Origin of the sequence: Rhodoferax fermentans (genome assembly GCF_002017865.1) — a bacterium.
Classification (GTDB): Bacteria; Pseudomonadota; Gammaproteobacteria; order Burkholderiales; family Burkholderiaceae_C; genus Rhodoferax; species Rhodoferax fermentans.
The window spans coordinates 1,139,115-1,252,659 of record NZ_MTJN01000002.1; the positions used below are offsets into that span (position 1 = coordinate 1,139,115).

The 113,545-nt window shown below is 61.1% G+C and carries 112 protein-coding genes, 2 tRNA genes, 1 pseudogene and 1 riboswitch (1 of these 116 running past the window's edge); of the genes and pseudogenes, 44 read left to right on the forward strand and 71 right to left on the reverse strand.

The genetic code is table 11. The annotated features are described in order from the left end of the window. Window positions 1–7: 7 nt before the first annotated feature. The 6 genes from lysS to RF819_RS05575 all read left to right on the forward strand — a co-directional run bounded on the left by lysS (window position 8) and on the right by RF819_RS05575 (window position 6,605). Entirely contained in the window at window positions 8–1,570 is a 1,563-nt protein-coding gene (gene lysS / locus RF819_RS05550) for a lysine--tRNA ligase (RefSeq protein WP_078366789.1), read from the forward strand. A gap of 43 nt (window positions 1,571–1,613) precedes the next feature. Then, window positions 1,614–2,171: a YgjP-like metallopeptidase domain-containing protein gene (locus RF819_RS05555; RefSeq protein ID WP_078364052.1), complete on the forward strand. Its 558-nt coding sequence runs from the start codon at window positions 1,614–1,616 to the stop codon at window positions 2,169–2,171. A 110-nt stretch (window positions 2,172–2,281) separates the two neighbouring features. Next, on the forward strand, window positions 2,282–2,737 hold the full coding sequence (locus RF819_RS05560; RefSeq protein WP_078364053.1) for a hypothetical protein: 456 nt from the start codon (window positions 2,282–2,284) through the stop codon (window positions 2,735–2,737). Between the two features lie 88 nt (window positions 2,738–2,825). Beyond that, a riboswitch (cyclic di-GMP riboswitch) is annotated at window positions 2,826–2,917 on the forward strand. A gap of 172 nt (window positions 2,918–3,089) precedes the next feature. Continuing rightward, window positions 3,090–3,611, forward strand: coding sequence for a chemotaxis protein CheW (locus RF819_RS05565; RefSeq protein WP_078364054.1), 522 nt, complete (start codon window positions 3,090–3,092; stop codon window positions 3,609–3,611). Between the two features lie 24 nt (window positions 3,612–3,635). Further along, window positions 3,636–5,384, forward strand: a complete 1,749-nt coding sequence (locus tag RF819_RS21875) for a methyl-accepting chemotaxis protein (RefSeq protein ID WP_078364055.1) — start codon at window positions 3,636–3,638, stop codon at window positions 5,382–5,384. A 294-nt stretch (window positions 5,385–5,678) separates the two neighbouring features. Next, window positions 5,679–6,605, forward strand: a complete 927-nt coding sequence (locus tag RF819_RS05575) for a DMT family transporter (RefSeq protein ID WP_078364056.1) — start codon at window positions 5,679–5,681, stop codon at window positions 6,603–6,605. Between the two features lie 45 nt (window positions 6,606–6,650). Here RF819_RS05575 and RF819_RS05580 read toward each other — a convergent pair whose 3' ends face one another. Then, window positions 6,651–6,857, reverse strand: coding sequence for a DUF3820 family protein (locus tag RF819_RS05580; protein WP_078364057.1), 207 nt, complete (start codon window positions 6,855–6,857; stop codon window positions 6,651–6,653). Window positions 6,858–6,876: 19 nt separating this feature from the next. Further along, the gene (locus RF819_RS05585) at window positions 6,877–7,239 is read right to left on the reverse strand and encodes a translation initiation factor Sui1 (protein ID WP_078364058.1); all 363 of its coding nucleotides are present in this window, start codon (window positions 7,237–7,239) and stop codon (window positions 6,877–6,879) included. 168 nt (window positions 7,240–7,407) lie between these two features. Between RF819_RS05585 and RF819_RS05590 the strand changes: the two genes are divergently transcribed. Then, complete coding sequence (locus RF819_RS05590) at window positions 7,408–7,635, forward strand: hypothetical protein (RefSeq protein WP_078364059.1); 228 nt, start codon at window positions 7,408–7,410, stop codon at window positions 7,633–7,635. A gap of 3 nt (window positions 7,636–7,638) precedes the next feature. Here the strand turns inward: RF819_RS05590 and nagZ are convergent, their stop codons facing one another. From nagZ to RF819_RS05700, 22 genes are all read right to left on the reverse strand, one after another. Then, window positions 7,639–8,721, reverse strand: coding sequence for a beta-N-acetylhexosaminidase (gene nagZ / locus RF819_RS05595; RefSeq protein WP_078364060.1), 1,083 nt, complete (start codon window positions 8,719–8,721; stop codon window positions 7,639–7,641). Between the two features lie 59 nt (window positions 8,722–8,780). Next, entirely contained in the window at window positions 8,781–9,176 is a 396-nt protein-coding gene (gene acpS / locus RF819_RS05600) for a holo-ACP synthase (RefSeq protein WP_078364061.1), read from the reverse strand. 26 nt (window positions 9,177–9,202) lie between these two features. Further along, on the reverse strand, window positions 9,203–9,979 hold the full coding sequence (locus tag RF819_RS05605; protein ID WP_078364062.1) for a pyridoxine 5'-phosphate synthase: 777 nt from the start codon (window positions 9,977–9,979) through the stop codon (window positions 9,203–9,205). Further along, the gene (gene recO, locus RF819_RS05610) at window positions 9,976–10,725 is read right to left on the reverse strand and encodes a DNA repair protein RecO (protein WP_078364063.1); all 750 of its coding nucleotides are present in this window, start codon (window positions 10,723–10,725) and stop codon (window positions 9,976–9,978) included. The genes RF819_RS05605 and recO overlap by 4 nt, the downstream gene beginning before the upstream one ends. Window positions 10,726–11,029: 304 nt before the next feature. After that, window positions 11,030–11,965: a GTPase Era gene (gene era, locus RF819_RS05615; RefSeq protein WP_242472917.1), complete on the reverse strand. Its 936-nt coding sequence runs from the start codon at window positions 11,963–11,965 to the stop codon at window positions 11,030–11,032. Between the two features lie 92 nt (window positions 11,966–12,057). Then, on the reverse strand, window positions 12,058–12,744 hold the full coding sequence (rnc, locus tag RF819_RS05620) for a ribonuclease III (protein ID WP_078364065.1): 687 nt from the start codon (window positions 12,742–12,744) through the stop codon (window positions 12,058–12,060). Between the two features lie 21 nt (window positions 12,745–12,765). After that, window positions 12,766–13,119 carry a DUF4845 domain-containing protein gene (locus RF819_RS05625; protein ID WP_078364066.1) on the reverse strand — a complete coding sequence of 118 codons (354 nt, stop codon included), beginning with the start codon at window positions 13,117–13,119 and terminating at the stop codon, window positions 12,766–12,768. A 13-nt stretch (window positions 13,120–13,132) separates the two neighbouring features. Beyond that, window positions 13,133–14,098, reverse strand: coding sequence for a signal peptidase I (gene lepB / locus RF819_RS05630; RefSeq protein WP_078364067.1), 966 nt, complete (start codon window positions 14,096–14,098; stop codon window positions 13,133–13,135). Continuing rightward, window positions 14,098–15,909 carry a translation elongation factor 4 gene (gene lepA, locus RF819_RS05635; RefSeq protein WP_078364068.1) on the reverse strand — a complete coding sequence of 604 codons (1,812 nt, stop codon included), beginning with the start codon at window positions 15,907–15,909 and terminating at the stop codon, window positions 14,098–14,100. The genes lepB and lepA overlap by 1 nt, the downstream gene beginning before the upstream one ends. Before the next feature lie 225 nt (window positions 15,910–16,134). After that, window positions 16,135–17,601 (reverse strand): DegQ family serine endoprotease, encoded by a 1,467-nt coding sequence (locus tag RF819_RS05640; RefSeq protein ID WP_078364069.1) that lies wholly within the window; start codon window positions 17,599–17,601, stop codon window positions 16,135–16,137. Window positions 17,602–17,644: 43 nt separating this feature from the next. After that, the gene (locus RF819_RS05645; protein WP_242472889.1) at window positions 17,645–18,658 is read right to left on the reverse strand and encodes a MucB/RseB C-terminal domain-containing protein; all 1,014 of its coding nucleotides are present in this window, start codon (window positions 18,656–18,658) and stop codon (window positions 17,645–17,647) included. After that, window positions 18,655–19,269: a sigma-E factor negative regulatory protein gene (locus RF819_RS05650; RefSeq protein WP_078364070.1), complete on the reverse strand. Its 615-nt coding sequence runs from the start codon at window positions 19,267–19,269 to the stop codon at window positions 18,655–18,657. The genes RF819_RS05645 and RF819_RS05650 overlap by 4 nt, the downstream gene beginning before the upstream one ends. A gap of 57 nt (window positions 19,270–19,326) precedes the next feature. Next, window positions 19,327–19,971: an RNA polymerase sigma factor RpoE gene (gene rpoE, locus RF819_RS05655; protein ID WP_078366790.1), complete on the reverse strand. Its 645-nt coding sequence runs from the start codon at window positions 19,969–19,971 to the stop codon at window positions 19,327–19,329. Continuing rightward, window positions 19,968–20,423, reverse strand: a complete 456-nt coding sequence (locus RF819_RS05660; RefSeq protein WP_078364071.1) for a hypothetical protein — start codon at window positions 20,421–20,423, stop codon at window positions 19,968–19,970. The genes rpoE and RF819_RS05660 overlap by 4 nt, the downstream gene beginning before the upstream one ends. Before the next feature lie 43 nt (window positions 20,424–20,466). After that, entirely contained in the window at window positions 20,467–21,714 is a 1,248-nt protein-coding gene (fabF, locus tag RF819_RS05665) for a beta-ketoacyl-ACP synthase II (protein ID WP_078364072.1), read from the reverse strand. Window positions 21,715–21,853: 139 nt separating this feature from the next. Next, complete coding sequence (gene acpP, locus RF819_RS05670) at window positions 21,854–22,093, reverse strand: acyl carrier protein (RefSeq protein WP_078364073.1); 240 nt, start codon at window positions 22,091–22,093, stop codon at window positions 21,854–21,856. Window positions 22,094–22,176: 83 nt separating this feature from the next. Then, window positions 22,177–22,926: a 3-oxoacyl-ACP reductase FabG gene (gene fabG / locus RF819_RS05675; RefSeq protein ID WP_078364074.1), complete on the reverse strand. Its 750-nt coding sequence runs from the start codon at window positions 22,924–22,926 to the stop codon at window positions 22,177–22,179. 4 nt (window positions 22,927–22,930) lie between these two features. Beyond that, entirely contained in the window at window positions 22,931–23,887 is a 957-nt protein-coding gene (fabD, locus tag RF819_RS05680) for an ACP S-malonyltransferase (protein ID WP_078364075.1), read from the reverse strand. A gap of 71 nt (window positions 23,888–23,958) precedes the next feature. Then, complete coding sequence (locus tag RF819_RS05685; RefSeq protein ID WP_078364076.1) at window positions 23,959–24,936, reverse strand: beta-ketoacyl-ACP synthase III; 978 nt, start codon at window positions 24,934–24,936, stop codon at window positions 23,959–23,961. A 3-nt stretch (window positions 24,937–24,939) separates the two neighbouring features. After that, window positions 24,940–25,989: a phosphate acyltransferase PlsX gene (gene plsX, locus RF819_RS05690; protein WP_078364077.1), complete on the reverse strand. Its 1,050-nt coding sequence runs from the start codon at window positions 25,987–25,989 to the stop codon at window positions 24,940–24,942. A 126-nt stretch (window positions 25,990–26,115) separates the two neighbouring features. After that, complete coding sequence (gene rpmF / locus RF819_RS05695) at window positions 26,116–26,298, reverse strand: 50S ribosomal protein L32 (protein ID WP_078364078.1); 183 nt, start codon at window positions 26,296–26,298, stop codon at window positions 26,116–26,118. 126 nt (window positions 26,299–26,424) lie between these two features. Continuing rightward, a complete protein-coding gene (locus RF819_RS05700; protein ID WP_242472891.1) occupies window positions 26,425–26,961 on the reverse strand; it encodes a YceD family protein in 537 nt (178 codons plus the stop codon). A gap of 29 nt (window positions 26,962–26,990) precedes the next feature. Between RF819_RS05700 and RF819_RS05705 the strand changes: the two genes are divergently transcribed. After that, window positions 26,991–27,584 carry a Maf family nucleotide pyrophosphatase gene (locus RF819_RS05705; protein WP_078364080.1) on the forward strand — a complete coding sequence of 198 codons (594 nt, stop codon included), beginning with the start codon at window positions 26,991–26,993 and terminating at the stop codon, window positions 27,582–27,584. 2 nt (window positions 27,585–27,586) lie between these two features. Beyond that, window positions 27,587–28,357 carry an SAM-dependent methyltransferase gene (locus RF819_RS05710; RefSeq protein ID WP_078364081.1) on the forward strand — a complete coding sequence of 257 codons (771 nt, stop codon included), beginning with the start codon at window positions 27,587–27,589 and terminating at the stop codon, window positions 28,355–28,357. Between the two features lie 60 nt (window positions 28,358–28,417). Here RF819_RS05710 and RF819_RS05715 read toward each other — a convergent pair whose 3' ends face one another. Genes RF819_RS05715 through RF819_RS05730 form a run of 4 tightly spaced genes read right to left on the reverse strand, consistent with a single transcriptional unit; the run spans window position 28,418 to window position 31,569 of the window. After that, the gene (locus tag RF819_RS05715) at window positions 28,418–29,473 is read right to left on the reverse strand and encodes a S49 family peptidase (RefSeq protein WP_078364082.1); all 1,056 of its coding nucleotides are present in this window, start codon (window positions 29,471–29,473) and stop codon (window positions 28,418–28,420) included. Beyond that, a complete protein-coding gene (locus RF819_RS05720) occupies window positions 29,470–29,838 on the reverse strand; it encodes a Rieske (2Fe-2S) protein (RefSeq protein WP_078364083.1) in 369 nt (122 codons plus the stop codon). The genes RF819_RS05715 and RF819_RS05720 overlap by 4 nt, the downstream gene beginning before the upstream one ends. 30 nt (window positions 29,839–29,868) lie before the next feature. Continuing rightward, the gene (locus tag RF819_RS05725; RefSeq protein ID WP_078364084.1) at window positions 29,869–30,528 is read right to left on the reverse strand and encodes an HAD family hydrolase; all 660 of its coding nucleotides are present in this window, start codon (window positions 30,526–30,528) and stop codon (window positions 29,869–29,871) included. A 6-nt stretch (window positions 30,529–30,534) separates the two neighbouring features. Continuing rightward, entirely contained in the window at window positions 30,535–31,569 is a 1,035-nt protein-coding gene (locus RF819_RS05730; RefSeq protein ID WP_078364085.1) for an RluA family pseudouridine synthase, read from the reverse strand. Window positions 31,570–32,092: 523 nt separating this feature from the next. On the opposite strand from RF819_RS05730, the gene RF819_RS05735 reads away from it, so the two are divergent. Continuing rightward, window positions 32,093–35,092, forward strand: coding sequence for an Rne/Rng family ribonuclease (locus RF819_RS05735; protein WP_078364086.1), 3,000 nt, complete (start codon window positions 32,093–32,095; stop codon window positions 35,090–35,092). 75 nt (window positions 35,093–35,167) lie between these two features. Here RF819_RS05735 and RF819_RS05740 read toward each other — a convergent pair whose 3' ends face one another. From RF819_RS05740 to hemC, 5 genes are all read right to left on the reverse strand, one after another. Beyond that, complete coding sequence (locus tag RF819_RS05740; RefSeq protein WP_078364087.1) at window positions 35,168–36,229, reverse strand: GGDEF domain-containing protein; 1,062 nt, start codon at window positions 36,227–36,229, stop codon at window positions 35,168–35,170. A gap of 77 nt (window positions 36,230–36,306) precedes the next feature. Then, window positions 36,307–37,611, reverse strand: coding sequence for a heme biosynthesis protein HemY (locus RF819_RS05745; protein WP_078364088.1), 1,305 nt, complete (start codon window positions 37,609–37,611; stop codon window positions 36,307–36,309). 3 nt (window positions 37,612–37,614) lie between these two features. After that, on the reverse strand, window positions 37,615–38,697 hold the full coding sequence (locus tag RF819_RS05750; RefSeq protein ID WP_078364089.1) for a uroporphyrinogen-III C-methyltransferase: 1,083 nt from the start codon (window positions 38,695–38,697) through the stop codon (window positions 37,615–37,617). Then, window positions 38,694–39,512: a uroporphyrinogen-III synthase gene (locus RF819_RS05755; protein WP_078364090.1), complete on the reverse strand. Its 819-nt coding sequence runs from the start codon at window positions 39,510–39,512 to the stop codon at window positions 38,694–38,696. The genes RF819_RS05750 and RF819_RS05755 overlap by 4 nt, the downstream gene beginning before the upstream one ends. Before the next feature lie 3 nt (window positions 39,513–39,515). Further along, window positions 39,516–40,463: a hydroxymethylbilane synthase gene (hemC, locus tag RF819_RS05760; protein WP_078364091.1), complete on the reverse strand. Its 948-nt coding sequence runs from the start codon at window positions 40,461–40,463 to the stop codon at window positions 39,516–39,518. A gap of 102 nt (window positions 40,464–40,565) precedes the next feature. Between hemC and ppc the strand changes: the two genes are divergently transcribed. Continuing rightward, a complete protein-coding gene (gene ppc / locus RF819_RS05765; RefSeq protein WP_078364092.1) occupies window positions 40,566–43,436 on the forward strand; it encodes a phosphoenolpyruvate carboxylase in 2,871 nt (956 codons plus the stop codon). Window positions 43,437–43,564: 128 nt separating this feature from the next. Here the strand turns inward: ppc and RF819_RS05770 are convergent, their stop codons facing one another. Further along, complete coding sequence (locus RF819_RS05770) at window positions 43,565–45,607, reverse strand: putative bifunctional diguanylate cyclase/phosphodiesterase (protein WP_158081236.1); 2,043 nt, start codon at window positions 45,605–45,607, stop codon at window positions 43,565–43,567. A gap of 485 nt (window positions 45,608–46,092) precedes the next feature. On the opposite strand from RF819_RS05770, the gene map reads away from it, so the two are divergent. Continuing rightward, window positions 46,093–46,887 carry a type I methionyl aminopeptidase gene (gene map / locus RF819_RS05775; RefSeq protein WP_143541808.1) on the forward strand — a complete coding sequence of 265 codons (795 nt, stop codon included), beginning with the start codon at window positions 46,093–46,095 and terminating at the stop codon, window positions 46,885–46,887. Between the two features lie 113 nt (window positions 46,888–47,000). Here the strand turns inward: map and RF819_RS05780 are convergent, their stop codons facing one another. Together RF819_RS05780 and RF819_RS05785 are read right to left on the reverse strand one after the other, a co-directional pair. Then, the gene (locus tag RF819_RS05780) at window positions 47,001–47,783 is read right to left on the reverse strand and encodes an SDR family oxidoreductase (RefSeq protein ID WP_078364094.1); all 783 of its coding nucleotides are present in this window, start codon (window positions 47,781–47,783) and stop codon (window positions 47,001–47,003) included. Further along, entirely contained in the window at window positions 47,780–48,109 is a 330-nt protein-coding gene (locus RF819_RS05785) for a nuclear transport factor 2 family protein (protein WP_078364095.1), read from the reverse strand. Before RF819_RS05785 ends, RF819_RS05780 begins: the two co-directional genes overlap by 4 nt. A gap of 101 nt (window positions 48,110–48,210) precedes the next feature. Between RF819_RS05785 and RF819_RS05790 the strand changes: the two genes are divergently transcribed. The 8 genes from RF819_RS05790 (at window position 48,211) to mdoH (ending at window position 59,447) form a co-directional block, all read left to right on the forward strand. Further along, window positions 48,211–49,146, forward strand: a complete 936-nt coding sequence (locus RF819_RS05790) for a LysR family transcriptional regulator (protein WP_078364096.1) — start codon at window positions 48,211–48,213, stop codon at window positions 49,144–49,146. Window positions 49,147–49,570: 424 nt separating this feature from the next. Further along, window positions 49,571–50,710 carry an ATP-binding protein gene (locus RF819_RS05795; RefSeq protein ID WP_078364097.1) on the forward strand — a complete coding sequence of 380 codons (1,140 nt, stop codon included), beginning with the start codon at window positions 49,571–49,573 and terminating at the stop codon, window positions 50,708–50,710. Window positions 50,711–50,713: 3 nt separating this feature from the next. Next, window positions 50,714–51,415, forward strand: a complete 702-nt coding sequence (locus RF819_RS05800; protein WP_078364098.1) for a hypothetical protein — start codon at window positions 50,714–50,716, stop codon at window positions 51,413–51,415. 815 nt (window positions 51,416–52,230) lie between these two features. After that, window positions 52,231–53,652, forward strand: coding sequence for a sensor histidine kinase (locus RF819_RS05805; RefSeq protein WP_078364099.1), 1,422 nt, complete (start codon window positions 52,231–52,233; stop codon window positions 53,650–53,652). A 64-nt stretch (window positions 53,653–53,716) separates the two neighbouring features. After that, entirely contained in the window at window positions 53,717–54,292 is a 576-nt protein-coding gene (locus RF819_RS05810) for a hypothetical protein (RefSeq protein ID WP_244899874.1), read from the forward strand. Then, complete coding sequence (locus RF819_RS05815) at window positions 54,289–55,674, forward strand: sigma 54-interacting transcriptional regulator (protein WP_078364101.1); 1,386 nt, start codon at window positions 54,289–54,291, stop codon at window positions 55,672–55,674. Before RF819_RS05810 ends, RF819_RS05815 begins: the two co-directional genes overlap by 4 nt. Before the next feature lie 228 nt (window positions 55,675–55,902). Next, the gene (locus RF819_RS05820; RefSeq protein ID WP_078364102.1) at window positions 55,903–57,468 is read left to right on the forward strand and encodes a glucan biosynthesis protein G; all 1,566 of its coding nucleotides are present in this window, start codon (window positions 55,903–55,905) and stop codon (window positions 57,466–57,468) included. Next, window positions 57,444–59,447, forward strand: a complete 2,004-nt coding sequence (mdoH, locus tag RF819_RS05825; protein ID WP_078364103.1) for a glucans biosynthesis glucosyltransferase MdoH — start codon at window positions 57,444–57,446, stop codon at window positions 59,445–59,447. The genes RF819_RS05820 and mdoH overlap by 25 nt, the downstream gene beginning before the upstream one ends. Before the next feature lie 277 nt (window positions 59,448–59,724). On the opposite strand, the gene RF819_RS05830 is transcribed toward mdoH, so the two are convergent. The 4 genes from RF819_RS05830 to RF819_RS05845 all read right to left on the reverse strand — a co-directional run bounded on the left by RF819_RS05830 (window position 59,725) and on the right by RF819_RS05845 (window position 65,816). Continuing rightward, window positions 59,725–60,267: a GNAT family N-acetyltransferase gene (locus tag RF819_RS05830; protein ID WP_078366792.1), complete on the reverse strand. Its 543-nt coding sequence runs from the start codon at window positions 60,265–60,267 to the stop codon at window positions 59,725–59,727. 180 nt (window positions 60,268–60,447) lie between these two features. Continuing rightward, window positions 60,448–61,356 (reverse strand): NHL repeat-containing protein, encoded by a 909-nt coding sequence (locus tag RF819_RS05835; protein WP_078364104.1) that lies wholly within the window; start codon window positions 61,354–61,356, stop codon window positions 60,448–60,450. A 73-nt stretch (window positions 61,357–61,429) separates the two neighbouring features. After that, entirely contained in the window at window positions 61,430–61,843 is a 414-nt protein-coding gene (locus RF819_RS05840; RefSeq protein ID WP_078364105.1) for a gamma-butyrobetaine hydroxylase family protein, read from the reverse strand. A 40-nt stretch (window positions 61,844–61,883) separates the two neighbouring features. Next, window positions 61,884–65,816 (reverse strand): DUF3683 domain-containing protein, encoded by a 3,933-nt coding sequence (locus RF819_RS05845; RefSeq protein WP_078366793.1) that lies wholly within the window; start codon window positions 65,814–65,816, stop codon window positions 61,884–61,886. 273 nt (window positions 65,817–66,089) lie between these two features. Here RF819_RS05845 and ugpB point away from each other — a divergent pair, with 273 nt between their 5' ends. From ugpB to ugpQ, 5 genes are all read left to right on the forward strand, one after another. Continuing rightward, window positions 66,090–67,394: a sn-glycerol-3-phosphate ABC transporter substrate-binding protein UgpB gene (ugpB, locus tag RF819_RS05850; protein ID WP_078364106.1), complete on the forward strand. Its 1,305-nt coding sequence runs from the start codon at window positions 66,090–66,092 to the stop codon at window positions 67,392–67,394. A gap of 48 nt (window positions 67,395–67,442) precedes the next feature. Further along, window positions 67,443–68,324 carry a sn-glycerol-3-phosphate ABC transporter permease UgpA gene (ugpA, locus tag RF819_RS05855; RefSeq protein ID WP_078364107.1) on the forward strand — a complete coding sequence of 294 codons (882 nt, stop codon included), beginning with the start codon at window positions 67,443–67,445 and terminating at the stop codon, window positions 68,322–68,324. Then, window positions 68,324–69,175, forward strand: a complete 852-nt coding sequence (ugpE, locus tag RF819_RS05860) for a sn-glycerol-3-phosphate ABC transporter permease UgpE (protein WP_078364108.1) — start codon at window positions 68,324–68,326, stop codon at window positions 69,173–69,175. Before ugpA ends, ugpE begins: the two co-directional genes overlap by 1 nt. A gap of 63 nt (window positions 69,176–69,238) precedes the next feature. Then, on the forward strand, window positions 69,239–70,267 hold the full coding sequence (locus tag RF819_RS05865) for a sn-glycerol-3-phosphate import ATP-binding protein UgpC (RefSeq protein WP_078364109.1): 1,029 nt from the start codon (window positions 69,239–69,241) through the stop codon (window positions 70,265–70,267). Next, a complete protein-coding gene (ugpQ, locus tag RF819_RS05870; protein ID WP_078364110.1) occupies window positions 70,264–71,043 on the forward strand; it encodes a glycerophosphodiester phosphodiesterase in 780 nt (259 codons plus the stop codon). Before RF819_RS05865 ends, ugpQ begins: the two co-directional genes overlap by 4 nt. Here the strand turns inward: ugpQ and RF819_RS05875 are convergent. Then, the gene (locus tag RF819_RS05875; protein ID WP_420853874.1) at window positions 71,029–71,310 is read right to left on the reverse strand and encodes a hypothetical protein; all 282 of its coding nucleotides are present in this window, start codon (window positions 71,308–71,310) and stop codon (window positions 71,029–71,031) included. The two genes, ugpQ and RF819_RS05875, sit on opposite strands and share 15 nt — an antisense overlap. 58 nt (window positions 71,311–71,368) lie before the next feature. Between RF819_RS05875 and hemA the strand changes: the two genes are divergently transcribed. The 3 genes from hemA to prmC all read left to right on the forward strand — a co-directional run bounded on the left by hemA (window position 71,369) and on the right by prmC (window position 74,792). Further along, the gene (gene hemA, locus RF819_RS05880; RefSeq protein WP_078364112.1) at window positions 71,369–72,628 is read left to right on the forward strand and encodes a glutamyl-tRNA reductase; all 1,260 of its coding nucleotides are present in this window, start codon (window positions 71,369–71,371) and stop codon (window positions 72,626–72,628) included. 152 nt (window positions 72,629–72,780) lie between these two features. Beyond that, window positions 72,781–73,875, forward strand: coding sequence for a peptide chain release factor 1 (gene prfA / locus RF819_RS05885; RefSeq protein WP_078366794.1), 1,095 nt, complete (start codon window positions 72,781–72,783; stop codon window positions 73,873–73,875). Between the two features lie 71 nt (window positions 73,876–73,946). Further along, the gene (prmC, locus tag RF819_RS05890; RefSeq protein WP_078364113.1) at window positions 73,947–74,792 is read left to right on the forward strand and encodes a peptide chain release factor N(5)-glutamine methyltransferase; all 846 of its coding nucleotides are present in this window, start codon (window positions 73,947–73,949) and stop codon (window positions 74,790–74,792) included. Window positions 74,793–74,906: 114 nt separating this feature from the next. On the opposite strand, the gene RF819_RS05895 is transcribed toward prmC, so the two are convergent. Beyond that, window positions 74,907–75,914, reverse strand: a complete 1,008-nt coding sequence (locus tag RF819_RS05895) for a zinc-binding alcohol dehydrogenase family protein (protein WP_078364114.1) — start codon at window positions 75,912–75,914, stop codon at window positions 74,907–74,909. A gap of 101 nt (window positions 75,915–76,015) precedes the next feature. Between RF819_RS05895 and RF819_RS05900 the strand changes: the two genes are divergently transcribed. From RF819_RS05900 to grxD, 3 genes are all read left to right on the forward strand, one after another. Continuing rightward, window positions 76,016–76,912, forward strand: coding sequence for a LysR family transcriptional regulator (locus RF819_RS05900; protein WP_078364115.1), 897 nt, complete (start codon window positions 76,016–76,018; stop codon window positions 76,910–76,912). Window positions 76,913–77,031: 119 nt separating this feature from the next. Then, complete coding sequence (locus RF819_RS05905) at window positions 77,032–77,265, forward strand: SlyX family protein (RefSeq protein WP_078364116.1); 234 nt, start codon at window positions 77,032–77,034, stop codon at window positions 77,263–77,265. A 93-nt stretch (window positions 77,266–77,358) separates the two neighbouring features. Continuing rightward, window positions 77,359–77,682, forward strand: a complete 324-nt coding sequence (gene grxD / locus RF819_RS05910; protein WP_078364117.1) for a Grx4 family monothiol glutaredoxin — start codon at window positions 77,359–77,361, stop codon at window positions 77,680–77,682. A 15-nt stretch (window positions 77,683–77,697) separates the two neighbouring features. On the opposite strand, the gene RF819_RS05915 is transcribed toward grxD, so the two are convergent. Next, window positions 77,698–78,207: a lytic transglycosylase domain-containing protein gene (locus RF819_RS05915; protein ID WP_242472919.1), complete on the reverse strand. Its 510-nt coding sequence runs from the start codon at window positions 78,205–78,207 to the stop codon at window positions 77,698–77,700. Window positions 78,208–78,402: 195 nt separating this feature from the next. After that, the gene (locus RF819_RS05920; RefSeq protein WP_078364118.1) at window positions 78,403–80,145 is read right to left on the reverse strand and encodes a proline--tRNA ligase; all 1,743 of its coding nucleotides are present in this window, start codon (window positions 80,143–80,145) and stop codon (window positions 78,403–78,405) included. Between the two features lie 92 nt (window positions 80,146–80,237). Between RF819_RS05920 and RF819_RS05925 the strand changes: the two are divergent. Together RF819_RS05925 and RF819_RS05930 are read left to right on the forward strand one after the other, a co-directional pair. Continuing rightward, window positions 80,238–80,760, forward strand: a pseudogene (locus RF819_RS05925) (RNA pyrophosphohydrolase); the annotation flags it as partial. A gap of 87 nt (window positions 80,761–80,847) precedes the next feature. After that, the gene (locus tag RF819_RS05930) at window positions 80,848–81,357 is read left to right on the forward strand and encodes a CNP1-like family protein (protein ID WP_078366796.1); all 510 of its coding nucleotides are present in this window, start codon (window positions 80,848–80,850) and stop codon (window positions 81,355–81,357) included. Between the two features lie 91 nt (window positions 81,358–81,448). On the opposite strand, the gene proB is transcribed toward RF819_RS05930, so the two are convergent. From proB to rplU, 4 genes are all read right to left on the reverse strand, one after another. Next, a complete protein-coding gene (gene proB / locus RF819_RS05935; RefSeq protein WP_078364120.1) occupies window positions 81,449–82,588 on the reverse strand; it encodes a glutamate 5-kinase in 1,140 nt (379 codons plus the stop codon). Between the two features lie 55 nt (window positions 82,589–82,643). Then, window positions 82,644–83,717, reverse strand: a complete 1,074-nt coding sequence (gene cgtA / locus RF819_RS05940) for an Obg family GTPase CgtA (RefSeq protein WP_078364121.1) — start codon at window positions 83,715–83,717, stop codon at window positions 82,644–82,646. 65 nt (window positions 83,718–83,782) lie between these two features. Next, window positions 83,783–84,043 carry a 50S ribosomal protein L27 gene (rpmA, locus tag RF819_RS05945; protein WP_078364122.1) on the reverse strand — a complete coding sequence of 87 codons (261 nt, stop codon included), beginning with the start codon at window positions 84,041–84,043 and terminating at the stop codon, window positions 83,783–83,785. 12 nt (window positions 84,044–84,055) lie between these two features. Further along, window positions 84,056–84,367 (reverse strand): 50S ribosomal protein L21, encoded by a 312-nt coding sequence (gene rplU / locus RF819_RS05950; protein WP_078364123.1) that lies wholly within the window; start codon window positions 84,365–84,367, stop codon window positions 84,056–84,058. Window positions 84,368–84,609: 242 nt separating this feature from the next. On the opposite strand from rplU, the gene RF819_RS05960 reads away from it, so the two are divergent. The 3 genes from RF819_RS05960 (at window position 84,610) to RF819_RS05970 (ending at window position 86,505) form a co-directional block, all read left to right on the forward strand. After that, window positions 84,610–85,539, forward strand: coding sequence for a polyprenyl synthetase family protein (locus tag RF819_RS05960; RefSeq protein WP_078364125.1), 930 nt, complete (start codon window positions 84,610–84,612; stop codon window positions 85,537–85,539). A 21-nt stretch (window positions 85,540–85,560) separates the two neighbouring features. Continuing rightward, window positions 85,561–85,637, forward strand: a tRNA-Pro gene (locus tag RF819_RS05965). Between the two features lie 202 nt (window positions 85,638–85,839). Beyond that, window positions 85,840–86,505, forward strand: coding sequence for a DUF3047 domain-containing protein (locus RF819_RS05970; protein ID WP_158081237.1), 666 nt, complete (start codon window positions 85,840–85,842; stop codon window positions 86,503–86,505). Window positions 86,506–86,600: 95 nt separating this feature from the next. On the opposite strand, the gene selD is transcribed toward RF819_RS05970, so the two are convergent. Then, entirely contained in the window at window positions 86,601–87,689 is a 1,089-nt protein-coding gene (selD, locus tag RF819_RS05975) for a selenide, water dikinase SelD (protein ID WP_078364127.1), read from the reverse strand. A gap of 136 nt (window positions 87,690–87,825) precedes the next feature. Here selD and RF819_RS05980 point away from each other — a divergent pair, with 136 nt between their 5' ends. Further along, complete coding sequence (locus RF819_RS05980) at window positions 87,826–88,767, forward strand: HDOD domain-containing protein (RefSeq protein ID WP_078364128.1); 942 nt, start codon at window positions 87,826–87,828, stop codon at window positions 88,765–88,767. Window positions 88,768–88,786: 19 nt separating this feature from the next. On the opposite strand, the gene RF819_RS05985 is transcribed toward RF819_RS05980, so the two are convergent. The 7 genes from RF819_RS05985 to RF819_RS06015 all read right to left on the reverse strand — a co-directional run bounded on the left by RF819_RS05985 (window position 88,787) and on the right by RF819_RS06015 (window position 95,687). Continuing rightward, the gene (locus RF819_RS05985) at window positions 88,787–89,758 is read right to left on the reverse strand and encodes a hypothetical protein (protein ID WP_078364129.1); all 972 of its coding nucleotides are present in this window, start codon (window positions 89,756–89,758) and stop codon (window positions 88,787–88,789) included. Window positions 89,759–89,768: 10 nt separating this feature from the next. Further along, complete coding sequence (locus RF819_RS05990) at window positions 89,769–91,163, reverse strand: vWA domain-containing protein (protein ID WP_244899875.1); 1,395 nt, start codon at window positions 91,161–91,163, stop codon at window positions 89,769–89,771. After that, complete coding sequence (locus tag RF819_RS05995; RefSeq protein WP_078364130.1) at window positions 91,156–92,265, reverse strand: AAA family ATPase; 1,110 nt, start codon at window positions 92,263–92,265, stop codon at window positions 91,156–91,158. Before RF819_RS05995 ends, RF819_RS05990 begins: the two co-directional genes overlap by 8 nt. A gap of 29 nt (window positions 92,266–92,294) precedes the next feature. Continuing rightward, complete coding sequence (locus RF819_RS06000; RefSeq protein ID WP_078364131.1) at window positions 92,295–93,302, reverse strand: hypothetical protein; 1,008 nt, start codon at window positions 93,300–93,302, stop codon at window positions 92,295–92,297. 100 nt (window positions 93,303–93,402) lie between these two features. Then, on the reverse strand, window positions 93,403–94,422 hold the full coding sequence (locus RF819_RS06005; RefSeq protein ID WP_078364132.1) for an Ldh family oxidoreductase: 1,020 nt from the start codon (window positions 94,420–94,422) through the stop codon (window positions 93,403–93,405). Between the two features lie 68 nt (window positions 94,423–94,490). Continuing rightward, window positions 94,491–95,210: a helix-turn-helix transcriptional regulator gene (locus RF819_RS06010; protein WP_078364133.1), complete on the reverse strand. Its 720-nt coding sequence runs from the start codon at window positions 95,208–95,210 to the stop codon at window positions 94,491–94,493. A 99-nt stretch (window positions 95,211–95,309) separates the two neighbouring features. Next, window positions 95,310–95,687 carry a VOC family protein gene (locus RF819_RS06015; protein ID WP_078364134.1) on the reverse strand — a complete coding sequence of 126 codons (378 nt, stop codon included), beginning with the start codon at window positions 95,685–95,687 and terminating at the stop codon, window positions 95,310–95,312. A 105-nt stretch (window positions 95,688–95,792) separates the two neighbouring features. Between RF819_RS06015 and RF819_RS06020 the strand changes: the two genes are divergently transcribed. Continuing rightward, window positions 95,793–96,233 carry an acyl-CoA thioesterase gene (locus tag RF819_RS06020; protein ID WP_078364135.1) on the forward strand — a complete coding sequence of 147 codons (441 nt, stop codon included), beginning with the start codon at window positions 95,793–95,795 and terminating at the stop codon, window positions 96,231–96,233. Here the strand turns inward: RF819_RS06020 and RF819_RS06025 are convergent. Together RF819_RS06025 and RF819_RS06030 are read right to left on the reverse strand one after the other, a co-directional pair. Then, on the reverse strand, window positions 96,223–96,714 hold the full coding sequence (locus RF819_RS06025) for a hypothetical protein (RefSeq protein ID WP_078364136.1): 492 nt from the start codon (window positions 96,712–96,714) through the stop codon (window positions 96,223–96,225). The genes RF819_RS06020 and RF819_RS06025 overlap by 11 nt on opposite strands. A gap of 48 nt (window positions 96,715–96,762) precedes the next feature. Continuing rightward, on the reverse strand, window positions 96,763–97,395 hold the full coding sequence (locus RF819_RS06030) for a protein phosphatase CheZ (protein WP_078364137.1): 633 nt from the start codon (window positions 97,393–97,395) through the stop codon (window positions 96,763–96,765). Window positions 97,396–97,627: 232 nt separating this feature from the next. On the opposite strand from RF819_RS06030, the gene rpoH reads away from it, so the two are divergent. Then, window positions 97,628–98,569, forward strand: a complete 942-nt coding sequence (gene rpoH, locus RF819_RS06035; RefSeq protein WP_078364138.1) for an RNA polymerase sigma factor RpoH — start codon at window positions 97,628–97,630, stop codon at window positions 98,567–98,569. A 100-nt stretch (window positions 98,570–98,669) separates the two neighbouring features. Beyond that, entirely contained in the window at window positions 98,670–99,677 is a 1,008-nt protein-coding gene (locus RF819_RS06040; RefSeq protein ID WP_078364139.1) for a Bug family tripartite tricarboxylate transporter substrate binding protein, read from the forward strand. 91 nt (window positions 99,678–99,768) lie between these two features. Here RF819_RS06040 and RF819_RS06045 read toward each other — a convergent pair whose 3' ends face one another. Then, on the reverse strand, window positions 99,769–100,380 hold the full coding sequence (locus RF819_RS06045; protein WP_200224181.1) for an SCO family protein: 612 nt from the start codon (window positions 100,378–100,380) through the stop codon (window positions 99,769–99,771). Between the two features lie 170 nt (window positions 100,381–100,550). Beyond that, window positions 100,551–101,435 carry a class I SAM-dependent methyltransferase gene (locus RF819_RS06050; protein ID WP_078364141.1) on the reverse strand — a complete coding sequence of 295 codons (885 nt, stop codon included), beginning with the start codon at window positions 101,433–101,435 and terminating at the stop codon, window positions 100,551–100,553. A 36-nt stretch (window positions 101,436–101,471) separates the two neighbouring features. Here RF819_RS06050 and RF819_RS06055 point away from each other — a divergent pair, with 36 nt between their 5' ends. From RF819_RS06055 to RF819_RS06065, 3 genes are all read left to right on the forward strand, one after another. Beyond that, window positions 101,472–102,185, forward strand: a complete 714-nt coding sequence (locus RF819_RS06055) for a ComF family protein (protein ID WP_078366798.1) — start codon at window positions 101,472–101,474, stop codon at window positions 102,183–102,185. 237 nt (window positions 102,186–102,422) lie between these two features. After that, window positions 102,423–103,319, forward strand: a complete 897-nt coding sequence (locus RF819_RS06060) for a hypothetical protein (RefSeq protein WP_078364142.1) — start codon at window positions 102,423–102,425, stop codon at window positions 103,317–103,319. A gap of 196 nt (window positions 103,320–103,515) precedes the next feature. Further along, complete coding sequence (locus RF819_RS06065; RefSeq protein WP_078364143.1) at window positions 103,516–103,986, forward strand: tRNA (cytidine(34)-2'-O)-methyltransferase; 471 nt, start codon at window positions 103,516–103,518, stop codon at window positions 103,984–103,986. Between the two features lie 45 nt (window positions 103,987–104,031). Here RF819_RS06065 and RF819_RS06070 read toward each other — a convergent pair whose 3' ends face one another. The 5 genes from RF819_RS06070 to RF819_RS06090 all read right to left on the reverse strand — a co-directional run bounded on the left by RF819_RS06070 (window position 104,032) and on the right by RF819_RS06090 (window position 110,612). Next, complete coding sequence (locus tag RF819_RS06070; RefSeq protein WP_078364145.1) at window positions 104,032–104,505, reverse strand: NUDIX domain-containing protein; 474 nt, start codon at window positions 104,503–104,505, stop codon at window positions 104,032–104,034. Continuing rightward, a complete protein-coding gene (locus tag RF819_RS06075; RefSeq protein ID WP_078364146.1) occupies window positions 104,502–105,395 on the reverse strand; it encodes an ATP-binding protein in 894 nt (297 codons plus the stop codon). Before RF819_RS06075 ends, RF819_RS06070 begins: the two co-directional genes overlap by 4 nt. After that, window positions 105,392–106,621: a bifunctional glutamate N-acetyltransferase/amino-acid acetyltransferase ArgJ gene (gene argJ, locus RF819_RS06080; RefSeq protein WP_078364148.1), complete on the reverse strand. Its 1,230-nt coding sequence runs from the start codon at window positions 106,619–106,621 to the stop codon at window positions 105,392–105,394. Before argJ ends, RF819_RS06075 begins: the two co-directional genes overlap by 4 nt. A 90-nt stretch (window positions 106,622–106,711) precedes the next feature. Then, window positions 106,712–109,456: a preprotein translocase subunit SecA gene (gene secA / locus RF819_RS06085; RefSeq protein WP_078366799.1), complete on the reverse strand. Its 2,745-nt coding sequence runs from the start codon at window positions 109,454–109,456 to the stop codon at window positions 106,712–106,714. 169 nt (window positions 109,457–109,625) lie between these two features. Further along, window positions 109,626–110,612 carry a M23 family metallopeptidase gene (locus RF819_RS06090; RefSeq protein WP_078364149.1) on the reverse strand — a complete coding sequence of 329 codons (987 nt, stop codon included), beginning with the start codon at window positions 110,610–110,612 and terminating at the stop codon, window positions 109,626–109,628. A 20-nt stretch (window positions 110,613–110,632) separates the two neighbouring features. On the opposite strand from RF819_RS06090, the gene RF819_RS06095 reads away from it, so the two are divergent. Beyond that, complete coding sequence (locus tag RF819_RS06095; RefSeq protein ID WP_078364150.1) at window positions 110,633–110,941, forward strand: hypothetical protein; 309 nt, start codon at window positions 110,633–110,635, stop codon at window positions 110,939–110,941. A 46-nt stretch (window positions 110,942–110,987) separates the two neighbouring features. Here the strand turns inward: RF819_RS06095 and RF819_RS06100 are convergent, their stop codons facing one another. The 6 genes from RF819_RS06100 to RF819_RS06125 form a co-directional block, all read right to left on the reverse strand. Beyond that, window positions 110,988–111,254, reverse strand: coding sequence for a hypothetical protein (locus tag RF819_RS06100; protein WP_143541616.1), 267 nt, complete (start codon window positions 111,252–111,254; stop codon window positions 110,988–110,990). A gap of 155 nt (window positions 111,255–111,409) precedes the next feature. After that, window positions 111,410–111,485, reverse strand: a tRNA-Thr gene (locus RF819_RS06105). Window positions 111,486–111,526: 41 nt separating this feature from the next. Beyond that, window positions 111,527–111,934, reverse strand: a complete 408-nt coding sequence (locus RF819_RS06110; protein WP_078364153.1) for a ClpXP protease specificity-enhancing factor — start codon at window positions 111,932–111,934, stop codon at window positions 111,527–111,529. Window positions 111,935–111,941: 7 nt separating this feature from the next. Continuing rightward, a complete protein-coding gene (locus RF819_RS06115) occupies window positions 111,942–112,553 on the reverse strand; it encodes a glutathione S-transferase N-terminal domain-containing protein (RefSeq protein ID WP_078364154.1) in 612 nt (203 codons plus the stop codon). 101 nt (window positions 112,554–112,654) lie between these two features. Beyond that, entirely contained in the window at window positions 112,655–113,410 is a 756-nt protein-coding gene (locus tag RF819_RS06120; RefSeq protein WP_420853875.1) for a cytochrome c1, read from the reverse strand. A 32-nt stretch (window positions 113,411–113,442) separates the two neighbouring features. Beyond that, a protein-coding gene (locus tag RF819_RS06125) for a cytochrome b (protein WP_078364157.1) crosses the window boundary here: on the reverse strand, window positions 113,443–113,545 show its final stretch. It continues 1,298 nt past the right edge of the window; only the last 103 of its 1,401 coding nucleotides appear in the window; the start codon falls outside the window, past its right edge; the stop codon is at window positions 113,443–113,445.

A 113,545-nucleotide genomic window follows, 5' to 3' on the forward strand; every position in this document is an offset into this window, starting at 1 on the left:
GACGCACATGTCTGAACCCATCACCGCCGCCCCCAGCCCAGCCCCCCAGGACGAGAACCAGCTCATGGCCGAGCGGCGCGACAAACTCAAGGCGCTGCGCCAGGCGCAGGCTGAGGGCAAAGGGGTGGCTTTCCCGAACGACTTTAAACCCGCCAACCACGCCGCCGACCTGTTTGCCACACACGCCGAGCAAACGCCTGAAGCCCTGATCGAGCAAGCCACCACGGCCAAGATCGCCGGGCGCATGATGCTCAAACGTGTGATGGGCAAGGCCAGTTTTGCCACCTTGCAAGACAGCACGGGGCGCATCCAGGTCTACATCAAACGTGACGATGTGGGTGAGGAGGTGTACGCCGCGTTCAAACACTGGGACCTGGGCGACATCGTGGCCGCTGAAGGCACGGTGTTCAAGACCAAGACTGGCGAGTTATCGATCCATGCCAGCAGCATCCGTCTGTTGACCAAAAGCCTGCGCCCGATGCCCGACAAGTTCCACGGCATGGCCGACCAGGAGGTCAAATACCGCCAACGCTATGTCGACCTGATGACCGACGAAGACACGCGCAAGCGTTTTGTGGCGCGCAGCAAGGCGGTCAGTGGCATCCGCGAGTTCATGGTGGCGCACGACTTTCTGGAAGTTGAAACCCCGATGCTGCACCCGATTCCCGGCGGTGCCAACGCCAAGCCCTTCACCACGCACCACAACGCGCTGGACCAGCAGATGTTCCTGCGCATTGCGCCCGAGCTCTACCTCAAGCGGCTGATCGTCGGTGGTTTTGAGCGCGTGTTCGAGATCAACCGCAGTTTCCGCAACGAAGGCATCAGCGTGCGCCACAACCCCGAGTTCACCATGATGGAGTTCTACGCGGCGTACTGGGACTACCAAGACCTGATGACCTTCACCGAAGCGCTGATCCGCGACGCCGCCCAACGCGCCCTGGGCACGCTGCAACTGAGCTACGCAGGTAAACCGGTCGATCTGGCCCCGCCGTTTGAGCGCCTGACCATCCATGAAGCCATCTGCAAATACACCGAGGCTGGCCAGATGCTCGACGACGGCTCGGGCCTGAAGGTCGACAGCGCCGAGTGGTTGCGCTCGGTGCTGCCCAAGCTTGGCATCACCGAAGCCAAACACCATATCTCGACCCGCAGCCTGCCCAGCTTGCAGGTGCTGTATTTCGAGGAAACCGTGGAAGAAAAGCTCTGGCAGCCGACCTTCATCATGGAGCACCCGACCGAAATCTCGCCGCTGGCCCGCGCCAACGACAGCCGCCCCGAAGTGACCGAGCGTTTTGAGCTCTACATCACCGGGCGCGAATTCGGCAATGGTTTCAGCGAGTTGAACGACGCCGAGGAACAAGCGGCCCGCTTCCAGGCCCAGGTGGCCGCCAAAGACAGCGGCGACGACGAAGCCATGTACTACGACCACGACTTCATCCGCGCCCTCGAATACGGCATGCCCCCCACCGGCGGCTGCGGCGTCGGGCTGGATCGGCTGATGATGTTGCTGACCGACAGCAGCAGCATCCGCGACGTGATTCTGTTCCCGGCTTTGCGCCGCGAAGTTTAAGGAAAATTGGCCTCTAGCCCTTACAAATCAAGGGCTGATAGCTATGCATACGATAGTGAACCCAGGTAGCGCACGGCCGCTGCGCTACCTGCAGGGCTACCCTGCGGACACCCTGGCGCAGGTTGAGCAGATGCTGCAACAAGACCGCGTGGCTGACTGGCTGCGCCAAAAGTACCCACAGGGCCACACGGTGCGCACCGACAAGGCGCTGTTTGACTATGTGCAGGCGCTGAAATCCGAGCACCTGCGCGGCGCCGAACCGCTGGCCAAAGTGGCGTTTGACAACAAACTCCAGGTGGTGCAACACGCGCTGGGCACCCACACCACGATCAGCCGGGTGCAAGGCAACAAACTCAAGGCCAAGCGTGAGATCCGCGTGGCCAGCCTGTTCAAACAGGCGCCCGAAGAGTTTTTGAAAATGATCAGCGTGCATGAACTCGCCCACCTCAAGGAACGCCAGCACGACAAGGCGTTTTACCAGCTGTGTACCTACATGGAGCCGCGTTACCACCAGCTCGAGTTTGAGGTGCGGGTGTACCTGACCCACCTGGAAGTGTCGGGAGCGCGGTTGTGGGCCACCGCCACCAGCACGCCCGGTTGAGAGGTGATGGACACAGGCAAGTGGGATCAATCCCTCTACCCTTGCCAAGGGTATCCAGTCGCCGCTCTGTTTAAACCCGCTACACAACACTGTATTTTGAATCTGTCCCAATGAAACGTCTCACCGCCTCCCTCCTGCTGTTTGTGCTGGCCTGTCTGCTGACCGTGGATGCCGCCCGGTTCCCGGACATCCATACCGGCTACACCCAGACCTGCAGCGCCAACGCAGAGTCCACACGCTTCACCGCAGCGCAGACCAAGTTGCAGGTTCAATGCCCCGAAGGCGCCATCAAGATCCAATGCAAGGTCAACACCGAGCTGTGTGCGCTGGTGGACAGCACCAAGCCCACGCTGTCCCATTTGAAACTCATCAAAACCTCCTTCCTGGAGGATCACCTCGTGCTCTCTGCCGTGGTGGATGGTCGAGAGCTCTCGTATCTGTCACCGGTTGAAGAGGCCCTTGCCCGGGCCCACCAGGCCATCTGGATCTACGTGGCACTGCTCTGGCTGGCCTTTGTGCTCAGCTTGTTTCTTTTGAGAAAAAACAAGATTGGCCGCTGGTTGTAGCGTCACCGGCACAGCTGGAGCACCCAAGCGGCACCAGGCCACGCACGCCACCCGACCACGGAAAACAAGGGAAAACCCTAGTAAAATGTGGCTTTTTTGGCACACTTGAGCGAAAGCCAAGGTCGCAAAGCCTCCGGTCTGACACCTGCCACAGGCAGAAAAGACAGCGGGGTTGCCGAACAGGTCGAACACCAGCCACGCTGGCACCACACCTCTTCGCATGGTCACGGTCCGTGGCTGTTTGCCTTACCCGCGCTTTTCCTTTTTTGTTTGCCACCGCTGTCACAGTGTCGGGGCCTGTTAAGAGGCGCCTTGATGTGTTGATGGCATCCACCACAAGGACTGGGTCATCATGGAAAACACCGCGATCAACAACACGGGCTCTGCCAGCCCAACCCCCTCAACCACGCCCCCGCGCGAGTACCTGAGCTTTCAGCTCGGCTCGGTGGAGTACGGCATTGACATCCTCAAGGTGCAGGAGATCCGGGGTTTCGAGACCTCGACCCGGATGTTCAACGCGCCGCCCTACGTCCTGGGGGTGCTCAACATGCGCGGTGTCATCGTGCCAATTCTGGACATGCGCCTGAAGTTCGAGATGGCCGAGGTGGCCTACAACAGCCAGACCGTGACGATTGTGCTCAACGTGGCCAACCGGGTGGTGGGCATGGTGGTGGACGCGGTGCAAGACGTGGTGGCGATCCAGGCAGCGGATGTCAAACCCGCGCCTGATTTCAATGGGGCGGTCAACACCCAGCACATCATCGGTATTGCCACCGTGGAGCAGACCGAACAACAACGCATGCTGGTGCTGCTGGACATCGAAAAACTCATGTCCAGTGCCGACATGGGGCTGGTGGCTGATGCCAACGTCTGATATTTCGTTATTTGGAGTAGTTTCTTGTCAAGTTTACGCAACATAAAAATCGCCACCCGTCTGGCATTGGGTTTTGGTTTGGTGATTCTGATCGGCATCGTGATCGCCGCCTTTTCAGCGTGGGAGATGCGCGCACTGGCATCGCAGTTGGACCTGGTGGCCAATGAGCGCATGGTCAAGGTGTCACAGTTCAGCACCCTAAAAGACAACTACAACGCCGCCGCTCTCTATGCGCGCAATGCCGTCATCATCAACGACCCCGATTTCCAGGAAGGTGAGAAGAAAAAAATTGCCGATCTGCGTGCGGTCAATGCAGATATCCAGAGCAAGTTGGAAAAAGAAATCGTCGTTCCCAAAGCCGTTGAACTGCTGAAGATCACCAGCGATAAACGGGACGCCTACAACGCCGCCATTGACCGGGTCATAGACATGGCAGAAAAGGGTCAACAAACCGGGGCGGGGGCCGTGCTGATTGGGGAGGTTCTTCCCTTGCAGATTCCGATTTTCAAGGCCCTGGACGATTCACGGGCAATGCAGGACGAACTGGCAAGCAGTCTGGCCAAAGAGGCGATGGCCTCCGCAACCGCAGATGCCCTCCTGATGGTGGTCTGTGCCACGCTGATGCTGCTGATTGGCGGCACGGTGGCCTGGCTGATCACGCGTGACCTGTCACGCGCCCTGGGTGCCGAGCCCCGCGCCCTGTCCGAGGTGGCGACCCGTGTGGCTGATGGCGACCTCAGCGTGCGTCTGCCCTTGCGCAGCGGCGACAGCAGCAGCGTCATGGCCAATCTGGCACGTATGCAAGCGGCTTTGGTCAAGGTTGTCAGCACCGTGCGCCAGGGCTCCGAATCGGTCTCCACCGCCAGCGCCGAAATCGCCCAGGGCAACCATGACTTGTCTTCACGCACCGAGTCCCAGGCCAGCGCCCTGGAACAAACCGCCGCCTCCATGGAAGAACTCGGCTCCACCGTCAAACAAAACGCCGACAACGCCCGTCAAGCCAACCAGCTCGCCCAAAACGCCAGCTCGGTGGCCATCAAGGGCGGTGAAGTCGTCGCCCAGGTGGTCGACACCATGAAGGGCATCAACGAATCGAGCCGCAAGATCAGCGACATCATCAGCGTGATCGATGGCATCGCTTTCCAGACCAACATCCTCGCGTTGAATGCTGCTGTCGAAGCCGCTCGTGCGGGTGAACAGGGCCGTGGTTTTGCGGTGGTGGCCAGCGAGGTGCGCAGTCTGGCCGGGCGCAGTGCCGAAGCCGCCAAAGAAATCAAGACCCTGATCAGCGCCAGTGTGGAGCGCGTTGAACAAGGCACAGCTTTGGTCGATCAGGCCGGTACCACCATGACCGAGGTCGTGGCCTCCATTCGCCGGGTCAACGACATCATGGGCGAGATCAGCGCCGCCAGCGTCGAACAAAGCCAGGGTGTAGGCCAGGTGGGTGAAGCCATCCAGCAGATGGACCAGGCCACCCAGCAAAACGCAGCCTTGGTCGAAGAGATGGCGGCGGCTGCATCCAGCCTCAAGAGCCAGGCGCAGGACCTGGTGGGCACGGTGGCGGTGTTCAAACTGGCAGCGGGGCAGGACAGCGGGTACGCAACCGCAACACCCACGCCACCACCCAGTCTGGCCACCCCGGTCAGCCACAACACCCCCAAGCAACTCGCCAGCAGCCGCCAAGCCGCCACCAAGGCAGCGCCCCAGGCAGCCGCCTTGACCCATGACAGCGACAACAAAGCGGGTGGTTCTCAGGATTGGGAGAGCTTCTGATTCGGGCGGCTGTGCCTCAGCCGCGTCAGGGCAGACATCGGCCGTCCAGCGCACCACCTGCAGGTTGAAGAGAAATTGGCCTCCAGCCCTGATTGATAAAGGGCTGGTAGCTACTTAAAAGCTAGTGGCCAACACCCACTCTTCAGACCAGCACCGCCTCCACCGGGCGGCGCAAAGACCTGGGCAGGCTTGATCTGCCGCAAGAGCAGGCGCGATAACCGCCCTGGCAAACTGAAAGCTTCGTGTCAGCAACTACACTCCTCGGCTGTTCTAGTCGACCCAGTTAGGTAGCTTTTGGAAACGCATCCGTATTTTTCCCGGCGCAACGTGGTGATTGTGCTGGCGTGTTTTGCTTGTATGTTGTGGGGCAGTGCCTACCCGGCCATCAAAAGTGGCTACGCGCTGTTTGCCATTGCCGCCGACGACATTCCCACCAAGATGGTGTTTGCCGGCTACCGGTTTGTGATTGCCGGTGTGTTGCTGCTGCTCATGGCAGTGGCCACACGCCGCCCGATCTTTGACCTGAGCTGGCACAAGCTGCGCCAGATCACCGCCCTGGGCCTGACCCAGACGGCGGTGCAGTACGTGTTTTTCTACATTGGCCTGGCCTACACCACCGGCGTCAAGGGCTCGATCATGAACGCCACCGGCACCTTCTTCAGTGTGCTGCTGGCCCATTTCATCTACAAAAACGACCGCCTGAGCTGGAACAAGGCCATTGGCTGCCTGGTGGGCTTTGTGGGCGTGATGGTGGTCAATTTCGACAAGAGCCTGCTGGACTTCCAGTTCACGCTGCTGGGTGAAGGTTTTGTGGTGATTGCGGCCTTCATCCTGTCGGCGGCTTCGATTTACGGTAAAAAAGTCTCGCAAGACATGGATTCGATTGTGCTGACCGGCTACCAACTGGCGCTGGGTGGTGTGGTGCTGGTGCTGGCGGGTTACCTGTTTGGCGGGGTCTTGACCGGCTTCACCTGGAAGTCCTCGGCGCTGCTGTTTTACCTGGCGCTGATGTCCTCGGTGGCGTTTGGCCTGTGGACCATTTTGCTCAAGTACAACCGGGTCGGGATGGTGACCATTTTCAACTTCTTGATCCCGGTGTTTGGCGCCCTGCTGTCCGCCGCCTTCCTGGGTGAGAGCATTCTGGAGTGGAAAAACATGCTGGCCCTGGTGCTGGTGTGCTCCGGCATTTTCCTGGTGACCAAGGAAAGCCGCGGCACCTGAGGTGTGCCAAGCAGTACCCAGCCCCAGCCAGGAGGGTATGGGCACTCAGCGCAGCGGCTTGAGCAGATCAGACAAACCGTTGTGGTCGATCTCGTGCATGAGGGTCAGCAGGCGGCCAATCTCGCCCTTGGGTGTGCCCTGGTTGACAAACCAGCGCAGGTAGTCACCCGGCAGGTCGGCAATCAGGCGGCCCTTGTGTTTGCCAAAGGGCATGGTGCGGGTCACCAGCAGTTGCAGGTCTTCGGGATTCATCGGGTGGAGGTGGGTTGGTTCAGCCACCCGCGCGTTTGACCTTGTGGCCCTGCGCCTGCAGCAACGCCATCACACGTTCGCAGTGGTCTCCCTGCACCTCGATCACGCCGTCTTTCACGGTGCCACCCGAGCCACAGGCAGCTTTAAGTTGTTTGCCCAAGGCCACCAGCGCCGCATCGTCGAGCGCCAGCCCTTTGACCAGGGTGACGCCTTTGCCAGCGCGGCCTTTGGTCTCGCGCGAGACACGCACAATGCCGTCGCCCGCCGGCCGGGCTTTGGCGCTGGTACACACACAAGAGGCCACCGGATGACGGCAGGCCGGGCACATGCGGCCACTGTCGGTGCTGTACACCAGGCCGCCGCTGGAAGGTTTGGAGATCATGAAAGCGGGTGAGTGAAAATGGGGAGCCGTGATTGTCCAACACCGGTGCCAGCGCGGCACCTCTCTGGCGTGTCAGATGCTTCGTTTAGTGTAGTGACTGACCCAATCAGAATAAGGGCTGGATGCCAAAATCACGTTTATTTTTTCAAAACAACAGGAAGATTCTGCATGTCACGTCAAAGCATCTGGGCACCCAAGGTACTGGCTCTGATCAAGGGCGGCAACAGCACTGCGGCGATTGCCCAGATCAAGGTCGCCCCCACCGTGAAAGACCTGCAGGACTTGCGCAAGCTGCTGGCCAGCGGCGGGCTGCTCAAAGCCCACCCGAATGTGGACGCCGCCACCACCGACATGATCGCCCTGCTGTCGGCGCCACGGCTGCACCGCTCGCCCTGAGCGTCAGGGCAGCAGATCCAGCGCCTGCATGTAGGCAGGCTGCACCATCAGGTCGTCCCAGGCGGTGGCCGGACCACGCGGCAACAGCGCCAGGCGGCGCTCTTCGCTGGCGTCCAGCGGCTGCCAGTGGCCGCGGTAATGGGCCTTGGTCAGTCCGTCAATCAGGGCATCAATCTCGGCACCGTCTCCCAGCGACTGGTTGCATAAGAGCACCTGGTCACAACCCGCATTCAGCGCGGCCAGCGCGGCCTGGGTGGTGCTGACGGCTTGGCCGTCAATCACCCGGGCGCCCGCCATGGACAAATCGTCGCTGAAGATCACGCCGGTGAAACCCAGCTGGCCACGCAGGATGTCGTTGAGCCATTTGCTGGAGAACCCGGCGGCGCGGGTGTCCACCCTGGGGTAAACCACATGCGCGGGCATGACGCTGGACAGGCTGTTGCCCAGCCACTGGTAAGGCGCGGCGTCGTCCTTGAGGATGGCCTGCAGGCTGCGGGTGTCGACCGGGATGTCGGTGTGGGAGTCGGCCTGCACATAACCGTGACCAGGAAAGTGTTTGCCGCAGTTGGCCATGCCCGCTTGTAGCAGGCCATACATCAAACTCTTGGCCAGCAGGCTGACCACCCGCGCGTCAGCATCGAAGGCGCGGTCACCAATGACACCGCTGACGCCGTGGTCCAGATCCAGCACCGGGGTGAAGCTCAAGTCGATGCCACAGGCGCGCAATTCGGCGCCCAGCACATACCCACAGGCGGTGGCGGCTGCCGTGGCGTACATCGCCGCTGCGCCCTCTTGCGCCTTGCTGGGGTGGCGCCACAAGGCGCCCAGCGCCGACATCGGGGGCAGATGGGTGAAGCCGTCGGTCTTGAAGCGCTGCACCCGGCCGCCTTCGTGGTCAACACAGATCAGCAGGTCTTTGCGGACCTTTTTGATGCTGCGGCACAACTCGGTGAGCTGCTCGCGGCTCTCCCAGTTGCGGGCAAACAGAATCAGGCCCCCCACCAGCGGGTGCTTCAGACGCTTTTTGTCGACTTTGGAGAGTTCAGTTCCGGCGATGTCGATGATCAGGGGGGCATGAAAGTTCATGGAATATTCCTTATTTTTGATAGCTACCAGCCCTTATGTAATATGGGCTAGAGGCCAATTTAACCCTTCACTTCCACAACGCAGAAGCTGGCGGCGTAATCGGTCTCGTCGGTCACGGTAATGTGCGCACTTAAACCCCGGCTGTCAAACCAGTCTCTCAACGCACCGTGCAACACAATCATCGGCTGGCCACTGGGCAGGTTGGTTATTTCACAGTGGCGCCAGGTCATCGGCATCACCATGCCCAGACCAATGGCTTTGGAGAACGATTCCTTGGCGCTGAAGCGGGTGGCCAGGTAACGCACACCGCGCTCGGGCCAGCGCTGGCTGCGCGCCTGCCAGGTGGCGTATTCAGCCTCGGAGAGCACCCGCTTGGCAAAACGCTCACCGTGGCGCGCCAGACTGGCCTGGATGCGCCGCACGTCGCAGATGTCTGTACCAATGCCGTAGATCATGGGGCGCGTCTTGGGTGGGGTGAGGCTCAGCCCGCGCGATACTGCGGGGCCGCCTGGGCAATGCAGCGCAGGTAGTCCTTGATCGTGGCCTCGTAACCGAGCTCCAGCGCGTCGGCAATCAGCGCGTGGCCGATCGACACCTCGCTGATGCCAGGCACCTGGCTCACAAAGGCGCTGAGGTTGTCGCGGCTGAGGTCATGGCCGGCGTTGACACCCAGGCCAGCGTCCAGCGCGGCTTGGGCAGCGCGGGCAAAACGCGCCAGCTGTGTGGCTTGCTGCGCTGTGCCCCAGGCGGCGGCATAAGGCTCTGTGTAGAGCTCTACCCGATCCGCCCCCACCGCCTTGGCGGCCGCCATGGCCTCGGGCTCGGCATCCATGAACAGGCTCACGCGCACACCCCAGGCATGGGCCTGGTCGATCAGCGGCTTGAGCCGCGCCGCATCTTGCGGAAACGTCCAGCCGTGGTCACTGGTGAACTGGCCCTCGCCATCGGGCACAAAGGTCACCTGGTGCACCGGCAGTTTGAGCGCCACCAGATTCCCCACCACGTCCATCAGGTTGTGCAAAGGGTTGCCTTCGATGTTGTATTCACGATCGGGCCAGGCTTGCAACAAGGTACCCAGCTCGGTCACGTCGGTGCCGCGGATGTGGCGCTCATCTGGGCGCGGGTGCACGGTGATGCCATGGGCACCGGCTTGTAAACACAGGGTGGCAGCGCGGGTCAGGCTGGGAATCCCCAGGTGGCGGGTGTTGCGCACGGTGGCGACTTTGTTGAGGTTGACAGACAGTGCGGTGGTTTTCATAGGTTTTGCAAATCAATCATCACTTGGCGGGTGCGCAGGGCACTCACCCCGCAATGGTAATTGAGCAGCTTGCGCAGCTGCGGCTTGAGCGCTGAGGCCACCTCGGCACAGGCGCGCAGCACGGTGGTGAAGGCCACGCGTGCGCCCAACACTTGCTGCAGCGTGGCCCACTGCGCACCGGTCAAACTGGCGCGGTCACCCTCACCGGCCTGGCGCAGGCCACCTTCGGGCACCAGGCTGTAAGACTCTTCAGGGTGCAAGGCCAGCAGCGTCATGGTTTGGGCGTCGAGCAGCGGCAGCAAGCCCACCTCGCGCAGCAGCAGCAACTCGAACGCACGCAGGGCCGATTCCAGCACCTCGCCGTGTTCGCTGGCAATCACCGCCACCACGTTGGCATACAGGTCAAACAACGCGGGGTGTGGGTCTTCACGCGCCAACAGGTTCAGCAGCAACTCGTTGAGGTAATAACCCGACATCAGCGCGTCACCCGTGGGCATAACGTGGCCACCTTGCCACTCGGCGGCTTTGAGGGTTTTGATCTCGGCATCGCCACCAAAGGCCAGATGCAAGGGTTGCAGCGGCAGCAGGATCGGGCGAAAGCTCGAACTCGGCCGTTTCACGCCTTTGGCCACCAGCGCCAGACGCCCATGGTGGCGCGTGAACACCTCCAGGATCAGGCTGGTTTCGCTCCAGTCATACCGGTGCAGCACAAAGGCGGGTTCGTCAGAGATGCGTTTGCTGGCCACCGGGAAAAAGCCCCAAAAGAATCATGGGTAAAAATCCGTCCTGGAAATTACCAAAAATAAACACAAGGTATATTTGTGACTCGTTAGTTCAATTTTTAACCAGGAGAGTACATCATGAATGAAGCCAAGCTGCGAAATCTGGATCGTGCTGTTATGTGGGCCGTTGCGGCCATCAGCCTGGTCCCTCTGATGCCTTACGCCATCAACGGTCTGATCGGATGACCCGACCAACGGCGAACGGCGATACAAGGCGGCGCAAGCCGCCTTGTTACTTTGGGCCCCCATACACTAGCCCGCCGCAGGCCTATTCGTAACCGAACGAGCGCACACGCGCCTCGTCGTCGGCCCAGCCAGAGCGCACCTTGACCCACATCTCGATGAACACCTTGCAGTCCAGCAGTTTCTCGAGTTCGACACGGGTTTCCATGCCAATGCGTTTGATACGCTCGCCCTTGTCACCAATCACCATCGCCTTGTGGCCATCACGCTCCACCACAATGGTCGCGGCGATACGTAACAGGCGTTTCTGGCCTTTCTTGGCCGGTGGCTCTTCGTCAAATTTGTCGATCACCACGGTGGAGGTGTAGGGCAACTCGTCACCGGTCAGGCGGAACAACTTTTCGCGCACCATCTCGCTGGCCATGAAACGTTCGCTGCGATCGGTCAGCTCGTCAGCGGCGTACCACCAGGCTTGTTCGGGCAGATACTTGGCGCAGATGTCGAGCAGGCGCTCGATGTCCTTGCTGTTTTTGGCCGACATCGGCACAAACTCGGTGAAGGCGTGTTTGGCCTGCATCTCCTGCAGCCAGGGCGCGATGTCGCCACGGCGGTGTACGTTGTCGAGTTTGTTGGCGATCAGCAAAGTTGGGATGTTCTTGCCCAGCAGCGCCAGCACCCGTGCATCGGCCGGGGTGAAGCTACCCGCCTCCACCACAAACAGAATCAGGTCCACATCGGCCACCGCACCCACCACCGTCTTATTGAGTGATTTGTTGAGTGCATTGCCGTGGATGGTCTGAAAACCGGGGGTGTCGACAAACACATACTGCGTTGGCCCCACGGTGTGCATGCCGGTGATGCGGTGGCGTGTGGTTTGTGCCTTGCGCGAGGTGATGCTGATCTTTTGCCCCACCAGCGCATTGAGCAGGGTCGACTTGCCCACATTGGGCTTGCCCACGATGGCGATCAGGCCACAGCGCTGGCCCTCAACCGGCGCTTGCTGCGGTCCGGCCGGGCGCATGTCGCGGTGCAGGCCAGCCAGCATCGCTTCCAAGTCATTTGGGGTTGTAGCCCCCGTGTCGTCTGGCTCAGTAGCTTTGTTTTTTGTAGTGCTCATTGGGCGCCTTTGGTTTTGAGTGTGTGCAACATGGCGGTGGCGGCGGCTTGTTCACCCGCGCGACGGGTACCGCCAGAACCCCGCGCGCTCAGATGCATTTCAGCAATTTCGCATTCGACCTCAAAGGTCTGCTTGTGGGCCGCACCCAGGGTGCTCAGCACCTTGTAACTGGGCACTTTCATACGCCGGGCTTGCAGCCATTCCTGCAACTCGGTTTTGGGGTCTTTGCCCATAGCGGCCATGGCCGGGCTGATCTCATGCGATGCATAGAGCCGCTTGACCAAGGCTTGTGCTGCCGCAAAACCCCCATCCAGATACACCGCACCAATCACCGCCTCCAGCGCATCCGCCAGAATGGATGGGCGCTTTTGCCCGCCGGAGCGCAATTCGCCCTCACCCAGCAACAACACCTCGGGCAAACCCAGTTTCACCGCCAGCGGGTGCAGGGCTTCCTGGCGCACCAGACCGGCCCGCACCCGTGACAAATCGCCTTCGGGCAGCGCACTCAGGCGCTGGTACAAGAGGTCCGCCACACACATGCCCAGCACAGAGTCCCCCAGAAACTCCAAACGCTCGTTGTGGTCTGCAGAATAACTGCGGTGTGTCGTGGCCAGTTTGAGCAGGCTCAGGTCTGAGAAGGTGTACTGCAGGCGTTGTTGCAACGCTGCCAAGTCGGCGCTCAAACCCGCACCCCGGTGTTGGTTTTATTTGGATCGACCCGCATATTTCATCGTCAGATAGGCCGGGCCAGCCAGGTGGATTTCACGCTGGTAGGCAAAACTCACCACCACCTTGTCGTTTTCTTTGGTGACATCGATGTCCTTGCCGCTGACCGAACTGATGTTGTCAATGGCTGCGGCCTTGTCAAAAATGCTGCGCACTTCGACCACCGTGTTACCTTCAGCCGCCTTTTGTGCAGCCTTGAGCACCGCCTGGTATTCAATCGCCGTGGGAATGATCTGCGCCACCACCACACCGGTCACAGCCAGCACCGCAGCCACAAACAGAAAGCCGATGAACGAGAAACCCCGTTGACCTGATGTGACGAAGCGCGTCATGGATGTCTCCTGATCAATTGAAGGAACCAATACGTTTGAGGTTACCAAAGTTCATCCAGACAAAAAATGCCTTGCCAACGATGTTCTTGTCAGGAACGAACCCCCAGTAACGCGAATCCAGCGAGTTGTCGCGGTTGTCACCCATCATGAAGTAGTGGCCCTCAGGCACCTTGCACACCACACCTTCGACGCTGTACTGGCAGTTCTGCTTGAACTGGAACTCATCGGCGCCGGGCACAAAGGCCGGGCGACTGTCGTCGTTGAGCACACGGTGTTTGACGCTGCCCAGGTTTTCCTCAAACTGCTTGAAGTAACGCATGCTGTCTTCGTCAAAAAACTCGGGCACCGCGTTGGTCTCAAGAACTTTGCCATTGATGGTGAGGCGTTTGTTCAGGTAAGCCACTTCATCACCCGGCACACCCACCACACGCTTGATGTAGTCCAGGCTCGGTTTGGGCGGGTAACGGAACACCATCACATCACCGCGTTTGGGGGCAGTGCCTTCGGTGATCTTGGTGTTGAGCACCGGCAGGCGCAGGCCGTATTCAAACTTGTTGACCAGGATCAGGTCGCCCACCAGGAGGGTTGGGATCATTGAACCCGAGGGGATCTTGAACGGCTCAAACAGGAACGAGCGCAGCACAAACACCGCAATGATCACCGGGAACAGGCCCGCGGTCCAATCCAGCCACCAGGGCTGGGCCAACAACTTGGCCTTGGCTTCGGTCACATTGCCATCGACCTGGCTGATGCCCAGTTTGCTCAGCTCTTCGTTGCGCTTGAGGGTTTGTACCTCCAACTCAGCAGCGGCGTGTTGGCGCTGTGGCAGAAAGTAAAAACGCTCGGCCAGCCAGTAGATGCCGGTGACCAGCGTGGCCAAAAACAGCAGCAGGGCAAAGTTGCCTTCGACCAAACCCACATACCAGGCGCCGATGTAGGCGACAAAAGTAGCCAGAACCAGGGAAGTCAGAGCTTGCATCACGCATCCACCTTCAAAATGGCCAGGAATGCCTCTTGGGGCACCTCGACCGAGCCAATTTGCTTCATGCGTTTTTTGCCTTCTTTTTGTTTCTCAAGCAGCTTGCGTTTGCGCGAAATGTCACCGCCATAACACTTGGCGATCACGTTCTTGCGCAGCGCTTTGATTGTCTCACGGGCTATCACGTTGGCCCCGATGGCGGCCTGGATCGCCACGTCGTACATCTGGCGCGAGATCACCTCACGCATCTTGCCCACCACCGCACGGCCCCGGTAGACCGACTGTGAACGGTGCACGATGATCGACAAGGCATCGACCTTCTCGCCGTTGAGCAGGATGTCGACCTTGACCACGTCGGCAGTGCGGTACTCCTTGAACTCATAGTCCATCGACGCGTAACCGCGCGAGACACTCTTGAGCTTGTCAAAGAAGTCCATCACGATCTCACCGAGCGGCATCTCGTAGGTCAAGACCACCTGGCGGCCTTTGTAGGCCATGTTCATCTGCACACCACGCTTCTGGTTGGCCAGGGTCATCACTGGGCCCACATACTCCTGTGGCATGTACAGGTGCACGGTAACGATGGGTTCGCGGATTTCTTCCAGACGGCCCTGATCGGGCATCTTGGACGGGTTCTCCACCATCTTGACGGTGCCATCGGCCTGCACCACCTGGTAGACCACGCTGGGCGCGGTGGTGATCAGGTCCTGGTCAAACTCACGCTCCAGGCGTTCCTGCACAATTTCCATGTGCAACAGACCCAAAAAGCCGCAGCGGAAGCCAAAACCGAGTGCTTGTGACACCTCGGGTTCGTAATGCAGTGACGCGTCGTTGAGTTTGAGTTTCTCCAGGCTATCGCGCAGGCCTTCGTACTGGTTCGCTTCGGTCGGGTACAGACCAGCAAACACCTGGGGCTGGATTTCCTTGAAACCGGGCAAGGGCTCGGTCGCAGTCGCCGCTGCACCACCGGTGCCGGGGCGGATCAGGGTGATGGTGTCACCCACCTTAGCCGCTTGCAACTCGCGAATACCAGCAATGATGTAACCCACCTCACCGGCTTCGAGCGCCTCACGGGGCTGGTTGGCTGGGGTGAACACACCCAGGCTATCGGCGTTGTAGGTGGTGCCGGTGGCCATCATCTTGATGCGCTCGCCCTTGGCCAGACGGCCATCAACCACTCGCACCAGCATCACCACACCGACATAACTGTCAAACCAGCTGTCGATGATCATGGCACGCAAAGCGGCGTCAGGATTACCTTTGGGTGCGGGCACACGCGCCACCACCGCCTCCAGGATGTCGTCGATGCCCAGACCGGTTTTGGCCGAGCAGACGATTGCATCTGCAGCGTCAATGCCAATCACATCTTCAATTTCCGAGCGGGCGTTGTCCGGGTCGGCATTGGGTAAGTCGATCTTGTTGAGCACCGGCACCACTTCCACACCGAGGTCGAGCGCGGTGTAGCAGTTGGCCACGGTTTGCGCCTCCACCCCCTGGCTGGCGTCCACCACCAGCAGGGCGCCTTCACAGGCCGACAGCGAACGGCTCACCTCGTAGGAAAAGTCCACGTGGCCGGGGGTGTCGATCAAGTTCAGGTTGTAGGTCTTGCCGTCCTTGGCCTTGTACTGCAAGGCTGCCGTCTGGGCTTTGATGGTGATGCCGCGCTCTTTCTCGATGTCCATCGAGTCCAGCACCTGGGCTTCCATCTCGCGCTCCTGCAGGCCACCGCAGCGCTGGATCAGGCGATCAGCCAGCGTTGACTTGCCGTGGTCAATATGGGCAATGATCGAAAAGTTTCTGATGTGATTCATTCGGGCAAACCGACAAAGTGAGTGAAAAACGTGGGAACAGAAAAAAGGGCGCGGTCTTCAACGACGCGCCCTGGTCCAAGTTTCTGACGGCCTCAAAGAGAGCCGGGGCTGTATTGTAAGGAAAAAGCGCAACGTCCCGAGCGCATGGCCCGGGGGCGCCAGATCGGCAACCGGTGCGAGGGCCTGGTCACAGCTTGTCCCAAGCTTGTGCACCGGTTGTACACATCATTTCAGAGGCCGGATCACGGTGTACTGCGACCATTCACCACGGCGGAACAACACACTGAGCGGCTTGTTTTTGTCGAGCTTGGCCAACACCGAGTCAAACTCCTGCATATTGCTCACCGTCACATTGGCCAGCGCCACAATGATGTCGCCCTCACGCAAACCGGCACGGGCCGCAGCATCGGTGGCACTCTCAACACGCACCCCTCCTTTGCCACCCAGCTCCTTGCGGGCTGCCTCGTTCAGATCAGACACCACCAGCCCCAAGCTTTGCGCCGCAGAGGTTTTGGGCGGCTTGGCCGATTTGGAATTGGCCTTAACAGCGGGTTTGTCCGGCTCGATCTCGGCAATCGTCACCGCAATCTCCTTGGTGGCACCACGACGAAACACCGTGAGGGTGCTCTTGGTGCCGGGTTTGGTGTTACCCACCATGCGCGGCAAGTCCGAAGACTTCTCCACCGCCTTGCCATCAAATTTGATGATGATGTCACCCGCCTCAATACCGGCCTTGTCGGCAGGTGCACCAGCTTCCACCGCTCGAACAAAAGCGCCTTGCGGTTTGCCCAGGCCAATCGACTCGGCCACCTCTTTGGACACCTGGTCAATCTGCACCCCGATACGGCCCCGTGTCACCTTGCCGGTGGCACGCAACTGCTCACTGACACGCACCGCCTCGTCGATCGGGATCGAGAAAGAGATGCCCATGGAGCCGCCCGAACGCGAATAAATCTGGCTGTTGATGCCCACCACCTCACCACGCATGTTGATCAACGGCCCGCCCGAGTTGCCCGGGTTGATGGCCACATCGGTCTGGATGAAGGGCAGGTAGTCACCGGTGTCACGCTGTTTGGCGCTCACAATGCCTGCGGTCACGGTGTTTTCCAGGCCAAAGGGGGAGCCAATCGCCACCACCCATTCCCCCACGCGCAAGCGCCCCACGTCACCGACCTTGACGGCCGGCAGGCCGGCGGCCTCGATCTTGACCACCGCCACATCGCTGCGTTTGTCGGAACCAATGATCTTGGCCTTGAACTCGCGCTTGTCGGTCAGGGTCACCACCACCTCGTCAGCACCTTCAACCACATGGGCATTGGTCATGATCATGCCGTCGGCCGTCAGGATGAAGCCCGAACCCACACCACGCGGCTGCTCTTCATCACGCGGTTGCTGTGGCTGGTTGCGCGGCGCCTGGCGTGGCATGTTAGGGATGGGGATGCCAAAACGACGGAAAAACTCCAGCATGTCTTCGTCCATTTGCGGCGCCTGATCCGTGGCCGCGCTGACTTTCTCCAGCGTGCGGATGTTCACCACCGAGGGACTGGTGCGCTCCACCAGATCGGCAAAATCCGGCAAGCTGGCAGCCTGCGCCCAGGCTGACGTGGTGGGCACCAGGGTGGTGAGGGCCGTGGCCATCAACGCGCCGCTGAAGACACAGGCATACAAGCGTTTCCAATTCAAGTGCATCATGTCTGACCTTTTCTGAGAACAAAACAACAACATATCTGGGGGTTCAGCGTTTTTTTTCAAAGGCTTGCATCAAGCGGTCCAAGGTCTGCGACGGCACCTCACCCACCGCCGTCATACACCACGGCCCGACCTGGCGTACGCGCAGGCTGGTGGCCCCCAGCGACAGCGGATGGGCCGACAACATGCGCGCATGGCGGTTGGGCTCAAACGGCTCCACAAACAGGGACACCGAGGCCAGACCGTCGGAATAAACACACTGCAAGGCACTGCGCCCAGGCGCAGCAGCCCCCTCACCACGCCGGTAACAACGCATCGGCGCAAAGCCGGGGACGGCAGAGCCAAGCTCCCAGCCCTCCTCTTGCGCTGTGGTCTTGAACAGATGCGGGCTGACCACCTGGTAACCCTGGGTGTTGTCCATCAAGGCCTTGAGCTTGGCCATGCTCACCGGCGCCTCGAGCTGCAGCTCTGAAAAAGCCGCCTGTTCCAGCACCTTGCCACTGGGGTCCAGGGTTTGTAACTTGAGCATCAGACCGGTTTTTTGCTCGGTCCAGATCTGGTAACCAAAACGCAGCACATCCACCGGCAGCAGCTGCACAATGTCCGCCTCCAACCCGGCCACACGGCCCTGGCCGACGCTGCGCAGCCGGTAATAGCGGGGCACCGAGGCATCGGCTTTTTTCAGCAGGTTGGGAAACAGGCCCAACGCCTCGCGCGTTTCATGCACCACGGTGCGGCTCGCGGGCAAAAAGGTGACGACCTCATCGTTGCGTCGAAAAGTGGTGCGTGCCGTGCCGGTCAGGGATTCGACCCGCTCCATCTGGCGTTCACCCTCCCCCACATGCCAGATGCGTGCGCTTGACATGTCGCTGCCAGCGGTGACCACAAAGGTGCCGACATAGGCACGGTTGCGTGGCGCCTCATGCAGGCGTACCAGCCAGCGCTCGATGTTCGCGCCAGGGGCCTCGGCCGGTGGTGCAGGCGTTGCGGGTTGTGCCGCCAGCCCGAACTGGGTCAGCGCCACCAGCAAGCCAACAACAGCCTCGCGCCAAGGTCTCAACGTTTGTCCTCGCTGAAGGTGGCATTGCGCAGAAAACCCGCTGGCATCTGCAAGGCGGTGGCACCGCCTACCTGGCGATGTGCAGCCAACAAGGCGTCGAGCTGCGGGTCGCGGATCATGAGCGGCGAGCCACCATCGGCACTGACCAGCGCCTGCGGTGTCCCCCTGGTCTCGGGTGACGCAGATTGCTGCGCCAGCGTCGCCTCGTTTGGTTGACCCGGCCCTATCCAAACCAGCCCCTGCCAGGCCAGCAGCCCCACGACGGCCACCGAGGCCAAACCGGCAACACGCCGCCACCAGGGATCGTTGGCCGCTTCTTTAAAGACTTTTTGGCCTTCAGCCCTTATTGGTAAAGGGCTGACAGCTACTGATTCAGGAGTTTCTTCGGCCAGCCGCAAGCGCAAGTGCGCCAGAAAAGCCGGGTCGTGCGCTTGCAAAGGTTCAGAAGAGGCACGCATCGCTTGGCCCACGAGATGGTAGGTATCCCAGGTGTCATCCACCGAGACATCGGTGGTGAACGCGTCCAGCGCGCGCGCCAGATCATCGCCCTCCAGCGCCCCATCCATCAGGGCGGACAGCCTTTCGCTGTTGTGTTGCGTGTGATCAGACATGAGGTACCTCGCCCCTGTTTTGTTCAAACCGTTCCAACTGCTTCATGTTCACACCCCTTACCAACGTTTACCGGTCTGCCGTTCAAGCAGCGGACGCACCTTGACAGAAATGGCCTCACGTGCCCGGAAAATCCGCGAACGCACGGTGCCAATCGGACACGCCATCAGTTGGGCAATGTCTTCGTAAGTCAAACCATCCATCTCCCGCAAACTGATGGCCTGACGCAAATCGTCCGGCAACTCGGCCAGCGCCTGGCTCACCGCCTGGCCAATTTCCTTGGCCGCCAACACCGACTCCGGTGTCTCGTCTGTGCTTGGTTCGTTTTTGGGCCGGAAAGTTTCATCCTCATCGTCCTTGGGCGCCAGCGCGCTGTCCGAGACGGTGGGGTCTCTCTTCAATTCGAGCAGAAATTTCTTGGCCGTGTTGACCGCAATGCGATAGAGCCAGGTGTAGAACTGGGCATCACCACGAAACTGGTGCAAGGCCCGGTAGGCCCGGATGAAGGTTTCCTGGGCAATGTCTTCGACCAGGTCCACATCGCGCACCATGCGGCCAATCAGCCGCTCCACCCGGCGTTGGTATTTGATGACCAGCAACTCAAACGCCCGCTGGTCACCGGCCTGCGCGCGCTCAACCAGCACCAGATCACTGTCAGGCTCGCGTGGCGTGGCCGCGCCCGGCGTCGGTGTGTGGAGGGTCATGGCGCCACCCAATCGGCATCAGCGGCCGGCTGTGCAGGCTGGCGCGCAAACACCGCACGCCGACAGGCTCGCCAGCGGACAGGTGCGGCCGAGCGTTCTAGCCAGACCCACTGCGTGGGCGCGTCCTGGGCGCGCAATTGCATCAGTATCAGGTGTTGCAGGTCCAGCGTCACCCGCAGGGTCACGGGGTGCGACAGATCCCCCAGCGTCCAGATCCATTGCTGGCCGTCCCAGGTGAGGGTGCCGCTTGGCGTGTGCCGCCAGGACCACAGGGCCAGCACCAGGCTGCTCAACCAAAGCAAGCCGCCCAGCAGATGCCCCAGCCTGGGTGTGTCGGTATTCACCGCCCAGGCCATCAGCACGCAGGCACCCAAACCATGAAGCCCAGCCAGCACAGCGCCGTAGAAAGACGAACGCCCCACCGGGTAGCTGACCGCTGGGGCGCTGTGCATCAGAAAAAATGGCTGGAAGAGGCGAATCCCGCAGTCAGTGGGATCAAGCAGCGCGCTTGAACACCAACGAGCCGTTGGTGCCACCAAAACCAAAGTTGTTCTTGATGGCCACGTCGATCTTCATGTCACGCGCCGTGTTGGCGCAGTAGTCCAGGTCGCAGTCCGGGTCCTGGTTGAAGATGTTCATGGTCGGCGGGCTCTTCTGGTGGTGCAGCGCCAGCACGGTCACCACCGATTCCAGACCACCCGCGCCACCCAACAAGTGGCCAGTCATCGACTTGGTGGAATTGACCACCACCTTCTTGGCGTGATCACCGAGCGCCGCCTTGATGGCGTTGGACTCATTGGTGTCACCCAACGGGGTCGAGGTGCCGTGGGCGTTGACGTAGTTGACCTGGTCGGCGTTGACACCGGCGTTCTGCATGGCCATCAGCATGGCACGGCGCGGGCCGTCCATGTTGGGAGCGGTCATGTGACCGGCATCCCCACTCATGCCAAAACCGGCGAGTTCGGCGTAAATCTTGGCACCACGGGCCTTGGCGTGTTCGTACTCTTCGAGCACCATCACACCGGCACCCTCACCCAGCACAAAACCGTCGCGGTCACGGTCCCAGGGGCGCGAGGCGGTGGCTGGATCATCGTTGCGGGTGCTCAGGGCACGCATCGCGGCAAAACCACCCACACCCAGCGGGGAAATGGTGGCCTCAGCGCCACCGGCAACCACCACATCGGCGTCACCGTACTCGATCATGCGCCCGGCCTGACCAATGCAGTGCAAACCGGTGGTGCAAGCTGTCACGATGGCCAGATTCGGGCCTTTGAAGCCGCAGCGGATCGACACATGACCGGCGATCATGTTGACAATGGTGGAAGGCACAAAAAACGGCGAAATACGACGCGCACCGCGCTGCATGTACTCGGCGTGCATGCTCTCGATCATCGGCAGACCACCAATGCCCGAACCAATGACGCAGCCAATGCGCGTGGCGAGTTCTTCACTCAAGGCATCACCCCGGGGCAGACCCGCATCAGCGACGGCCTGCTCAGCAGCAGCAATACCAAAGTGGATGAAGGTGTCCATGGTGCGCGCTTCCTTGGCGCTCATGTAGGCTTCAATGTCAAACCCTTTGACCTCGGCTGCGATCTTGCAGCTGAAAGTGGAAGCATCAAACTTGGTGATCAGGCCCACACCCGATTGACCAGCCAGCAGATTCGCCCAAGTGGTGTCGACCGTGTTTCCAACGGGACTGACACAACCGAGACCGGTGACAACTACGCGACGACGGGACATAAGAATAAGCAGTCAGTGGTTCGTCTGTAAAAAGCCTGATGCCTTGCGCAGGCATCAGGCTGTGAAATGGTGACGCTGCCCGGTGGTGTCAAACACCCCTGCAGCGAAGCGGCACCCTGGGGCGCCGCGCTTGGGTTCATTACGCTTTTTTGTGCGTTGTGGCGTAATCCACAGCGTTTTGCACCGTGGTGATCTTTTCAGCATCTTCGTCAGGGATTTCAATGCCGAACTCGTCTTCGAGCGCCATCACCAACTCCACGGTGTCGAGCGAGTCGGCACCCAGATCAGCCACAAAGGCTTTTTCATTGGTCACTTGTGACTCTTCCACACCGAGTTGTTCGGCAATGATTTTTTTAACGCGTGCTTCAATATCGCTCATGAGTTCCCTCAAAGGGTTGTAAAAAGATCCGTCATTTTAACCGGACGGATATGTCGGCTGGATGGCTTCTGTTTATACACCGATCACGCCATGAACATGCCACCATTGACATGCAATTCCTGGCCGGTGACATACGCTGCCTGGGGAGACGCCAGATAAGCCACCGCATGGGCGATGTCGGCTGGTTTGCCCAGGTGGCCCAAGGGGATCTGCCCCATCAGGGCTTTGTGCTGTTCCTCGGGCAGACCGGCGGTCATGTCGGTTTCGATGAACCCCGGGGCAATGCAGTTGACGGTGATGTTGCGCGAACCCAACTCACGCGCCAGCGCACGGGTCATGCCCGCCACACCGGCCTTGGCAGCGGCGTAATTGGCCTGACCCGGATTGCCGGAGGCCCCCACCACCGAGGTGATGCTGATGATGCGGCCATAACGCTGCTTCATCATGGTCCGCATGACAGCGCGGCTCATTCTGAACACGGCCTTGAGATTGGTGTCGAGCACCGCATCCCATTCCTCGTCTTTCATGCGCATGGTCAGGTTGTCGCGGGTGATCCCCGCGTTGTTGACCAGAATCTGCAAGCCACCGTGGGTTTTGACGATGTCGTCGATCAGGGCATCCACGCCGGGCGCATCGTTGACATTGAGGGTTTTGCCACTGCAGCCATCAAACGCTGCCAGGGCCTGGCTGATTTTGGCGGCGCCGTCGTCGGTGGTGGCGGTGCCAATCACCTTGAGGCCTTGCTGGGCCAATTGCAGTGCAATCGCCGCGCCAATGCCGCGCGAGGCGCCGGTAACCAGGGCCACCTGGCCTTGAAATGTAGGTTCACTCATGAATTCAGGCTTCCAAAAGACTTGTTTTGACGTCCGCCAGAGAGGCGGCATCGAACAACGCCAGACCCGCCAGGTCGGGCGCAATACGTTTGGCCATACCAGCCAAGACCTTGCCGGGACCACATTCGACCAAGGTGGACAAACCACGGGCTTGCAGGGCCTGCACCACTTCGACCCAGCGCACCGGGCCAAACGCCTGGCGCACCAGCGCGTCGCGGATACGTTGTGGATCGGACTCCACCGCCACGTCGATGTTGTTGACCACCGGGATCTGCGGCACCGCAAATGCGACGGTGTCGAGTTGGTCCTTGAGTTTCAGGGCCGCTGGTTGCATCAGGCTGGAGTGGAAAGGCGCCGACACTGGCAAGGGCAAGGCACGCTTGGCGCCCTGGGCCTTGAGCGCCACACAGGCCTGGTCCACCGCAGCCTTGGAACCGGCAATCACGGTCTGGCCAGGGTCGTTGAAGTTGACCGCCTCCACCACCTCGGCGGTGTTTTGGCCAAAAGACCCCGTCACCTCTGCACAGACAGCAATCACTTTGGCAGCTTCCGTGCCTAGGATGGCCGCCATGGCTCCCACACCAACAGGCACGGCTTCCTGCATCGCCTGGGCCCGAAAGCGCACCAGAGGCGCGGCTTGCGACAGCGTCAGCACCCCCGAGGCCACCAACGCGGAATATTCACCCAGTGAATGCCCGGCCACCGCAGCAGGCGCCACACCCACTTCGGCCATCCAGACGCGGTAGGCCGCCACACCCGCCACCAGCATCACCGGCTGGGTGTTGGTGGTGAGCGCCAGCGCCTCCTTGGGGCCTTCCTTGATCAACAGACCCACATCTTCATGCAGGGCGTCCGAAGCCTCGGCCACGGCAGCCCGCACCTGCGGATGATCGGCCCAGCCGTCCAGCATGCCGACCGACTGCGAACCCTGACCCGGAAATACAAAAGCAAATGGTTTCATAAATGTCACGGAAAAGTTTCAGAGATATATGACAAATCTGCCTCAAGCCCTTATTGAATAAGGACCGATAGCTACAACTTTAAAAGCACCGAGCCCCAGGTGAATCCACCACCCACCCCTTCGAGCAGTACCGTCTGACCGGGCTTGATCTGACCCGCGCGCACGGCGGTGTCGAGTGCCAGCGGGATCGACGCGGCCGAGGTGTTGCCATGCTGGTCCACTGTGACCACCACCTTGTCCAGCGACAATTTGAGCTTTCGTGCGGTGCTTTGCATGATGCGGATATTGGCCTGATGTGGCACCAGCCAGTCGATGTCGGCCTCTGTCTTGCCTGCCTTGGCCAGCACCGCGCGGGCAGTCTGGTCCAACACATTCACGGCGAGTTTAAAAACTGCCTGGCCATCCATGCGTAACAGCGGCAAACCCTGTATTTGCCCGCCCGAGACATGCCCTGGCACACACAGAATATCGGTGTATTTGCCGTCCGCATGGATGTCAGTGGCCAGAATGCCCGCCTCGGCGGAGGCTTCCAGCACCACAGCACCGGCGCCGTCACCAAACAAGACACAGGTGGTGCGGTCCTTGAAATCCAGGATCCGGGAAAACACTTCGGAGCCCACCACCAACGCCTTGGTCGCCGCGCCAGACTTGAGCAAAGCGTCCGCCACCGTCAGCGCATAAATAAAACCACTGCACACCGCCTGCACATCAAATGCGGCACCACCATGGGCTCCCAATTTGCCCTGCAGGATGGTGGCGGTCGACGGAAACACCATGTCCGGCGTTGAGGTCGCCACGATGATCAGGTCGATGTCCTGGGCCTGACGGCCTGCTGCCTCCAGCGCCCGCTGACAGGCCAACAAGGCCATGTCGCTGCAACTCATCTCAGGGTCAATGAAGTGCCGGGCACGGATGCCGGTGCGCTCGACAATCCATTCATCACTGGACTCGATGCCCTGTATGGCCAACTGTGCGACCAGCTCGGCATTGGTCAGGCGATTCGGTGGCAGATAACTGCCGGTGCCGGTAATACGTGCGTAAGTGTTCATAAATCAAACCAATACAGCGGCTTCAGTCGGCAAACGTGCTTCAACTGGCGCCAACAGGGGCGCAGCGTGCGCAATACGCACCCGAACCCGCTCCAACAAATCGTTGCGGGCCGCATCATACGCCCGCGTCAGGGCATAACCAAACGCCAGATCGTCGGCTGAACCATGGCTCTTAAACACCAGGCCACGCAAACCCAACAAGGCGCCGCCGTTATAACGGCGATGGTCCATGCGCTTTTTAAGCGCTGATATCACCGGATACGCAACCAATGCTGCTGCTTTTGTGAAGATATTGCGAGAAAACTCTTTGCGCAAAAAGTCCACAATCATCCCGGCCAGGCCTTCGCTGGCCTTGAGAGCCACATTGCCCACAAAACCATCACACACCACAATGTCGGCCGTGCCCTTGAAAATATCATTGCCTTCGACATTGCCATAGAAATTGAGATCACCGGTCTGAGAGGCGATGCGCAGCAACTCACCGGTTTTTTTGATGACTTCGTTGCCCTTGATGGCTTCCTCACCAATGTTGAGCAAACCCACCGAGGGGTTTTCGTTGCCACTGAGCACCGATACCAGGGCCGAACCCATCACCGCAAACTGCACCAAGTGCTCAGCGGTGCAATCCACATTGGCCCCCATGTCCAGCACCGTGGTGCCCAAGCCCTTGGCATTGGGAATTTGACCGGCGATGGCCGGGCGATCAATACCATCCAGGGTTTTCAGGACATAACGCGAGATCGCCATCAAGGCGCCGGTGTTGCCCGCCGACACCACAGCCTGGGCCGCACCGTCTTTCACCTGGGTGATGGCCACCCGCATGGACGAATCCTTCTTGCGACGCAGCGCCACCTCCAGCGGGTCATCCATGGTGACCACCTCGCTGGCCAGCACCACAGTGGCCCGCGGATGGTTGTAGCCACGCAAACTCTCAGGCAAACCGACCATGATCAAGGCCGCATCAGGATGTGTTTCCAGAAAGCGGCTACAGGCGGGCAAAGTGACACGGGGGCCGTGGTCACCTCCCATGCAGTCAACAGCAATAGTGATCATGGATAGCTAAAGCCAGCAAGCTTCAAAAAAAACAGCGAAAAACAAACAACAAAACCAAATCACAAATGCAAAGGCCCGAGGCTACACACAAAGGTAGCCTCGGGCCTGGATGCGTTTAAATCGGGTTTAAGCCTCAGACTTGGTCTTGAGCACCTTGCGACCACGGTAAAAACCGGTGGGGCTGATGTGGTGACGCAGGTGAATTTCACCGGTGGTGGACTCGACAGCAATGCCGGGCACCACGAGGGCGTTGTGTGAACGGTGCATACCGCGCTTGGAAGGTGACTTCTTGTTTTGTTGGACGGCCATGTTCCGCTCCTTCAGACTGTAAGCCGCCTTTGAGAAGGCAACTTTGGGTTATTGAGATACACGCAGTTCATCTGCGCAAAAGCTGTAGAGTATAACCGATCACGAGCCATTCGGCTAGCCAGGTTTTTAAGCCTTGCCTTTGAGCTGTGCCAGCACCGCAAACGGGTTGGGTTTCTCAACGGGCGCCTCAAAGTCGTCGTCTACCGCGAGCATCTTGACATTGACCGGACAGGTCTCGTGGCGCGGTACCAAGGGCAAAGCCATCAACACCTCGTCTTCCACCAGCGTTGCCAGGTCAAACTCACGGCTGATCACGAGCAGGTCTTCTTCACACTCGTCGTCTTGCTGCTCGGCCACGGCCTCACTCTCAACAAAACGGAACTCACGATTCACCTGCAAGGCCACATCCACCGGACCCAGGCAACGCTGGCAAATCTGGGGCATGGTGGTGACCACCGTCAAGTGCAGCCAGTTGGTGGGCTGCCCCGCAGGATCGGGGCGCACCTCGACCCGCGCCGTCCAATCCAGTGGATTTTCGGCCGCTAGCCCTTGTGTTTCCTGCATCAGGCGCTCATAACTTGATAACACGTCATGGCCTTCCATGAGCGTTTGTGAGGCTGCGGCGTGCCGGACGTCAAATTTGGGGGGGTGCTTGTGTTCCATCATGGGAGGCAGTGTAAGAGAATCGCCGCATGAGTTCTTTACCCCCACGCCCCCTGATCCTTGCCTCCACCTCGGTCTACCGCCGCCAGTTGCTCGAACGTTTGCGTCTGCCGTTCAGCGTGGTTGCCTCTCAGGTCGATGAAACCCCGCTGCCCGGCGAGACCCCACCCGACATCGCCTGCCGCCTGGCGCTGGCCAAGGCGCGATCGGTCGCCCAAGCCCACCCAACGGCGGTGGTGATTGGCTCCGACCAGGTGGCCGACCTGGCGGGTCAAGCGCTGGGCAAACCCGGCAACCACGTGCGCGCCATCGCCCAACTGCAGACCATGCGCGGCAACACCGTGGTGTTTCAGACCGCCGTGGCGGTGGTCTGCCTGGAAACAGGCTTTGCCCAAACCGAACTGGCACAGGTCAAGGTGCGCTTTCGCGCGCTGACGGACGCACAGATTGAGGCCTACCTGCTGGCGGAAACCCCCTACGACTGTGCTGGCAGCGCCAAAAGCGAGGGCCTGGGCATTGCCTTGCTGGAACGCATCGACAACGACGACCCGACCGCACTGATTGGCCTACCACTGATTCGCACCTGCCAGCTGATCCAGGCTGCTGGTATCCAAGTGCTGTGATCATGGAGGCGACAACCACCCCAGGCACCTTGTATCTGGTGCCCGCGCCGCTCGACTTTGGCTGTGACGACAGCACCGATTTACAAGCCAGCCTGCCGCTGGGCACCCTGCAAACGGCCGCTAGCCTGCGCCACTGGGTCTGTGAAAACGCCAAGTCGGCGCGCGCCTATCTCAAACGCATCCACGAGATCACGCCGCTGTGCTGCAGCATCCAGGACATGCAACTGGTGGAGCTGCCGCGTGAGGTGCACAAAAAAGGTGACCACCACGGCAATTTCGACGCACGCGGCCTGTTACAGCCCGCGCTGGATGGTTATGCCATGGGCCTCATTAGCGAAGCCGGTATGCCCGCCGTGGCCGATCCGGGCTCGTCGGTAGTGCGTGCGGCACATGACCTGGGTATCCGCGTGGCGCCCCTGGTCGGGCCGGTGTCGCTGCTGCTGGCCCTGGCTGCCAGCGGGCTCAACGGCCAGAGCTTTGCATTTGTGGGGTATTTGCCGCAGGATCCGTCGGAGCGCGCCACACGCATCCGTGAACTCGAGGCCCTGGCTTTGCGCAGCGGGCAGACCCAGCTGTTCATCGAGACACCCTACCGCAACCAGGCCATGCTGCAGTCCTTGCTGCAAACTTTGCAGCACAACACCCGCCTGGCGATTGGGTCCGGGCTGACTTTGCCACGTGCCCAACTGGTGAGCGACAGCATCAAGGGCTGGAAGAAAAAAACCAGCCCACTCAACAACAGCACACCGGCAGTGTTTGTGATTGGCCGTTAACCAGCGCTGGCCAGAGCCAGCGGGCCAGTCACTCTGCCGCCAGTTCGGCGGCAACGAGGATTAACGCAGCACAGCCGAGGACTGGGTGGCCTGCACCACCGCAGCGCCCAGCGCCGCACCAAAACGCTTGACCAGGCGCTCAGCGACGTTGTCACGGCGGGTGTAGTCGATGATCTCTTCAGCTTTCACCACCTCACGCGCCACATAGTCGATGCTGCCCAGCTGGTCAGCCAGACCCAGCTCGATGGCTTGCTGGCCGCTCCAGAACAGGCCGCTGAAGGTGTCGGCGTCTTCCTTGAGCCGTGTACCGCGCCCGGTTTTGACGGCGGTGATGAACTGCTGGTGGATCTGGTTGAGCATGGCCTGGGCGTACTCACGCTGGCGCTCGGTCTGCGGGCTGAACGGGTCCAGAAAACCCTTGTTCTCCCCCGCCGTCATCAGGCGCCGCTCCACACCGAGCTTCTCCATCAGGCCGGTGAAACCAAAACCGTCCATCAGCACACCAATGCTGCCAACGATGCTGGCCTTGTCCACGTAGATCTTGTCCGCTGCCACCGCGATGTAATACGCCGCCGAGGCACAAGACTCCTCGACCACCGCGTACACCGGCTTGTTGTGCAAGACTTTGAGACGGCGGATTTCATCATTCACGATGCCTGCCTGCACCGGGCTGCCACCCGGGGAGTTGATCAACAGCACCACCGCTTGCGCCCCGGCATCCTCAAAAGCGGCGCGCACCGAGGACAGGATCAGCTCAGCGCTGGCCTCATTGCCTGAGGCAATTTCACCCTTGATGTCCACCACGGCGGTATGGGGTGTGGTCACATTTTTGGTGGTGTTGCTCTGGTCAAAACCGAACCAGGCCACCCCGATCAGAAACACCAGCCAGGCCAGACGCACAAAATTGCGCCAGCGCCGCGCCAGGCGCTGCTCGTGCAGCGACGCAAACGCCAGCTTCTCCAGCGTGGCGCGCTCCCAGCCAAGGGCAGCTGGCTCACCAGACGCTTTTTTTTGTGTAGCATCAGGCCCTTTATCTACCTGGGCTTGCGCCGCATTTGGCGTGTATTCCGGCACGGATGAGGCGCCTGGTTTGTCCGAATCAGCTGGATCTGTCATAAGGCTTGGTTGGGTTGTAGTTTGTCGGAAGTATGCCAGTGCACCATGCCCGCTTCTTCGCTGACCACTATTTTGACCAGGCCACCACGGCAACGGCCCATCACACACTGGCCGGTCTGGGGTGAATACATGGCCCCATGCGTGGCACACATCAGCCAGTGGCCGGTGCTGTCAAAAAACTGGTTGGGCTGGTAATCCATCTCCATCGGCACATGGGTGCAACGGTTCAGATAAGCGTAAACCGTGTCAGCGTAACGCACCGCAAATGCCGCGACACTTTCCGAGTAATACCGCACCTCAAACGGCACCGCCTCACCGCTGTCGACCAGGTCGGACGAAGCGCACAAAAACACCGACTCAGACATCGGCTTCAGGTCTCCAAACCGCGCGCCAGCTCAGCCATGGGCCAACAACCAGTCACGCATCTGGGGCACGCTGTGCGCCACAAACAAAGGCTGCAAGGCGCCAAACACCGCGTGGTCATGCGCACCATAACTCACTGCCAGACTCGGACAACCGGCGTTGAGCGCCATTTGCAGGTCGTGTGTGGTGTCCCCCACCATGAGGGTGCGCTCGGGGGGCACATCAAACTCCGCCATCAACTCGTTGAGCATCAGGGGGTCGGGCTTGCCTGCCGTCTGGTCGGCGGTGCGTGAGGCATCGAACACCCCCGCCAGGTCAGCGCTGCCCAGGACCTCGTCCAGGCCGCGACGGCTTTTGCCAGTGGCCACCACCAGCAGGTGACCGCGCGCTTTGAGCTCGGCCAACAGTGGCAACACCCCCTCAAACAGGCTGATCTCATGCTGGATAGCAAAGTAATGGTGGCGGTAGCGGTCCCCCAACTGGGGGTAAAGCGCCTCGGGCACGTCAGGTGCCGCGTGCGCCAGCGCCTGCATCAGGCCCATGCCAATCACGTACGAAGCTTCTTCATACGTCGGCTCCTTGCCACCCACATCACGCACCGCCGCCTGGATACAGCGGGCGATGATGGCGGTGGAGTCAAACAGGGTGCCATCCCAGTCGAAGGCGATCAGGTCAAAGTTGCGTGGGGTCATAAGGGGTCAATCAGGGCGCGGCGCCAGCACTGCGGCAGAAAAATGGGCGAGTTCTGGTGGCAAGTCTGCCAGCAATTCAATCGGTTCACCGCTGGCGGGGTGATGCAACTGCAAACGCCAGGCGTGTAAAAACATGCGCTTGAGCTGGTGTTGTGCGCTGGCGCGGGCCAGTTGTTTGTTGTGCTCAAAGTCACCGTATTTGTCGTCCCCCAAGATCGGGAATCCTTCGCTGGCCAGATGCACCCGGATCTGGTGGGTGCGTCCGGTCTTGATCGTCACTTCGAGCAGCGAGTAATCGGCGCTGGAGGCACGCACTTTCACCAAGGTGACCGAGGGCATACCGTCCGGGTCATCGCGTGACACCACCTTGACACGACGTTCACCCGCCTGTGCCTCGTTGCCGTCGAGCAGGTACTTGTGCAAGGGTTTGTCCAGCACCTTCAATTTGGCAGGCCACTGTCCACGCACCATCGCCAGGTAGGTCTTGCCGGTCTGGCGCGTGCGGAACTGGTCTTGCAGCTGTTTGAGGGCGCTGCGTTTTTTGGCCACCAGCAAAATGCCACTGGTCTCACGGTCCAGCCGGTGCACCAGCTCCAGGAATTTGGCCTGCGGACGCGCCATACGCAATTGCTCGATCACCCCGAAACTCACGCCGGAGCCACCATGCACCGCCACACCGGCGGGTTTATTGATGGCGATCAGGTGATCGTCTTCCAACAAGACCGGGAAATCGCGCGCCGGTGCGCCATGCGCCACCTGCTCAGCCATCGCCTGCTCTTTTTCAGCCACCCGTTCGGAGATGCGCACCGGCGGCACCCGCAGCAGGTCGCCGGTTGTGAGTCGGGTATCGGCACTGACGCGGCCCTTGTTGACACGCACCTCGCCACTGCGAATGAGTCGGTAGATGTGGGTCTTGGGCACGCCTTTGAGGTGGCGGATCAGGAAGTTGTCGACCCGTTGGCCCGACGCGTCTTCGTCGATACAAAGGGTTTCCACTTTGGGGGCAGGCGGAGCAGGTTTGCCCCCTATAATGACTTTCACTGGCGATGTGCTGTAAGTGGTTGATTTAACAGAAAGTTAATTCGTTGGATGGTGAAGTTTAGTTCACACACCTCCTGCCTCGCCAGAAAAGTCGGTACCGCCTGACATCCAGGCTGCAAACAGGTGACCCCATGTCCCGTGTGGCAGCCGCGCTGAAGGGTTAAAACGACGCCTTGAAATCCTGATACGGAATAACCAAAAACTCATAGTCTTGGACTGTGAGCGGAATGAAGTGATATGTTTGTGTTGATGTCCTTGATGTGTTTTTGCCTGCAGCGCGTGAGCGTGCTGTTTGTTGGCGCACGTCTGGCACCAGCGCCCTTTAAAAAGGCGCATGTAGCTATCAAACAGGTAGCAATAATCCCCACAGACCCGATGACTCCTCTCCACGCGCCACCGCCCCCGCTCACCCAGTGAGCGAAGGGTCTACGGCAGTTTCCTCCGCATTTCAAAGCGTCAGTTTGTGTATCAATGGCTCGGCATGAGCTTGTGTATTGATATTTGAATTGAAGGAAAGCGACCCATGAAACGGATGCTGATCAACGCCACCCAGGCGGAGGAACGCCGCCTGGCGGTGGTGGACGGGCAAAAACTGCTCGACTACGAGATCGAGATTGAAGGACGCGAACAACGCAAGGGCAACATCTACAAAGCCGTGGTGACCCGCGTCGAGCCCTCCCTCGAAGCTTGTTTTGTTGACTACGGCGAAGAACGCCACGGCTTCTTGCCGTTCAAGGAAATCTCCAAACAGTATTTCCAGGCCAACGTCTCGGTCAGCCAGGCGCGCATCCAGGACGTGATCCGCGAAGGCCAGGAACTGCTGATCCAGGTCGAAAAAGAAGAACGTGGCAACAAGGGGGCGGCACTCACCACTTTTGTGTCACTCGCTGGTCGTTATGTGGTGCTGATGCCCAACAACCCTCGTGGGGGTGGTGTGAGCCGCCGCATCGAGGGTGAAGACCGCGCTGAACTCAAAGAAGCGCTGGACCAGCTCGAATACCCCAACGGCATGAGCATCATTGCCCGCACCGCCGGCATCGGCCGCAGTGCGCCTGAGTTGCAATGGGACTTGAACTACCTGCTCAAGCTCTGGAGCGCGATTGACGGCGCTGCCAAGGGTGGCAAGGGCGCCTTCCTGATCTACCAGGAATCGTCTCTGGTGATCCGCGCGATCCGCGACTACTTCAACAACGACATCGGCGACATCCTGATCGACACCGATGACGTGTACGAACAGGCCCAGCAGTTCATGGCGCATGTGATGCCGGAACACGCAGCCCGCGTCAAACGTTACCGTGACGACGCCCCGCTGTTCAGCCGTTTCCAGATCGAACACCAGATCGAAACCGCCTACGCCCGCACCGTGACCCTGCCGTCCGGCGGCGCCATCGTGATCGACCACACCGAAGCATTGGTGTCGGTGGACGTCAACTCGGCACGCGCCATCAAGGGTGGCGACATCGAAGAAACCGCGACCCGCACCAACCTGGAAGCCGCCGACGAAGTGGCGCGCCAGGCCCGTCTGCGTGACTTGGGCGGCCTGATCGTGATCGACTTCATCGACATGGAAGAAAGCCGCAACCGCCGCGAGGTCGAAAACCGCCTGCGCGACGCGCTGCGCCAAGACCGCGCACGGGTGCAGTTTGCCTCCATCAGCAAATTTGGCCTGATGGAAATGAGCCGCCAGCGCCTGCGCCCGGCCCTCAGCGAAGGTGCATCGATTCCCTGCCCGCGCTGCGGTGGCTCCGGCCACATCCGCGACACCGAAAGCTCGGCACTGCAGATTTTGCGCATCATCCAGGAAGAGTCTTTGAAGGACAACACCGCATCGGTGCTGTGCCAAGTGCCGGTCGAAGTGGCCTCGTTCCTGCTGAACGAAAAACGCGGCGAAATCGCCAAGATCGAACTCAAACAGCGCATCAACGTGCTGATGGTGCCCAACAAGTCGATGGAAACGCCCAACTACAAGTTGGAACGCCTGAAACACGACGACCCGCGCCTGGACAACATCACCGCCAGCTACTCGATGGCCGAAGAGGTTGAAGATGCCACTGCGGTGACACGCCGCGCCCAGGAACCCACCAACCGGCAAACCCCGGTCATCAAAGGTGTGTTGCCCGATGCTCCGGCACCGGTGGCACCGCCCAAACCGGCACCGGTCAGCCCAGCACCTGCTGCGGCGCAACAGCCCCCCAAAGCGCCGGTCGCCGCACCGGTCGTGGCCGAAAAAGGCTTTTTTGGCTGGCTCAAGAACCTGTTTGCCCCGGCACCGGTCGCCAGCCCTGCACCCAAGGCAGCGCCAGCCCCTGCCAACGACAAAACAGACGGACGCGGTCCACAAGCCGGTGGCCGCTCGGGCCGCGACGGCAACCGCCGCAACGAAGCCCGGGGTGATCGCCCCGAAGGTGGACGCGGTCCGCGCGGTGAGGGTCGTAACGGCCGCGCCGGCGCAGAAGGTCGTTCCGAAGCTCGCCCGGAAGGCCGTGCCGATGGCCGCCAAGACAACCGTGGTAACCGCAATGAGCGCGGCAACCGGACCGAGCGCGGTGAACGCCCAGAACGGGGTGAGCGCAACGAGCGCGGCCCACGCAATGAGCGCCCGGACAGCCAGGTCAACGCCCTAGCCCCCGAGGCTGGCCGTTTGGACACCAATGCCCAGGTGAGCACCGAAGGCGGTGAGGCCAGCCGCAACGAGCCCCGCCAGGAGCGCAACGGCCGCAACCAGCGCGGTGACCGCCGTCCACCGCGTGGCCCACGCACCGAAGCCGACGGTCGGCCAACGACCGACCTGGCAGAAGCCAGCAGCAGCCCGGTGACGGCTGACAACGAAACCAACGCTGATGACAACCAGCCTGCGGTGGACCAGGCCGACCGAGGCGAGTCTGCACCCCGGGAAAAACGCTCACGTGACCGCTATGGCCGTGAACGCAAACCACGTGGTGAACGTACCGAACGCCCGGCAGCAGACAACGTCGAGGGCAGCGAGGCGCCCAACGCCCGGCCCGTGAACGCAGAGTCCGAAACCGAGCTGCAAGACACACCCCGCAAGTCGTACTTCAGCACACCTGCCGTGACCAGTGCGCCCGCTGTGGCTACAGCAGCCCCGGTGGCTGCTGAGCCAGTCGCCGTAGCCGCTGTCGCCGAGGTGCAACCACCCGTGGCCGCCGTGGCTCCGGCTCCCGTGGCCGCGCCAGCGCCGGTGTTGCCGACGCCGGTTGCTGCAGCACCCGTGCCAGCGCCCAGCGCTGCTGCGAGTACGGGCATGCCCAAGGTGGTGCCTTACAGCCTGCCATTGGAAGAACTGGCACAGTTGGCGCAAAACAGTGGTTTGAACTGGGTCTCTTCCGACGCCGAGAAAGTGGCTGCCGCCCAGGCCGCCATTGCGGCCCAGCCTGAACCGGTGCGGGTGGTGCGTGAACGTCCAGCCCCTGTGGTGATGGACGAGCGCCCGCTGGTGCTGGTGGAAACCCGGCGTGACCTGCGCAACACGACCCTGCCATTCGAGCAATCAGAAGTGCGCTAAGCCCGCATCCCGAAAGGGATGTTTGCTATCAAAAAAGGGCACCTGAGGTGCCCTTTTTTTGTTGGGTGTTGGTTCTCAAGCTGCCGCAGCTTCCTCTGTCAGGACAGGCACAGGCCCAAAAAAACCACGCCGCACCAGCCCGAGATGGCTGCAGGCTTTGTTGCCACCACCACGGCGCGCAAAGTCCACTGCCCGCGCGGTGTTCTCAAGCGCACTCGCGGGGGAGTCATCGGCCCGCACGGTGGTGAAGCCACTGCTCACGGTGACACGGCCCACCAGCGGAAAACGGGTTTTCTCCACATTGGCACGCAGCCGCTCAAACGCCGCCAGCACCAAGGCCTCATCGGGGCAATGCAACAACACCCCATAACTGTCACCGCCAAAGTGGTAGAGACGGTCATAAGTCCTGAAGGTGCTGCTCATCACACGCGCGACCTGCTGCAGCACGTCCTGCATCGCTGCATAACCGTGTTTATCGCTGATCAAGCCATAGTTGTCGATCGACACCGAACCGAGCCAGTAGTTGGCAGGCACGCGGTGGCGGCGCTCCTGCTCACCCACGCTGTCCATGGGCGGCAGGATGCCGTCCAGGTCTTCGAGAACCGCACTGTAAAACGCATCGTCCAGCGATTTGCGATTGAGCAGCCCGGTCAGTGGGTCGCGGTCACTGTATTCCAGCAGGCTGTACATGTTGCGGTAAATCTGGCGCAGGGCATCCACCAGGGCCAGACTGTCTGCGTCCAGGGCCGCGTCCGAATGTAACTCCAGCACACCGGCATCTTCTTGCCGTGAGTCCGAGAACAAGGGCAACAGGGTGATACGCGGACCTTCCGGTCCGGCCCAGGCCACCTCGACCCGCTCACGGGTTTCGAGGCAACGCAGCCGGTCAGAGGCGTCTTCGAGCTTCATCAAGGTCTGGAAATCAACCCGCTGCGGGTCAATCACACGGCCACCCCCTTTGGCGTCGAGCCGGGCCACATCGAGCCAGCGGCTGACGCCCTCCTCGCGCACCACACGGGCGATGACGATGCGCTCCAGGGGCAACAGATCAATCAGCGCTTTGGACAGCGTGAGCTCCAGGAGATCACGGTCACGGTGACTGGTCAGCTTGACAATGTGTTCGATGAATGTGCTCATGCGCAAATCATAGACTCGAACGCTGTTCAAGTCACGCAATTGCTTTGCCGCACACATGGAGCGGGCCTGGCAGGCCCTCAGGGGCTCAGATTTTTGCGGCGCAAGGTGACCTGGGCCGCGTTTCTCCAGGCCAGCAACGCCTGGGCCTCGTCACCCTGGCGTTGCGCCAGTTCGGCCTGGACCTGCCAGGCACGGGTCAACAAACCGGCATCACTGAGCCGAGGCAGGGCCTGGCGGATCAGCTGTTGCGCCTTGCCCCAGAGCTGCAGGTGCAGGCAGGCCACACCGGCCAGGTACTGCAGGTCGGCGTCCCCGGGTGCGGCCAGCTGGGCCTGTTCGATACGAGACAGCCACTGCTTGTCGATGTCTTCCCCGGCGGCAGAAAAGCCGTTTTCCATCACCCGGATCAGGAAAACCTTCTGATCAGGATCCAGCCCTTGTTTAGATTGGGTCATGCGCTCCCAAACCGGTAGCAACCAGGCAAATGCCTGATCCACGGCACCACCCATCCGCAGCAGGCGGCCAGCGGCCGACAGCGCCACCTCTGGCACGTTCTGCTCCAGCGGGTCCAGCTGCGCCCAGACCGCCGCAAGTTGTTCGGGCTCCTGGGTGGTCTGGATGTACTCCAGCGCCAGCGCCCGCTGCAGGCTCAGCGCCGCGCTACCTGAAAACGCCTTGTGTTTGACCAGCAGACGCGCGGTTTCCAAGGCCAGATCGTTCTGCCCGGCCAGGCGCGCCACTTTCAGCCGCAAACGCAGCGCCACGGTTCGGCGTGCCACACCGGCGGGCAACTGCGCCAGCCAGTCCAGCGCGGCAGCGGGGTCGCGCTCTTCCAGCGACCAACGCAGCGCGCGCAGCTGCAGGCCATCGCGGGTGCCACTGGCTTCGGCGCTGGCCGACTGGAGCAGCGCCTGCTGGAAGTGCATCTCGCGCGCTGCCTTGTCTTGCAAAGCTTGTGAGCTTTCGGCCGCCAGCAGATGTGCCATGACCCGCAGCCGGGGTGCATCGGGCCAGAGTTCACCACTGCGTGTCATGACCGCTTCGCGCGCCAGCACCAGCTCGGCAGCCTTGCGGGCGCGGATAAAACGCCCGGCCACCAGATGCGACAAGGCATCGAGCAAGGCCGAGTGCATGATGCGCTCCTGGTAACGCAGCCGCCAGGAACGGGCCTGCCCCGGCATGGCAAACAGCGCGGACAGCGCCTTGAGTGCCACATGCAGCAGTGCAAACACCAGCAGCAGGGTCAGAATCGCCAGATTAAGCGACACATCCACCCGGTGCGGTGGCCAGAACACGGTGATGGTGCCGGGGTTGGTGCTGGCAAACAGCGCCAACGCTACCGCCACCCCAAACAGCCCCAGGAACCACAAGGTGAGCCGCATGGCTTAGCGCCCCGCTGCCGCTGTGGCCAGCACCGCCAGGGTGTCGTCCACGCGAGGAATTTTGAGCTGGCGCATCTGCAGCTGCACCTGCTGAAGCAGCGTCGTTGCCACACGGGTGCTGCGCGCGCGCTCATCAAAATACTTGCTCAGACTGTCCTGCGCCACACCCAAATCAGCGCGGGCGGCATCGACCTGGCGCGACAACAGGCCCAGGCGGGCGTTGAGTAACTTGAGCTTGAGGTTCTCACGCACAAAAAACGACTGTTCGGGCGACAACAGGGCGGCGTCTGGGGACTCGATGCGGCTCACCCGCACCAGGTTGCGTGCCTCCCCCAGCACCTGTTGCAAGGCCTGTTGCCACTGGTCCAGTGGTTTGGAGGCCGCCGTTTGTGGCTTGTCGGCCATCTTGTGCAAAGGCATCACCGCATTGGCCAGCGGCAGCTCATCGGCCAGGCGCACCAGCTCGTCAAGCTTGACCAGCATGCTCGGGGTGTCACTCACCGCCGCTGACTTGACACGTTCGATGTCACGCGCCAGCGCACGCTGCAGCAATGCCAGGCGCGGCTGGGCGGCACGTGCCACCCGCTGATCGGCACTTTTGAGCGCCGCCAGCAGCGGCTCGACCGTGCCGGTCAACTCCGCCTGCTGCTGCGCCAGACGCAGGGCCGCCTCGATATCCACCACCAGGTTTTCGTCACGCGAGCGCGACAGGCTTTGCATCAGTTCATCAAGCTGACTGCGCTGCAGGGCCACCTCACTCAGGCGCGCATCGAGCACCGCAACCCGGGTCACAGTCTCCTGTGCCATCGCCAAGGCCTGCTTGGACAGGGCCTGAGCTTCTTGTGACTTGCCCTGGGCGTCGGCGCTTTGCATCGCCAGTTGTTCCTGGATGTTGCTGACCTTCTGCCACAGCAGCACCGTCGCCAGCACACAAATCACCAGCAAGGCACCCAGCCAGAGCAGGGGGTTGCGGCCTGGCGCCACAGCGGCTTGGGTGGGGCTGGCGGGCTGCGGAGCAGCCTCGGCCGCTGCCGGGTCCGGAGGCACATTCACGCCGTTGGCATCTGTTGGATTGACATGGGTCATGCCAATGATTCTATCGAGGCAAGAACATGGGCCAAGGTCGGGCGTGACTCACACACCATGGCAAAGCCCAGATCACGCGCGGCCTGAGCAATCCGGGCATGGGTGGCCAGGGCACGCGCCTGCGCCCAGCTCTGGCCAGGCAGCAGGCTGGACAAATGGCCCACCGCCTCGGCGCTGCTGAACAACCAGACGGAGCCATCGCTGGCGGCTTGTGTTGCCAGGGCACGTTCAGTCGGGCCCCACACTGGCGCGCCGCGCTGGTAAGCCACGACAAAATCCACCTCGACCCCGGCCTGGCGCAGGGTTTGCGCCAGCCAGTCGCGGCCCACCCCGGGTGTGGCGGGCTGGTCGACACTGTCAGGCTTGTCGCCGTCGTCGTCTCGGGTATCACCACGCACAATCAAGACCCGGGCGCCAGGACCCACCTGGCCCTGCACCTGTTGCCACAGCGCTTCGGAGTCAAACTGGCCGCCATCGGCGGGTGGCGCATCCACCCTCTGCGCGGGCAGGCCCTGCGCCAGCAAGGCTGCGTGGGTGCCGGGGCCTGTGCACCACGCTCTTGTTTCAGGAGCTATCCTCCCTTTGTATAAAAGGGCTGCAGCCTGATTGGATGCAAAAAAATGATTGACCGCGTGGTTGCTGACAAACATCACGGCGGTGTAGTCGCGCCAATGCTGGCCGACGGCCTGCAGCGCCGATGTGTCGGCAAGGGCGCTGGTTTCCAGCAGCGGCAGGGCCAGCGCCTCACAGTGCGGAGAGAGCAACTTGACCCAACGCGCAGCCTGTGGCTGCACCCGGGTCACGATCACACGCATGGCTTATTGCCCGATCAGGGCCTTGTCCAAATGGTCGAGGCGGCCACCTTGGGCCAGCACACCGGCCTTCAACGCGTCAGCCACACGCTGGCCCAAGGCCGCAGCGCTGGCCTGGTCCGTGACCGGTCCGGTGGCATTCGCGCGCACCAGCGGCAGCTTGTTCTCGGTGTCACCCCAGGCGGCGTTGATGGTCAGCACATCACCTTGCAGCGTGGCAAAGGCAGCCAGCGGCATCGAGCAGCTGCCGCCCATGGCGCGGCTCACCGCACGTTCGGCCGCCACCGCGAGCCAGGTCGGCTGGTGGATCAGCGGGGTGAGTGCGGCGGTGATCTCGGTGCCGTCGGTGCGTACCTCGATGCCTAGTGCGCCTTGGCCAGCGGCGGGCAGCATCACTTCGGGCTCGAAAATGTCACGGATGCGGTCTTCGAGCTTCAAGCGCTTGAGGCCGGCAGCGGCCAGCACAATCGCGTCATATTGGCCTTCGTCGAGCTTGCGCAGGCGGGTATCGAGGTTGCCACGCAAGGGCTCGATCTTGAGGTCCGGGCGCAGCGCACGCAGCAATGCGACGCGACGCAGGCTGGAGGTACCCACCACCGCGCCTTGCGGCAGCGCGGCCAGGTTGGCGTAACGGGGCGAGACAAAAGCGTCGCGCGGGTCTTCGCGCTCCATCACACAGGCCAGGGCAAAACCAGGGGGCAGCTCCATGGGCACATCCTTGAGTGAATGCACCGCCAGGTCGGCACTGCCGGCCTCCAGCGCCACCTCCAGCTCTTTCACAAACAGACCCTTGCCACCGACTTGGCTCAAGGCGCGGTCCAGAATCTGGTCACCCAGGGTGGTCATACCCAGAATGCTGACCGTATGACCCATACCCGTCAAAATGGCCTGTACATGCTCAGCCTGCCACATGGCCAAGCGACTTTCTCTGGTGGCAATCGTGAATGTGCTCATAAGTGTGTGGCGCGTAGCCGTAACCTTTTTGTAATAGCGATGCAGTCGAGAATGCTAGCATGAGTCTTGCTTGAAAATAGCATGCTCAACCACAGAACTGCCATGACAAAAACCAGCTCCCCACGCCCCAAAACCAGCCCCATCAGCACCGAGCAACCCCTGATCGACGACATCCGCCTGCTGGGTCGCATTCTGGGTGACGTGATTCGCGAGCAAGAGGGCGAGGCCGCCTTTGAACTGGTCGAGAAAATCCGCCAGTTGTCCGTCGCGTTTCGCCGTGATGCCGACCACGAGGCCGACAAGGCCCTGAGCAAGCTGCTCAAGTCGCTCAGCGGGGACAAAACCGTGAGTGTGGTGCGTGCCTTCACCTATTTCAGCCACCTGGCCAACCTGGCCGAGGACCGCCACCACATCCGCCGCCGCGCCATCCACCAGCGCATGGGCGCAGTGCGCGAAGGCAGCATCGGCAAAACACTGCAGCGCCTGGCCGAAGGCGGCATCACACCGCAGGCCATCAGCGCGATGCTGGCGCACAGTTATGTCTCGCCGGTGTTGACCGCCCACCCGACCGAGGTGCAGCGCAAAAGTATTCTGGATGCCGAGCGCGACATCGCCAAACTGCTGGCGCAGCGTGATGACATCCTGGCCCAGGCCCTGGCCTACCAGGTGCCCAACGACGCACTCACCCCCCAACAACTGGCCGACAACGAGGCCCAGTTGCACGCCCGGGTGCTGCAGCTGTGGCAAACCCGGCTGCTGCGTTTTTCCAAACTCACCGTGGCCAACGAGGTGGACAACGCGCTGAGTTATTACGAATCAACCTTCCTGCGCGAGATCCCGCGCATCTACGCCCACCTGGAACAGGCGTTGGGCCAGCAGCCGATTGCCAACTTCCTGCGCATGGGCCAGTGGATTGGGGGTGACCGCGACGGCAACCCGAATGTCAACGCCCACACCCTGGAGCACGCCCTGAGCCGCCAGGCCGATGTGGCGATCCGCCACTACCTGGCCGAGATCCACCTGCTGGGCGGTGATCTGTCGCAGTCGGCCATGCTGATGGCGTTTTCGCCCGAGATGCAGGCCCTGGCCGAGTGCTCAGCCGACACCAGCGAACACCGCAAGGATGAACCCTACCGCCGCGCGCTGATTGGTGTGTACGCCCGCCTGGCGGCCACCCTCAAGGCGCTGACCGGCACCGAGGCGCCGCACTACGCGGTGCCACCCCAAAACCCCTACGCCAGCGCACAAGAGCTGCTGGCCGACCTGAAGGTGATTGAGGCCTCGCTGCTGGCGCAACATGCCCAGGCACTGGTGACCCAGCACCTGCAGCCGCTGATGCGCGCCATCCAGGTGTTTGGTTTCCACCTGGCCACGGTCGACCTGCGCCAAAGCTCCGACCAGCACGAAGCGGTGCTGACCGAGCTGCTGGCCCAGGCCCGCGTCACCCCCAACTACGCCGGTCTGGACGAAGAAGCCAAATGCCAGCTGCTGCTCAAGCTGCTCAACGAAACCCGGCCTTTGCGTGTGGTCGGTGCGCCCTACAGCGAACATACGCTCAGCGAAATTGCCATTTTTGAGGCCGCCAAAACCATGCGCGAGCGCTACGGCGCCCAGGCCATTCGCCACTACATCATCAGCCACACCGAAACCGTGAGTGACTTGCTGGAGGTGATGCTGCTGCAAAAAGAAGTGGGCCTGATGCGCGGCACGCTGGACTGTGACAACGCCACCTGTGACCTGATTGTGGTGCCGCTGTTTGAGACCATCGACGACCTGCGCCACGCCGCGCCGATCATGAAAACCTTCTACGCCCTGCCCGGCATCCTGGCCATGGTGCAGCGCGGCCATGCCGACCAGTATGGCGAGCAGGACATCATGCTGGGCTACTCCGACAGCAACAAGGACGGCGGCATCTTCACCAGCAACTGGGAGCTGTACCGTGGTGAACTGGCGTTGGTGGAGGTGTTTGACGAGATCAACCGCGACCACCCGACGCCTGATGACAAGGAATTCATCCAGCTGCGCATGTTCCACGGCAGGGGCGGCACGGTCGGGCGCGGCGGCGGCCCCAGCTTCGAAGCCATCCTGGCGCAGCCCCCGGGCACCGTGCGCGGCCAGATCCGCCTGACCGAACAAGGTGAGGTGATTGGCTCCAAATACGCCAACCCCGAAATTGGCCGTCGCAACCTGGAAACCCTGGTCGCTGCCACGCTGGAAGCCACCCTGTTGCACCCGACCCAGGCGGCTGAGCCGGCGTTTCTGGAAGCTGCGGCCGAGTTGTCGCTGGCCAGCATGGCGGCCTACCGGGCGCTGGTGTACGAGACCCCGGGCTTCACCGACTACTTTTTTGGCGCCACACCGATCCGCGAAATTGCCGAACTCAACATCGGCTCACGCCCGGCCTCGCGCAAAGCCACGCAAAAGATTGAAGACCTGCGCGCCATTCCCTGGGGCTTCAGCTGGGGCCAGTGCCGTTTGACCTTGCCGGGCTGGTACGGCTTTGGTTCGGCGGTGGAACAGTTCCTCAAACCTCTGGGCGACAAAACACCGGCCAAGCAGCAAAAGAAACAGCTGGCGCTGCTGCAAACCATGGAACACCAGTGGCCCTTCTTCAAAACCCTGCTGTCCAACATGGACATGGTGTTGGCCAAGAGTGATTTGGCGCTGGCCAGCCGTTACGCCGAGCTGGTGACCGACAAAAAACTGCGCAAGAAGATCTTCACCGCGATCGAGCAGGAATGGCAGCGCACCACCCATGCGCTGGAGCTGATCACCGGGGACAAACAGCGTCTGGCGCACAACGCAGCGTTACAACGCTCGATCCGCCACCGCTTCCCGTACATCGACCCACTGCACCACTTGCAGGTGGAGCTGGTGCGCCGCCACCGTGCTGGCCTGAGTGATGAACGTGTCAAACGCGGCATCCACATCTCGATCAACGGGATCGCGGCGGGCCTGCGCAACACGGGCTGATGGGTGGGGCTTAACCAGCTGGCCTGATGGCTGGCTGGTTGACTCAAAAACAATAGCTATCAGCCCTTATTGCAAAAGGGCTAGAGGCCAAAAATGCATCTAAACCCCGGACAAAGCCGACTGGCGGCTCAGGGCGCAGGTGTCTGCCCGCTGCGGGCAAACACCAAAAAATCCTCGGGTAACAGCGGTTTGGCAAAGAAGTAGCCCTGGCCAAAGTCACAGCCTGCTTCTTGCAGCAGGTCTTTTTGCAACCGGGTTTCGATGCCCTCGGCCACCACCTGTATGCCCAGCTCATGCGCCATCTGGATGATGGCTTTGCACAGCGTCAGGTTTTTGCTGCCTGGCGCCAGATCCCGCATGAAGGACTGGTCGATCTTGAGGAAATCAATGTCAAAGCGGTGCAGGTAGGCCAGTGACGAGTAGCCGGTGCCAAAGTCGTCCAGCGAAACCCGCATGCCCTCCTGGCGCAAGCTCAGCAGCTGGCGTTGGACGGACTCTGACGCATCCAGCAGCAAACCTTCGGTGATCTCGACCACGATGGCTTCAGGCGCGATGTTGTCGGCCTTCAGGTGCTCGGCCCAGCTGGGGGTCGGCCCGGTTTTGCTCTGGAACTGCAGCGGCGACTTGTTGACGGCAATCTGCATGTCGGGATGCAACTCGCTGCGCCACAGGCGCACCTGCTGCGCGGCCGTGTGAAAGACCCAGTCTCCGATCTCGTTGATCAGGCCCATCGACTCCGCCAGCGGGATGAACTCACACGGCGGAATCAGGCCACGCTGCGGGTGTTGCCAGCGGATCAGCGCCTCGGCCTTGTGGATGCTGCCATCTCTGAGGTTCACCACCGGTTGGTACACCAGGTAAAACTGCTGCTGCTCCAGCGCCACATGCAAGTCACTGGCCATACGCAGCCGTTTGTGGGCACGCTCCTGCAACGCGCTGGTGAAGAAACAGAAGCCGTTTCTGCCGTGGGACTTGGCTTCGTACATGGCCTGGTCGGCCAGTTTCAGCAGCTCGTCGAAGCTCTCCCCGTTTTGCGGGTACAGCGCCACGCCGATGCTGGCAGACACAAACACCCGGTGGCCGCCCAGATCAAAGGCATCGCCAAAACTGGTGACAATTTTTTGCGCAATGTCCCCCACGTCGGCGCAAGGCAGCAAGTCCGTCAGAATCACCGCGAACTCGTCCCCCCCCATGCGTGCCAGGGTGTCGGTGCTGCGCAGACAGGTTTCCACACGCCGTGACACCTGCACCAGCAGCTGGTCACCAAAGGCATGGCCCAGGCTGTCGTTGACCTCCTTGAACTGGTCCAGGTCAATGATCAGCAGCCCCAGCCCGTGACCATGGCGTTTGTGGGTGTTGAGCACCTGCTCCCAGCGGTCGCGCAACATGCGGCGGTTGGGCAAACCGGTGAGCGCGTCAAAATTGGCTTGTTGCCAGATCAGCGCCTCGGCTTTTTTGTGCTCGGTGATGTCGTGGGCGATGCCATAGGTGCCAATGATGCCCCCGTTGGCGTCACGCAAGGGCATCTTCATCGAGACGTTCCAGGATTCACGACCATCCTGCCAAACCTCGTGGTGCAGCTGGTTGAACACCGGAGCGCCGGTGCGCATGATCTCCAGCTCCTCACGCAGCGTCTGGGCCGCATGTTCGGCCGAGTAGAAGTCGGCATCCGATTTGCCCACCGCCTGGGCCGGGTCGTCCAGGCCATAACGTTTGGCCAGGCTGGTGTTGATGCGGATAAAGCGGCTGTGGCGGTCCTTGAAAAAAATCTGGTCGGGCACACTGTCCATCATCGAGTGCATCAGGTCGCGCTCATGCTGAGCCGACAGGTTCTCCAGGTGGCTGCCGGTCACATCGCGCCATTGCGACACAAAGCCCAGATCTTCTACCCCCACGATGTGCCGGTAGGCGATGCGCTCGAGCCAGCGGCCATCTTTCAGGTGGAAGTAGTTGGGTTTTTGCGAGACCGCATCCTGCTCGATCAGGCGCAGCGCAAAAGCATCTTTTTCAGGGTTGGCGAGCAGATTGACCTGGTACTCAAAACGCTCGCTGCTGGTCATGCAAAACGCACTTTGCTCTGAAAACCCCCAGATGCGCAGGTACTGATCATTGGCAAACAGCAGCTCGTAACACGCATCCATGAGGGCAATGCCGTCCGGATGGGAACGCAAAATGGCTTCCGCCCAAAGATGCGCCTTCATCTTGCCAAGGAAAAAACTGAGGCTGACGCCATGTTCTGGTGCTCCCTTGCTGGCTTGTTTGCCAAACGATTGTTCGGGCCTGATGGCCCCAGGGTGTCTCCTGCCCTCGGCTCTGGCGCTGACGCTAGCAGCCCAACACCAGCTTCACAGCTCCGGATTGACCTGAGAGGGGCAAGTCAGATGCCGCGTGCCATCATAAACATCTTTCCAAACCACCGCAGCCACGCGTGGGCATGGGCAGGTCCCCCATCGAATGGGCGCCCGGCGCGTAGGCAGACAAAGCCGCCCCCAGCACCTCAGCCAGCAGCGCTGGCACGTACCACCGCCAGAGAGCGAACAAACACATAGCCCGGCCAAAAAGATGGCCAAAAAAGCGTCAGGCACCTGCGGGCAGCTCGCACGGTAAGCTATTACCCTTTGAGTTTTGGATGGATAGGACGGTTGAGATGTTGATGATGAGCCACACAAAGAGTCTGGAGAATCTGGCAAAGATGCGCGACGCGGCCCAAGTTCTGGTCGGTGCGCTGGAGATGGTTGGCGCCCATGTGAAGCCCGGCGTGAGCACCGCTTTTCTCGACAAACTCTGCCACGACTACATCGTTGACCATGGCTGCGTGCCGTCCTGTGTGGGTTACGAAGGGTATCAACATGCCACCTGCATCTCGGTGAACCATGTGGTGTGCCACGGCATTCCGGGCGACAAAACCTTGAAAGACGGCGACATGCTCAACATTGACGTGGTGGCCGCGCGTGACGGCTGGCACGCCGACAGCAGCGCCATGTACTTCGCAGGCCAACCCAGCATCGCCGCCAAACGGCTGGCCACCATCACCCAGGAAAGCCTCTACCTTGGCATTCTGGAAGTCAAACCCGGCGCGCCCTTGGGCAACATCGGCGCGACGATCCAGGCCCACGCGGGCAAACACGGCTACAGCGTGGTGCGCGACTTTTGTGGCCACGGCATTGGCGCGGCCATGCATGAGGAACCCGAAGTGCGGCACTTTGGCAAACGTGGCAGCGGTGACCTGATGTTGCCGGGCATGACCTTCACGATTGAACCCATGCTCAACGCCGGTCGGCCCGATGTGCATGTGCTGTCGGACGACTGGACGGTGGTCACCAAAGACCACAGCCTGTCGGCCCAGTGGGAACACACGGTGCTGGTCACCAACACGGGATTCGAGATCCTGACGCTGCGCCCCAGTGAGGTCGAGCGTTGGGACAAGTTCAAAGCCGCCCACGGGCGATAGTTGTCGACAAGCCGTTTGTTTTAAAAACAATAGCTACCAGCCCTTATTGAATAAGGGCTAGAAGGCCAAAAGGTTTGTGAACTGGGTAAACACCAGGCGAACAGCGGGTGCCGCTAGATCGTCGGCACCGTACCCCCGTCGATCAGATACTCCGCACCAGAGATCGAACCCGCGCGGGGTGACACCAAAAAGCTGATCAGGTCCGCCACCTCCTGGGGTTTGGCAGGTCGGCCAAGTGGAATCCCCCCCAGCGACTGCATGATGATCCGCTTGCCAACCTCGGCATCCGTGCCGGCTTGGGCTGCCACGCGCTCGACCAGTGCGATGGCGGCGTCGGTCTCGATCCAGCCGGGTGCAACGCTCAGCACACGAACGCCCTTTGGCGTCACCTCTTTCGACAAGGCCTTGCTGTAGGTGGACAAGGCCGCCTTGGCCGCCGCGTAGGCGGTGGTGGACTCCGGCAGCGGCAGCAGACGCTGGATAGAACTGACGTGCACGATCACACCCGAGCCCTGGGCCAGCATGGCGGGCAGCAACGCCCGGTCCAGGCGCACGGCAGGCATCAGGTTCTGGTTCAGCTCTTTGAACCACTGCGCATCGTCCAGGGCCGCAAAACCGCCGCCCGGCGCGCTGGAGCCACCCACCACATTGACCAGGATGTCCACCCCGCCCCATTGGCTGAGCACCGCCTGCGCGACCTCGGCTGCACCCTCTGCGGTCGACACGTCAGCCGCCACATACAACACGCCGTCAACCGGGTGCACAGGCGCAGAGCGCGCCGTGGCCATCACCCGCACACCGGCATCCCACAAAGCGTGCACCACCGCGGCGCCCACGCCTTTGGTGCCACCGGTGACCAGCGCCCGCTTGCCCTGTAATTGAAGATCAAAGCTCATACGTTGATCTCCAGCGCAGAGATCAGGCCGCGCTCCAGGCGAAAGTGGTAACGCAGATCAACCGGGCTGCCGGGAAAGTTGCCCACAACCCGGCTGGTGACGGTGTGGCAGCCCTCTCGCTGCTCCAGCGCGGTGGGTTCATTGGTGTAGGTGTACTTGGCCGATGCCGCGGCCTTCCACGCCTGGATGGCGTCGAGACCGCTGTAGGTGTGGCCCTCGTCCTTCACCACAGCGTGGGTTGTGAAGCATCGGGCCAGCGCTTCAGGGTTTTGTTGGTCTGCCGCAAAGTAGGCAGCAATGGGATCGGGAAGGTGCAAAGTGCTCATGGTGACGAACTCCTGGGTTGGTGAAGTGGTGAGGATGCACCTGCCCTACAAATTAGTGAATAGCCTAGAATTTGAATGAGTTATGTAGAAAGAAATACACAATGCGTGGATCGGACTTTGCGGAACTGAGGGCTTTTGCCGCCGTGGTCGAGCGCGCGAGCTTTGCCCGCGCAGCAGAGCACCTGGGCCTGTCGCCCTCAGCGCTGAGCCAGACGATCCGCCAGCTTGAGGAGCGCCTCGGCGCGCGGCTGTTGAACCGCACCACACGCAGCGTGGCACCCACGGCAACCGGTCAGCAGCTCTACCAACGCATCGCCCCGCTGTTTCAGGACATGGCCGATGCGGTGGCCGAGGCCAGCGCGGCGGCGGGCAGCATGAGCGGCACACTGCGCATCAACACGCTGGGCATGGCCGCCCGCCAGGTCATTGCGCCGCGCCTGGGTCGCTTTCACCAGGCACACCCTGAGTTGCTGCTGGACATCGTGGTGGACGACGGGCTCAGCGATATCGTTGCTGGCCGCTTCGACGCGGGCATCCGTGTGGGCCAACGGCTTGAGAAGGACATGATCGCCGTGCGCCTGACCCCCGACGTGAAGATGATCGCCGTGGCGTCACCGGACTACCTGGCGCGCCGTGGCACGCCGCAGTCCCCCGCCGACCTGCATAACCATGCCTGCATCAACTGGCGCCTTCAGATGGATGGCCAAGCCTCTCGCTGGGAGTTCGAGAAAAAAGGAGTGCGGCTCGACATCGCCGCAGAAGGGCCACTGGTCACCAACAACTCGGATATCGGTGTTGCCGCAGCGCTGCAAGGGATGGGCATTGCCTATGCCTTCGAACGCCTAAGAGTGGATGACCATCTGGCCCAAGGACAGCTGGTGCAGGTGCTTGCCGATTGGTCCATCACACGGCCAGGGCTATTCCTGTACTACTCAAACCGCCGCCACCCCTCACCGCTTTTGAGCGCTTTTATCGATTGTTTGTTGGATCGTGATTTGGCCGAATCCCAGCAAATGTCCAGTGTCCCATCGCTCTAACCGCTCATAGAACCGCAGCTCTTTCTAGAAGGAGATATTGCTGAGTGTCGGAGCTAGTGCAAGTCAATACAAATTACAGAATGGCCCCGAAGCCGCCGTTCAAAAATTCGGATCCAAGGCTTTCGAGCTGACATTCAGCGCAAGCTACAGTGCCGACCAGATTGCCGAGGCGCCAACGGGCGCACTTGGCCAGCGAGTCACCGCGCGGTCTTGGCATTCGGTTCGTGACTTCGTCCCAGACCGTCCAAAAAGCCCTTCCACTAAACTAAAAGGATTGAGGAAAATGAGCTTGGTCTCAAAGGTGAGTCCAACTAAGTCCAGCCGGTGCATGTTGTCACTAGCGACGCCCAAGAGGGGCCGGGCCGATACTGGATAAGCGACGTGCTCATCAATGTTACGAAAATTCGTCTGGAGATTGCATCACATGGCTCTGAAGAAGCTGTCTTATATCGAGTACGAGGGTGAGGCCCGCCAGTGGACGCTGAAGCCACTCGACTTCGGGACGTCGAATCTTGTGGTCGGCAAGAACGCCACAGGCAAGTCTCGACTCATCAATGTGACCACCAGCCTGATGATGATCCTCACCGGGAGGCGCACCGCAGAGAATTCTGGGGCAGGCCACTACTATGCAGAGTTCTTAATCAATGGCATCAAGTACGTCTACGAACTGGCAACCAAGCAGAAGGCTGTTCTCCTTGAACGTCTATCGGTGAACGGCGAACCAAGATTGGAGCGAGACGCCTCTGGCGAGGGTAAGGTCTACTACGAAAAAGAGGGCAAATTTCTCGACTTCAGTATGGAGGCTACGGCTATCGCCTTCCAGGGTCGGAAAGACCGACTACAGCATCCATTTATCGTTGAGCTCGCCGATTGGGCAGAGGCGTCTGCCACATATGCTTTTGGCGGCGAGTTCGGGAAGCTGACATTTATGATGGAGTCCAGCGTCCAAACACAGTCCAATGGTCAGTCCTCAGGTGGAGATGAACCCAACAACCCACTGAAGACCTACCTTGATGGTTGGCGCCAATTTGGCGAACCGTTCGATGAGGCAATCGTGGAGGATATGCGTGCACTGGGTTTTCCTGTCACGGCCGTTCATGCTGAGCAATTGGACTCAACGATCCTATCTCCAGCGCCGCAGGCCTCTCTGATCGCATTGGCTCTGGTCGAAGAAGGTGTTACCGATCACGTCACGCAACTGACGATGTCTCAGGGCATGTATCGTGCCCTGGCCTTGACCATCAAGCTGAATTGGGCAACCTTTACTGGCAAACGCGGTTTGATCCTGATTGATGATTTGGGCGAAGGCCTAGACTACGAACGGTCGTGCAAAGCGATTGAGCTGACGATGCAGAAGGCCGAACAAGGCGGCGCCCAAGTAATCGTCACAAGCAATGATCGCTTCGTGATGAATGCGGTCCCCCTTGAGAGCTGGGTTGCGCTGAAGCGGGATGGCAGCACAGTGGAAGGCTTTACTGCCCGTAATTCACCGGAAGCGTTCAAAAATTTTCGATATACAGGTCTGAGCAACTTCGACTTCTTCACATCGCAGTCTTTTCACTAGCAAATGACCAAAGTTGCGGTTTTCGTCGAAGGTCTGACAGAGACCGAGCTGACAGTCGAGTTGCTCATCTCCCTTTGCGGCAGACGTGGCATCGCAATTGATCTGCACAAGCAGTTTGGTGGAACACTACATTTCTTGGAGTCACGCGGCGCAAACGGAGCCGCCCTTTCAGCTTTGGTTGCAAACTGCTCGACTGATGGTCAGGTTAAGACGCAGATTCTGGATCGCTATACAGGATTGGTCGCTCAGGGCTACACACGAATCGTCGGCGTTAGGGATGTGTATCCATTTCTCCGAGGCGAGATTCCGGCATTGGAAGCAGCGAAGCATGTCGGTCTGCCGGCTGGACCGGTTCCCATCGACCTACACTACGCAGAGATGGAAGTCGAGGCGTGGTTCCTGGACGAGATTACGCACTTCGAACGCATACATGCTGGCTTGACCGTTCCACGTTTGGTGGCGGCAGGCTTTGATGTCGCCAAATGCTACGGGCACACATGGGACCATCCCGCCGCGACCTTGAACGCGATCTACCAGCTCGAAGGGCGGGCTTGGAGAAAGACCGGGGACCATATACGTAGAACAGTCCAAGCGCTTTGTATGGAGTCGCTCTACACGAACGCCCGCTTAAGATCGGCCAGCCTATCAGCCTTCATCGGAAGTCTTGAAGCTGCGCTGTTTCCACCGACACTGGCTACAACGTAACCGTCGTTTCGCCTGGCCTCATGACCGCCTCAATCTGTCCTCTGAGCGGCGAGGTGTATGCCCTGTTCTGCACGAAGGACAGGTATCGGAAAAATCTAATACTACTGAGCCAGTCGACTCTGCCAAGATTTGCCATCAAGGTACAGCCAAGCAGGCATCCCCTAACCGACCGGTGACACACATAGCAACTGATTGGCACCGGCGCGCGATCAATGACCATTAAGGCCCCCCGCTCGCGGCATCAACAACGAACGGCATTACTCGGTCTGTAACGAAAACTCCTTAGCGATAAAGTGAACCAGCAATCGAGCCAATTTATGTACCGGTAGCGATCATTCATGAAAGACGGCACATGGCCCCAACCGGATGCTCATTTTTTCATTTGACCAACAGCGCCCACTACCTCTCTGTCATCTGCCCCCTAGACTTCGGGTGCCCACGTTCGATCTCCAACGACGCCCGCCAGCAGGGGATGGGTTGGGGTGGCGGCCGATTTCTGGGCCTTTGACAGTATGAGGCCGCCGCCCCAACCCATCTCCTGCCAACCACAACCGTTCTAGTTGGGGCTTTTTCAAGCCATGCCATACTTCGACCCATCCGGTTGTGTGCCCTGCCTTTTGTTCCATGTCCCCTTCGCAACGAACACCAGCCAGCCCACCCACCGATGGCGTTACGCCCCAGGCCCTGACGGCGCTACAGTGATGGACCCATCCGCCCTGTTGTCTATATAAGAAATCTGCCTCCAGCCCTTATTCATAAAGGGCCAATAGCTATACAAACAGTAGTTTTACACCCGCCTTCAGCCCCTCCACCCCATGCTTCAGAAATTCTCGTTCCGGCAACTCCTGGTGATCGCGTTTTTGCTGATTGCCGCTTTGCTGGGGGCCGCCTCACTGCGCGCCCTGTTCACGCTGGAAGAGCTCACGCTGCAAAGCCGCGACGGCGCGGCGCGCTCGCTGGAGCTGGGCCAGCTGGCCCAGTCGCTCAGTGAGCTGAGTGTGTCGATGGAGCGCACCTCGCGCCAGTCGGTGGTGCTGGATGACCGCGTGCTGCGCACCCGTGTGGCCGAGCAGGCGCGCGAAGCCACCACGCTGTTGGACAGTCTGAGCACCGCAGGCCTGTCGCACGAACGCGCGCAGCAATGGCGCGCGCATGTGCAGACTGTCAACGATCTGTTGACCGGCCCGCCCGAGACCGCGCTGGACCGGGAGCGCGAGTTGGCGCAAAGCTTTCGTGAACTGGCCAGCGTTAATGCGGCCGTGGCGGTGCAGGTGCAAAAGATCATCCAGCAGCGCAACCAGGCGCTGGAGGCCAAGCTCGAAGACAGCCGCAGCCACTTGGCGCAGCAGGTCACCTGGGCCATCGTGCTGGCGGTGGCCATGGCACTGGCGTTTGGTGTCTGGTTCACGGTGCCGCTCAAGCGGCTGGAAAACGCCATTGTGGACCTGGGTGAGAACCGGCTCGATGAGACCATCACCATCCGGGGGCCGGCTGACCTGGCCATGGTTGGCCAGCGGCTGAACTGGTTGCGCCTGCGCCTGGTGGAACTCGATGCCGACAAATCACGCTTTTTGCGCCATATTTCGCATGAACTCAAAACCCCGCTGGCCTCGCTGCGCGAAGGCGTCTCGCTGCTGGAAGACAGTGTGGCCGGTGAACTCAACCGCGAACAGCGCGAAATTGCCCAGATCCTGCGCCACAACACCAATGTGTTGCAGGGCCAGATTGAAGACCTGTTGCGCTTCAACACCGCCGCGTTTGAGGCGCGCCAGTTGCACCGCCAGACCATTGATCTGCTGCAGCTGATGGAAGCCCAGGCAGACGCCCAGCGCCTGCAGTGCCGCGCCCGCGAACTCACCGTCACGGTGGTCGGCCAGCCCACGCTGGTGCAGCTGGACCCCGACAAGATCGGCACGGTGCTGGCCAACCTGTTGTCCAATGCCATCCGTTACTCTCCGCTCAAAGGGGTGATCCGCCTGGAGCTGAGCACGCTGCCGCGTCTGGTGCGCATCGACATCCACGACCAGGGTGTGGGGGTGGCGCAGGCGGACCGTGAGCGGATTTTTGAGCCGTTTTACCGTGGTGAACGCCAACCGACCGACGTGGTGCGCGGCAGTGGTATTGGCCTGTCCATCGTGTATGAGTACATTGCCGCCCACGGCGGGCGCATCGAGCTGCTGCCCGCCCCCGTGGGTGCCCATTTCAGAATCGAGTTACCCCATGTTTTTAAACCCTGATTGTTGTGCGCGGCCCCCTCGTCGCCTGCGCCGAGCCGGATTGTTGACCTCTGTCGCGCTGGTCATGTTGACGGCAGGTTGCGCCAGTTCCGTCGGTCAGGGCGGCAGTGCGACGGTGCACCCAGCCGCCACGCCAGCGCTGCCCGCCAGCTCGGTGCTTTGCCAGCCGACACCGCCGGTGGCACACACTGCACCGCAGACGTCTGAGCCCGTCCTCAGCCTGCTGGTGTATGCCGAGCGGGTGCGGCGCATGCAGCCCGCAGAATGGAGCCAGGAAGTGACCCGGCTCGGCGACGCAGCCAGCCCCACCGACCAGGTGCAGCTGGCCCTGGTGCTGAGCCAGTTTCGCCAGTTGCCAGAGTACCAGCGTGCCCAGGACTTGCTGGGCCGGGTGCTGGCCAACCCCAGCGCACAAGCGCTGCACCCGCTGGTGGGCCAACTGGCCTATCGCCTGGGGGAGCAACGCCGCCTGGAAGATTTGCTGGACAAACAAAACCAGCAGACGCGTGAGCTGCAGCGCAGGCTCGACCAGACCACCGACCGGCTGGAAGCCCTCAAGGCGATCGAGCGCAGTCTGACCAGCCGCCCACCCCAAACCCCGGCCTCCAACAGCCGTGGCAACCACACGCCCGCGCCATGAGCCCGCCGCTGAACACACCGCCCGCACCCGGGCCCCACCTGCTGGTGGTGGATGACGACGCCGACATGCTGCGCCTGCTCACCATCCGGCTCACTGCCGCCGGGTACCGGGTCAGTGCGGTGCGCTCTGCCGAGGACGCTTTGACCCAGTTGTCTATCGAGCGGCCCCAGCTGGTGCTCAGTGATGTGCGGCTGCCGGGCCGCGACGGCCTGGCGCTGTTTGACGACATCCGTACCCAGCACCCCTCGCTGCCGGTGATTCTGCTGACCGCCCACGGCACCATTCCCGATGCGGTGCAGGCCACCGAGCGGGGTGTGTTCTCGTACTTGACCAAGCCGTTTGACGGCAAGGCGCTGCTCGACAAGATTGCGCAGGCGCTGTCGCTGAGCGCGCTGTCGCAGTCCAGCCGACCCGGCAGCCCGCCCGCCTGGCAAGACCAGATCATCAGCCGATCCAGCCGCATGGCCGAGGTGCTGGCCGAGGCACACATGGTGGCGCAGTCGGACGCCAGCGTGTTGCTGCGGGGTGAAAGTGGCACTGGCAAGGAGCTGCTGGCCCGGGCCATCCACCAGGCCGGTACGCGGGCCAAAAAGCCCTTTATTGCGGTGAACTGCGGCGCCATCCCAGAGGCCCTGCTCGAGTCAGAATTGTTTGGCCATGTCCGGGGTGCTTTCACCGGCGCGGTGTCCAACCACATCGGCCTGTTTCAGACGGCCGACGGTGGCACCCTGCTGCTTGACGAGATTGGCGACATGCCCTCGGCGTTGCAGGTCAAGCTGTTGCGGGTGCTGCAAGAGCGCACAGTGCGACCGCTGGGCGCCAGCCAGTCCACGCCGGTGGATGTGCGCATCATCTCGGCCACCCACCGCGACCTGGACCAGGCCATGGCCGAGGGCCAGTTCCGCGCCGACCTGTATTACCGGCTCAATGTGGTGACCCTGACCTTGCCACCACTGTCAGAGCGGCGCGAAGACATCGCGCTGCTGGCCAACCATTTCCTGGTCAAACTGGCCAGCAAATACAACAAACGCCTGAGCGGTTTTGCGCCCGAGGCCTTGATTGCGCTGACCACCGCCGCCTGGCCGGGCAATGTGCGCCAACTCTACAACGTGGTGGAGCAGGTCTGCGCCCTCTCGACCACCCCGCTGGTGCCGCTGACCCTGGTGCAGCGCGCCCTGCGTTCACCCAGTGTGGAGGTGCTCAGTTTTGCCGAGGCCAAACAACGTTTTGAGCGCGATTACCTGGTGGGCCTGCTCAAGCTGACCGACGGCAATGTGGCCGATGCCGCCCAGCTGGCCGACCGCAACCGCACCGAGTTTTACCGCCTGATGCAAAAACACGGCTTGACACCCGGCCTGTTCAAGGCCGACCACGGCGCCTAGTGTCTGTCGCTCAGCAAAGACAGGCGTCGCTATCAGGCGACAAGACAAACCGTTGATTTCAAAAGATTTTTTCTTTTCCGCCTGGATCTTGTCGCTGTTTGGCGACAAAAACGGCGGGGTTTATCGAGGTTTCCCGCCGCTTTCGCGGCAAACCATTTCAAAAAGCACCTAATCTATTGATTTCATTCGTCTTTTATAGACTGGCATAGGGTTTGCACTAGGGGTGGCATGCCATCCTTTTTTCACCCTTCTTTTCAGCGTCGTACAGCCGCCGTTTCGACCCAGTTTGTGGCCCTTCTGGTTGCCGGTCTGCTGACTCTGGCCGCTGATCAGGCCCAAGCCTGGGGTCTGGACGACGTGGCGGCACTGGCCCGCACGCAGGCTCAAGCGCCCTTCAAACCGGCCAAGCAGGCCATGCCCAGCGAGCTGGCCAATCTGGACTACGACGGTTACCGCGACATCCGCTTCAACCCGGACCGCAACTTGTGGCGTGCCGACAAGCTGCCGTATGAGGCCAATTTTTTCCATGTGGGCCGACTCAGCGACATCGTTCGCCTCAACGAGATCACCGCGCAGGGTGTCAAGCCGATTCCGTACAACCCGGCAGACTTCAACTACGGGCAAAACAAGCTGTCGCCGCAGACCTGGGGTGACCTCGGCTTTGGCGGCCTGCGCACCTTCAGCAACCTGAACACGGCCGAGCACAAGGACGAGCTGGTCGTTTTCTCTGGCGCCAGCTACTTCCGGGCGCTGGGTGCCGGGCAACGTTATGGCCTGTCCGCACGCGGGCTGGCAGTGGACACCTCGGGCGCTGCGCCAGAAGAGTTTCCGCGCTTTACAGAGTTCTGGCTCGAAAAGCCGACCAACGGCGCCAAACAACTCACCATCTATGCGCTGATGGATTCAGCCCGCATGACGGGTGCCTACCGCTTTGACATCACTCCGGGTGAGCAAACCGTCACCGAAGTCCATGCCCGCGTTTTCATGCGTGCCACCGACAAACCCGTGGCCACCCTGGGCCTGGCACCCCTGACCAGCATGTTCTTCTTTGGTGAAAACCAGCCTCGCAAAGAAGACTTCCGCCCCGAAGTGCACGACTCCGACGGCTTGATGATCGCCACTGGCGAGGGTGAATGGTTGTGGCGGCCGCTGCAGAACCCAGGCGCGGCGATCACCACCTCGTTCAGCATGAAGAGCCTGAAAGGTTTTGGCCTGATGCAGCGCGACCGTGCCTTCCACAACTATGAAGACACCGAAGCGCGTTATGAGCTGCGCCCCAGCGCCTGGGTCACGCCGCTGGGCGACTGGGGCCCGGGCCGGGTGGAGCTGCTGCAATTTGGCATTCCCGATGAAACCCACGACAACGTGGCCGCCTACTGGGTACCCGCCAACATGCCCCAGCCAGGCCAGTCGATAGATTTTGCCTACACGATCCACTGGCAGGGCCAAAACCAGCAGCTGCCGCCCAATGGCTGGGTGACGCAATCACGCCGTGGCACGGGTTACCTGCGGCCTGGTGCCGAGGTGCAGGACCAGCACCAGTTTGTGCTGGATTTTGCCGGCCCAGCCCTGGACGCCTTGCCCGAGGGCGCGCCCGTGCAGGCCATGGCCAGCACCAATGCCAATGGCCGGGTGATTGAAAGCCTGGCCTACAAAAACCCGGTCACCGGCGCCTGGCGCATGACCCTGCGTGTGCAGCGGCTCAACCCGGCCTTGCCGGTTGAACTGCGCGCCTTTCTGCAACACAACCAACAAACACTGAGCGAAACATGGACCAATCTGATCACACCGTGAGCGCAGCCAGCCCACGCAGCACCCTGCGCGAGGTGCGGCACCCCAACGCCGTCACCGCGCCGCCAATCCATCGCGGCTCGATGGTGCCGCGCCCGTGGCGTGGTTTCTGGAACAGCCTGGCCAGTGTGGCCTTGCAGTCCTTGCTGAAGTTGACTGGTGGTGCGGCGGCCCAAACTGAGCCAGCCACGTCGAAGGCGACAGCGCTGCAACCCTGGCAGCTTGCTGCCCAACGCCGTCGCATGGTGTTTGTGCTGCTGACCGTGATCAGCACGGTGCTGGCCACCACCCTGTTCACCGACATGCAACCCGACTACGACAACGCCTTCTGGCAATACGGGCAGGCCACGCTGTTTGGCCTGTTGTCGGCCTGGGTGGTGACCGGTTTCATGACCGCGATGATGGGGTTTTACGTGATGCTGCGCGGTGACCGCCACAGCCTGTCGGCCAAACAGGTGCAGCACCACAGACTGGACGCGACCGCCCGCACCGCCATCATCATGCCGATTTGTAATGAAGATGTGTCCACCGTGTTTGCTGGATTGCGCGCCACCTGTGAGTCGGTCGCTTTGACAACGCATGTCAAACCCTTTGACGTGTTTGTGCTGTCCGACAGCAACGACCCGGCCATCCAGAAAGCCGAACGTGCCGCCTGGGAAGAACTGCGCAGCCAGCTGGCCAACCAGCCCGACCGGCCCCACGTCGAGGTCTATTACCGCCTGCGCAAACGCCGCAGCGACCGCAAGGCCGGCAACGTGGCCGATTTTTGCCGCCGCTGGGGCAAGGATTACCGCTACATGGTGGTGCTGGACGCCGACAGTGTGATGAGTGGCGACTGCCTGGTCTCCATGGTCAAGCTGATGGAAGCCCACCCCACGGCGGGCATCATCCAGACCGCCACCCAAGCCATCGGCCACGTCACCCTGCACGCACGGGCGCAACAATTTGCCTCACGCGTGACAGGTCGCTTGTTCACGCTGGGCATGCAGTACTGGCAAATGGGCGAGTCACATTACTGGGGCCACAACGCCATCATCCGCATTGCACCCTTCATGGAACACTGCGCGCTGGCGCGTATTCCTGGTACCGGCGGCATGTCGGGCAGCATCATGTCGCACGACTTTGTGGAAGCCGCGCTGATGCGCCGCGCCGGTTACCACGTCTGGCTGGTGGGTGACCTGGTAGGCAGCTACGAACAACAACCGCCAGATCTGCTGGCCGAGTTGCAACGCGACCGCCGCTGGTGCCAGGGCAACCTGCAAAACTCGCGCCTGATCGCCGAGCCAGGTATCCACCCGGTGCACCGCTCGATGTTCGCCACCGGCGCCATGGCGTATTTGTCAGCCCCTTTGTGGCTGAGCTTCATGACCCTGGGCACCGCGCTGTGGTTGTCGGGCTCCCCCATGGTGGCCGACTGGCTGCAGCTGCCCGGTGAACTGATGGCGCTGTGGGCCTGGACGCTGTGTATGCTGTTTTTGCCACGGGTGCTGGGCATCACCGCCGTTCTGCTCAAGGGCCAACAACACGCCTTTGGCGGCACCGGTAGCCTGCTGCGCAGCGCCTTGCTGGAAACCGTGATTGCACTGCTGCAAGCCCCGGTACGTATGCTGGCGCATTCGCTGTTTGTGGCGGTGGCCGTCACCGGCCTCAAGCTCGAATGGAAATCGCCCCCACGCGAGGCAGCCGCCGTGCCGTGGCGCCATGCGCTAGCGCAACTTGCACCCATGAGCCTGATGGTGCTGGCGCTGGCCATTGGCGTGGCCATGATCGACCCGCGCGCCCTGGTCTGGCTGCTGCCGGTGGGCCTGCCGCTGTTGCTGGCCATCCCAATGGCAGTGGTGACCAGCCGCGTTCGGCTAGGGACAGCCATGCGCGCCCACAACTACCTGCTGATCCCCGAAGAAACCAAGTCCCCGGCGGTGTTGCGCCGCGCCTGGTTGCATGCGAGCCGACTGGCGGCGCCGCGTTTGAGTTTGGCCTGATCTGCCTGTGCGGCCTTGGTGGCTCCCCAGCGGAGTCATCCTGTCTGGCCAAGCTGTCGAACAACTCGCCGTGAGCTTGGCAAGGTTACTCAAATAACATAGCTTCCAGCCCTTATGACATAAGGGCTGGAAGGCAAAAAGACTTGTGAAACAGGTGGTACCACGCGGGCGGCGTGGTTGGCATTGGACAAGCAAAGAACGGCCACCGGCTGGGAACACGGGGCTTGTGACGTCAGTCAGGAATACCTTCCATAACACCCAAAAATGGCGGTGGTATTTACACCATGATTTTCTCAAACCCAAACATTTCATCGTCATCATCTTCCTGATGATTTCGCCCTGAATGCTGATGAGGGTCGGGATGGTATTTGTTGTAAAAATCGACAATCTTGAAGCCACACCTGTTGACGTAGAAGTGGATATTTCTTTTCTCAAAATAGGGCGTAACCGTTTCCCAGACTTTGGTAAGAGGAAACTCTCTTTCAATGGCTTTCCAGGCTTCTAGCCCTAAACCTCGACTCTGTTGCCGGGTCGCGATGAAGAAGAAAGACAATGTATTTCGGCCGCTCACTTGGTCGATCACGACAACGGCGCCGCCTGCACGTTCTGCGCCCGCCATGACCCAATAAGTAACAGCTCCCGCAGTGTTGAATGATTGTTCAATATCCTCGTCAGAGGGAATTGGCTCGTCAAGTGGGTGCCCAAGATCACCTTCTGCCGCCACGCGGAAGGCATCCTGCAGGGCGGATTTAAATTCTTGGAGGGTGCTCGCTTCAGCCTTTAAAAGCCAAACGTGCCCTTGCTCTTCCAGTGCGCTCACTTGTTTAACCTCCGGCAACTCTCAAATGATCCATGGTATTCAACCCGCTACAACGGCCAATCCAGATAGGCCTGCGACAGCTTTTGTCACTCGGACTCGGGGATTGAGTCTAGCCCGCCTGTTCTATTCAAGAGACTGTTTAGCGGGTACCGTCCATCACTCTCGTTGACGCGAGGAAGGCTATTTCAATGCCGCAACATCCATCTGAAATATGACGGGATAGCTTGCTGACCACTTTGACCAGCGGCGAGAGCCCGCTTCGGAGACGGCCCATAACTTGCCATCCGCGTCGAAGCCCAGGTCCTCGATCCCGATGACCATGTCAAACCGGGACTTGATATCTCCGGTCTTGGCATCGAGTTGGTACAGGGCGCCGTATTTGCTGTTGCTGCTTGCCACCCAGAGCGATCCGGCGGCATCACATGCCATGCCATTGGCTTCGGTGGGAATCGGAATCGTGGCGAGCGCCTGATCTTCCCTGATCGCGGCTTTGCCGTTGAACTGGTCAAAAATGCCGAGGCTCAGTCGATGCGCTTTCGCTTTGGCTGCCTCCTTTTCAGAAGAGCCGATCCACAAATCCGTGCCATCAAAGTCGACAAACGAGCCCTTTAACGCGCCCGCCAGCTTGACGACCGAGACCAATGCATCCTTGGTGTGTTGTGTCGCCAGAGCCCGCGCCAGATCAATCTTGTAAAGCGCTCGGGTGTCTGACACAACCAACAAGCCGCCGCCAAGCATGACCAGGCCACCCGCATGACCGCAGTCTGGCGGCAAATCGAAGTAGCCCGTGGGTACCCCATCCTTGGTTGAGACACTGAACACCCTGCACGGGCCGTGGTTGACCTTGGGGTCTGTGCTGTTGTAGCCCGAAACCAGCACCGTATCAACAAGCGATGTGAGCCCCTGAGGCACATAACCGTCGTCCAGGCCAGGTGCCCAAAGGGTCCTGCGGATGGCTTGTTCATTGGGCACCGTGCTCAGGCCACCCGAGATGTAAGCAGGCTTGGGGCCCAACGTGTCGGCCACGGATGACATCGTCACACCCAGTGCCGCCATCACCGTGCATGCCATCAGTCTCAGCAAGAGCATGGTCCATCTCCCATGACATTGACAATCACCCACCCATGGTCAGCGCGCTGCCGCCCAAACCGGTCAACACCCCTCAATGACTGGCGCAGTGCCCGCCCGCTTTCTCGGGCATCGGGTCGTCACGCTTGACGCCGGCAGCTTCGAGCTGGGCAAAGTAGTCCTGCCACAGCTTGTCCTGCTGCGAACCCAGCAGGTACAGGTAGTCCCAGGTGTACAGGCCGGTGTTGTGGCCGTCTGAAAACGTGGGTTGCACCGCGTAGTTGCCAACCGGCTCGATAGCGACCAGATCAACGTGGCGTTTGCCGGTCTGTACGGTTTCCTGACCCGGTCCGTGGCCTTGGACTTCGGCCGATGGCGAACACACTCGCAGCAGCTCAAACGGGATGCGAAAACTGGCGCCGTCCGAGAAGCTGATCTCCAGCACGCGCGAGGCGTTGTGCACCGTGATGTCTTCTGGGGTAGGGCTACCTGCTTGCAAACCGGCCATGGGATGTTTCCTTGTGTGTGTCTGTAGGGTTGCCAGCTGCTTACACCAGCACCCGCTCGATGCCGCCGCCATTGGCCAGCTTGACGTAGTCGGGCATCCACTGCTCGCCCAGGATCTGTTTGGCCATTTCGACCACGATGTAGTCGGCCTCCAGCAGGCCGTTCTGCAGGTCTTCGCCATAACGGTTCAGGCCTTGCAGGCAGGCCGGGCAGCTGGTCAGAATCTTGAGGTTGTCTTTGGCACCCACACCGGCCTGTTGGCGCAGCTGGGCCTCGCCCTTGCGGATTTCTTCTTCCTTGCGGAAACGCACCTGGGTCGAGATGTCGGGCCGGTTCAGCGCCAGCGTGCCCGACTCGCCACAACAGCGGTCCGACAGCAGCACCTGGTCACCCAGCAACGCCTTGACGGTTTTGAGCGGATCCTGCAGCTTCATCGGGCTGTGGCAGGGGTCGTGGAACAGGAAAGCACCGGCCTTGTCCAGGGTGATGCCTTTTTCGAGCAAATACTCATGGATGTCGATGATGCGGCTGCCTGGGAAGATCTTGTCAAACTCGTAACCCTGCAGCTGGTCGTAACAGGTGCCGCAGCTCACCACCACGGTTTTGATGTCGAGGTAGTTGAGGGTGTTGGCCACCCGGTGGAACAACACGCGGTTGTCGGTGATCATCTTCTCGGCACGGTCGTTGTCGCCGCCACCACGCTGCGGGTAACCACAGCACAAATAACCCGGCGGTAGCACGGTCTGCACCCCGGCATGCCACAACATGGCTTGCGTGGCAAGGCCGACCTGGCTGAACAGGCGCTCGGAGCCGCAGCCAGGGAAGTAGAACACCGCCTCGGTCTCGGCCGTGGTCGTCTGCGGGTTGCGGATGATCGGCACGTAGTCTTTGTCTTCGATGTCCAGCAAAGCACGCGCAGTGCGTTTGGGCAGACCGCCGGGTAACTTCTTGTTGACGAAGTGGATCACCTGTTCCTTGATCGGCGCGGTGCCCAGGGTGGCGGGTGGCGCCTTGCTTTGTTTGCGGCCCGCCAGCTTGAGCACATCGGCGGCAAAACGCTGGCCGCGAATCGCCAGGTTGACCATGACCGAGCGCGCCAGCTTGATGGTCTCGGGGTTGGTGGCGTTGAGCATGAACATCGCTGCGGCACCGGCCGGGCGGAAGCTCTTTTTGCCCATTTTGCGCAGCAGGTTGCGCATGGCCATCGACACATCGCCAAAGTCGATCTTCACCGGGCAGGGGCTCAGGCACTTGTGGCACACGGTGCAGTGGTCGGCCACGTCCTCAAACTCTTGCCAGTGTTTGATGCTGACACCGCGGCGGGTTTGCTCTTCGTACAAAAAGGCTTCGATCAGCAGCGAGGTGGCCAGGATCTTGTTGCGCGGGCTGTACAGCAGGTTGGCGCGCGGCACATGGGTGGAACACACCGGCTTGCATTTGCCGCAACGCAGGCAGTCTTTGACACTGTCGGCAATCGCGCCGATGTCGCTTTGCTGCATGATCAGCGACTCGTGCCCCATCAGGCCAAAGCTGGGGGTGTAGGCATTGGTCAGGTCGGCATAGATGAAATCGGCCTCTAGCCCTTTTTCTATATGGGGCGACAGCTCTGTATTTCGGAGCAACTTGCCTTTGTTGAAACGCCCCTCGGGGTCAACCTGGGCTTTGTAGTCGATGAAGGGCTGCAACTCGGCGTCGCTCAGGAACTCCAGCTTGGTGATGCCAATGCCGTGTTCACCCGAAATGACCCCGTCCAGGCTGCGCGCCAGCACCATGATGCGTTTGACGGCGCCGTGTGCGGCCTGCAACATGGCGTAGTCGTCGCTGTTGACCGGGATGTTGGTGTGCACATTGCCGTCACCGGCGTGCATGTGCAAGGCCACCCAAACGCGGCCTTTGAGCACACGTTGGTGGATGGCACTGCATTCCTTGAGGATGGGCTCAAACGCCTGGCCGCTGAAAATTTGCTGCAAAGGCTGGCGCAGCTGGGTCTTCCAGCTCGCGCGCAGGGAGTGGTCTTGCAGCTGGGTGAACAGCGGCTCCACATCGCGCAGCCAACCCGACCACAGGGTGCGCACCTCGGTCAGCAGTTCCAACGCTTCGGCCACGCGGTCTTCCAGCATCTCGGCAGCCGAGACCTCGCTCGTGGCATCGAGTTGGCCCAGCTTCAGATTGCCTTGCGTGAAATAGTCGGCCAGCGCGTCACACAGCGCCAGTTTGTTCTGCAGGCTCAGCTCGATGTTGATGCGCTCGATGCCGTCGGTGTATTCACCCATGCGCGGCAGCGGGATCACCACGTCTTCGTTGATCTTGAAGGCGTTGGTGTGTTTGGAAATGGCTGCGGTGCGTTTGCGGTCCAGCCAGAACTTCTTGCGCGCTTCGGGGCTGATCGCAATAAAACCTTCACCATGGCGGGAGTTGGCGATACGCACCACCTCGCTGGTGACACGGGCCACGTCGTCGGCGTTGTCACCGGCAATGTCACCAAACAAGACCATCTTGGGCACGCTGCTGCTGGAGCCAGCCTGCGCTTGTCCGCCCTTCTTCGACTTGGTGGCATAACCCACGGCTTTGAGGTAACGGTCGTCCAGATGCTCCAGGCCAGCCAGCAACACACCACTGCGCTTCTGCTCGGCAAACATGAAGTCCTTGATCTCGACAATGCTGGGCACCGCGTCCTTGGCGTTGCCAAAAAACTCCAGGCAGACGGTGCGAGTGTGCGCAGGCATCTTGTGCACCACCCAGCGTGCGCTGGTGATCAGGCCGTCACAACCTTCTTTCTGGATGCCGGGCAAGCCGCTCAAAAATTTGTCGGTCACGTCCTTGCCCAGGCCTTCTTTGCGGAAGGTTTTGCCGGGAATGTCCAGTCGCTCGGTACGCAGCTTGGTTTTGCCGTCGGCCTTGAAATACTGCAGCTCAAAGCTGGCCACGTCCACGTCATGGATCTTGCCCATGTTGTGGTTGATACGGGTCACCTCCAGCCACTCGGCCTGCGGTGTCACCATGCGCCAGCTGGCCAGGTTGTCCAGCGCGGTGCCCCACAACACGGCTTTTTTGCCGCCCGCGTTCATGGCGATGTTGCCGCCAATACACGAGGCCTCGGACGAGGTCGGGTCCACCGCAAACACATAACCGGCACGCTCGGCCGCCTGTGCCACACGGTCGGTCACCACACCGGCCTCGGACCAGACGGTGGCCACCGCGTGGTCCAGCCCGGGCAGTTGGACCATCTCGACCTCGGTCATGGCCTCGAGTTTTTCGGTGTTGATGACCACACTTTTCCAGGTCAGCGGAATCGCGCCGCCGGTGTAACCGGTGCCGCCGCCACGCGGAATGATGGTCAGGCCCAGCTCGATACAACCCTGCACCAGGAGCGCCATTTCGGCCTCAGTGTCGGGGGTCAGCACCACAAACGGGTATTCCACCCGCCAGTCGGTGGCGTCGGTCACATGGCTGACGCGGCTCAGGCCGTCAAACTTGATGTTGTCCTTGGCGGTGAGTTTGACCAGCAGGCGCTGCGCCTTGCGCCGCAGTTTGGCGGTTTCGACAAAACTCTCATCAAAGGCCCGCACCGCTTTGTCTGCCGAATCCAGCAACTGGCCCACCAGGGCATCCCGCTCGGGGTCAGACTGGGCATTGCGGCGTTTCTGGATTTCGTTGAGCCGGTGCTGCAGCGCCTGCACCAGCAAAACCCGGCGTTTGGGGTTGTCCAGCAGGTCGTCTTGTAGATAGGGGTTGCGCTGCACCACCCAGATGTCACCCAGCACCTCGTACAACATCCGCGCTGAACGGCCGGTGCGGCGCTCTTCACGCAGGCGGTTCAGCCAGCCCCAGGCTGGCTCACCGAGCAGGCGGATGACGATTTCGCGGTCGGAAAACGAGGTGTAGTTGTACGGGATCTCGCGGATGCGCAGCGGCTCAGGCGATGCAATCACACTGGCTGGCAACAAGGACTTGAGCTGGGTGGGAGCGTTCATGGGTGATGTGGTGGCCGCCAAAAACGGCATGGCCGCGCCCGGTCAAAGACGCGTTCTGGCTGGGTTGGCGATGTTACCGCAGCGCAGCATTGCCCTACTGGCGGCGCGGCGGTGGCGGTTAGTAAGGCTTGGATCAGCCTCCCCTGAGAAAACCCTGATGCCCGGCTCTGCCAAATCTGCGTCTAATCGACTACGACGCGGGTTGCCATCGTTTTGTCACCGAATGGTCATTTGGCTTACTTATCCTCCCGCCTTTCACTTCAAGGAGATCGCATGAAAGTAAAACTTGCAACGGCGGCTTTGGCGGCCATGCTGGCGGTATCGGCCCATGCCGTGACTGAAATCCAATGGTGGCATTCGATGACTGCGGTCAACGGTGAATGGGTCAACGATCTGGCCAAAAACTTCAACGCCAGCCAATCGGACTACAAAATCGTCCCGACCTACAAAGGTCAATACGATGAGTCCATGACAGCTGCCGTTGCCGCCTTTCGCGCAGGCAACGCACCAGCGATCTTGCAAGTGTTTGAGGTGGGTACAGCCACCATGATGGCCAGCAAAAACGCCATCGTGCCGGTCGCCAAGGTGATGAAGGATGCCGGGCAAAAGTTTGACCCAAAGGCTTACATTTCCGCCGTCGCGGGTTACTACACCGCACCCAGTGGTGAGATGTTGAGCATGCCGTTCAACAGCTCCACCACCGTGTTTTATTACAACAAGGATGCGTTCAAGGCCGCCGGACTCGACCCCAACAAGGCGCCGAGCAGCTGGCCCGAAGTGGCCTTGGCTGCCGCCAAACTCAAGGCCAGCGGTCACGCCTGCCCCTTGACACTGGCCTGGCAAGGCTGGACCCAGCTCGAGAGTTTCTCGGCCTGGCACAACGTGGAGTTCGCCACCAAGTCCAACGGTCTGGGCGGTCTGGATGCCCGCATGAAGGTGAATTCACCTCTGCATGTGCGCCACATCGACAACCTGGCCAACATGGCCAAACAAGGCCTGTTTGTCTACAAGGGTCGTGCCAACGTGCCTGAGGCGACCTTTGTCTCGGGTGAATGCGCCATGATCACCACCTCCAGCGGTTTTTACGGCAATGTGAAGAAAAACGCCAAGTTCAACTTTGGCCTGGCACCCCTGCCCTATTACCCCGATGTGCCGGGTGCGCCGCAAAACACCGTGATTGGTGGCGCCAGCCTGTGGGTCATGGCGGGTAAAAAACCAGAAGAATACAAAGGCATCGCCAAGTTCTTCAGCTACATCTCCAGCCCTGAAGTGCAATCCGCCAGCCACAAACGCACCGGTTACCTGCCCATCACCACGGCGGCCTTTGAGCTGACCGAAAAGTCGGGTTTCTACAAGGAAAACCCGGGCACCGACGTGGCACCCACCCAGATGATCCGCAAGGTGACCGACAAGTCACGCGGCATCCGTCTGGGCAACTATGTGCAGATCCGCACCATCGAGGATGAAGAACTTGAACAAGTTTGGGGTGGCAAGAAGAGCGCCAAAGAGGCCCTGGATGGCATCGTTAAACGTGGCAACGAGTTGCTGGAACGTTTCGAAAAAGCCAACAAGAAGTAAGCGCACCGAGCCCAAACCAACATGACGCGACTTTGAAACGGACCTGCGATGGACAAGCGCGTCTTTTTTCGCTCCCGATGGCTGCCCTGGGTGTTGCTGGCACCCCAGGTGGCCGTGATTGCACTGTTCTTTTTCTGGCCGGCGGCCCAGGCCTTGCTGCAGTCGGTGCAGCAGTCTGATGCATTCGGCACCTCGGTCGAGTTTGTCGGACTCGACAACTTCCGTAACCTCTGGAACGACGAGACCTACCTGGCCTCGTTTTACACCACCGCCATTTTTTCGAGCCTGGTGGCGGTGGCGGGTATCAGTGTGTCGCTGGGCCTGGCGGTGTTTGCAGACCGCATTGTCAAAGGTGCCCTGATCTACAAAACCCTGCTGATCTGGCCCTACGCGGTCGCCCCGGCTGTGGCTGGGGTGTTGTGGCTGTTCATGTTTGCCCCGAGTGTGGGCGTGGTGTCGTACTGGCTGCAGATGCTGGGCGTGGACTGGAACCACCTGCTCAACAGCCAACACGCAATGACCCTGGTGGTGATGGCGGCGGTCTGGAAACAGATCTCCTACAACTTCCTGTTTTTTCTAGCGGGCTTGCAAAGCATCCCCAAGTCTTTGATTGAAGCGGCAGCCATTGACGGTGCGCGGCCCTGGCGCCGGTTCTGGACCATGGTGTTCCCCCTGCTCTCACCCACCACCTTTTTCCTGCTGGTGATCAACATCGTCTACGCCTTTTTTGACACCTTTGCCATCATCGATGCCGCCACCCAGGGCGGCCCGGGCAAAGACACCGCGATCCTGGTCTACAAGGTGTACTTTGACGGCTTCAAGGCGATGGACATGGGTGGATCGGCCGCCCAGTCGGTGGTGCTGATGGTGATTGTGGTGGCACTCACTGTCGTTCAATTCCGTTTTGTTGAGAAGAAAGTGAACTACTGATGGTTGAACGCCGCCCCTTTTTGACGCTGCTGTCACATGCGGTGCTGGTGCTGGGTGTGCTGGTGGTGGCGTTTCCGCTGTACCTGACTTTTGTGGCGTCCACCCAGACCTCGCAAGCCATTGTGCAGGCCCCGATGCCGCTGTTGCCCGGCAGCCACCTGATCGAGAACTACACCGCAGCGCTCAACGGCACTGGCGGTGGCTCGGGCGGCAAGGCGCCGGTGGGACAGATGATGACGGTGAGCCTGGTCTCCGCCTTGATCATCTCGCTCGGCAAAATTGCCATCTCGCTGCTGTCGGCGTTTGCCATTGTGTATTTCCGCTTTCCGTTTCGGATGTTCTTCTTCTGGGCGATTTTTATCACCCTGATGTTGCCGGTGGAGGTGCGCATCGGCCCGACCTACAAGGTGGTGTCCGATCTGGGCATGCTCAACAGCTACGCGGGGCTGACCATCCCGCTGATTGCCTCGGCCACCGCCACCTTTTTGTTCCGCCAGTTTTTTCTGACCGTACCCGAAGAACTGGTGGAGGCGGCACGTATGGATGGTGCCGGGCCGATGCGGTTCTTCTGGGACGTGCTGGTGCCGCTGTCCAAAACCTCGATTGCCGCGTTGTTTGTGATCCAGTTCATCTACGGCTGGAACCAGTACCTGTGGCCGCTGCTGGTGACCACCAGCGAGGACATGTACCCGGTGGTGATTGGCATCAAACGCATGATCTCAGGCGGTGACTCCGAGATGCAGTGGAACGTGGTCATGGCCACCGCCGTTTTGGCCATGCTGCCGCCAGCCCTGGTGGTGGTTCTGATGCAGAAGTGGTTTGTCAAAGGGCTGGTGGACACCGAAAAATGAGCGGCTGGCACCACAGCCCAGAATTTGCAGCGCAACCGGGCGCTGCCATCAAAAACAACAACTATGGCCTCGATCACACTTACCAACATCATCAAGCGCTACGGCGCAGGCAAATCAGCCAACCAGGTCATCCACGGCGTCAACGCCGAGATTGCGGATGGCGAATTTGTGGTCATCGTCGGACCATCGGGTTGCGGCAAATCCACTTTGCTGCGTATGGTCGCCGGGCTCGAAGAAGTCAGCGGTGGAGAGATTGCCATTGGCAACCGTGTGGTCAACGATCTGGAGCCGTCTGAGCGCGACATCGCCATGGTGTTCCAGAACTACGCTCTGTACCCCCACATGACGGTGTTTGACAACATGGCTTATGGCCTGAAGATTGCCAAGGTGCCCAAGGACGAGATCCGGGCTCGGGTCGACAAGGCCGCCAAAATTCTCGAGATTGGCCCGTTTTTGAACCGCAAGCCGCGTGAACTCTCGGGTGGGCAGCGCCAGCGTGTCGCCATGGGCCGTGCCATCGTGCGTCAGCCGCAGGTGTTTTTGTTTGACGAACCCTTGAGCAACCTGGACGCCAAGTTACGCGCCCAGACCCGCCTGGAAATCCAAAAACTACACCGCGAACTCGGCATCACCTCGCTGTTTGTCACCCACGACCAGGTCGAGGCCATGACGCTGGCACAGCGCATGATGGTGATGAATGCCGGGGTGATGGAGCAATTCGGCACGCCCGAAGAGGTTTACAACCGCCCGGCCAGCACCTTTGTTGCCGCGTTCATGGGCTCACCGCCAATGAACCTGCTCAAGAGTGCGCCCGATGCCCCGCCCGACACCATTGTGGGCGTGCGCCCGGAGCATCTGGACATCACCCCCAGCGGCTGGGCGCTGACCGTGGAAGCGGTCGAAATGCTTGGTGCCGAGCGCCTGACCTATGGCCGCTGGTTACATGGGCAGGCCGACGAACTGGTGATTGTCCGCACCGAAGAGGCTTGCGCGGCGCCCGAATTGGGGCAAACTCTGTGTGTGACACCCCGGCCCGGAAAAATTCACCACTTTGACGCTGCCACCGGCAAACGCAAGGACCTTGGCGCATGAAAACCACCCCACACGACCACCCCTGGCCTTACCCTCGCTGGATTGCCCACCGTGGCGCTGGCAAACTCGCGCCAGAAAACACCTTGTCCGCCTTCCGCACCGGTGCGGCCCACGGCTACCGCATGTTTGAGTGCGACGTGAAACTCAGCGCCGACGGTGTGCCGTTTTTGATGCACGACGACACCCTGACCCGCACCACCAACGCGGGCGAAGCGCTGGGCACCGGCTTGAGCGCCGTGGGTGGTGAGCATCCCTGGAGCACCCTGTCACTGCTGGATGCGGGCAGCTGGCATTCACGCGCGTTTGTGGGTGAGCCCCTGCCCACCTTTGAAGCCATTGCCCGCTACTGCCGCCACAACGGTTTTGACTTGAACATCGAGATCAAACCCACCCCCGGCACCGACTACCACACCGGCCAGGTGGTGGCGCAGCATGCGGCGCGGCTGTGGCATGGCGCGGCGGTGCCGCCTTTGCTGACCTCGTTCGAGGTGCCCGCACTGGAAGGTGCGCTACAGGCCCAACCCGAGCTGCCGCGGGGTTTGCTGCTGGAAAACCTGTGGGATGGCTGGCTGGAAACCGCTCTGAGGCTGGGTTGTGTGGCGATTGTGTGCGACCACTGCCTGTGGGATGTGGTCACCGTGGCCCAGGCGAAAACCGCCGGACTGCGCACCCTGAGTTACACCGTCAACGACGACGACAACGTGCAAAGGCTGCTGACTTTGGGCACCGACGCGATCATCACCGACCGGGTCGAGCTGTTCTCACCGGCGCGCTAACAAGCACTGGGTGCTGGCCAGCACCAGCACCAAAGCCAGGTAGATGAGCATCTTGCCGTCTCGCCCAAACAACACCAGGCCGGCCAGCAGCACGCCGCAACCCACTACAAAATGAAGAGCTATCTGCCAAGATAGCGTGCGGGCTACAGCCCGTTCTCCCATCACAAAGCGGGCAAACACCGGCAACAACAGCGCCAGCCACAACGCGGGCGCAAGAAAGTTGAGGACATGGTTGATGGCGGCCAGAAAACCCATTAGCGTAGACAATTCGTCAATTTGAGTTGACACTTGTTGAAAATCATACAGTTGATTTTATAATTCCATCATGGCAGTCTGGGCTTTAGGCATCAATCACACGACCGCACCGCTCGATCTGCGCGGCCGGTTTGCGTTCGCCGTTGACCAAATCACCCCCACCTTACACGCTTTGCGCAGCGCTCTGAGCCGCCAGCCCGAGGCGGCCCTGATCTCCACCTGCAACCGCACCGAGATTTATTGCGCCTGTGAGCAGCCGCAACTGCAGCACACCCTGGACTGGCTGGCCCACAGCGGCGGCGTCTCGCCCGAAGTGTTGCGTGCCCATTCCTACACCCTGACCGACGGTTTGGCCGCCCGCCACGCTTTCCGTGTGGCCAGCGGGCTGGACTCGATGGTGCTCGGTGAACCCCAGATCCTGGGCCAGATCAAGGACGCAGTGCGGGCTGCCGAGGCCGCAGGCTCGTTGGGCACCACGCTGAGCCAGATGTTCCAGCGCTCGTTTGCGGTGGCCAAAGAGGTGCGCACCTCCACCGAGATCGGCGCCCACTCCATCAGCATGGCCGCCGCCGCCGTGCGCTTGGCCAGCCAATTGTTTGAAAACCTCAACGAGGTCAAAGTGCTGTTTGTGGGTGCGGGCGAGATGATCGACCTGTGCGCCACCCACTTTGCCGCCAAAAACCCCAAAAGCATGGTCATTGCCAACCGCACGCTGTCGCGCGGTGAAGAATTGGCCAGCAAGTTTGGCGCCGAGGTGATGTGCTTGGCCGACCTGCCGGACCGCCTGCATGAGTTTGACGCGGTGGTGAGCTGCACCGCCAGCACCCTGCCGCTGATCGGACTGGGCTCGGTCGAACGCGCTTTGAAAAAACGCCGCCGCCGCCCGATGTTCATGGTTGACCTGGCGGTGCCGCGTGACATCGAGATCGAGGTCAAGGAGCTCGAAGACGTGTACCTCTACACCGTGGACGATCTGGCTGGTGTGGTGCAAACCGCCCAGGCCAACCGCCAGGCTGCGGTGGCACAGGCCGAAGCGATTGTGGACGCCGGGGTACAGAGCTTTTTGCACTGGGTTGACCAGCGCAGCACGGTGCCACTGATCCAGGCGCTCAACGCCCAGGCCGACGCCTGGCGCAACGCCGAGATGGCACGCGCCCGCAAACTGCTGCTCAAGGGTGAAGACATCGACAGCGTGCTCGAAGCCCTGTCCAAAGGCATCACCCAGAAGATGCTGCACGGCGCCATGGCCGAGCTGCGTGCCGGAGATTCGGCCGCACGTGAACGCGCCAGCGCGGCCGTCCAGCACTTTTTCCTGCGCAAAGAGCGTTAGCTGTCCTGACCTGGATCACCCGGGTGGCACCCAGGCGTGCCAGCATCGGGCACTTGACCCACATGGCCTTGGCGGGCCTCTTGCGCCAACCCCACACGGCTGCCGACCCATCGTCGGCCAAGCCACCCCAACAGACATCGGACCCCAAACCCATGAAACCTTTTTTGCGCCAACAACTCGCCCGCTACGCCGACCGCCTGGGTGAGCTTGAATTTTTGCTCTCGCGCCAGGACATCATGAGCGACATGGCCCAGTTTCTGGTGCTCTCGCGTGAACACACCGACGTAGCCGCGGTTGCCAGCCGCTGGTTGCGTTACCAGCAGCGTGAAGCCGACCTAGCAGGTGCCCAGGAGATGCTCAAAGACGCGGCCGACGACGCCGAGATGCTGGCCATGGCGCAGGAAGAGATCGACGCGGCCAACGCCGAGCTGGCCCAGCTGGAAGCCGAGTTGCAACGCATGTTGCTGCCCAAAGACCCGGACGACGCACGCCCGGCCTTTGTGGAAATCCGCGCCGGCACCGGTGGTGACGAGTCCGCCCTGTTTGCCGCTGACCTGGCGCGCATGTACCTGCGCTACTGCGACCGCAAAGGCTGGAAACACGAGGTGATGAGTGAGTCCGCCAGTGAACTCGGCGGTTACAAAGAACTGGTGTTGCGCATCGAAGGTGACAATGTTTATGGCGCCCTCAAGTTCGAGTCCGGCGGCCACCGCGTGCAACGTGTGCCGGTGACAGAAACCCAGGGTCGCATCCACACCAGCGCCGCCACCGTGGCGGTGATGGCCGAGCCCGACGAGGCTGAGGCGATCAAGATCAACCCGAGTGACCTGCGCATCGACACCTACCGCGCCAGCGGCGCCGGTGGCCAGCACATCAACAAAACCGATTCGGCGGTGCGCATCACCCACCTGCCCACCGGCATCGTAGCCGAATGCCAGGACGGTCGCAGCCAACACAGCAACAAAGCGCAAGCGCTCAAGGTGCTGACCGCCCGCATCCAGGAAAAAGACCGCTCGGAACGCGCCGCCAAGGAGTCGGCCGAGCGCAAAAGCCTGGTCGGCAGCGGTGACCGCAGCGACCGCATCCGCACTTATAACTTCCCGCAAGGCCGCCTGACCGACCACCGCATCAACCTGACACTGTACAAATTGCTGACCATCATGGAAGGCGATCTGGACGATGTGGTGAACGCGCTGCAGGCCCATGAGGCGGCTGAGCAGCTGGCGGCGCTGGAACTCAATAGCTGACGCTTTATATGCAAAATCTTGCTCTAGCCCTTATACAACAAGGGCTAGCAGCTCCATAAAACATAGTACCCATGACACAAACACCTCCCACCCTGGCGCAAGCGCTGGTCGGGTTACAACAGCGTGGCCTGGATCGGCTGGACGCCCAGCTGCTGCTGTTGCATGTGCTGGGCCAGCCAGACACCCAGCGCGGCTGGTTGATGGCGCACGACACCGATGTGCTGCCCTCCGCCAAGCAGGCCGAACTGAACACCCTGGTGCAGCGCCGTCTGGCCGGGGAGCCGCTGGCCTACCTGACCGGTTACAAGGCGTTTTACGGGCTGGAACTGCAAGTCAGTCCCGACGTGCTGGTGCCGCGCCCCGACACCGAAACCCTGGTGGACTGGGCACTGGAGTTGCTGCCCGACACCACAGCACGTGTGCTGGACCTGGGCACCGGCAGCGGTGCGATTGCGCTGGCACTCAAAGCCACACGCCTGGCACTGGATGTTTGGGCCACTGACATGAGTCCGACAGCACTCGCCGTAGCGCAAACCAATGCACAACGCCTGCAACTGGAAGTGACGTTTAACCAAGGCCCGTGGCTGGCTGCCCTGCCCGCTGGCACGCCCCGGTTTGATGCCATTGTCTCGAACCCACCCTACATCGTCGACCAAGACCCGCATCTGGCAGCCTTGAGGTTTGAACCGATTCAGGCACTGACCAGTGGCACGGATGGCCTGGATGACCTGCGCCAGATCATCAGCGCCGCACCTGCCCATCTGCAAGCTGGCGGCTGGCTGCTGCTGGAACATGGTTACGACCAGTCTGCCGCCGTGCGGCAACTGCTGACCCAAGAGGGTTTTGGCCAGGTCCAGTCGCGCTGTGACCTGGCGGGGATTGAGCGCTGCAGCGGCGGCCGCTTGGCACCCACTTGACTGTCAACCCGCATCACAGGCGATACATCACCCAGCGGGTGAACACATCCGCCCCAAGGGGCCAAGCACCGAAGACTCAAGCCAGCCATCACCACCCGGTGCGGACAAGTCCCCTCAAAAGCCTTCCAGCACAATCTTGCCGCGCGCCTTGCCACTCTCGATCAGCGCGTGGGCGCGGCGCAGATTCTCCGCAGTCACCAAACCAAAGTGGTCCGCCAGCGTGGTTTTGAGGGTGCCGGCGTCCACCAACTGGCTGACCCGTTCCAGAAGTTCGTGCTGGCGCACCATGTCGGGGGTCTTGAACAGCGGCCGGGTGAACATCAGCTCCCAGTGCAGCGAAATGGATTTGCGTTTGAGGGGCATCACATCCAGTTTGGCCGGATCATCGATCAGGGCCAGTTTGCCCTGCGGTTTCAAGGCCAAGATGATCTGATCGGCGTGCTGGTCGGTATGTGTCAGGCTGGCGACCAGATCAACTTCCTCGATGCCCAAACGTTGGAGCTCGTTGAACAGCGGCAAGCTGTGGTCGATCACCATATGTGCGCCCAGGCCCAGCAACCAGTCGCGGGTTTCTGGCCGTGATGCGGTGCCGATGACCCGCAATTGGGTGAGTTGCCGGGCCAGTTGCACCAGGATCGAGCCCACACCGCCGGCGGCGCCCACCACCAGCAGGGTTTGACCTGCGCCACCGCCCTCGGGCACACCCAGTCGGTCAAACAACATTTCCCAAGCGGTGATCGCGGTCAGCGGCAAAGCAGCGGCCTCGGCCTGGCTGATGGAGCGCGGTTTATGGCCCACGATGCGTTCGTCCACCAGGTTGTACTCGGCATACGAGCCCGGGCGGTCAATCACACCGGCGTAAAAGATCTCGTCCCCTGGTTGGAACAAGCTGACATCGGCACCCACCGACTCCACCGTGCCCACAGCATCCCAGCCCAGCACACGCGGCTCTGGCGTGGGGACGTTGCGGCGCAGCTTGGTGTCCACCGGGTTGACGGCCACCGCGTGGATCTTGACCAACAGGTCACGCGGGCCGGGCTGGGGAACGGGCAAATCTGTCTCGAACAGGGCTTGTGGGTCGCTGATGGGCAGACCATGCTGGTGATAAACAATCGCTTTCAAAGGAGACTCCATGGGTTTGGGAACAAGCTGTCGACTGTGACAGCGAAACACCTGACAATAAAGCGCTTTGCCATTGGAACTGTTTCAACCAGCATTTGAAAATGATCGCCCTGCAAGACCTCCAATTCCTGGTGCGTGCCGGGCGCGCGACCAGCCTGTCAGAAGCAGCGCGGGCCACCGGTATCTCGCCGGCCGCAGGCAGCGCGCTGGTCAAACGGCTGGAAGCCGAGCTGGGCATCAAGCTGTTTGTGCGCTCTACCCGCAGCCTGCGCCCCAGTGCGCAGGCGCTGGCCTTTCTGGCCGAGTGTGAGGAGGGCCTGGCGCGGATCGAACTGGCGCGCGAAAGACTGCAGGCCGGGCGCCAGGTGATGCGCGGGCGCATCCAGCTCTCGCTGCCTTCGGATCTGGGGCGCAACCAGGTGTTGACCTGGTTACATGCGTTTCGAGGACGTCATCCTGAGGTGAGCCTGGGGCTGCAGATCTCGGACCGGATCGCCGAGGTCTACCGCGAACAGGTCGATGTGGCACTGCGTTATGGTGAACCCAAGGATTCAAGCCTGGTGGCGCTGCCCATCGCACCGCACAACCAGCGCGTCTTGTGCGCCTCACCCGCCTATCTGGCGCAACACGGGCGCCCGCAGGAGCCCAAGGACCTCAAACAGCACAACTGCCTGAGTTTTATGCTGAGTGACCGCAACCACGACAACTGGCAGTTTGTGCGCGACCAGACCAAGCTCACCGTGCGGGTCACTGGGGCCATCCAATGTGACGACGGTGACGCGGTCCGGCATCTGGCGCGCATGGGCGCGGGCATCGCCTACAAATCGCGCCTGGATGTGCACCAGGACCTGAAGCAGGGAACCCTGATCGCTTTGTGCGAAGACTGGCAGGGTGAACCTGCACCGCTTTACATGGCCTGCCCCGACCGCAGTCAGCTGCGACCACCGGTGTTGGCGCTGCGCAGCTTTTTGATCGAGAAAATCAACGCCCTGGATTGAGGCCGCCTCCACACGAGTGACATGCCTGTTGCCCTGGGTTGAACCATGTAACAGGTGCACTGTTGGACAATGGGTGACTTGTGCCGTTTGGCTGTACCAACCCTCTTTGAACCAACACCATGCCAACCACCACCCCCGCCCTGCCCGCCGATGTCAGCGACCGCCTGACCAATCTGGAGATCAAGGCCAGCTTTTCTGAGGACCTGCTCGACAAACTCGACCAGATCATCATCCGCCAGCAAGATCAGATTGATCGCCTGACACAAGAGCTGCAATGGCTGCGCCAGCAGGCGCCAGCGGAAGGTGCGGCCACGCCACGCAGCCTGCGTGATGAGCTGCCACCGCACTACTGAGCCACAGACCCCGCGCGTATCAGGGTTATCCGGCCTGGCCGCCTGGTTGAAAGTGAAATAATTGCGCCCATTCTTTTCCGAGGACACCACCCCATGAGCGACACCCAACAACGCATTGACGAACTGGTCAAGCACAACGACATCCTGCTGTTCATGAAGGGCACCGCCAGTTTTCCCCAGTGTGGTTTTTCAGGTCGCGCGATACAGGTCCTCAAGGCCTGTGGTGTGGAACCCAAGGCCATCACCACCGTCAACGTGCTTGAGGACGCCGAGATCCGCGAAGGCATCAAGGGTTACAGCAACTGGCCGACCATTCCGCAGCTCTACATCAAGGGTGAGTTCATCGGCGGCTCCGACATCATGATGGAGATGTTCGAGAGCGGCGAGCTGCAGACCTTGCTGGGCAAACCGGCCTGAGTCAGGCCAGCCTGCTCAGTGCTCCCACAGACGCCGCGCGCCGAGCACGGCGTCCGGGTAGGGCGACTTGCCACGCGAGCCGTTGTAACGCCCCAGCGCCATAAACAGGTTGCCGTTCTCGCGGTCGAGGTAGTGGCGCAAAATCACGCAGCCAAAACGCAGGTTGGTCTGCATGTGGAATAACTTGCCAGCATCACCATCCCCCAGCAAACGGGTCCAGAACGGCATCACCTGCATGTAGCCACGCGCGCCCGCACTGCTCACCGCAAATTTGCGGAAGTTGCTCTCCACCTGGATCAGACCCAGCACCAGCGCCACATCCAGGCCAGCGCGTTTGCTCTCGTACCAGACGGTTTGTAGAAATTCCTTGCGGGTCTCGAAATCCGTTTTTTTCTTCTTGAGCCGTTCACTCATGGTGCCGAGCCAACGCAAGTAGTCCAGGCGCGATTCGGTGTCCACGAACTCGGGCACCGGCGGTGCATGGTTGGTCACGGCCGAACTCAGCGCGGTGCGCACCGAATCCATCAGCGGCTCTTCGGCCTGGTTGCCGGCCCAGGATTGCTCTTGAATAATGAGCAATCCAAACCCAATGGACAAAGGCCAGGCACCTAAAACCGTCTTAACAAGCTGCCGTCGACCGGGCAGCACCGGGTGGTCAACGCCCATCAGCATCAGACCGCCAGGCACCCACCCGCTTGTCCAAGCGCCATGTCGACCCCGTCACACCTTGAGCTTGGCGATCAGCAACGCGGCAACCTCCGCCAGTGGCACCGCAGTGGCAGCGGCATCACGGCGGTGCTGGTACTCCACATTGCCTTCCTTGAGGGCGCGGTCACCGATGTTGACGCGGTGTGGCACACCAATGAGTTCCCAGTCGGCAAACATCGCGCCTGGGCGTTCACCCCGGTCATCGAGCAGCACGTCCACCCCTGCCGCCAGCAACTCAGCGTACAGCGACTCGGACGCCGCCTTAACCTCAGGGGATCGGTCGGCGTTGATCGGGCAGATCACCACCGTGAACGGCGCCAGGGCGTCGGGCCAGATGATGCCGCGCTCGTCATGGTTCTGCTCGATGGCCGCTGCGGGCAGGCGCGTGATGCCAATGCCGTAACAACCCATTTCCATCAGTTGCGGCTTGCCGTTCTGGTCGAGGAAAGTGGCTTTCATCGCCTGGCTGTATTTGGTACCGAGGTAGAACACATGGCCCACCTCAATGCCGCGCTCAATCGCCAGCGGACCTTGGCCGTCGGGTGAGGCGTCACCCGCCACCACATTGCGCAGATCAGCCACCATGTCGGGCTCAGGCAGGTCCCGACCCCAGTTCACGCCGGTGATGTGGAAGTCGGCTTCGTTCGCGCCACAGATCCAATCGGCCATCACCGCCACCTCGCGATCCACCACCAGTTTCACCGGTTGCAGCAGATTCAGTGGCCCCAGGTAACCGGGTTTGCAGCCAAAGTGGGCTTCAATCTCGGGCACCGTGGCAAAACGGAAGGCCGACAGGCCCGGCAGCTTGCCGACCTTGACCTCGTTCATGTCGTGGTCACCCCGCAGCAGCAGCAGCCAGACCTGGGTCTTGATCACTTCGCCAGTCTCATTGAGCGTGTCGGTGGCCAACACCAGCGATTTGACCGTGGTCTGCAACGGCACACCCAGCAACTCGGCCACATCGGCACAGGTGCTTTTGCCTGGTGTCGGTGTCTTGGTCAAAGCCTGCGAGGCGGCCGGACGCGGGCCAGCCGGTGCCAGCGCCTCGGCCTTTTCCATGTTGGCGGCGTAATCGCTGTTGGGGCAATACACGATGGCGTCTTCACCGGTGGCGGCAATCACCTGGAATTCTTCACTCAAGTCCCCACCGATGGCGCCACTGTCGGCGGCCACCGCGCGGTAAGTCAAGCCAAAACGGTCAAAAATGCGCCGGTAGGCCTGCGCCATGACCTGGTAGCTGGCCTTGGCGGACACTTGGTCACGGTCAAAGCTGTAGGCGTCTTTCATGATGAACTCGCGCCCACGCATCAGGCCAAATCGCGGACGACGCTCGTCGCGGAACTTGGTCTGGATCTGGTAGAAGTTCTTGGGCAACTGTTTGTAGCTGCGAATTTCCTGGCGCGCGATGTCGGTGATGACCTCTTCGCTGGTCGGCTGCACCACAAAGTCATTGCCATGGCGGTCAGCAATACGCAGCAGCTCCGGCCCCATCTTCTCGAAACGACCGGTTTCCTGCCAGAGCTCGGCCGGCTGAATCACTGGCATCGAGAGCTCCACCGCCCCTGCGCGGTTCATTTCTTCACGCACGATGGCCTCCACCTTGTGCACCACACGCAGGCCCATCGGCATCAGGGTGTAGATACCGGCGCCAAGCTTTTTGATCATGCCTGCGCGCATCATCAGCTTGTGGCTGACCACTTCGGCATCAGCCGGCGCTTCTTTGAGGGTGGAAATAAAGAATTGGGAGGCTTTCATGGGGACGATTCGCGATATGTCAGGGTAGCCACTCTTGATGCTAGGCAAACGCTGTGCATAATGGCCACAATTTTAAAATTTGGGGTTTGATTATGCTTGACCGAGACGGCTTTAGGCCGAACGTCGGCATCGTCCTGCTCAATCAGAAAAATCAGGTGTTTTGGGGGAAGCGTATCCGTACGCACTCCTGGCAGTTTCCGCAGGGGGGCATTGATCGGGGGGAAACCCCTGAGCAGGCCATGATTCGGGAGCTGCACGAAGAAATCGGGTTGCAACGCGAGCATGTTCGTATTGTGGCCCGCACCCGTGACTGGTTGCGCTATGAGGTGCCAGACCGTTTTATCCGCCGCGATTCACGCGGCTTCTACAAGGGCCAAAAACAGATCTGGTTTCTGCTGCAGCTGGTGGGCCACGACTGGGATTTGAACCTGCGTGCCACCGACCACCCGGAGTTTGATGCTTGGCGCTGGAACGACTACTGGGTTCCACTGGATGCCGTGGTCGAGTTCAAACGCGAGGTGTATGTCACTGCCCTGACCGAGCTGGCGCGTTATCTTCCGCGCAACGAACACCGCAACCGTTTTTTACGTCAGGGCATTCGGCCGCCCACGGCGGAGTCCGTCGGCGAAGATTCGTGCAACGGCCCCTTGGACTTGCCGCCGAACGCAAGCTGGGAACCCGATTCACAAACTGGAAATGAACATGTTTGACAAAAATCGCGTCGCGCGCTGGTGCGCGCCCGCCCTGCTGGGGCTCTTTGCCCTAACCCTGAGCACCCGCCTCCAGGCCCAGGTCGCACCAGACGACCCTGAGTGGAAAGAGCTTGATGCCCCGTCACCGCCTGCGTTCAGCACGGACAAACTGCTGCCGCTCGACATGCCGCCCTATGTGTCTGTGAAATTTGGCATCGACCCGGGCACACTGAGCATCGGGGTGGACGGCATCGTGCGTTATGTGGTGGTGACACGCAATACCAGCGGGTCGGTCAACGCGATGTTCGAGGGCATCCGCTGCGGCACCGGCGAAGTCAAAACCTACGCACGCGCCAATGACAAGGGCGTGTGGTCGACAGTGACCGAGCCGAAGTGGCGCGTGTTTACCGACAACCTGCCGTCCAAACACGCCTGGGTGTTCGCCCGTCAGGCCGCTTGTGATGGCCGGGCTACAGCCGCCAGCAGCACAGCGGACATCATCAAAGCGTTGAAAAAATAGCCTGGGCGTCGGCTTGCCGTCCCGCAGACGGCAAGCCGCCTTTGTCCACCCAGCGACAACAGTAACGCGGCAAACGCCGCCCAGACGGGGTTCAGGGACGGCTCAGCACCATGTTGTCGCGGTGCACCATCTCGGGCTCGGCCGAATAACCCAGCAACTTCTCGAACTGGCTGGATGGCTTGCGGCAGATCAGCCGGGCTTCGGCGCTGGCGTAGTTGGCCAGGCCACGTGCCACCTCCAGACCATCGTCAGAGCGGATCGCAATCACATCACCACGCGAAAAATCACCGTCCACTGCGGTCATGCCAATCGGCAACAGGCTGGAGCCGTCGCTGCGCAACTTGTGCACCGCCCCAGCGTCCACGGTGACCGAGCCTTTGAGCTGCAGATGGTCGGCAATCCACTGTTTGCGTGCCTGGGTTTTTTGGGTCGGCGCAATCAGCAGGGTGCCAATCGATTCGCCCTGACACAGACGCAACAAGGCGTCGGACTCTCGACCCCAGGCGATCACGGTGGAAGCACCGGAGCCCGCCGCCCGTTTGGCAGCCAGGATTTTGGTGATCATGCCGCCACGCCCCAGGCTGGAGCCCGCGCCACCAGCCATGGCTTCGAGCGCCGGGTCACCGGCCTGCGCCACATGCACAAACTGTGCGGCCGGGTCTTTGCGGGGGTCAGCGGTGTAAAGGCCTTTTTGGTCGGTGAGAATCACCAATGCATCGGCTTCCACCAGATTGGCCACCAGCGCACCCAAGGTGTCGTTGTCGCCAAACTTGATTTCGTCGTTGACCACGGTGTCGTTTTCATTGATGACCGGTAACACACCGAGCTTGAGCAAGGTCAGCAAGGTCGAGCGTGCATTCAGGTAACGCTCGCGATCGGCCAGATCGGCGTGGGTCAGCAGCACCTGGGCGCTGCCCAAGCCGTTTTCTCGCAACTTGGTTTCGTACATCTGCGCCAGGCCCATCTGGCCAACGGCGGCAGCGGCCTGCAACTCGTGAATTTCTTGCGGGCGGGTGGTCCAGCCCAGGCGTTTCATGCCTTCGGCAATGGCTCCGCTGGAGACCATGATGACCTCGCGGCCCTGACACACCAGCAAAGACATCTGGCGGCACCACTCGCCAATGGCGGCTTCGTCCAGGCCTCGGCCTTCGTTGGTGACCAGGCTGGACCCCACCTTGACCACCACACGGCGCGCGTCACGCAGGATGCTGGCATCAAAATCTTCAAGCATTTTCAGGCTCCAGCCCTTATTAAATCAGGGCAAGTAGCTATATGAACAATAGCAGTTAAATCGGATCCACATCAGCGGCAAAACGCGGGTCAATCACCTCGGGTGCCGACTCGATTTTTTGCTGGGCACTGATGTGCTGGTACACCGCCTTGATCAGCGGCTCACAGCCTTCGCGGGTCAGCGCTGAGATCTCGAACACCGGCCCTTTGTATTTGAAACGTTTGACAAAGTCTTTGATCAACGCGGCGCGCTCTTCGAGCGGCACCATGTCGAGTTTGTTAAGCACCAGCCAGCGTGGTTTGTCGAACAGCTTTTTGTCGTATTTTTTCAGCTCGTTGACAATCGCCTTGGCCTGCGCCACGGTGTCAATGGCATCGTCAAACGGCGCCATGTCGACCACATGCAACAACAAACGGGTGCGCTGCAGATGGCGCAAGAACAGATGGCCCAGGCCCGCACCTTCGGAGGCGCCTTCAATCAGACCCGGCAAATCCGCCACCACAAAACTCTGTTCCGGCCCGACCCGCACCACACCCAGGTTCGGGTGCAAGGTGGTGAACGGGTAATCGGCAATACGCGGACGCGCGTTGGACACCGCAGTGATCAGGGTCGACTTGCCCGCATTGGGCATGCCCAGCAGACCCACATCGGCCAAGACCTTGAGTTCGAGCTTGAGGTTGCGCTTTTCACCGGGCCAGCCCGGTGTTTTCTGGCGCGGTGCCCGGTTGATAGCGCTCTTGTAACGCAGGTTGCCAAACCCACCGTCGCCGCCCTTGGCGATGGTGATCACCTCACCCGGTTTGAGCAGCTCAAACAAGACCTCGCCGGTTTCTGCGTCGGTGATGATGGTGCCCACCGGCATCTTCAGGGTGATGTCGTCCCCGGCCGCGCCAAACATGTCGGAGCCCATGCCGTGTTGGCCACGTTGGGCGTCATAACGACGCGAAAAACGGAAATCAACCAGGGTGTTGAGGTTTTCGTCGGCCACCGCAAACACATGGCCGCCGCGCCCGCCATCGCCGCCATTGGGGCCGCCAAATTCCTTGTACTTTTCATGCCGAAAAGAGACGCAGCCAGCGCCACCGTCTCCAGCAGAGACATCAATGTAGGCTTCGTCAACAAATTTCATGATGGGGGCTTTATAAACGAAAAACCCCGCGCCGCGCGCAGGGTTTTGTGGGGACTGCCAGCTGATTAAGCTGCCGCTGTCACGCTCACGGTACGCCGATTCAGCGCACCCTTGGTCTCGAACAGGACATTGCCTTCAACCAACGCAAACAGCGTGTGGTCTTTGCCAATGCCAACATTCACGCCGGGGTGGAACTGGGTACCACGTTGGCGCACGATGATCGCGCCAGCGCTGATCAACTCACCACCGTAGGACTTCACACCGAGCATCTTGGGCTTGGAATCGCGCCCGTTTCGCGTTGAGCCGCCGCCTTTTTTGTGTGCCATGACTCTTGCTCCTTATGCAGAAATCGCGCCGATCAACAGTTCGGTGAACTGTTGGCGATGCCCTTGACGCTTTTGATAGTGCTTACGACGGCGCATCTTGAAGATGGTGACCTTGTCGTGTTTACCATGTGCCAACACTGTGACACTGACTGTGGCGCCGGACACCAAGGGCGTGCCAACCTTCAACTCTGCGCCGCTACCGACTGCCAGAACCTGGTCAAACACAATCTCTTGGCCAACGTCCGCAGCAATCTGTTCTACTTTAATTTTTTCGCCAGCAGCAACTCTGTATTGTTTGCCACCGGTTTTTATGACCGCGTACATATGAACCTCTTTGTATAGATCTTCACGAACGGATTTTCGCGAAGCCCAGCATTATGCCATAAGCCCGTGATTTTGGCTTGTGGGGCTTTTGCAGCAAGTGGTTGACGCTGTCACGTCGGCTTGACATAACGCACTGGTTTGGCTCGATGAGCTTTCTATAATCTGCGCACATTACCGAGCCAACCGTCTTGCAAGCCACCAACACCCCCTCCTCCTCTTTGTTATCGGTCATCGCGCCTGACATGCGTGAGGTCGATCTGGTCATCAAGCAACACCTGGACTCGGATGTTCCGCTGGTCGGGCAAGTCTCACGCTACATCATCTCCGCAGGCGGCAAGCGGCTACGCCCGGCCTTGCTGCTGCTGATGTGTGGCGCCTTGGGTTTCAAGGGCGCGCAGCGCTTCAGCCTGTCGGCGGTCGTGGAATTCATTCACACCGCCACCTTGTTGCATGACGACGTGGTCGACGAATCGGCACTGCGCCGTGGCAATGCCACCGCCAACGTCACTTTCGGCAACCCCGCCAGTGTGCTGGTCGGTGACTTTTTGTACTCACGTGCCTTCCAGATGATGGTTGACGTGGGCAGCATGCCTGTCATGAGTGTGTTGTCAGAGGCCACCGTCGTGATCTCCGAAGGCGAAGTGCTGCAGCTCATGAACATGCACAACGCCGAACTCGATGAAGAGGGTTACCTGCAGGTGATCCGCTCCAAGACGGCCAAACTGTTTGAGGCCAGTGCCCGTGTCGGCGCCATCCTGTCTGGCGCCACGCCTGAGATGGAAGCCGCCTGCGCGTTGTACGGGCAGGCGCTGGGCACCGCGTTCCAGGTGATCGACGACGTGCTGGACTACACCGGCGATGCCGCCGTGATGGGCAAGAACCTGGGCGACGACCTGCGCGAGGGCAAAGCCACCCTGCCGCTGATTGCCGCCATGCAGCGCGGCAACGCCGAACAGCGCACGGTGGTCAAACTGGCCATCGAAAACGGCGACGTCTCTGCCATCGACCAGGTGGTGAGCATCGTCAAGGCCACCGGTGCGCTGGAGGTGGCACGCAAAGCCGCCAGCGACGAGGCCGCCCGTGCCGTAGCCGCCGCCGAACAATTGCCCGATGGCCCACACAAAACGTGTTTGCTACAATTAGCGGCTCAGCTGTTGGACAGGCAGTCTTAAGCCACCCAGCAAGCAGAATTTCGGAATGTAGCGCAGCCTGGTAGCGCACTTCGTTCGGGACGAAGGGGTCGGAGGTTCGAATCCTCTCATTCCGACCAATCACTCAAACGGGTTGACTCTAGATACGAGTCGACCCGTTTTTTTTGACTCACAACAGCGTCTCATCCTGTGTCAGGGCCTCCACCTATGCCTCGGACTGGTCGAACAAAAACTCTGATTTTTATAGCTGCTTGCGCTTTGACGACAAGGGCTCAGGCCGTTTTTTCGCAATCAAACACGGCAACCGCCCCCGCCTCGATGGTGACGCCACCCCCACTGGCACCGTTTGCGGCGGAGTCTTCGCCCGGTCTGAACCCGGCCTGGCGTCTCAGCGGTTTACCCGGCAACCGGGTGGCGTTAACCCAGTTTGAGCCGGGCCTGGTGCAGGGCGAGTCGGCACTTCGGATACGCACCCAGCAGTCTTACGGCGTGCTCACCCACAGTTGGCGTGGCACAGCACCGGCCGACCTGGCCTGGCGCTGGCAACTGGTACAGGGTCTGGCGCAGGCCGACATCCGCACCAAAAACGCAGACGATGCCGCGCTGAAGGTGTGCGTGATGTTTGATCAACCACTGCACGACATTCCTTTTGTTCAGCGTGTGAGCTTGTCGCTGGCACGCGCCGCTTCCGGGCAGGCCTTGCCCAGCGCCACGCTGTGTTACCTGTGGGACAGCCGCTACCCAGCGGGCACACGCGGCACCAACCCCTACAGCGCCCGGGTGCGTTACATCGTGCTCAACGGTGTTGAGACCACGCCGGGGCAGTGGGTGGACCAACGCAGGCGCCTGGCCGACGACTTTGCCAGCCTGTTTGGTGATGAGAGTGCAGTGATGCCGCCGGTGATCGCGATTGCAGCGGGCGCCGACAGCGACAACAGCGGCGGCGACAGCCTGGCCTACCTGGCCCGGCTGCGCTGGGTGGATTGACCATTCTTTTGCCAAATTAGCTCCTAGACCTTATTGAATAAGGGCTAAGAGCTACTTAATTCATAGCATCTGCCGTTACCCGAAAACAACTGAACTCAGCGCAACACCAGCTTGGCACCCGCAGTGGCAGCGGTGATCTCCCCCACCTCACACGCATCCCCAAAACCCAGATCACGGAACACCGCCAGCACCGCATCCACCGCCTCAGGGGCACAACTCACCAGCAGGCCACCACTGGTCTGCGGGTCGGACAACAAGGCCTGGTCGACCGCCGCAAAGTCCGCAGGCAAGGCCACCTCGGCACCATAGGCCGCCCAGTTGCGGCCAGAGGCCCCGGTGATGTTGCCCGCCAGCGCCAAGTCACGTGCACCGGGCAGCAGTGGCACCCGACGCCAGTCCAGCGTGGCCGTCAGACCCGCACCCCGCGCCATTTCCAGCGCGTGCCCGGCCAGCGCAAAACCGGTGACATCGGTCATGGCATGCACCCCCGGCAAAGCCGCCAGCAACGGGCCGGGCGTGTTGAGCTGGGTGGTGACCGCCATCATCTGGGCATAACCGGCGGCGTCCAGGTTGTTCTTCTTGAGCGCCGCCGACAAGATGCCCACGCCAATGGGTTTGCCCAGAACCAGCTTGTCACCCAGGCGGGCGCTGGCGTTTTTCTTGACCCGGCTCGGGTGCACCAGGCCCAGTGCCACCAGGCCATAAATCGGCTCGACCGAGTCAATGGTGTGGCCACCAGCAATCGGGATGCCCGCCGCGCGGCACACGCTGGCGCCGCCTTCCAGAATCTGGCCAATGGTCTCGACCGACAACACGGCAATCGGCATGCCCACCAGCGCCAGCGCCATGATGGGTGTGCCGCCCATCGCGTACACGTCGCTGATGGCGTTGGTGGCAGCAATGCGGCCAAAGTCAAACGGGTTGTCAACAATGGGCATGAAAAAGTCGGTGGTGGCAATCAGCGCCTGCTCGTCATTGAGCTGGTACACCGCCGCGTCGTCGGCGGTCTCGATGCCCACCAGCAGCTCCTTGGGGATGGGCATGGCGCTGGTGCCCTTGAGGATGCTCGACAACACCCCGGGTGCAATCTTGCAGCCGCAACCACCACCGTGTGACAGGCTGGTCAGGCGTGGCTCGGCGGGCTTGTTGCCAGAAGGCGGGGTGCTGGGCGCAGGGTGTGTCATGACGAATCCGGTTCAAGTATCCAAAACCTCATTATCCGGCGCCAGCTGCCGATAAAAAATATAGCAATGACCCCAATGCTTGACTGGTCTGCCAGCTGAGCAGATACTCCCGCCCACCCATCACACGGAAACTCCGATGACAGATCAGAAAGAGCTGCCTGGCGCGTTGGAGGCTGTACCGGTTGTCCCAACGCCACAACCCGTGAACTTTCTCAAGGTGCCTTGGCCCCACATTGGCGCCTGGACCCACTATTTCCTGCGCGCCGACATCCCGGTGCTGGCCGCCACCGCGCGGGCGCTCGAAGAGTTGCGCGCCATCGAGGACGAGGTGGACGCCAACATGCTCACCCCGGTGATCCAGGTTGACCCGCTCATGACACTCAAGGTGCTGGCCTATGCAGCCAGCCTGCGCAAACCCAGCCAGGCCACCGAAACCGAGTCGATCACCACCTCGCTGGTGCTGATGGGTATCTCCCCTTTCTTTCGCCAATTTGGCCCGCAACGCACGGTCGAAGACTGGCTGACCGACCAACCCGAGGCCAAAGAAGGCCTGCAGAAACTGCTACGAAGAGCTGAGCGTGCTGGCCATTTTGCGCTTGGCTTTGCGGTACATCGGGGTGACACCGACGCGACCATCATCCACCAGGCCGCGTTCCTGCATGACTTTGCCGAGATGCTGATCTGGCTCCACGCCCCCGCGCTGGCGATCCAAATCCGCGACGCCCAGGCTGCCGACGCCACACTGCGCTCACGCGCCATCCAGCGCGAGGTGCTGGGCGTAGAACTCACAGACTTGCGCCAAGCCTTGATGAAACTGTGGCGCCTGCCCGAGTTGCTGATCAGCATCAGCGACGACCGCCATGCCGAACGCAGCAACGTGCAATGTGTGGTGCTGGCGGTTCGCCTGGCGCGCCACACCGCTCTGGGCTGGGACAACGCCGCGATACCCGACGACATCGACGACATTGCCAGATTGCTCAACACCACCCCACGCGTCGCCCGCCTGTTCTTGAACAAGATCGACCACCCGATCCTGGAAGCCGCCTCGCTGACGGACCAGCCCCCCAGCCACAGCTGAACAGCCAGCACAGGCCGGATCAGCCCGGTTTGGGCCCCTTGTCAGGTTCACGCTGGCGCCACCAGCTGCGGGCACTGGCGCGGCGTGGCCAGGGCGGGATCTCGAAGCGCGGCAGATCCTGCGTCATGAAACTGATGGCAATCAACACCGTGGGCAGCTGGTAGACCACCGTCCACAAGCCCGGAATGTCGTCAATCGCCAGCCGCGGCATGGCCAGCACGGTGATCAGGATGCAGATGGGTGTCAGCAGCGGGATGGCCCGGCGCCACACCACCCGCCAGCGCGCCAGCCAATGCGCGTCATGAAACTCCGCAGGTGGCGCCGCCAGCGTCTGCGCCAGATGGGTGGCCACACGATCCAGCGCAGCCTCGGCGCGGCGGGTGCGCTGGTCGGGTGTGCCGCGCAGGCGGAACTTGCCGCTCCAGCCCTCGCGCGTGGCGCTCAGCGGCGACCAGGCCCAGCCCAGAACCGCCAGCAGGTCCTGCGGGATGTCCAGCACCTGGCCCGGCGGTGCGCTCAGCAGCACATCGGCCGAGACACTGCGCACCGGTGACACCGTCATCGTCAGGCTCAGGTCACCCACCTGCACCACCGCGCTGCTGAGCACCGGCGCTTGTGCCTCTGACTGCAAGGCATAGTGCCGCGCGATGGCAAACCCCTCGCCCAGCGCAAAGTGTTGCCCAGCAGGCACCGCATCCACCTGCTGCAACAGCTGTGCGGGCTCAGCGCCGCTGGCCGTCAGGCGGGCCCGCAGGCCACTGGACAGCACCAGGGTGCGGGTCAGGCGGTAGCTGCTCTGGCTGACCTTTTCCAGCGCCAGCAACTCGGACAGACCGGCCAACCCAGGCGCGTCGGCAGCACGGTCCCTTGGCTTGAACACCACCCGACGCTGGATGCGGTCGCAGGCGGGCAAATCCACCTGTCGGCCACTGCGGCTGAACGGCGCCACCAGCGCCAGGATGTCATGGTGGGTCAGAGGGGTGGCGGTCATGGCTCGGACCTCAGCTCAGCACCAGTTGGCGACCAAAGGGGGGCGCCATCAACGCTGCCATTTGCGGCACCGCCCAGAGCACCGGGCAACGCGGCCGATGGCGCGCCGGGCCGTCCAGGTCGGTCAGCACCACAATGATGTCGGGCACATGGCGCTCGGCTTCTTCGAGCAGCGGGGTGAAATCGGTGCCACCACCGCCTTTGAAGTCGAGCTGATCCAGTTTGAAGCGGCCGGGTTCAAAACGCAGCACCTGGCGCACACGGTCATCCCCCAACACCAGCGTCACACCTGCGGCCAGGCGCCGGGTGATGGCGCTGATCTCGCGGCCAAAACGCTGCAGCAACTCATCGTCGATGGAACCCGACACATCCACCACCAGAACCAGACGCGGCACGGCACGGCCTGGGCTGGTGCCCGGCTCAAACGGCATACGGTGATGCGGGCCGCTGCGCCCCTGGTTGGCCAGGTAAGAGCGCGAGGGGCGCGACCAGGACAACTCAGGCTCATGCGAGAGGCTGCGCGCCAGCTGGGTGCGCAAGACCTGCTCCCACGGCGTGCGGGATTTGGGCAGGTCCGCCATCAGGCTGCGCAACATCGAGTGGGCGCCGTCACCCGCATGGGCGCGGGTGAGGCGCTCGCACCACTCGCGGGCCAGCTCGGCCTGGGATTCGGGCGAGCCCAGGGTCTGTTCGCTGGGCACCAGATCACGCTGTGTAGGGCGGCCCATGGCTCGGGCGCGGGCGGCGCGCTGGCCATCTGCGTTTTGGGATGGGCCACTGGCAGCTGCAGTCTGGCCTGCGGCGCTGGGCTGTCGGCTCGACTGGCCTTGGTTGGATGGCTTGTGCGCTGCAGCGCTGCTGTGGCTCTGAACCTTGCCCTTGTCTGGCGCGGCGCCACGGTCATCCAGCGCGCGGTAGAGGGTTTCCACATCCCATTGCAGCAGGGCCTTGTCGACCGGCAGGTCCAGCTGAAGCGTGGTTTTGAGCAGCTTGTCCAGATACACCGCATCCTGTGGCAGTTGCAGCCAGCTCAGGTGACTCAAGGCGCTGTTGACAATGGCATCGGCGCAGAGGTTAAACAGCGCCAGGTCCACATCACCCAGCAGCTGCTGGAGTACCAGGTAACGCTGCGGATGCCGCAGCGCAATGTGCAGCACCTCGTGCGCGACGTGGCCCACCTGCTCGGGCAAGGGCAGCGCCTCAAAGCGTTCGCTATAAAAAATGGTGCGACCATCCGTTACCAATAAAGGGCCAGAGGCCCAAAAGGCTTGTAACTCCGAGACGTTCTGGTGCTTGACCCAGAGCGCCAGCCCACCGGTGGACGGCGCAAACTCCACCATGCGCGCTACCGCGCGCGTGCCACGGTGGCGGTAGAGCGCCTGAGGCTCGGGCAAGTCGTCAGCCACGCGCTGCCTCTTTGGCGCGCCGCTCGGTGTAGCGGGCATACACCGGGCTGTCGAGGATGGCGGCCTCCAGCCCACTCTCCAACGCGCGCTGCATCAGCAGCTCCATGGCCAGCGTCTGGCCTTCCACAATGGGCAAGGCCGTGCTGCTGCGGATGTCGGCAAACTGCTCAATGATTTCCAGCGCCCGACTCACGGTACTTTCTTCGCGGCAGGCGGCCAGCAGGCCGTAGATGGTGCCGTAGAGCCCATCCAGCGTCTTGGGCAACAGGGCCACCGTCTCGGCGCCGCGTTTGGCCGCCAGCAGGCGCACCACATCCACCGCAGCCTGGATTTCACGCAGCACCCCAAAAAACTCGGCGGCATTGGCAGCACCAATACGACCCTGCACCAAGATCCGCTTGGTCGCGTCTGACAGGCCTGACTTGAGCACGTTCGAGATGTCTTCCCAGCCGCGTGGGCTGGCGCCAATCAGGTAATCGTTGGCCAATTGAGACTGGGTGTCGTCGAGCTTGTCGGGCCGCACCCGTAGGTAGGCCATCACCTCGGGCGCGAAGTCCTTTGACAGGGCGTGGGCCAAAAAAGCGTCGATCACCGTCTGCACATTGAAATGGAACATGCGGTCGGCCAGCGCGGTGCCCATGTCGTTGCTGACCGCGTCGTGAAAGCTGGCGTTGCCCGCCGCAATCACCTGCCAGCCATCGGGCAGCACATAGTTGCCGACACGCCGGTCCAGGATCAGCGAGTAGGCCGACACCTGCAGCCGTTTATCGGCCGCAGTGAGTTCGTCCAGAAACAAAATGCCCGCAGGGTCGGATGTTGAGGGCAAAAACTCGGGCGGAAACCACACGGTTTTGGCCAGGGTGTCGTCGGCATAAATGGCCCCCCGGATGTCGACTGGCTCAATGGTGGTCAGGCGCAAGTCCACCAGCGGCACCTTGAAGTGCTCGGCCACCTGACGCACGATGGACGACTTGCCCACACCCCGCGTACCCCACAACATGGTGGCGCGGCGGCGCAGGGTGGCGTCCGCGTACTGCTCGATCAGCGCGGCCTTGGCCGCAGCGATGGAGACCGGTGGGATGTTCATGGGGTTGCCAAGCATGGTCTGACCTTGTTCTTGTTCGAGGAATCTCAGGGCGCACCACCGGGCGCGGTGGTCGCGGACGTGGTTGGGTGTGGGCTGTTGACCAGCGTGTCAACGGGCGGTGTGGCCCACCAGCTGGCCGCCGTCAGGCGCCGGGGTGGGCGGGGCAACTCAAAACTGGGCATCTCGCGCAGGCAAAAGCCCCATAACAGCAACAGGGGTGGCGCGTTAAAGATCAGCATCCAGTAGACCGAGTTCTGCGCAATACCGAGGTAAGGCACGGCCAGTGAACCCAGCACCAGCCCCAGCAGAATCAGCAACGGCACCGCCCGCCGGGCAGCCACCCGCCAGCGTGCGCCAGCCTGTTGCTGGTGGAACAAAGACGGCGGCTGGGCCAGGGTCTGCGCCACATGCCGGGCCGCCAACTCCAGCTGGTTCACAGCCAGACGGCTACGCTCAGAATCGGAGCCAGGCAAACGCAAGCTGCTGCGCCAGTTTTTGGGGTGGCGCGTCAGCCGCGCCCAGTGGCGGCCCAACACCTGCAGCAGGTCGTCGGGCAAGTCAATGGCTGCGTTGGCGGTGAATTCCAGCTCGGCCGGGTAACCCTTCACTGCGGGCATCTTGAGCCGCAGGCTCAGGCCCTGTACCTGTACTTCGGCACTGCTGAGCTGCAGGGTGTTGGTCGGCAACACCAGTCGGTGGTTGCAGGCCATGCACCAGCCGTCGCCCGAGCGAAACAGGGGCTCGGGGGCCAACGCCTGCAGCCCAGCAAGCAGGCTATCCACATCGGCCCCTTCGGTCTGCAGGGTGGCCTGTAAACCTGCAGGATGGACCACGATGCGGCGCAGCACAAAGCGGGTCTCACTTGGGCAGTCCAACTCCAGCCGGTCCGTCAGCGTCGGGGCGGAGGCCGAGGGGTTGGGGCAGGTCTCGGGCTTGAACACCAGGCAGCGCTGGACACGGTCGCTGCCAGCCAGATCCAGCCGACGACCGCTTCGAGTGAACGGCTCGATCAGCCCGAGGATCTCGTGGTGGGTCAGCGGTGAAGTGGCCATGCTCAGCTCAACAGGAGACTCCGGCACCCGAGGTGCCAAACCGTCGCCAACTCATCCACAACACAGCAGAAAAAAGCATCGGCAAATTATGCCCGTGCCTCTAGATAACCACACCCACTTCGGCCAGCTGGGCCACGATGTCGGCATGTAATGGCACACCCTGGACCAGGTTGGTGTCCCGGCTGGCCCAGCCACGTTCACCTGGCCAGGTGAACGGTGCAGCGACCTCACCCAGATGACCCAAATAGTCAGTCACGCGCCGGGTCAGCACCTCCAGGCCACCAAAAGCCTCAGGGTTGAGGGCGACGAAGAGTTTGCTGGCATCCGGGTCGATGCCGCTGCGGTCACCGGCAGAAATTTCGTTGCCAAAGGCGCCACCGCCAAGGGCAGCGGTCAGCAGCTCCATCACCAGCGCCAGCCCGGCACCTTTGTGGCCACCAAAGGGCAACACCGCACCCGCCAGAATCGCCTTGGCGTCGGTGCTGGGTTGCCCTTGCGCATCCAGGCCCCAGCCCGGGGGGATGGCCTGGCCCTCACGCAGGCTGGTGCCCACCTTGCCCACCGCAGCCTGACTCATGGCCATGTCCAGCACCAGCGGCGCATCAGCGTCGGCACGCGGGATGGCCACCGCCAGCGGGTTATTGCCCAGCACCCGGCTGGTGGCACCCCAACCCGCCATGGTCGGCATCGCGTTGGTGGTGCACAGGCCGACAAAGCCCTGGCTCGCTGCGCGGCTGGCATAGGCATGGGCGCGGCCCCAGTGGGTGGTGTGCACCGCCAGACAGGCGCCGATGCCAAACTGGCGTGCGCGGTTGACCGCATCGTCCATGGCGCGGCAGGCGGCACTGCGACCCGGGCCGTTGTCGGCATCAAGCATGCTGGTGGCGGCAAATTGCCTCGTGAATTGGATATTGGGTTGTGCCTTGACCCGACCATCCCTCAAAGCAGCCAGCAGGCCCGGCAACATGCGCACCCCGTGCGACGGCACGCCCAGCAGGTCGGACTCAACCAAAATCTTTGCCTCAAGCTCGGCCAGATCGTTGGGTACACCGGCAGCTGTGAGGGCGTTGGTGATCTTCTGGCAGAGCACGGGAAAGCTTATACGGGTGGCGGCGTTCATGTCGGGTATCTCAGAGGGGTAAAGCGGGCATTTTCAGACATGGTGCGCCGTGCGCCATACTGTCAGCGTCAGGCAGTGCCATCCAGCTTGTCTTGTGTACCAGCGGGTGCAGCGGCGCGCAGGTAATCGGCCAGCCTTTTGCCCGCTTCGTCCTGGAACTGCCCGACCTTGCCGTCGATCACCTGCAGATGGCTCATGCGGTCCAGGCGAAAGCTGCGAAACCCGTGGCGGTGCTCGCACCACGCCGCCAGTGTCCAGACCTTGCCCCAGTAAAAACAGCCCAGCGGGCGCAAGATGCGCTGTGTGATCTGGTCGGTGGCGTCGCGGTAGTCAACCTGCACCTTGTGGCGTGTTTGTGTCGCTTCTCGCAGTGTTTGCAGGGTGATCTGCACTGACGGCTCCAGCCCAACAGGTGGCGCATAAACGGCCATGCTTTGCGCAGCCGCCCGGGCCGCTGCGGGTAACACCGACAGAATTTTCCCCAAAGCCACTTGAGAGGCCTGCGCCAGTGCCGGGTCTTGCCAGACCTGGGCCATGCGCACCGAGGCCACCAGGGCACGCGCTTCGTCCAGCGTGAACATCAGCGGTGGCAGATCAAAGCCCTGCCCCAGCCGGTAACCCACACCGGCCTCACCCTCAATGGGCACACCCTGGTGCTGCAGGTCGGCCACATCGCGGTACACGGTGCGGGCCGACACCTCCAGCCGTTGCGCCAGATAGGCCGCCGTGCTGAGCCGCCGCCCACGAATGAGTTGAACGATCTGGAACAGGCGGTCGGCACGGCGCATGGTGGTTGAACGTTTGAGATACTTTTTGTGCTCTGATCCTCATGATACATGGGCAGATAGCTCTTAAAAATGCAGCAACATCAGGCCGCAGTGCGCTTGTCAGCCCAAGGCATGCAATCCCACCCGGTTGCCATCCAGATCCGTGATGTGCGCAAAATAGCCCATGCCAGGCGGCAAGGCCTGGCGCGACAGCACCACCTGGCCACCCGCTGCCACCACACGTGCCAAGGCGGCATCCAGCGCAGGTGAAGCATCCAGATACACCAGGGTGCCACCATTGGCCAACGCTGGCGCACTGGGCCCCATCATCAAGGCCCCACCAACACCACCACCTGCGTTGTCGTATTCAAAAACGGCGCCCTGTGACGGCCCCATGGCCTCGCGGCGCATTGGGCGACCCAGGACAGCCTCGTAAAAAGCCTGGGCCTGATCCAGTTGAACCGTGGGGATTTCGAACCAGCTGATGGCGTTTGTCATGGCGTACTCTTTGGAAGTTGAAGAAGCCCTGATGATGCGAGGGGGCTGCTGACAACGTGGTGTCAGTGGTCAAATCAACAACTCAACCACCTTTGAGGCAGCGCCATGGCACGTATCCACATCCAGCTTCCTGAACAGTTCGCTTTTGCCACCGAGATCACGCTCTACCAGAGCCACATGAACTACGGTGGCCATCTGGACAACGCGCTGCTGCTCACCCTGGTCTCAGAGGCGCGGGTGAGGTTTTTCAAAGCCCTGGGTTACACCGAGCTGGATGTGGAAGGTGTCGGCATCCTGGTGGCCGATGCGGCGGTGCAGTACCGCTCCGAAGCGTTTTATGGCGAGGTCATGGTGGTGCAGATGACGGCAACCGACCTGGGCGCCAAGGGTTGTGACCTGGTGTGGTGCATGCGGGAACAAATCAGCCAGCGCGAGGTGGCGCGTGGCAAAACCGGGATTGTGTTTTTTGACTACAGCCGCCGCCAAGTAGCGCCAGTGCCCACCGCCTTTTGTGACCGGCTGGCGGGCCTGTCGCTCAGGGAATGATGATGTCGCGGTCGCGTGCACATTCCGGTGGCTCGCCATAACCGGTGGAGCGCACCTGCAGCTCTTGTGAGATCTCGACCTGGAACCACTGGCAGAAGTGGTTTTCGTAACGGTAGCTCCAGACCTCACCGCGCGAGCGCCCCAGCCCCTGGATGTGGCTGGCACGGCCCAGCAGGTCACGCACCTCTTGCTGTGACAAGCCAGGGGTGATGCGGGCGAAGTTTTCTTCGGTCAACACCTGCGCGGCCTTGATCACCCGGCCATCGGGGCCGAGATCCACAAACCAGGTGTGGTGCCCCATCGGGCCCCGGGGAAACTCCAGCCGGGTGCCGGTGGCCATCTCTCGCTGCTTGTCAGGCGGCCCCATCTGGGCCACCAGCTGCGCCTGGGTCAGATCCTTGACATTGGCTGGCGGCGCGTAGCCGCTGCAGGCGCTCAGAAGCGACACACAGATCAGACTGAGGGCGGAAAAACGCAACATGGCAAATCCTCGGTAACGCAAAGAGCAAATTGTGCCGATGGGCCTGGCTCAGAACCCCAGTGAGGCCAACAAGTCATCCACATCGGTTTGTTTGAGGGCGTTTTCTGCGGTTTGCGGGCCATCGAGCTTGTGGGTATCCACCGTGACAGGCTCCACTTGGGGCGTATCCTGGGTGGCCTCGGCCTGGGGCGCACTGTCGACCAACAGGTGCACCAGCTGCATCTCGGTGCGGTTGATGATGTCGATGACCTTTTTGATCACCTGGCCCGACAGATCCTGAAAATCCTGCGCCATCATGATGTCACTGAGCACCTCGGCCTGCCCCTTGGAAAAGCCGCCGGTTCTCTCGACAAACTTGCTGCAGACCACCAGCAGACCACGCGCCTTTTGCAGCGTCAACTCTTCTGAGCGGGCAAAGCGGGCCAGAGATGCACTGAGCTCGACGGCGCGGCCAGACAGATCGTCACAGGCGGGTTTGGCGGTTTCAACCAGCGTGAGCACCTTGTCGGCAGCGGCCTCGGTCATCTGACCCACATACGCCAGCCGATCCCGGGCATGCGGGATCTCTTCCACAATGTCATGCAAATGGTTACTGCCCAATAAGGTCAGTGCCTCGTGCATTTCCCTGGTAATGGCACCCAGTCTGGCGTAGGCCTCTTCTTTGCTTAACGGCGTAGGCATGGGAATGAATTCAGCTGTTGAAGGCAGTATTAGACCTCAAGCCATCGTGCCTCTGCACGTTCAGGCGGCCACAGCTGCAAATATCCTTGCCTTGGCGCAACACCGGGCGGGCCAAGCCGCCAGCCGCAGCCTGCCCCCATACCCCCAACCGTTTTGCGCAATTGAACTTTATTATTAGCACTCTCTCCAAGGGAGTGCTAATATTTGCACGTTCACCCATAGGAGTACTGGCATGACAACGCACACTGGCAACCCAAGCACCGCGCTGACCCTGGCTAACCCCTGGGCGCTGGTGCCTGCGCTAGGCAATCTGGATGCCTATATTTCGGCGGTCAACCGCATGCCCATGCTCACCCTCGAGGAAGAGCAGGCTTTTGCGCGCCAATACCGCATCAACAACGACCTGGAAGCCGCCGGAAAACTGGTGCTCTCGCACCTGCGCCTGGTGGTGTCCACCGCGCGCCAATACCTGGGCTACGGCCTGCCGCATGGCGACCTGATCCAGGAAGGCAACGTCGGACTGATGAAGGCCGTCAAACGTTTTGACCCCGACCAAGGCGTGCGCTTGGTGAGTTACGCGCTGCACTGGATCAAGGCCGAAATCCACGAATACATCCTGAAAAACTGGCGCATGGTCAAGGTGGCCACCACCAAGGCGCAGCGCAAGCTGTTTTTCAACCTGCGTTCGATGAAACAGCGCTTTCGCAGCGAAGACGCGATGGCCGACCTTGACTCGCACCGCGACACCCTCAACGACAGCCAGATCGACGCGATGGCCACCGAGCTCAACGTCAAGCGTGAAGAAGTGATCGAGATGGAAGCGCGTCTGTCCGGCGGAGACGTGTTGCTCGACCCGAGCCCGTCCGACGACGGTGAAGACGCTTTTGGCCCGATCTCTTACCTGACCGACGCCGCGCACGAACCCACCGCGATGATCGAAGCGCACCACCGCGACGTGTTGGCCAGCGACGGCATCGCCCAAGCGCTGGCCACGCTGGACGACCGCAGCCGCCACATCGTTGAAGAACGCTGGCTCAAGGTCAACGACGACAACTCGGGCGGCATGACCCTGCACGACCTGGCCGCCGTCTACGGCGTCAGCGCTGAGCGCATCCGCCAGATTGAAGTGGCGGCCATGAAAAAGATGAAAAAGGCCCTGGTTGAATTTGCCTGAACCAAGCCGCCAGCGCCTGTAACGGCGCGCCGATAATCACCCCACCTGCCGCCAATACGCTGGCACGTGGGGTTTTTTCATGTCTGTACGGGGCTTTCAGATGACATCTTTCCAACGTCGCAAGACTCTGCTTTTTATAGCTATCAGCGCTCTATCTACCTGGGCCAGCGGGCTGGACTTGGGGTCTCGCCAAAATGCCGCACCAACCCCGGCCTGGCCAACGAAAACCGTGCGCATCATTGTTGGTTTTCCGGGCGGCTCCTCACCCGACCTGACCGCACGCACCCTGGCCGAGCCGCTGTCCAAGGCGCTGGGCCAGCCGGTGATTGTGGAAAACAAGGTCGGTGCGGGCGGCAACATCGGTGCCGACTATGTCGCCAAAGCCACCGACAACCACACGCTTGGCCTGATGATCAACGGCAACATGACCACCGCCAAGTTGCTCAACCCCACGCTGGCCTATGACCCGTTGAAAGACCTGCAGCCGGTGTCGCTGGTGGGTGTCTCGCCGCTGGTGCTGACCGCGCCCCTGAACGCGCCGGGCGCCACAGCGGCCGAGTTCTTCAAGGCCGCCAAAGCCGCCGGTGACAGCTGGAGTTACGGCTCGCCCGGTGTGGGCACCATCGGCCACATCGGCATGGAGCTGCTCAAGTCACGCACCGGCATGAAAGTTGTGCATGTGCCCTTCCCGGGTTACGCGCAGGTGGCCAGTGGCATGGTGGGCGGGCTGCTGCAGCTCTCGATGCTGCCACCTGCCCAGGCCATCGCCCAGGTCAAGGGCGGCAAGTTGCGCGCGATTGGTGTGACGTCGAGCGGGCGCAGCAGCCTGGCACCCGATTACCCCAGCATGAGCGAGGCCGGTGTACCCAACTTCAACCTGGAAATCTGGAACGCGGTGGCCGCGCCCAAGAGCCTGCCCGCGCCCGTTGTGGCCAAACTGTCCAAACTGGTCAGCGAGATCAGCCGCAGCCCCGAAGTGCGGCAAAAACTGTTTCAGCAAGGCTGGCAGGTGGTGGGTTCGTCGCCCGAGGGGCTGGCCAACCGCATCCAGGCCGACACGGCGCTGTTTGGTGGGGTGATCAAGACGCTGGGAGTCAGCAACGACTAAGTGGCGGCCAGCGGCAGTTTCGCTGATTGCAAGCTTTTTAACCCTCTGGCCCTTATCCATCAAGGGCTGGTAGCTATCAATCCAAGAGCACTCAAGCCGCCGGATGCAACAGCAGGCGGATGTCGGCGGCGGTCAGCTCGGGCTGGGTGCCGTAACGCGTGAACAGGCGCAAGTTGCCCTGGGTGTCGTACACGTAGCTGCCCGCCGTGTGGTCGATGGTGTAGCTGGTGGGTGTGGGGCCGGGCACCTTTTTGTAATACACCTTGTAGTCCTTGGCCAAGGCAGCGGTTTTTTCGGGTGTGGTGTAGAGCGCCAGAAACGTCGGGTCAAAGTTCTCCATGTAGGCTTTGAGCATCTCGGGCTGGTCACGCTCGGGGTCCACGGTGACAAACAGACCCTGCAGCTTGTCGCCATCCGGCCCCAGCAGCTGCTTGATACGCACCATCTCCACCATCGAGGTCGGGCACACGTCCGGGCACTGGGTGTAACCAAAAAACACCATCACGATCTTGCCGCGAAAGTCTTTCAAGCTGCGCAGCTGGCCATTGTGGTCGGTCAGGGCAAAGTCCTTGGCGTAGTCGGCGCCGGTGATATTGATCGCGGTGAACGCCGGGCCACTGGGGCCACATGCGATCAAATGGGCTGCAGCCCAGAGTCCTAAAGCGCCAGCAGCTATTTTTTGCAGAGCATGTCGTTTGTTCATGGGCTCCATCATAGCCAGCAGAGCGTCAGCGGATCAGCTGCGGATGTGTCCCCTCTCCCCCAGGGAGAGGGTTAGGGTGAGGGCGGCGTTTGGTTTTTTGTACCATCTGCAAGGCCCTGCCCTCACCCCTGCCCTCTCCCGCAAGGAGAGGGAGGAAAACCTCACCCGGCTTAAACACCCGACGCAGGCCTGCCACGCGCCAGCGCCGCCCGCATGTCGCTCAGGCTGATTTCGCTGTGCGCCGCCACCGACAAGCGTGGCTTGGGTTTAAACGCGTGGCCGTAGATCACCTCAAAGCTGAGTTGCAAGGGCTGCTGCGCCAGCGCCTTGAGCAGTTGCTGGTGCCAGCCGCGCCCACGCAACCCCGCAAACCGCGCCACATGCAGATTGCGGCCCAGGCCGCGCAGCTCTTGCAACAGGCGCTCGGGCGTCTCAAAAGTGAGCGTGATGCGTTCCATGTCGATCACCGGCTCGGCAAAGCCAGCGCCCACCAGCATGTCGCCCCAGTCGTGCATGTCGGTGAACTCGTGGGCGGGCGCGGGCCAGCCCAGCGTTTTGTAGAGGGTTTGCAGCTCTTTGAGGGTGTCTGGCCCCAGGCAGGAAAACATCAGGAAACCATCGACCTGCAGCGCGGCGTGCCACTGCGCCATCAGCCCCTGCGGGTCAGCCGCCATGTGCAAGCACATGTTGGACCACAGCATCTGCGCGGGCTGCTCCACCTGCGTGACCACCTGGGTTTTGGGTTGCAACCAGGCTTGGGGCTTCCAACGCGCGGGCAGCAGCGCCTTGCCCGCCTGCTGCACACCTGCGCTGGAGCCCTCCAGCACCGTGCAGGTGGCTTTGGGGTAGCGCTGACTGATCAAGCTATGCGCCTGCAGACCACCTTTGAGCGGCTGCCAGTGCACCCAGCTGCTGGGCAACACCGTGATCCAGTCGAGGCGCTCTTGCATGCGCCGCGCCACCTCTTCATGCAACCAGGGCGACTCGGCCACAGGCAGGTCTTGCCAGCGTTGTGCGGCGCGCGGGTCAATGGTGGGGGGCTGTTGGTTAGGCATGTGAAAACGGCAAAGTCGGGGGAGTATATTGACTGGATGCTTAGAAAGCTGTTTTCGGGGGCACTGCCCCGGCGCCTCAAACTGCCGACACTGCCCAGCCAGTGCCGGGTCTGCCACGCCTGGCCGTCGCAGCCGGTGTGTGAGGCCTGCGTGAGCCAGTTTGCCCAGCCGCACACCCGCTGTATCAGCTGCGCCCTGCCCTTGCCTGCGGGTATGCGCCACTGCGGCGCCTGCCTGAAACACCCGCCGCCGCTGGACAGCTGCCTGACCGCCGTGGCTTATGCCTATCCGTGGTCCACCCTGGTGCAGGACTTCAAGTTCCACGCTCAACCCGGCCTGGTGCGCAGCTTTGCCACCCTGCTACGCGCCGCGCCCTGGGTCGAACCCGCGCTGGACGAGGCGGATGTGCTGCTGCCGATGCCACTGTCCACCACCCGGCTTAAGGAACGTGGTTACAACCAGGCCCTGCTGCTGGCCCGCGCGCTGGAACCCACCAAAACCCGTGCCGACATCCTGCTGCGCATTCAGGACACCCCGGCGCAGCACACCCTCAAACGCAGCGAACGCCTGACCGTGCTGAACCACGCCTTTGCTGTGGAGCCGCTGCTGGCCCACACCCTGCGCGGCCAGCGTGTAGTGCTGGTGGACGATGTGATGACCACCGGCGCCTCGCTGTTCACCGCCGCACGGGTGCTCAAGGCGGCTGGGGCCAGTGTGGTGACGGGGTTGGTGATTGCACGGACGGAGTGATGTGTAGGCACAAAACGGCTTTTGACGGCAGCTTTGTGAAGCTGCTTTTTGCCAGAACAGGTATAGCCCTTGACGTTGAGCAAAAAATGTCGGAATCCATATTTCATGCGGGTCTCAGGCGTATTTTGTGCCAATGTTAGGGCGACAATCGCCCTGTTAGGGAGATAACTGGCTGTCTCTCCATTTTGAGTTAGGCGGCACAAGACGCCCCCTGCCTCTCCACCCGAAAGAACGCACTTGAACTTGCTCGAAGCACTCTTCTCCGGCGCCAAGGCGTTCGTCAAGGAACTCGTCAGTGTCGCTCGAACTGTTGTCAGGGAGGTGCTGAAGGAAGTTGACCAGTCAGCGTTCGGCCGATCTGCAACACGTCTTGTGGACGGAATAGCAGATCGATACTTCACCCAGGCTCGTGATCTATCCGAAGAAGAGAGCGAATTAGCAGAGAAGTCCAGACGCGATGGACTCAGAACCGAAGCAGACGCAGAGCGGCTTCGCGAGATCGCTGCCGAGCGAGAACGCGTGAGGGCAAAGATGGAACGGATAAATGCCGAACGGTCCGCCCAAGACCTCCGGGATCACGCAGACGAAACACTGGTTGCTCGGCTCGACGACGACGAACTCAGCTCGACCGTTGGCATCCTGGCAGCGAAGGTCTGCCCTGCCTGTGGTGGAACTATGCGAATTAGACAGGGGCCAGTAGCGAGTGACACGGGCATACGTCGGTTCTACTGGCAATGCACTGAACCCAACTTACCCATGTGCCCCTATGTCAAGCTTGATCCGAGCAAAGTAAACGCAGGCGTGGTTCGTCTGGCTGATCCAGACCTCGACACACCGAAAGAACAACGTCGCGCAGTGTGGAACAGAAACGACGTCATTGCGGAAACCCATGGCAGAGTCCGTCAGCACTTGGGGGATGACGATAAGCAAGTCGTCTGCCCTCGGCACTTGCTTCCGATGAAGCTACTGCCGAAGAGAAATCAAGGGGGCAGAGTCTTGGATAGCTACGAGTACGTTTGTCTGGGCGTCACAACGGACGGTAAAGCTTGCGAGTACAAGATTGACCTGCAGACCATGCCGCAAGTAGCGGCCATGCTTCGTCGCACAGAGGGCGAAGGCATCATTCGTCACTAGCACGAGGTGCCACATAGCCCCTCGCTCAAGCGGAGCGACAACGTTCATCGACAAGCTCAAAAGCACCCCGCAGCGGGTGGGCCATCAGGGTGCACCGATGTCGCAAAGCGCAGCGCGTCTGAGGTGCGCCCCAATGGCCCACCCGCTGCCACCCACGACGCAAAACAGCTGAGGCCAAGCGGCGACAATCCAATCCATGTTTCACATTGTCCTGGTCGAACCCGAAATCCCGCCGAATACCGGCAACGTCATCCGCCTGGCGGCCAACACCGGCTGTACGCTGCACCTGGTGGAGCCGCTGGGGTTTTCGATGGACGACAAACACATGCGCCGCGCCGGGCTGGACTACCACGAGTACGCCACGCTCAAGCGCCATGCCGACTGGGCCGCGTTTCTGGCCACCCAAAACCCGCCGCCCGAGCGCCTATTTGCGCTGACCACCCGCGCCAGCCGTAATGTGTTTGAGGTGGCTTTCCAGCCGGGGGACTATCTGGTGTTTGGCTCGGAAACCAAAGGGCTGAGCGACACCGTGCGCTTGGCCTTTACGCCCACCACGTCGATCAAGTTGCCGATGGTGCCGGGCCAGCGCAGCCTGAATTTGTCGAACGCGGTGGCGGTGACGGTGTTTGAGGCTTGGCGGCAAAACGGTTTTGCCAAGCTGTCTTAAGCCAAATCGACCTCTAGCCCTTATAGATCAAGGGCTGGTCGCTCTTTAATACAGAGCACCCGTCCAGCCGATGTCGGCGGCCAGCCACTGCAATACGGGAATCGTGCCGGGCAAAACCGGGCTCACTTTCACCGGAATCTGTTGCCAGGCAAAACTCTGCGCTTCGCGCATCTGCAACTCTCCCGACCAGTCCAGCACCTTGCAAAAATGCAGGCGCACCAGGGCGTGCGGGTAGTCCACCAGCTCCTCGCGCCAGCGCTGGATCTGGCCGGTGGTGATGCCAAGTTCTTCGTGTAACTCACGCGCCAGGGCTTGTTCCACGGTTTCACCGGCTTCGAGCTTGCCACCGGGAAATTCCCAGTAACCGGCGTAGACCTTGCCCTCTGGGCGCGAGGTCAGCAAAAAGTGACCATTGGGCTGGATCAGCACACCCACGGCCACATCCACCACCTTGCGGTCCGGGCCACCTTCTCGCGCCTCGTGTCCGTCGGCCACCAATGGTTTGTGTGGCTGGCTCATGGCTGGGCGGCGCCGGGCGCAGCCGACTGGCGGCCCGCCAGATCACGCGCAAACTGGTAAGCGACACGGCCACTGCGGGCGCCGCGCTCCAGCGCCCAGACCAGGGCTTCTGGCCGGGCGGCCTCGATCACGTTGTTGGCCACACCAAAGGCCGTGAGCCACTGCGCCACGATGGCCAGGTACTCGTCCTGATTGAAGGAGTAGAAGCTGACCCACAGGCCAAAACGCTCAGAGAGCGAGATTTTTTCTTCAACCACCTCACCCGGGTGCACCTCGCCGTCGGGCGCGTGGGTGTAGGTCAGGTTGTCCTTCATGTGTTCGGGCAGCAGGTGGCGGCGGTTGCTGGTGGCGTAGATCAGCACATTGGGCGTGGTGGCGGCCACCGAGCCGTCCAGGATCGACTTGAGCGCCTTGTAGCCGGGTTCACCGTCTTCAAAACTCAGGTCGTCGCAAAACACGATGAATTTTTCGGGCCGGTCTGACACCAGTTCAACGATGTCGGGCAGGTCCACCAGGTCGGCCTTGTCAACCTCGATCAGGCGCAGGCCCAGGTGGGCGTATTCGTTGAGGCAGGCGCGGATCAGGCTGGACTTGCCGGTGCCACGGGCGCCGGTGAGCAACACGTTGTTGGCCAGGTCACCGCGCACAAACTGCCAGGTGTTGCGCTGGATTTTTTCTTTTTGTGGCTCGATGGCTTTGAGGTCGGCCAGCTTCATGGCGCCGATGTGGCGCACCGGCTCCAGGCTGCTGCGCCCGGCGCTGCGCTTGCGGTAGCGGTAGGCGCTGGAGGCGGCCCAGTCCGGCTGCGCCAGGGGCTGGGGCAGAACCGACTCGATGCGGGCCATCAGCTGCTCGGCGCGGGCCAGCAGGTGCTCAAAGTTCACATTCATGAGCGGTAATCGGCGTTGATGGTGACGTACTCGTGGCTCAGGTCGCAGGTCCAGACGGTGTCAGCCGCGCTGCCACGGCCCAGCAGCACCCGCACGGTGATCTCGCTTTGTTTCATCACACGCTGGCCATCTTCTTCGCGGTAGGCCGGGTTGCGACCGCCTTTGACAGCCACGTGCACATCGTCCAGGTACAGGTCGATGCCGGTCTGGTCCAGGTCGGTGATGCCTGCGTAACCAACTGCGGCCAGGATACGGCCCAGGTTGGGGTCGCTGGCAAAAAACGCGGTTTTGACCAGTGGCGAGTGCGCAATGGCGTAGGCCACCTGGCGGCACTCGGCCTGAGTCGAGCCACCTTCGACCTTGATCGATATAAATTTAGTAGCACCCTCCCCATCACGCACAATGGCTTGGGCCAGTTTTTGTGCCACACCGAGCATCGCGGTCTTGAGCGCTTGCCCGGCCGGGCTGGCCAGCGACGTGATGGGCGCATGGGCCGCTTTGTTGGTGGCGATCACCACAAAGGAGTCGTTGGTGGAGGTGTCGCCGTCAACGGTGACGCGGTTGAACGAGCCTTCGGCCAGCTCCAGCGCCAGCTGTTTCATCACGGCGGGGGCGACATTCGCATCGGTGGCCATAAAACCCAGCATGGTGGCCATGTTCGGTCGGATCATGCCCGCACCCTTGCTGATGCCGGTGATGCTGACCGTCACACCGTCAATGCTCACCTGCGCGCCAAAGGCTTTGGGGGCGGTGTCGGTGGTCATGATGGCGTGCGCGGCATTGAGCCAGTTGTCTGCCTTAGCGTCTGCAATGGCGGCGTCCAGACCGGCTTCGATGCGATCCACCGGCAGGGTTTCCATGATCACACCGGTGGAAAACGGCAACACCTGATTTGCGCTGATGCCCAGCCGTGTCGCCAGCGCAGCGCAACTCTGCTGCGCGCGCGCCAGGCCGTCGGCGCCGGTGCCCGCATTGGCGTTGCCGGTGTTGATGACCATGGCGCGGATGCCCTGGCTACCGGCCAGGTGTTCACGGCAGATCTGGACCGGGGCGGCGCAGAAGCGGTTTTGGGTGAACACGCCCGAGACCGAGGCACCCGCGTCGATTTGCACCACCGTCAAGTCCTTGCGGTTGGCTTTGCGGATACCGGCCTCGGTGATGCCAATGGTCACACCGGCGATGGGGAAAAGTTCAGCGGGATTCGGGGCGGGCAGGTTGACGGGCATGGTGGTCTTTCAAAACGTCAAAAACACTTTCGGGGAGGCCAGATAAACGAAATCGGGCGCTAGGCCCGATTTTCATGCAGTCAGTGTGGCTTAGCTCAGCTTGCCGTGGCACTGCTTGTATTTTTTGCCACTGCCGCAGGGGCAGGGGTCGTTACGACCGACACGCGGCACCTCTTGCGCCACCGTGGCAGCGTCGACCGTGGTTTCGACCTCGCCGGTCTCAGAAGGGGCGCTGTAGGTGACGTTGCTGACGCGCTCGGCACGGTCTTCCATGGCGGCGGCGGCCTGGGCCGCTTCTTCTTGCGACTGCACGCGTACCGTCATCAACATTTTGGTGACTTCGTTCTTGACCGAGTCGAGCATCTGGCCAAAGAGCTCAAAGGCTTCGCGCTTGTACTCCTGCTTGGGCTGCTTCTGGGCGTAACCACGCAGGTGGATGCCCTGGCGCAGGTAGTCGAGTGAGCTCAGGTGGTCGCGCCAGTTGCTGTCGATGGTTTGCAACAGCACCATGCGTTCGAACTGGGTGAAGTTCTCGTTACCCACCAGTTCAACCTTGGCAGCGAACAGCTGGTTGACGTGGGCCTTGACGGTGTCGACCAAGTCGTGGTCGGTGATGGCGCTGGCGGCGTTGACCTGATCTCGCAGCGGCAGGCTGATTTGCCATTCGTCTTGCAAAGCTTTTTCAAGTGCAGCCAGGTCCCACTGCTCTTCCACTGACTCGGCGGGCACAAACTGGCGCACGATGTCTTCAAAACAGCCTTCGCGCAGGCCCTGGATTTGTGCGGACAGGTCTGACGCATCCAGAATTTCGTTGCGCTGCTGGTAGATCACCTTGCGCTGGTCGTTGGCAACGTCGTCGTATTCGAGCAGCTGTTTGCGCATGTCGAAGTTGCGCGCTTCAACCTTGCGCTGGGCACTCTCGATGCTGCGGGTGACCATGCTGGCTTCAATCGCCTCGCCCTCGGGCATCTTGAGGCGGTCCATGATGGCTTTGACGCGGTCACCGGCAAAGATGCGCATCAACGCGTCGTCCAGGCTCAGGTAGAAGCGTGAGGAGCCCGGGTCACCCTGGCGGCCAGAACGACCACGCAGCTGGTTGTCGATGCGGCGTGACTCGTGGCGTTCGGTGGCGATGATGCGCAGGCCACCGAGTTGGGTGACCAGCTCGTGGTCTTTGGTCCACTGGTCGCGGATGGCCTGGATTTGTTGCTGCTTTTGAGCGGCATCCAGGGCTTCATCGGCCTCAATGGCTTCGATCATTTTGCTGACATTGCCACCCAGCACGATGTCGGTACCGCGACCGGCCATGTTGGTGGCGATGGTGATCATCTTGGGCCGACCGGCCTGCGCCACGATGTCGGCCTCACGCGCATGCTGCTTGGCGTTGAGCACCTGGTGCGGCAGTTTTTCCTTGTCCAGCAGGTTGGCGATCAGCTCGGAGTTCTCGATCGAGGTGGTGCCCACCAGCACCGGCTGGCCGCGCTCGTAACACTCGCGGATGTCCTTGATGGCGGCGTTGTACTTCTCTTGCGTGGTTTTGTAGACGCGGTCAAGCTGGTCGTCGCGGCGGCTGGGTTTGTTGGGAGGCATCACCACGGTTTCCAGGCCGTAGATTTCCTGGAACTCGTAGGCTTCGGTGTCGGCGGTGCCGGTCATGCCCGCCAGCTTGCCGTACAGACGGAAGTAGTTCTGGAAGGTGATCGACGCCATGGTCTGGTTTTCTGGCTGGATCGCCACACCTTCCTTGGCTTCGACGGCCTGGTGCAGGCCTTCACTCCAGCGCCGGCCCGTCATCAGGCGGCCTGTGAACTCGTCCACAATGACCACCTCACCACCTTGGACCACATAGTGCTGGTCGCGGAAATACAGGTGCTGTGCGCGCAAGGCGGCGTACAGGTGGTGCATCAGGGTGATGTTGGCCGGGTCGTACAGGCTGGCGCCTTCGGGCAACATGCCGAGCTCGAACAGGATGCGTTCGGCGTTTTCATGGCCACGTTCGGTCAGGAACACCTGGCGGCTTTTTTCGTCGAGGGTGAAGTCACCGGGTTTGGTGATGCCCTCGCCGGTGCGCGGGTCGGCTTCGCCTTCCTGCTTCTCGAGCTGCGGCACGATGCGTTTGATAGCCTGGTACAGATTGGTCTGGTCTTCGGACTGGCCGGAGATGATCAGTGGTGTACGCGCTTCGTCGATCAGGATCGAGTCCACCTCGTCGACGATGGCGTAGTTCAGCCCGCGTTGCACACGGTCGGCCGCCTCGTACACCATGTTGTCGCGCAGGTAGTCAAAACCGTATTCGTTGTTGGTGCCGTAGGTGATGTCGGCGCGGTAAGCGGCCTGTTTGTCCGGGCGCTGCATGTTGGGCAGGTTGATGCCCACACTCAAGCCCAGGAAGTTGTACAGCCGCCCCATCCACTGTGCGTCGCGGTTGGCCAGATAGTCATTGACGGTGACCACATGCACGCCGTTGCCGGTCAAGGCATTGAGGTAGACCGGCAGCGTGGCGGTCAGGGTCTTGCCCTCACCAGTGCCCATTTCAGAAATTTTGCCTTCGTGCAAAGACATGCCGCCGAGTAATTGCACATCAAAGTGGCGCATCTTCATGACACGTTTGGAGCCCTCACGCACTACGGCGAAGGCTTCGGGCAAGAGGTTGTCGAGCGACTCGCCCTGGCTGATGCGTTGTTTGAATTCCTCGGTTTTGGCGCGCAAAGCCTCATCGGTGAGTTGCTCGTAGCCGGTTTCCAGCGCATTGATCTTGCTGACCGTGTGGCGGTATTTCTTGAGCAGGCGGTCATTGCGACTGCCGAAAATTTTGGTGAGGAAATTGGTGGCCATGAATGCGGTGCGCAGCTTGTCCACCAATCACGGCAAACAGACACGCAGTCCTTTATTACGATCTAACTGAAATGGGGCTAAGCAACGCTGTCACAAGCTGTGATGAACGGCAAATTTTGACAACTATGTGGGCAATTTTAGCCGCCTGACAAGGGCGCACCCTAAACCCTCACTTGGGGGAGGCGCTTGCCGCCAAAGCCGCCGCTCGGGTGGCGACATTGGCCACGGCTGCCACCGTGGTCCCGGGTGCCTGCGGGTGGACTGCCAGAAACTTTTGCGGGTCTTGCACCACGCCGTGAACCCACACCTCGAAGTGCAAGTGGGCGCCCGTGGAGCGGCCGCTGGTGCCCACCTCGGCAATTTTCTGCCCGCGTTTGATCAGGTCCCCTTTTTTGACCCATGTCCTGGAAGCATGGGCATAACGTGTGATCAGACCTCCGCCATGGTCAATTTCCACCATGTTGCCGTACTCCGCGTGGTACTCCTGCGTCACCACCACACCGCCTGCGGCAGCCAGGATCGGTGTACCCACCGGCGCCGCGTAGTCCTGACCGGTGTGCAGGGCCGAGCGCCCGCTGAAAGGGTCAAGCCGCCAGCCAAAACCGGAACCCATGTCACTCACCGTCACCGGCTTCTGGGTGGGGGTCATCATGCGTTTCATCTTGAGGTCAAACAGCTTGGACTCCAGCGTGGTCAACACGCTGCTGCGCTGGGTGGCCAGCTCCTCAAACCCAACCATGGCGGCCTGCACTTCCTCCATGCTCAGCGGACGCGAGGCCACCAAGGGCCCGCCAGAGCCAGTGAGCGCTTTGGCGGCAGGCACCGGCAAACCGGCCAGGCCCGAGACACGTTCACCCAGCGACTCCAGTTGCTGCAGTTTGGCCTGCATTTCACCGAGTTGGCGCGCCATCAGATCCAGGTTCTCCCGCAGGAAGCGGTCTCGCTGGGCAAAGTCATCTTTGGTCACGAGCTTGACCAGGGAGCTCACCACCGGCCAGCCCTCACGCGCGCCCTTGATGATCACCCAGTGGTAAACCCCCAGGGTGGTTAACATCAAGCCGATCACGATGACTGCCACCACCGCGACCAGCCGCCCTCCCGTCAAGTTGACAACCTGTGACTTGGCCAGTCGGGCATCTGTGATGATCAATTGCATCTGTTACTCCATCCAAGCGCATGAACGTTCGCAGCCAACATCAATTTACCCTGCTTCAGGCCAGCGAAAACAACCCGGGTTTGGCCAAATTGATGGCCCAACAGAAGGCATCGCTGTCTCGCCTGCGGGCCATCGAGATGCTGATCCCGGCACCTCTGCGCCCGTTTGTCAAAAGTGGGCCGTTCGAGGACGGTGCCTGGTGCCTGATGTTGTCCAACAACACAACCGCTGCCAAATTGCGCCAACTGTTGCCCACGTTCGAAGAAAAGCTGCGAGCCACCGGTTTGGAAGTGACGTCAATCCGGCTCAAGGTGAGCCGCCAACCCTAAACCCGTTCCCGGCAGCCAAAGGTGGCGATTTTGGCACGCTGGCAGATCAGCGCAACTGATCCAAGACATCCAAAGACGAGGATGGCGCGAGCAGCTGGCCCAGCCACCAGAACAACACCACAAAAAATCCAGTCATCAGCACCAGCGCCACAAAGCGGATCAGCCACTTTTTGCCACCGTGGATCAGCTGACGTCGCGGCGTGAAGCGCATCCCATTGGCCTGGCACGGCCTGCAGATGTACTCACCATAACGGTTCTTGTGGCAGTCTCTGCGTCTGACGGTGGTGCCGCAGACCGAACATTTTTTCAACACGTCACCCAGTTCCAACGAGTAATCTTGTGGGCCTGCGCCATACATTCGGGCACCTGCTGTGAGGCCGCCGGCCCGGTTTGAGCGGCAGACAGCTGATGCACGCATCAAAAAAAACCCCCAGGTATCACTACTTGGAGGTTTTTAGAGGTGTTTGGTGGTGCCGATTATCGGATTCGAACTGATGACCTACCGCTTACAAGGCGGTTGCTCTACCAACTGAGCTAAATCGGCACGGGGCATAGTTTACACGAGCAAGCGACCCGCTCCGCTGGCTATTTGATACGTTTGAGCGTGGGGCGTGGGCTGCTGGTCGGCTTGGGCGCCTCAGGCTCTGGGCTTGGTTCAGGACGGCTGATTTGCGGAAAGGCCATGCCTTGGCCGTTTTCGCGCGCAAAAATGGCGATCACCTGATCCACCGGCACCATGATGTCCCTGGCCACGCCAGAAAAGCGGGCCTTGAACACGATGTAGTCATTGCCAAGCTGCAAACCCGTGGTGGCTGTCAAACCCACGTTGAGAACAATTTCACCGTCCTTGACGTACTTCAGTGGCACCTGCACCGAGTGATCCACAGAAACGGTGATGTGTGGCGTGTAGCCGTTGTCACAACACCATTCGTGGATGGCACGGATCAGATAGGGACGGGTCGAGGTGGACTCGGTGTCGTTCTTCTCGCTCATCGGTTACCTATTTGCGCATCACTTTTTCAGATGGCGTCAATGCCTCGATGTAGGCGGGACGCGAAAAAATGCGTTCTGCATACTTCAGCAGAGGTGCCGCGTTCTTGCTCAGCTCAATGCCGTAGTAATCCAGGCGCCACAACAAAGGCGCAATGGCCACGTCGAGCATGGAGAAACCATCACCCAGCATGAACTTGTTCTTCAGGAACACCGGGGCCAGTTGGGTCAGTCGATCACGGATGTGGGCGCGCGCCTTTTCCAGGGCCTTTTCGTTGGCCTTGGCAGTGCGCGACTCCAGCGTTGACACATGGGTGAACAACTCTTTTTCGAAGTTCAGCAGGAACAACCGAACCCGGGCACGGTCAACCGGGTCGCCCGGCATCAGCTGTGGATGTGGAAAACGCTCGTCAATGTATTCATTGATGATGTTGGACTCGTACAGGATCAGGTCGCGCTCGACCAGAATCGGCACTTGCCCGTAGGGGTTCATGACACTGATGTCTTCGGGCTTGTTGTAGAGATCAACGTCACGGATCTCAAAATCCATGCCTTTTTCAAACAGGACAAAACGGCAACGGTGAGAGTAAGGGCAGGTTGTTCCTGAATAAAGCACCATCATGGTGAAGGCTCCTAAAAAATAAAAAGAGCGGGGTGCAAAAAGCAGCCCCACTCTGAACCGTCAAGGTCGCCTGGATAAGCGACCTGGCAAATGTGGACGGGCTACTTGATGTCTTTCCAGAAAGACTTGTTCAAACGCCAGGTGACAACCGTCAACCCAGCCAGGAAAATCAAGACCCAGATGCCCAGCGTCTTGCGGGTGGATTGCACAGGTTCACCCATCCACTGCAGGTAGTTGACGAGGTCACCCACCGTCTGATCGTACTGCTCTGTGGTCAATGTGCCTGGTGTGACCTGCTCGAAGCCCTTGAACACATGGGTTTTCTGCCCATGCTCTTCAACTTCCTCGAATACCGCCTTGCGGTCACCCTGCAGCTCCCACAAGACATGAGGCATGCCTACATTGGGGAACACCAAGTTGTTCCACCCGGTCTGGCTGGCGCTATCACGGTAAAAACCACGCAGGTAGGTGTAGAGGTAGTCAGCACCTGTGCCGTTGGCACCAGCGCGTGAACGGGCGATCACACTCAGGTCAGGCGGGTTGTTGCCAAACCAGGCCTTGCCTTCTTTCATGGAGATCACCGACTTCATGGTGTCACCCACTTTGGCATCGGTCAGCACCAGTTCACTCTTGATCTGATCCAGGGTAAAGCCGAGGTCCTGCAAGCGGTTGTAGCGCACGTATTCAGCGCCGTGGCAGTTCAGGCAGTAAGCGACAAAGGTCTTGGCACCGTTCTGCAAAGAGGTCTTATCGGAGATATTGCCTGGCGCTTTGTCCCAGGCCGGTCCCGCCGTATTGGCAAACACCGACATAGACAGACCCGACACCAGAGACAAACCCAGGGCGACTTTTTTGATGAAACTCGTTTTCATTGTGAAAATTCTCCGGGTCAGTGAGGCTTGTAAACAACGCGACTCGGCACCGGCTTAAAGGCTCCCATGCGGCTCCACCAAGGCATCAACAAGAAGAAACCAAAATAAAACAGCGTACCG

Coding starts and splice junctions, on each gene's coding strand:
- lysS (WP_078366789.1), top strand. CDS start 8: ATGTCTGAACCCATCACCGCCGCCCCCAGCCCAGCCCCCCAGGACGAG.
- RF819_RS05555 (WP_078364052.1), top strand. CDS start 1,614: ATGCATACGATAGTGAACCCAGGTAGCGCACGGCCGCTGCGCTACCTG.
- RF819_RS05560 (WP_078364053.1), top strand. CDS start 2,282: ATGAAACGTCTCACCGCCTCCCTCCTGCTGTTTGTGCTGGCCTGTCTG.
- RF819_RS05565 (WP_078364054.1), top strand. CDS start 3,090: ATGGAAAACACCGCGATCAACAACACGGGCTCTGCCAGCCCAACCCCC.
- RF819_RS05580 (WP_078364057.1), bottom strand. CDS start 6,857: ATGAATCCCGAAGACCTGCAACTGCTGGTGACCCGCACCATGCCCTTT.
- RF819_RS05585 (WP_078364058.1), bottom strand. CDS start 7,239: ATGATCTCCAAACCTTCCAGCGGCGGCCTGGTGTACAGCACCGACAGT.
- RF819_RS05590 (WP_078364059.1), top strand. CDS start 7,408: ATGTCACGTCAAAGCATCTGGGCACCCAAGGTACTGGCTCTGATCAAG.
- nagZ (WP_078364060.1), bottom strand. CDS start 8,721: ATGAACTTTCATGCCCCCCTGATCATCGACATCGCCGGAACTGAACTC.
- acpS (WP_078364061.1), bottom strand. CDS start 9,176: ATGATCTACGGCATTGGTACAGACATCTGCGACGTGCGGCGCATCCAG.
- RF819_RS05605 (WP_078364062.1), bottom strand. CDS start 9,979: ATGAAAACCACCGCACTGTCTGTCAACCTCAACAAAGTCGCCACCGTG.
- era (WP_242472917.1), bottom strand. CDS start 11,965: ATGCGCCCGGCCGGACCGCAGCAAGCGCCGGTTGAGGGCCAGCGCTGT.
- RF819_RS05625 (WP_078364066.1), bottom strand. CDS start 13,119: ATGACGCGCTTCGTCACATCAGGTCAACGGGGTTTCTCGTTCATCGGC.
- lepB (WP_078364067.1), bottom strand. CDS start 14,098: ATGCAAGCTCTGACTTCCCTGGTTCTGGCTACTTTTGTCGCCTACATC.
- lepA (WP_078364068.1), bottom strand. CDS start 15,909: ATGAATCACATCAGAAACTTTTCGATCATTGCCCATATTGACCACGGC.
- RF819_RS05640 (WP_078364069.1), bottom strand. CDS start 17,601: ATGATGCACTTGAATTGGAAACGCTTGTATGCCTGTGTCTTCAGCGGC.
- RF819_RS05650 (WP_078364070.1), bottom strand. CDS start 19,269: ATGTCTGATCACACGCAACACAACAGCGAAAGGCTGTCCGCCCTGATG.
- rpoE (WP_078366790.1), bottom strand. CDS start 19,971: ATGACCCTCCACACACCGACGCCGGGCGCGGCCACGCCACGCGAGCCT.
- RF819_RS05660 (WP_078364071.1), bottom strand. CDS start 20,423: ATGCACAGCGCCCCAGCGGTCAGCTACCCGGTGGGGCGTTCGTCTTTC.
- fabF (WP_078364072.1), bottom strand. CDS start 21,714: ATGTCCCGTCGTCGCGTAGTTGTCACCGGTCTCGGTTGTGTCAGTCCC.
- acpP (WP_078364073.1), bottom strand. CDS start 22,093: ATGAGCGATATTGAAGCACGCGTTAAAAAAATCATTGCCGAACAACTC.
- fabG (WP_078364074.1), bottom strand. CDS start 22,926: ATGAGTGAACCTACATTTCAAGGCCAGGTGGCCCTGGTTACCGGCGCC.
- fabD (WP_078364075.1), bottom strand. CDS start 23,887: ATGAAACCATTTGCTTTTGTATTTCCGGGTCAGGGTTCGCAGTCGGTC.
- RF819_RS05685 (WP_078364076.1), bottom strand. CDS start 24,936: ATGAACACTTACGCACGTATTACCGGCACCGGCAGTTATCTGCCACCG.
- plsX (WP_078364077.1), bottom strand. CDS start 25,989: ATGATCACTATTGCTGTTGACTGCATGGGAGGTGACCACGGCCCCCGT.
- rpmF (WP_078364078.1), bottom strand. CDS start 26,298: ATGGCCGTCCAACAAAACAAGAAGTCACCTTCCAAGCGCGGTATGCAC.
- RF819_RS05700 (WP_242472891.1), bottom strand. CDS start 26,961: ATGGAACACAAGCACCCCCCCAAATTTGACGTCCGGCACGCCGCAGCC.
- RF819_RS05705 (WP_078364080.1), top strand. CDS start 26,991: ATGAGTTCTTTACCCCCACGCCCCCTGATCCTTGCCTCCACCTCGGTC.
- RF819_RS05710 (WP_078364081.1), top strand. CDS start 27,587: ATGGAGGCGACAACCACCCCAGGCACCTTGTATCTGGTGCCCGCGCCG.
- RF819_RS05715 (WP_078364082.1), bottom strand. CDS start 29,473: ATGACAGATCCAGCTGATTCGGACAAACCAGGCGCCTCATCCGTGCCG.
- RF819_RS05720 (WP_078364083.1), bottom strand. CDS start 29,838: ATGTCTGAGTCGGTGTTTTTGTGCGCTTCGTCCGACCTGGTCGACAGC.
- RF819_RS05725 (WP_078364084.1), bottom strand. CDS start 30,528: ATGACCCCACGCAACTTTGACCTGATCGCCTTCGACTGGGATGGCACC.
- RF819_RS05735 (WP_078364086.1), top strand. CDS start 32,093: ATGAAACGGATGCTGATCAACGCCACCCAGGCGGAGGAACGCCGCCTG.
- RF819_RS05740 (WP_078364087.1), bottom strand. CDS start 36,229: ATGAGCACATTCATCGAACACATTGTCAAGCTGACCAGTCACCGTGAC.
- RF819_RS05745 (WP_078364088.1), bottom strand. CDS start 37,611: ATGCGGCTCACCTTGTGGTTCCTGGGGCTGTTTGGGGTGGCGGTAGCG.
- RF819_RS05750 (WP_078364089.1), bottom strand. CDS start 38,697: ATGACCCATGTCAATCCAACAGATGCCAACGGCGTGAATGTGCCTCCG.
- RF819_RS05755 (WP_078364090.1), bottom strand. CDS start 39,512: ATGCGTGTGATCGTGACCCGGGTGCAGCCACAGGCTGCGCGTTGGGTC.
- hemC (WP_078364091.1), bottom strand. CDS start 40,463: ATGAGCACATTCACGATTGCCACCAGAGAAAGTCGCTTGGCCATGTGG.
- ppc (WP_078364092.1), top strand. CDS start 40,566: ATGACAAAAACCAGCTCCCCACGCCCCAAAACCAGCCCCATCAGCACC.
- map (WP_143541808.1), top strand. CDS start 46,093: ATGAGCCACACAAAGAGTCTGGAGAATCTGGCAAAGATGCGCGACGCG.
- RF819_RS05780 (WP_078364094.1), bottom strand. CDS start 47,783: ATGAGCTTTGATCTTCAATTACAGGGCAAGCGGGCGCTGGTCACCGGT.
- RF819_RS05785 (WP_078364095.1), bottom strand. CDS start 48,109: ATGAGCACTTTGCACCTTCCCGATCCCATTGCTGCCTACTTTGCGGCA.
- RF819_RS05790 (WP_078364096.1), top strand. CDS start 48,211: ATGCGTGGATCGGACTTTGCGGAACTGAGGGCTTTTGCCGCCGTGGTC.
- RF819_RS05795 (WP_078364097.1), top strand. CDS start 49,571: ATGGCTCTGAAGAAGCTGTCTTATATCGAGTACGAGGGTGAGGCCCGC.
- RF819_RS05800 (WP_078364098.1), top strand. CDS start 50,714: ATGACCAAAGTTGCGGTTTTCGTCGAAGGTCTGACAGAGACCGAGCTG.
- RF819_RS05805 (WP_078364099.1), top strand. CDS start 52,231: ATGCTTCAGAAATTCTCGTTCCGGCAACTCCTGGTGATCGCGTTTTTG.
- RF819_RS05810 (WP_244899874.1), top strand. CDS start 53,717: ATGTTGACGGCAGGTTGCGCCAGTTCCGTCGGTCAGGGCGGCAGTGCG.
- RF819_RS05815 (WP_078364101.1), top strand. CDS start 54,289: ATGAGCCCGCCGCTGAACACACCGCCCGCACCCGGGCCCCACCTGCTG.
- RF819_RS05820 (WP_078364102.1), top strand. CDS start 55,903: ATGCCATCCTTTTTTCACCCTTCTTTTCAGCGTCGTACAGCCGCCGTT.
- mdoH (WP_078364103.1), top strand. CDS start 57,444: ATGGACCAATCTGATCACACCGTGAGCGCAGCCAGCCCACGCAGCACC.
- RF819_RS05835 (WP_078364104.1), bottom strand. CDS start 61,356: ATGCTCTTGCTGAGACTGATGGCATGCACGGTGATGGCGGCACTGGGT.
- RF819_RS05840 (WP_078364105.1), bottom strand. CDS start 61,843: ATGGCCGGTTTGCAAGCAGGTAGCCCTACCCCAGAAGACATCACGGTG.
- RF819_RS05845 (WP_078366793.1), bottom strand. CDS start 65,816: ATGAACGCTCCCACCCAGCTCAAGTCCTTGTTGCCAGCCAGTGTGATT.
- ugpB (WP_078364106.1), top strand. CDS start 66,090: ATGAAAGTAAAACTTGCAACGGCGGCTTTGGCGGCCATGCTGGCGGTA.
- ugpA (WP_078364107.1), top strand. CDS start 67,443: ATGGACAAGCGCGTCTTTTTTCGCTCCCGATGGCTGCCCTGGGTGTTG.
- ugpE (WP_078364108.1), top strand. CDS start 68,324: ATGGTTGAACGCCGCCCCTTTTTGACGCTGCTGTCACATGCGGTGCTG.
- RF819_RS05865 (WP_078364109.1), top strand. CDS start 69,239: ATGGCCTCGATCACACTTACCAACATCATCAAGCGCTACGGCGCAGGC.
- ugpQ (WP_078364110.1), top strand. CDS start 70,264: ATGAAAACCACCCCACACGACCACCCCTGGCCTTACCCTCGCTGGATT.
- hemA (WP_078364112.1), top strand. CDS start 71,369: ATGGCAGTCTGGGCTTTAGGCATCAATCACACGACCGCACCGCTCGAT.
- prfA (WP_078366794.1), top strand. CDS start 72,781: ATGAAACCTTTTTTGCGCCAACAACTCGCCCGCTACGCCGACCGCCTG.
- prmC (WP_078364113.1), top strand. CDS start 73,947: ATGACACAAACACCTCCCACCCTGGCGCAAGCGCTGGTCGGGTTACAA.
- RF819_RS05900 (WP_078364115.1), top strand. CDS start 76,016: ATGATCGCCCTGCAAGACCTCCAATTCCTGGTGCGTGCCGGGCGCGCG.
- RF819_RS05905 (WP_078364116.1), top strand. CDS start 77,032: ATGCCAACCACCACCCCCGCCCTGCCCGCCGATGTCAGCGACCGCCTG.
- grxD (WP_078364117.1), top strand. CDS start 77,359: ATGAGCGACACCCAACAACGCATTGACGAACTGGTCAAGCACAACGAC.
- RF819_RS05915 (WP_242472919.1), bottom strand. CDS start 78,207: ATGGATTCGGTGCGCACCGCGCTGAGTTCGGCCGTGACCAACCATGCA.
- RF819_RS05920 (WP_078364118.1), bottom strand. CDS start 80,145: ATGAAAGCCTCCCAATTCTTTATTTCCACCCTCAAAGAAGCGCCGGCT.
- RF819_RS05930 (WP_078366796.1), top strand. CDS start 80,848: ATGTTTGACAAAAATCGCGTCGCGCGCTGGTGCGCGCCCGCCCTGCTG.
- proB (WP_078364120.1), bottom strand. CDS start 82,588: ATGCTTGAAGATTTTGATGCCAGCATCCTGCGTGACGCGCGCCGTGTG.
- cgtA (WP_078364121.1), bottom strand. CDS start 83,717: ATGAAATTTGTTGACGAAGCCTACATTGATGTCTCTGCTGGAGACGGT.
- rpmA (WP_078364122.1), bottom strand. CDS start 84,043: ATGGCACACAAAAAAGGCGGCGGCTCAACGCGAAACGGGCGCGATTCC.
- rplU (WP_078364123.1), bottom strand. CDS start 84,367: ATGTACGCGGTCATAAAAACCGGTGGCAAACAATACAGAGTTGCTGCT.
- RF819_RS05960 (WP_078364125.1), top strand. CDS start 84,610: ATGCGTGAGGTCGATCTGGTCATCAAGCAACACCTGGACTCGGATGTT.
- selD (WP_078364127.1), bottom strand. CDS start 87,689: ATGACACACCCTGCGCCCAGCACCCCGCCTTCTGGCAACAAGCCCGCC.
- RF819_RS05980 (WP_078364128.1), top strand. CDS start 87,826: ATGACAGATCAGAAAGAGCTGCCTGGCGCGTTGGAGGCTGTACCGGTT.
- RF819_RS05985 (WP_078364129.1), bottom strand. CDS start 89,758: ATGACCGCCACCCCTCTGACCCACCATGACATCCTGGCGCTGGTGGCG.
- RF819_RS05995 (WP_078364130.1), bottom strand. CDS start 92,265: ATGCTTGGCAACCCCATGAACATCCCACCGGTCTCCATCGCTGCGGCC.
- RF819_RS06000 (WP_078364131.1), bottom strand. CDS start 93,302: ATGGCCACTTCACCGCTGACCCACCACGAGATCCTCGGGCTGATCGAG.
- RF819_RS06005 (WP_078364132.1), bottom strand. CDS start 94,422: ATGAACGCCGCCACCCGTATAAGCTTTCCCGTGCTCTGCCAGAAGATC.
- RF819_RS06010 (WP_078364133.1), bottom strand. CDS start 95,210: ATGCGCCGTGCCGACCGCCTGTTCCAGATCGTTCAACTCATTCGTGGG.
- RF819_RS06015 (WP_078364134.1), bottom strand. CDS start 95,687: ATGACAAACGCCATCAGCTGGTTCGAAATCCCCACGGTTCAACTGGAT.
- RF819_RS06020 (WP_078364135.1), top strand. CDS start 95,793: ATGGCACGTATCCACATCCAGCTTCCTGAACAGTTCGCTTTTGCCACC.
- RF819_RS06025 (WP_078364136.1), bottom strand. CDS start 96,714: ATGTTGCGTTTTTCCGCCCTCAGTCTGATCTGTGTGTCGCTTCTGAGC.
- RF819_RS06030 (WP_078364137.1), bottom strand. CDS start 97,395: ATGCCTACGCCGTTAAGCAAAGAAGAGGCCTACGCCAGACTGGGTGCC.
- rpoH (WP_078364138.1), top strand. CDS start 97,628: ATGACAACGCACACTGGCAACCCAAGCACCGCGCTGACCCTGGCTAAC.
- RF819_RS06040 (WP_078364139.1), top strand. CDS start 98,670: ATGACATCTTTCCAACGTCGCAAGACTCTGCTTTTTATAGCTATCAGC.
- RF819_RS06045 (WP_200224181.1), bottom strand. CDS start 100,380: ATGAACAAACGACATGCTCTGCAAAAAATAGCTGCTGGCGCTTTAGGA.
- RF819_RS06050 (WP_078364141.1), bottom strand. CDS start 101,435: ATGCCTAACCAACAGCCCCCCACCATTGACCCGCGCGCCGCACAACGC.
- RF819_RS06055 (WP_078366798.1), top strand. CDS start 101,472: ATGCTTAGAAAGCTGTTTTCGGGGGCACTGCCCCGGCGCCTCAAACTG.
- RF819_RS06065 (WP_078364143.1), top strand. CDS start 103,516: ATGTTTCACATTGTCCTGGTCGAACCCGAAATCCCGCCGAATACCGGC.
- RF819_RS06070 (WP_078364145.1), bottom strand. CDS start 104,505: ATGAGCCAGCCACACAAACCATTGGTGGCCGACGGACACGAGGCGCGA.
- RF819_RS06075 (WP_078364146.1), bottom strand. CDS start 105,395: ATGAATGTGAACTTTGAGCACCTGCTGGCCCGCGCCGAGCAGCTGATG.
- argJ (WP_078364148.1), bottom strand. CDS start 106,621: ATGCCCGTCAACCTGCCCGCCCCGAATCCCGCTGAACTTTTCCCCATC.
- secA (WP_078366799.1), bottom strand. CDS start 109,456: ATGGCCACCAATTTCCTCACCAAAATTTTCGGCAGTCGCAATGACCGC.
- RF819_RS06090 (WP_078364149.1), bottom strand. CDS start 110,612: ATGCAATTGATCATCACAGATGCCCGACTGGCCAAGTCACAGGTTGTC.
- RF819_RS06095 (WP_078364150.1), top strand. CDS start 110,633: ATGAACGTTCGCAGCCAACATCAATTTACCCTGCTTCAGGCCAGCGAA.
- RF819_RS06110 (WP_078364153.1), bottom strand. CDS start 111,934: ATGAGCGAGAAGAACGACACCGAGTCCACCTCGACCCGTCCCTATCTG.
- RF819_RS06115 (WP_078364154.1), bottom strand. CDS start 112,553: ATGATGGTGCTTTATTCAGGAACAACCTGCCCTTACTCTCACCGTTGC.